At 64.6% G+C, this 113,038-nt stretch carries 103 protein-coding genes and 2 pseudogenes (2 of these 105 cut by a window edge); 70 read left to right on the top strand and 35 right to left on the bottom strand.

What is annotated here, in order from left to right:
• From ACNJYA_RS27570 to ACNJYA_RS27555, 4 genes and pseudogenes are all read left to right on the top strand, one after another.
• Positions 1-465, top strand: the 3' portion of a protein-coding gene (locus ACNJYA_RS27570) for a methyltransferase domain-containing protein (RefSeq protein WP_212254747.1). Its footprint begins 306 nt before the window's first position; the window shows 465 of its 771 coding nt (coding positions 307-771); its start codon lies beyond the left edge, outside the window; the stop codon is at positions 463-465.
• A gap of 196 nt (positions 466-661) precedes the next feature.
• Positions 662-1,687 (top strand): DctP family TRAP transporter solute-binding subunit, encoded by a 1,026-nt coding sequence (locus ACNJYA_RS27565; protein ID WP_439363885.1) that lies wholly within the window; start codon positions 662-664, stop codon positions 1,685-1,687.
• A gap of 149 nt (positions 1,688-1,836) precedes the next feature.
• Positions 1,837-2,265: pseudogene (locus ACNJYA_RS27560) on the top strand (TRAP transporter small permease); the annotation flags it as partial.
• A gap of 306 nt (positions 2,266-2,571) precedes the next feature.
• Positions 2,572-3,813, top strand: a complete 1,242-nt coding sequence (locus tag ACNJYA_RS27555; protein WP_439367520.1) for a TRAP transporter large permease — start codon at positions 2,572-2,574, stop codon at positions 3,811-3,813.
• 192 nt (positions 3,814-4,005) lie between these two features.
• Here the strand turns inward: ACNJYA_RS27555 and ACNJYA_RS27550 are convergent, their stop codons facing one another.
• A complete protein-coding gene (locus ACNJYA_RS27550) occupies positions 4,006-5,076 on the bottom strand; it encodes a glycosyltransferase family 4 protein (RefSeq protein ID WP_172783906.1) in 1,071 nt (356 codons plus the stop codon).
• A gap of 275 nt (positions 5,077-5,351) precedes the next feature.
• Here ACNJYA_RS27550 and ACNJYA_RS27545 point away from each other — a divergent pair, with 275 nt between their 5' ends.
• Genes ACNJYA_RS27545 through ACNJYA_RS27530 form a run of 4 tightly spaced genes read left to right on the top strand, consistent with a single transcriptional unit; the run spans position 5,352 to position 11,266 of the window.
• Positions 5,352-7,115 (top strand): ABC transporter ATP-binding protein, encoded by a 1,764-nt coding sequence (locus tag ACNJYA_RS27545; protein ID WP_172783907.1) that lies wholly within the window; start codon positions 5,352-5,354, stop codon positions 7,113-7,115.
• A gap of 57 nt (positions 7,116-7,172) precedes the next feature.
• Positions 7,173-9,377: an amylo-alpha-1,6-glucosidase gene (locus tag ACNJYA_RS27540; protein WP_260382729.1), complete on the top strand. Its 2,205-nt coding sequence runs from the start codon at positions 7,173-7,175 to the stop codon at positions 9,375-9,377.
• A gap of 18 nt (positions 9,378-9,395) precedes the next feature.
• Positions 9,396-9,929: a PRC-barrel domain-containing protein gene (locus ACNJYA_RS27535; protein WP_439363884.1), complete on the top strand. Its 534-nt coding sequence runs from the start codon at positions 9,396-9,398 to the stop codon at positions 9,927-9,929.
• A gap of 23 nt (positions 9,930-9,952) precedes the next feature.
• Positions 9,953-11,266 carry an MFS transporter gene (locus tag ACNJYA_RS27530; protein ID WP_439363883.1) on the top strand — a complete coding sequence of 438 codons (1,314 nt, stop codon included), beginning with the start codon at positions 9,953-9,955 and terminating at the stop codon, positions 11,264-11,266.
• A gap of 43 nt (positions 11,267-11,309) precedes the next feature.
• Here the strand turns inward: ACNJYA_RS27530 and ACNJYA_RS27525 are convergent, their stop codons facing one another.
• The 4 genes from ACNJYA_RS27525 to fixL all read right to left on the bottom strand — a co-directional run bounded on the left by ACNJYA_RS27525 (position 11,310) and on the right by fixL (position 14,710).
• The gene (locus ACNJYA_RS27525; RefSeq protein ID WP_172783911.1) at positions 11,310-12,008 is read right to left on the bottom strand and encodes a helix-turn-helix domain-containing protein; all 699 of its coding nucleotides are present in this window, start codon (positions 12,006-12,008) and stop codon (positions 11,310-11,312) included.
• 103 nt (positions 12,009-12,111) lie between these two features.
• On the bottom strand, positions 12,112-12,528 hold the full coding sequence (locus ACNJYA_RS27520) for a response regulator transcription factor (protein ID WP_439401038.1): 417 nt from the start codon (positions 12,526-12,528) through the stop codon (positions 12,112-12,114).
• Between the two features lie 43 nt (positions 12,529-12,571).
• Positions 12,572-13,189 carry a response regulator FixJ gene (fixJ, locus tag ACNJYA_RS27515; protein WP_172783913.1) on the bottom strand — a complete coding sequence of 206 codons (618 nt, stop codon included), beginning with the start codon at positions 13,187-13,189 and terminating at the stop codon, positions 12,572-12,574.
• 3 nt (positions 13,190-13,192) lie between these two features.
• Positions 13,193-14,710: a sensor protein FixL gene (gene fixL / locus ACNJYA_RS27510; protein WP_172783914.1), complete on the bottom strand. Its 1,518-nt coding sequence runs from the start codon at positions 14,708-14,710 to the stop codon at positions 13,193-13,195.
• A 218-nt stretch (positions 14,711-14,928) separates the two neighbouring features.
• Here fixL and ACNJYA_RS27505 point away from each other — a divergent pair, with 218 nt between their 5' ends.
• The 10 genes from ACNJYA_RS27505 (at position 14,929) to ccoS (ending at position 24,369) form a co-directional block, all read left to right on the top strand.
• Positions 14,929-15,762: a universal stress protein gene (locus ACNJYA_RS27505; protein WP_439401037.1), complete on the top strand. Its 834-nt coding sequence runs from the start codon at positions 14,929-14,931 to the stop codon at positions 15,760-15,762.
• Between the two features lie 40 nt (positions 15,763-15,802).
• Positions 15,803-16,228 carry a CBS domain-containing protein gene (locus tag ACNJYA_RS27500; protein WP_439401036.1) on the top strand — a complete coding sequence of 142 codons (426 nt, stop codon included), beginning with the start codon at positions 15,803-15,805 and terminating at the stop codon, positions 16,226-16,228.
• Positions 16,229-16,455: 227 nt separating this feature from the next.
• Positions 16,456-18,105 carry a cytochrome-c oxidase, cbb3-type subunit I gene (ccoN, locus tag ACNJYA_RS27495; protein WP_439401035.1) on the top strand — a complete coding sequence of 550 codons (1,650 nt, stop codon included), beginning with the start codon at positions 16,456-16,458 and terminating at the stop codon, positions 18,103-18,105.
• 12 nt (positions 18,106-18,117) lie between these two features.
• Positions 18,118-18,852: a cytochrome-c oxidase, cbb3-type subunit II gene (ccoO, locus tag ACNJYA_RS27490; RefSeq protein ID WP_172783918.1), complete on the top strand. Its 735-nt coding sequence runs from the start codon at positions 18,118-18,120 to the stop codon at positions 18,850-18,852.
• A gap of 13 nt (positions 18,853-18,865) precedes the next feature.
• On the top strand, positions 18,866-19,030 hold the full coding sequence (locus ACNJYA_RS27485) for a cbb3-type cytochrome oxidase subunit 3 (RefSeq protein ID WP_172783919.1): 165 nt from the start codon (positions 18,866-18,868) through the stop codon (positions 19,028-19,030).
• 6 nt (positions 19,031-19,036) lie between these two features.
• Positions 19,037-19,912, top strand: a complete 876-nt coding sequence (gene ccoP, locus ACNJYA_RS27480; RefSeq protein ID WP_172783920.1) for a cytochrome-c oxidase, cbb3-type subunit III — start codon at positions 19,037-19,039, stop codon at positions 19,910-19,912.
• A gap of 120 nt (positions 19,913-20,032) precedes the next feature.
• On the top strand, positions 20,033-21,499 hold the full coding sequence (gene ccoG / locus ACNJYA_RS27475) for a cytochrome c oxidase accessory protein CcoG (RefSeq protein WP_439363881.1): 1,467 nt from the start codon (positions 20,033-20,035) through the stop codon (positions 21,497-21,499).
• A 16-nt stretch (positions 21,500-21,515) separates the two neighbouring features.
• Positions 21,516-22,001 (top strand): FixH family protein, encoded by a 486-nt coding sequence (locus ACNJYA_RS27470; protein ID WP_212254757.1) that lies wholly within the window; start codon positions 21,516-21,518, stop codon positions 21,999-22,001.
• Positions 22,002-22,012: 11 nt separating this feature from the next.
• Positions 22,013-24,202, top strand: coding sequence for a cation-translocating P-type ATPase (locus ACNJYA_RS27465; protein WP_212254758.1), 2,190 nt, complete (start codon positions 22,013-22,015; stop codon positions 24,200-24,202).
• Entirely contained in the window at positions 24,202-24,369 is a 168-nt protein-coding gene (gene ccoS / locus ACNJYA_RS27460) for a cbb3-type cytochrome oxidase assembly protein CcoS (RefSeq protein WP_008550618.1), read from the top strand. The genes ACNJYA_RS27465 and ccoS overlap by 1 nt, the downstream gene beginning before the upstream one ends.
• On the opposite strand, the gene ACNJYA_RS27455 is transcribed toward ccoS, so the two are convergent.
• Both ACNJYA_RS27455 and ACNJYA_RS27450 read right to left on the bottom strand, forming a co-directional pair.
• A complete protein-coding gene (locus ACNJYA_RS27455; RefSeq protein WP_439363879.1) occupies positions 24,366-25,568 on the bottom strand; it encodes an MFS transporter in 1,203 nt (400 codons plus the stop codon). The genes ccoS and ACNJYA_RS27455 overlap by 4 nt on opposite strands.
• A 77-nt stretch (positions 25,569-25,645) precedes the next feature.
• Positions 25,646-26,125 carry a cupin domain-containing protein gene (locus ACNJYA_RS27450; protein WP_439363878.1) on the bottom strand — a complete coding sequence of 160 codons (480 nt, stop codon included), beginning with the start codon at positions 26,123-26,125 and terminating at the stop codon, positions 25,646-25,648.
• 280 nt (positions 26,126-26,405) lie between these two features.
• Here ACNJYA_RS27450 and ACNJYA_RS27445 point away from each other — a divergent pair, with 280 nt between their 5' ends.
• Positions 26,406-27,122 (top strand): peroxiredoxin-like family protein, encoded by a 717-nt coding sequence (locus tag ACNJYA_RS27445; protein WP_439363877.1) that lies wholly within the window; start codon positions 26,406-26,408, stop codon positions 27,120-27,122.
• A gap of 9 nt (positions 27,123-27,131) precedes the next feature.
• Here ACNJYA_RS27445 and ACNJYA_RS27440 read toward each other — a convergent pair whose 3' ends face one another.
• The gene (locus ACNJYA_RS27440; RefSeq protein WP_172783927.1) at positions 27,132-28,019 is read right to left on the bottom strand and encodes a LysR family transcriptional regulator; all 888 of its coding nucleotides are present in this window, start codon (positions 28,017-28,019) and stop codon (positions 27,132-27,134) included.
• Between the two features lie 180 nt (positions 28,020-28,199).
• On the opposite strand from ACNJYA_RS27440, the gene ACNJYA_RS27435 reads away from it, so the two are divergent.
• The 3 genes from ACNJYA_RS27435 (at position 28,200) to ACNJYA_RS27425 (ending at position 31,264) form a co-directional block, all read left to right on the top strand.
• Positions 28,200-29,024 (top strand): 3-hydroxybutyrate dehydrogenase, encoded by an 825-nt coding sequence (locus tag ACNJYA_RS27435; protein ID WP_439363876.1) that lies wholly within the window; start codon positions 28,200-28,202, stop codon positions 29,022-29,024.
• 58 nt (positions 29,025-29,082) lie between these two features.
• On the top strand, positions 29,083-30,228 hold the full coding sequence (locus ACNJYA_RS27430; RefSeq protein WP_439363875.1) for a DUF3734 domain-containing protein: 1,146 nt from the start codon (positions 29,083-29,085) through the stop codon (positions 30,226-30,228).
• A 91-nt stretch (positions 30,229-30,319) separates the two neighbouring features.
• Positions 30,320-31,264 (top strand): oxygenase MpaB family protein, encoded by a 945-nt coding sequence (locus ACNJYA_RS27425; RefSeq protein WP_212254764.1) that lies wholly within the window; start codon positions 30,320-30,322, stop codon positions 31,262-31,264.
• 295 nt (positions 31,265-31,559) lie between these two features.
• On the opposite strand, the gene glgA is transcribed toward ACNJYA_RS27425, so the two are convergent.
• Positions 31,560-32,975 (bottom strand): glycogen synthase GlgA, encoded by a 1,416-nt coding sequence (gene glgA / locus ACNJYA_RS27420; protein ID WP_212254765.1) that lies wholly within the window; start codon positions 32,973-32,975, stop codon positions 31,560-31,562.
• Positions 32,976-33,168: 193 nt separating this feature from the next.
• Here glgA and ACNJYA_RS27415 point away from each other — a divergent pair, with 193 nt between their 5' ends.
• The 8 genes from ACNJYA_RS27415 to ACNJYA_RS27380 all read left to right on the top strand — a co-directional run bounded on the left by ACNJYA_RS27415 (position 33,169) and on the right by ACNJYA_RS27380 (position 42,160).
• Positions 33,169-34,365, top strand: a complete 1,197-nt coding sequence (locus tag ACNJYA_RS27415; RefSeq protein ID WP_439401034.1) for a CaiB/BaiF CoA transferase family protein — start codon at positions 33,169-33,171, stop codon at positions 34,363-34,365.
• A 131-nt stretch (positions 34,366-34,496) separates the two neighbouring features.
• Positions 34,497-36,032 carry an ABC transporter substrate-binding protein gene (locus ACNJYA_RS27410; RefSeq protein ID WP_439363873.1) on the top strand — a complete coding sequence of 512 codons (1,536 nt, stop codon included), beginning with the start codon at positions 34,497-34,499 and terminating at the stop codon, positions 36,030-36,032.
• A gap of 7 nt (positions 36,033-36,039) precedes the next feature.
• Entirely contained in the window at positions 36,040-36,990 is a 951-nt protein-coding gene (locus tag ACNJYA_RS27405; RefSeq protein ID WP_172783934.1) for an ABC transporter permease, read from the top strand.
• On the top strand, positions 36,977-37,849 hold the full coding sequence (locus tag ACNJYA_RS27400; protein WP_439401033.1) for an ABC transporter permease: 873 nt from the start codon (positions 36,977-36,979) through the stop codon (positions 37,847-37,849). Before ACNJYA_RS27405 ends, ACNJYA_RS27400 begins: the two co-directional genes overlap by 14 nt.
• On the top strand, positions 37,846-38,838 hold the full coding sequence (locus ACNJYA_RS27395) for an ABC transporter ATP-binding protein (RefSeq protein WP_439363871.1): 993 nt from the start codon (positions 37,846-37,848) through the stop codon (positions 38,836-38,838). The genes ACNJYA_RS27400 and ACNJYA_RS27395 overlap by 4 nt, the downstream gene beginning before the upstream one ends.
• Positions 38,839-38,849: 11 nt before the next feature.
• On the top strand, positions 38,850-39,806 hold the full coding sequence (locus ACNJYA_RS27390; protein WP_439403477.1) for an ABC transporter ATP-binding protein: 957 nt from the start codon (positions 38,850-38,852) through the stop codon (positions 39,804-39,806).
• A gap of 75 nt (positions 39,807-39,881) precedes the next feature.
• A complete protein-coding gene (locus ACNJYA_RS27385; RefSeq protein WP_212254770.1) occupies positions 39,882-40,949 on the top strand; it encodes an alcohol dehydrogenase in 1,068 nt (355 codons plus the stop codon).
• A 131-nt stretch (positions 40,950-41,080) separates the two neighbouring features.
• On the top strand, positions 41,081-42,160 hold the full coding sequence (locus ACNJYA_RS27380; RefSeq protein WP_212254771.1) for an isocitrate/isopropylmalate dehydrogenase family protein: 1,080 nt from the start codon (positions 41,081-41,083) through the stop codon (positions 42,158-42,160).
• A 41-nt stretch (positions 42,161-42,201) separates the two neighbouring features.
• On the opposite strand, the gene ACNJYA_RS27375 is transcribed toward ACNJYA_RS27380, so the two are convergent.
• The 4 genes from ACNJYA_RS27375 to ACNJYA_RS27360 all read right to left on the bottom strand — a co-directional run bounded on the left by ACNJYA_RS27375 (position 42,202) and on the right by ACNJYA_RS27360 (position 45,177).
• A complete protein-coding gene (locus ACNJYA_RS27375) occupies positions 42,202-42,483 on the bottom strand; it encodes a hypothetical protein (RefSeq protein ID WP_172783940.1) in 282 nt (93 codons plus the stop codon).
• A 105-nt stretch (positions 42,484-42,588) separates the two neighbouring features.
• Positions 42,589-43,410, bottom strand: a complete 822-nt coding sequence (locus tag ACNJYA_RS27370) for an enoyl-CoA hydratase (protein WP_439401032.1) — start codon at positions 43,408-43,410, stop codon at positions 42,589-42,591.
• Between the two features lie 316 nt (positions 43,411-43,726).
• Complete coding sequence (locus ACNJYA_RS27365; RefSeq protein ID WP_020608151.1) at positions 43,727-44,098, bottom strand: helix-turn-helix domain-containing protein; 372 nt, start codon at positions 44,096-44,098, stop codon at positions 43,727-43,729.
• Between the two features lie 29 nt (positions 44,099-44,127).
• Complete coding sequence (locus tag ACNJYA_RS27360) at positions 44,128-45,177, bottom strand: LysR family transcriptional regulator (protein WP_172783942.1); 1,050 nt, start codon at positions 45,175-45,177, stop codon at positions 44,128-44,130.
• A 483-nt stretch (positions 45,178-45,660) separates the two neighbouring features.
• Here ACNJYA_RS27360 and ACNJYA_RS27355 point away from each other — a divergent pair, with 483 nt between their 5' ends.
• From ACNJYA_RS27355 to ACNJYA_RS27340, 4 genes are all read left to right on the top strand, one after another.
• Positions 45,661-45,927 (top strand): hypothetical protein, encoded by a 267-nt coding sequence (locus ACNJYA_RS27355; RefSeq protein ID WP_025034806.1) that lies wholly within the window; start codon positions 45,661-45,663, stop codon positions 45,925-45,927.
• Between the two features lie 204 nt (positions 45,928-46,131).
• Complete coding sequence (locus tag ACNJYA_RS27350) at positions 46,132-46,863, top strand: cytochrome c biogenesis CcdA family protein (protein ID WP_212254774.1); 732 nt, start codon at positions 46,132-46,134, stop codon at positions 46,861-46,863.
• A gap of 144 nt (positions 46,864-47,007) precedes the next feature.
• The gene (locus ACNJYA_RS27345) at positions 47,008-47,280 is read left to right on the top strand and encodes a hypothetical protein (protein WP_036025895.1); all 273 of its coding nucleotides are present in this window, start codon (positions 47,008-47,010) and stop codon (positions 47,278-47,280) included.
• A 251-nt stretch (positions 47,281-47,531) separates the two neighbouring features.
• Positions 47,532-49,076 carry a peroxidase family protein gene (locus tag ACNJYA_RS27340; RefSeq protein WP_212254775.1) on the top strand — a complete coding sequence of 515 codons (1,545 nt, stop codon included), beginning with the start codon at positions 47,532-47,534 and terminating at the stop codon, positions 49,074-49,076.
• Positions 49,077-49,183: 107 nt separating this feature from the next.
• Here the strand turns inward: ACNJYA_RS27340 and ACNJYA_RS27335 are convergent, their stop codons facing one another.
• Positions 49,184-49,528 carry a DUF1236 domain-containing protein gene (locus ACNJYA_RS27335; protein WP_439401031.1) on the bottom strand — a complete coding sequence of 115 codons (345 nt, stop codon included), beginning with the start codon at positions 49,526-49,528 and terminating at the stop codon, positions 49,184-49,186.
• A 137-nt stretch (positions 49,529-49,665) separates the two neighbouring features.
• On the opposite strand from ACNJYA_RS27335, the gene ACNJYA_RS27330 reads away from it, so the two are divergent.
• A complete protein-coding gene (locus tag ACNJYA_RS27330; protein WP_172783947.1) occupies positions 49,666-49,899 on the top strand; it encodes a hypothetical protein in 234 nt (77 codons plus the stop codon).
• Between the two features lie 88 nt (positions 49,900-49,987).
• On the opposite strand, the gene ACNJYA_RS27325 is transcribed toward ACNJYA_RS27330, so the two are convergent.
• Positions 49,988-50,167 carry a hypothetical protein gene (locus ACNJYA_RS27325; RefSeq protein ID WP_439401030.1) on the bottom strand — a complete coding sequence of 60 codons (180 nt, stop codon included), beginning with the start codon at positions 50,165-50,167 and terminating at the stop codon, positions 49,988-49,990.
• 80 nt (positions 50,168-50,247) lie between these two features.
• Between ACNJYA_RS27325 and ACNJYA_RS27320 the strand changes: the two genes are divergently transcribed.
• From ACNJYA_RS27320 to ACNJYA_RS27310, 3 genes are all read left to right on the top strand, one after another.
• A complete protein-coding gene (locus ACNJYA_RS27320) occupies positions 50,248-51,246 on the top strand; it encodes a TRAP transporter substrate-binding protein (RefSeq protein ID WP_212254777.1) in 999 nt (332 codons plus the stop codon).
• An 82-nt stretch (positions 51,247-51,328) separates the two neighbouring features.
• A complete protein-coding gene (locus ACNJYA_RS27315; RefSeq protein WP_212254778.1) occupies positions 51,329-51,844 on the top strand; it encodes a TRAP transporter small permease in 516 nt (171 codons plus the stop codon).
• Entirely contained in the window at positions 51,841-53,160 is a 1,320-nt protein-coding gene (locus tag ACNJYA_RS27310) for a TRAP transporter large permease (protein WP_212254779.1), read from the top strand. Before ACNJYA_RS27315 ends, ACNJYA_RS27310 begins: the two co-directional genes overlap by 4 nt.
• A gap of 53 nt (positions 53,161-53,213) precedes the next feature.
• Here ACNJYA_RS27310 and ACNJYA_RS27305 read toward each other — a convergent pair whose 3' ends face one another.
• Positions 53,214-54,488 (bottom strand): serine hydrolase domain-containing protein, encoded by a 1,275-nt coding sequence (locus ACNJYA_RS27305; RefSeq protein WP_260382743.1) that lies wholly within the window; start codon positions 54,486-54,488, stop codon positions 53,214-53,216.
• Between the two features lie 160 nt (positions 54,489-54,648).
• On the opposite strand from ACNJYA_RS27305, the pseudogene ACNJYA_RS27300 reads away from it, so the two are divergent.
• Positions 54,649-55,542, top strand: a pseudogene (locus ACNJYA_RS27300) (intradiol ring-cleavage dioxygenase); the annotation flags it as partial.
• 52 nt (positions 55,543-55,594) lie between these two features.
• Here the strand turns inward: ACNJYA_RS27300 and ACNJYA_RS27295 are convergent.
• On the bottom strand, positions 55,595-56,488 hold the full coding sequence (locus ACNJYA_RS27295; RefSeq protein WP_439363865.1) for a LysR family transcriptional regulator: 894 nt from the start codon (positions 56,486-56,488) through the stop codon (positions 55,595-55,597).
• A gap of 102 nt (positions 56,489-56,590) precedes the next feature.
• On the opposite strand from ACNJYA_RS27295, the gene ACNJYA_RS27290 reads away from it, so the two are divergent.
• Positions 56,591-57,460 carry an SDR family oxidoreductase gene (locus tag ACNJYA_RS27290; protein ID WP_212254782.1) on the top strand — a complete coding sequence of 290 codons (870 nt, stop codon included), beginning with the start codon at positions 56,591-56,593 and terminating at the stop codon, positions 57,458-57,460.
• A gap of 90 nt (positions 57,461-57,550) precedes the next feature.
• On the opposite strand, the gene ACNJYA_RS27285 is transcribed toward ACNJYA_RS27290, so the two are convergent.
• Together ACNJYA_RS27285 and ACNJYA_RS27280 are read right to left on the bottom strand one after the other, a co-directional pair.
• Complete coding sequence (locus ACNJYA_RS27285) at positions 57,551-59,278, bottom strand: bifunctional protein-serine/threonine kinase/phosphatase (protein ID WP_212254783.1); 1,728 nt, start codon at positions 59,276-59,278, stop codon at positions 57,551-57,553.
• A gap of 67 nt (positions 59,279-59,345) precedes the next feature.
• Entirely contained in the window at positions 59,346-60,185 is an 840-nt protein-coding gene (locus ACNJYA_RS27280) for a formate/nitrite transporter family protein (RefSeq protein WP_172783957.1), read from the bottom strand.
• A gap of 682 nt (positions 60,186-60,867) precedes the next feature.
• On the opposite strand from ACNJYA_RS27280, the gene ACNJYA_RS27275 reads away from it, so the two are divergent.
• The 11 genes from ACNJYA_RS27275 (at position 60,868) to ACNJYA_RS27225 (ending at position 74,596) form a co-directional block, all read left to right on the top strand.
• Positions 60,868-62,190 carry a CmpA/NrtA family ABC transporter substrate-binding protein gene (locus tag ACNJYA_RS27275; protein ID WP_212254784.1) on the top strand — a complete coding sequence of 441 codons (1,323 nt, stop codon included), beginning with the start codon at positions 60,868-60,870 and terminating at the stop codon, positions 62,188-62,190.
• Between the two features lie 64 nt (positions 62,191-62,254).
• On the top strand, positions 62,255-63,151 hold the full coding sequence (gene ntrB / locus ACNJYA_RS27270) for a nitrate ABC transporter permease (RefSeq protein WP_212254785.1): 897 nt from the start codon (positions 62,255-62,257) through the stop codon (positions 63,149-63,151).
• An 11-nt stretch (positions 63,152-63,162) separates the two neighbouring features.
• Positions 63,163-63,957 (top strand): ABC transporter ATP-binding protein, encoded by a 795-nt coding sequence (locus ACNJYA_RS27265; RefSeq protein ID WP_212254786.1) that lies wholly within the window; start codon positions 63,163-63,165, stop codon positions 63,955-63,957.
• 340 nt (positions 63,958-64,297) lie between these two features.
• Positions 64,298-65,689: an MFS transporter gene (locus ACNJYA_RS27260; RefSeq protein WP_439363864.1), complete on the top strand. Its 1,392-nt coding sequence runs from the start codon at positions 64,298-64,300 to the stop codon at positions 65,687-65,689.
• 129 nt (positions 65,690-65,818) lie between these two features.
• Positions 65,819-66,247: a globin family protein gene (locus ACNJYA_RS27255; RefSeq protein ID WP_439363863.1), complete on the top strand. Its 429-nt coding sequence runs from the start codon at positions 65,819-65,821 to the stop codon at positions 66,245-66,247.
• 10 nt (positions 66,248-66,257) lie between these two features.
• The gene (locus ACNJYA_RS27250; protein ID WP_439401029.1) at positions 66,258-67,475 is read left to right on the top strand and encodes an NAD(P)/FAD-dependent oxidoreductase; all 1,218 of its coding nucleotides are present in this window, start codon (positions 66,258-66,260) and stop codon (positions 67,473-67,475) included.
• A gap of 1 nt (position 67,476) precedes the next feature.
• On the top strand, positions 67,477-70,179 hold the full coding sequence (locus ACNJYA_RS27245) for a molybdopterin-dependent oxidoreductase (protein WP_439401028.1): 2,703 nt from the start codon (positions 67,477-67,479) through the stop codon (positions 70,177-70,179).
• Between the two features lie 392 nt (positions 70,180-70,571).
• Positions 70,572-71,477: an SMP-30/gluconolactonase/LRE family protein gene (locus tag ACNJYA_RS27240; RefSeq protein ID WP_439403476.1), complete on the top strand. Its 906-nt coding sequence runs from the start codon at positions 70,572-70,574 to the stop codon at positions 71,475-71,477.
• Positions 71,478-71,487: 10 nt separating this feature from the next.
• The gene (locus ACNJYA_RS27235) at positions 71,488-72,327 is read left to right on the top strand and encodes an aldo/keto reductase (RefSeq protein ID WP_439401027.1); all 840 of its coding nucleotides are present in this window, start codon (positions 71,488-71,490) and stop codon (positions 72,325-72,327) included.
• Positions 72,328-72,514: 187 nt separating this feature from the next.
• Positions 72,515-73,456 carry a DMT family transporter gene (locus tag ACNJYA_RS27230; RefSeq protein ID WP_439403475.1) on the top strand — a complete coding sequence of 314 codons (942 nt, stop codon included), beginning with the start codon at positions 72,515-72,517 and terminating at the stop codon, positions 73,454-73,456.
• 60 nt (positions 73,457-73,516) lie between these two features.
• The gene (locus ACNJYA_RS27225) at positions 73,517-74,596 is read left to right on the top strand and encodes a zinc-binding dehydrogenase (RefSeq protein WP_439401026.1); all 1,080 of its coding nucleotides are present in this window, start codon (positions 73,517-73,519) and stop codon (positions 74,594-74,596) included.
• A 100-nt stretch (positions 74,597-74,696) separates the two neighbouring features.
• Here ACNJYA_RS27225 and ACNJYA_RS27220 read toward each other — a convergent pair whose 3' ends face one another.
• Positions 74,697-75,158, bottom strand: coding sequence for an Lrp/AsnC family transcriptional regulator (locus ACNJYA_RS27220; protein ID WP_027571162.1), 462 nt, complete (start codon positions 75,156-75,158; stop codon positions 74,697-74,699).
• 131 nt (positions 75,159-75,289) lie between these two features.
• Between ACNJYA_RS27220 and ACNJYA_RS27215 the strand changes: the two genes are divergently transcribed.
• Together ACNJYA_RS27215 and ACNJYA_RS27210 are read left to right on the top strand one after the other, a co-directional pair.
• Entirely contained in the window at positions 75,290-77,653 is a 2,364-nt protein-coding gene (locus ACNJYA_RS27215; RefSeq protein WP_439401025.1) for a transketolase, read from the top strand.
• Between the two features lie 290 nt (positions 77,654-77,943).
• Positions 77,944-79,374, top strand: a complete 1,431-nt coding sequence (locus ACNJYA_RS27210; protein WP_439401024.1) for an aldehyde dehydrogenase family protein — start codon at positions 77,944-77,946, stop codon at positions 79,372-79,374.
• Positions 79,375-79,638: 264 nt separating this feature from the next.
• Here the strand turns inward: ACNJYA_RS27210 and ACNJYA_RS27205 are convergent, their stop codons facing one another.
• The gene (locus tag ACNJYA_RS27205; protein ID WP_439401023.1) at positions 79,639-80,616 is read right to left on the bottom strand and encodes an SMP-30/gluconolactonase/LRE family protein; all 978 of its coding nucleotides are present in this window, start codon (positions 80,614-80,616) and stop codon (positions 79,639-79,641) included.
• 90 nt (positions 80,617-80,706) lie between these two features.
• Between ACNJYA_RS27205 and ACNJYA_RS27200 the strand changes: the two genes are divergently transcribed.
• A complete protein-coding gene (locus tag ACNJYA_RS27200) occupies positions 80,707-81,531 on the top strand; it encodes an NAD-dependent epimerase/dehydratase family protein (protein ID WP_260382753.1) in 825 nt (274 codons plus the stop codon).
• Positions 81,532-81,599: 68 nt separating this feature from the next.
• On the opposite strand, the gene mddA is transcribed toward ACNJYA_RS27200, so the two are convergent.
• The 4 genes from mddA to ACNJYA_RS27180 form a co-directional block, all read right to left on the bottom strand.
• Positions 81,600-82,373: a methanethiol S-methyltransferase gene (gene mddA / locus ACNJYA_RS27195; RefSeq protein WP_439401022.1), complete on the bottom strand. Its 774-nt coding sequence runs from the start codon at positions 82,371-82,373 to the stop codon at positions 81,600-81,602.
• Between the two features lie 72 nt (positions 82,374-82,445).
• The gene (locus tag ACNJYA_RS27190; protein WP_212254798.1) at positions 82,446-82,703 is read right to left on the bottom strand and encodes a hypothetical protein; all 258 of its coding nucleotides are present in this window, start codon (positions 82,701-82,703) and stop codon (positions 82,446-82,448) included.
• Between the two features lie 75 nt (positions 82,704-82,778).
• Positions 82,779-82,952 (bottom strand): hypothetical protein, encoded by a 174-nt coding sequence (locus ACNJYA_RS27185; protein WP_439363856.1) that lies wholly within the window; start codon positions 82,950-82,952, stop codon positions 82,779-82,781.
• Between the two features lie 52 nt (positions 82,953-83,004).
• Positions 83,005-83,310, bottom strand: a complete 306-nt coding sequence (locus ACNJYA_RS27180) for a nickel-binding protein (protein WP_172783975.1) — start codon at positions 83,308-83,310, stop codon at positions 83,005-83,007.
• A gap of 157 nt (positions 83,311-83,467) precedes the next feature.
• Between ACNJYA_RS27180 and ACNJYA_RS27175 the strand changes: the two genes are divergently transcribed.
• The gene (locus ACNJYA_RS27175; protein ID WP_439363855.1) at positions 83,468-85,261 is read left to right on the top strand and encodes a winged helix-turn-helix domain-containing protein; all 1,794 of its coding nucleotides are present in this window, start codon (positions 83,468-83,470) and stop codon (positions 85,259-85,261) included.
• A gap of 49 nt (positions 85,262-85,310) precedes the next feature.
• Here the strand turns inward: ACNJYA_RS27175 and ACNJYA_RS27170 are convergent, their stop codons facing one another.
• Positions 85,311-85,874: a hypothetical protein gene (locus ACNJYA_RS27170; protein WP_439363854.1), complete on the bottom strand. Its 564-nt coding sequence runs from the start codon at positions 85,872-85,874 to the stop codon at positions 85,311-85,313.
• 34 nt (positions 85,875-85,908) lie between these two features.
• Complete coding sequence (locus tag ACNJYA_RS27165; RefSeq protein WP_439401021.1) at positions 85,909-87,084, bottom strand: TAXI family TRAP transporter solute-binding subunit; 1,176 nt, start codon at positions 87,082-87,084, stop codon at positions 85,909-85,911.
• A gap of 301 nt (positions 87,085-87,385) precedes the next feature.
• On the opposite strand from ACNJYA_RS27165, the gene ACNJYA_RS27160 reads away from it, so the two are divergent.
• Complete coding sequence (locus ACNJYA_RS27160; protein WP_439401020.1) at positions 87,386-89,098, top strand: IlvD/Edd family dehydratase; 1,713 nt, start codon at positions 87,386-87,388, stop codon at positions 89,096-89,098.
• 12 nt (positions 89,099-89,110) lie between these two features.
• Here ACNJYA_RS27160 and ACNJYA_RS27155 read toward each other — a convergent pair whose 3' ends face one another.
• On the bottom strand, positions 89,111-89,905 hold the full coding sequence (locus tag ACNJYA_RS27155) for an enoyl-CoA hydratase/isomerase family protein (RefSeq protein ID WP_172783980.1): 795 nt from the start codon (positions 89,903-89,905) through the stop codon (positions 89,111-89,113).
• A gap of 226 nt (positions 89,906-90,131) precedes the next feature.
• On the opposite strand from ACNJYA_RS27155, the gene ACNJYA_RS27150 reads away from it, so the two are divergent.
• The gene (locus ACNJYA_RS27150; protein WP_439401019.1) at positions 90,132-91,349 is read left to right on the top strand and encodes an NAD(P)/FAD-dependent oxidoreductase; all 1,218 of its coding nucleotides are present in this window, start codon (positions 90,132-90,134) and stop codon (positions 91,347-91,349) included.
• 163 nt (positions 91,350-91,512) lie between these two features.
• Here ACNJYA_RS27150 and ACNJYA_RS27145 read toward each other — a convergent pair whose 3' ends face one another.
• Complete coding sequence (locus ACNJYA_RS27145; protein WP_439401018.1) at positions 91,513-92,421, bottom strand: ribokinase; 909 nt, start codon at positions 92,419-92,421, stop codon at positions 91,513-91,515.
• Positions 92,422-92,427: 6 nt separating this feature from the next.
• Complete coding sequence (locus ACNJYA_RS27140) at positions 92,428-93,321, bottom strand: sugar kinase (RefSeq protein WP_157281072.1); 894 nt, start codon at positions 93,319-93,321, stop codon at positions 92,428-92,430.
• Between the two features lie 212 nt (positions 93,322-93,533).
• On the opposite strand from ACNJYA_RS27140, the gene ACNJYA_RS27135 reads away from it, so the two are divergent.
• The 9 genes from ACNJYA_RS27135 (at position 93,534) to ACNJYA_RS27095 (ending at position 103,394) form a co-directional block, all read left to right on the top strand.
• A complete protein-coding gene (locus ACNJYA_RS27135) occupies positions 93,534-94,382 on the top strand; it encodes a VOC family protein (RefSeq protein ID WP_439401017.1) in 849 nt (282 codons plus the stop codon).
• A gap of 188 nt (positions 94,383-94,570) precedes the next feature.
• Positions 94,571-95,278: a TetR family transcriptional regulator gene (locus ACNJYA_RS27130; RefSeq protein ID WP_439401016.1), complete on the top strand. Its 708-nt coding sequence runs from the start codon at positions 94,571-94,573 to the stop codon at positions 95,276-95,278.
• A gap of 334 nt (positions 95,279-95,612) precedes the next feature.
• Complete coding sequence (locus ACNJYA_RS27125; protein ID WP_172783985.1) at positions 95,613-96,422, top strand: ABC transporter permease; 810 nt, start codon at positions 95,613-95,615, stop codon at positions 96,420-96,422.
• Between the two features lie 57 nt (positions 96,423-96,479).
• A complete protein-coding gene (locus tag ACNJYA_RS27120) occupies positions 96,480-97,472 on the top strand; it encodes an ABC transporter substrate-binding protein (protein ID WP_439401015.1) in 993 nt (330 codons plus the stop codon).
• Positions 97,473-97,600: 128 nt separating this feature from the next.
• Positions 97,601-98,443 carry an ABC transporter ATP-binding protein gene (locus ACNJYA_RS27115; protein WP_260382766.1) on the top strand — a complete coding sequence of 281 codons (843 nt, stop codon included), beginning with the start codon at positions 97,601-97,603 and terminating at the stop codon, positions 98,441-98,443.
• A gap of 215 nt (positions 98,444-98,658) precedes the next feature.
• A complete protein-coding gene (locus ACNJYA_RS27110) occupies positions 98,659-100,056 on the top strand; it encodes a hypothetical protein (protein ID WP_439401014.1) in 1,398 nt (465 codons plus the stop codon).
• Complete coding sequence (locus ACNJYA_RS27105) at positions 100,053-101,204, top strand: Gfo/Idh/MocA family protein (RefSeq protein WP_439401013.1); 1,152 nt, start codon at positions 100,053-100,055, stop codon at positions 101,202-101,204. Before ACNJYA_RS27110 ends, ACNJYA_RS27105 begins: the two co-directional genes overlap by 4 nt.
• Before the next feature lie 136 nt (positions 101,205-101,340).
• A complete protein-coding gene (locus ACNJYA_RS27100) occupies positions 101,341-102,531 on the top strand; it encodes a dihydrodipicolinate synthase family protein (protein WP_439401012.1) in 1,191 nt (396 codons plus the stop codon).
• The gene (locus tag ACNJYA_RS27095; RefSeq protein WP_439401011.1) at positions 102,531-103,394 is read left to right on the top strand and encodes a sugar phosphate isomerase/epimerase family protein; all 864 of its coding nucleotides are present in this window, start codon (positions 102,531-102,533) and stop codon (positions 103,392-103,394) included. Before ACNJYA_RS27100 ends, ACNJYA_RS27095 begins: the two co-directional genes overlap by 1 nt.
• 97 nt (positions 103,395-103,491) lie before the next feature.
• On the opposite strand, the gene ACNJYA_RS27090 is transcribed toward ACNJYA_RS27095, so the two are convergent.
• Positions 103,492-104,877, bottom strand: coding sequence for an FAD-binding oxidoreductase (locus ACNJYA_RS27090; protein WP_439401010.1), 1,386 nt, complete (start codon positions 104,875-104,877; stop codon positions 103,492-103,494).
• Positions 104,878-105,507: 630 nt separating this feature from the next.
• Here ACNJYA_RS27090 and ACNJYA_RS27085 point away from each other — a divergent pair.
• A complete protein-coding gene (locus ACNJYA_RS27085; protein ID WP_172783993.1) occupies positions 105,508-105,744 on the top strand; it encodes a hypothetical protein in 237 nt (78 codons plus the stop codon).
• A gap of 181 nt (positions 105,745-105,925) precedes the next feature.
• On the opposite strand, the gene ACNJYA_RS27080 is transcribed toward ACNJYA_RS27085, so the two are convergent.
• From ACNJYA_RS27080 to ACNJYA_RS27070, 3 genes are all read right to left on the bottom strand, one after another.
• Positions 105,926-109,297, bottom strand: a complete 3,372-nt coding sequence (locus tag ACNJYA_RS27080) for an AAA family ATPase (RefSeq protein WP_439401009.1) — start codon at positions 109,295-109,297, stop codon at positions 105,926-105,928.
• Between the two features lie 37 nt (positions 109,298-109,334).
• Positions 109,335-109,721: a YybH family protein gene (locus ACNJYA_RS27075; protein WP_172783995.1), complete on the bottom strand. Its 387-nt coding sequence runs from the start codon at positions 109,719-109,721 to the stop codon at positions 109,335-109,337.
• Between the two features lie 101 nt (positions 109,722-109,822).
• Positions 109,823-110,743 (bottom strand): Spy/CpxP family protein refolding chaperone, encoded by a 921-nt coding sequence (locus ACNJYA_RS27070; RefSeq protein ID WP_439401008.1) that lies wholly within the window; start codon positions 110,741-110,743, stop codon positions 109,823-109,825.
• A 12-nt stretch (positions 110,744-110,755) separates the two neighbouring features.
• Here ACNJYA_RS27070 and ACNJYA_RS27065 point away from each other — a divergent pair, with 12 nt between their 5' ends.
• Both ACNJYA_RS27065 and ACNJYA_RS27060 read left to right on the top strand, forming a co-directional pair.
• Positions 110,756-111,520 (top strand): hypothetical protein, encoded by a 765-nt coding sequence (locus tag ACNJYA_RS27065; RefSeq protein ID WP_246570623.1) that lies wholly within the window; start codon positions 110,756-110,758, stop codon positions 111,518-111,520.
• Positions 111,520-111,690: a hypothetical protein gene (locus ACNJYA_RS27060; protein WP_439363839.1), complete on the top strand. Its 171-nt coding sequence runs from the start codon at positions 111,520-111,522 to the stop codon at positions 111,688-111,690. Before ACNJYA_RS27065 ends, ACNJYA_RS27060 begins: the two co-directional genes overlap by 1 nt.
• A 494-nt stretch (positions 111,691-112,184) precedes the next feature.
• Here ACNJYA_RS27060 and ACNJYA_RS27055 read toward each other — a convergent pair whose 3' ends face one another.
• The gene (locus ACNJYA_RS27055; RefSeq protein ID WP_172783998.1) at positions 112,185-112,403 is read right to left on the bottom strand and encodes a hypothetical protein; all 219 of its coding nucleotides are present in this window, start codon (positions 112,401-112,403) and stop codon (positions 112,185-112,187) included.
• Positions 112,404-112,817: 414 nt separating this feature from the next.
• On the opposite strand from ACNJYA_RS27055, the gene ACNJYA_RS27050 reads away from it, so the two are divergent.
• Positions 112,818-113,038 carry the beginning of an ABC transporter substrate-binding protein gene (locus ACNJYA_RS27050; protein ID WP_439401007.1) on the top strand. Its footprint extends 2,026 nt past the window's final position, so the window shows 221 of its 2,247 coding nt (coding positions 1-221); its start codon is at positions 112,818-112,820; its stop codon lies beyond the right edge, outside the window.

Below are 113,038 nucleotides of genomic sequence, written 5' to 3'. Positions count from 1 at the left end.
CACTGGCTGCCCAATCACGCAGCACTGTTTCCGTCGCTGATGGAGAAGGTGACGCCAGGAGGCATGCTCGCGGTGCAGATGCCGCGCAATTTCCTCGCGCCTTCGCATGTGCTGATCGGCGAGACCGCGCTCGACGGCCCATGGCGGTCCAAGGTGGAGCATCTCGTCATACCGCCCCCGGTGGAAGGGCCGGCCTTCTATCACGACCTGCTCGCGCCGATGTCGGCGAACATCGACATCTGGGAGACTGAATATCTGCAGGTGCTCGAAGGCGACAACCCCGTGAAGGAATGGACCAAGGGCACTTGGCTGACGCGCTATCTCGACGTTCTGCAAGGCGAGGAGAAAGCCGCGTTCGAAGCCGCCTACGGGATGCGCGTCGCAAAGGCCTATCCGAAGAATGCGGCGGGGCAGACGCTGTTCCCGTTCCGCCGCCTCTTCATGGTCGCGCAGCGCAAGGGCTGATGGCACTCCCGCAATGCGGCATAAGCGATCGTCCCCTTGGACTCGCGCGGGCAGCGGCTTGCGCATCTGGCGGTCGCCACGTTAGCTTGGCTGCGGCAAATTGGGCTTAGGTCTAGTTGTTCGGCTGGCGGATTGCTGCCACTACTGGCCTGAAAAACAAGAAGAACCCGGTTAGAGGTTGTTGGGAGGTACGTTCATGCGCAAGCTGCTTGCCGCGGTCGGCGCCGCGGCTGTTCTCTTCGCTGCTCTCTCGGCTCCTCTCTTGGCTCCCGCCATCGCCCAAGCCCAGGGCCCGATCGTCATCAAGTTCAGCCACGTCGTCGCCAACGACACGCCGAAAGGGAAGGGCACGCTGAAGTTCAAGGAGCTCGCCGAAAAATACACCGACGGCAAGGTCAAGGTCGAAGTCTATCCGAACTCCACGCTCTACAAGGACAAGGAGGAGATCGAGGCGCTCCAGCTCGGCTCGGTGCATATGCTCGCGCCCTCGACCGCGAAATTCGCGCCGCTCGGCATCAAGGAATTCGAGGCGCTCGACCTGCCCTGGCTGTTCAAGGACGACGTGACCTATTCCAACGCGATGAAGGGCACGGTCGGCAAGTGGCTGTTTCAGAAGCTGGAGGCCAAGGGCATCACCGGCCTCGCTTACTGGGACAACGGCTTTCACATGCTCTCCGCCAACCGCCCCTTGCTGAAGCCGACTGATTTCCAGGGGCTTAAATTCCGCATCTCCGGATCGAAGGTCGCAGACCAATATCTCCGTATCATGGGCTCGATCCCGCAGATCATGGCGTTCTCGGAAGTCTACCAGGCGCTGCAGACCGGGGTGGTCGACGGCTGCGAGAACACGGCGTCGAACTATCTGACGCAGAAGTTCTATGAGGTGCAGAAGGACATCACCGTGTCCTATCACGCGCATCTGCAATATGCCGTCATCGTCAACTCGAAATTCTGGTCCGGCCTGCCGCCCGATATCCGAGCGCAGCTGGACAAGGCGATGGCAGAGGCGACCGACTACACCAACTCGATCGCGCGCCAGGAAAACGAGGACGCGCTGGCCGAGATCAAGAAGACCGGCAAGACCAATCTGCATTATCTCACCGAGGCCGACCGCAAGTCCTGGCAGGAGGCGATGCAACCGACTTATAAATGGGCCAAGGGGCGGGTCGGGCAGGAGGTGCTCGATCTCCTCGCCAAGGAACTCGACGTCAAGATGAACTGACGGGCTGCGCCCCAACAACAACACGATCAACGGTCGGGGGTGATCGCGCTCCCGGCCGTTGCGCTTGAAGGATCCAATCCAGGGGGACCAAGTTGCTGCGTGTGCTGAATCGTTTTCTCGATCATCTCGAGGAATGGCTGATCGCGACCATGATCGCGGCTGCTACGTCGCTCATCTTCGTTGCGGTGCTGCACCGTTACGGCGCCGGGCTGTCGATCGACATCGCCAAATGGGCGGAAGCCCGCAACCTCGCCTTCCTCGCAGTGCCCGCGCGCGCGACGTTCGCCTGGCTCGCCGCGCTCGACCTGTCCTGGGCGCAGGAGCTCTGCATCTACATGTTCATCTGGATGGCGAAGTTCGGCGCCGCCTATGGCGTGCGGACCGGCATCCATGTCGGCGTCGACGTGCTGGTCAACATCCTGCCCGGCGGCTCGCGCCGCCGCGTCATCACCTTCGGCCTGCTCTGCGGCGCGCTCTTCACCGCCATCGTCGGCTATTTCGGCGCCGCCTTCGTCAGCCAGATGTGGCAGACCGGCCAGCAATCCAACGATTTGGAAGCGCCGATGTGGATGGTGTATCTCACCATTCCGCTCGGCTCCGGCCTGATGTGCTTCCGCTTCCTGCAGGTCGCCTGGTCGTTCCACCGCACCGGCGAGCTGCCGCATCACGACATGGCGGGCGTCGAGGGTGTCGAGGCGGATCCGGTGCATCCGGCGCCGGTCACGCCCACCCAGGTCGTCCGGGACGAGCGCAGCCCGCTCGGCTGGATCCTGATGCTGCTGCCGGTGCTGATCGTCGCCGTGTGCTTCGCGCATGCGGGCCACATCATCACACTGCCGCAAGGCTTGCGCGTCCTCATCGTGTTCGCGCTGCTGCTCTCCCTGATGCTCACGGGCATGCCGATTTCGATCGCGCTCGGTCTCACCGTGCTCAGCTTCATGTTCACGCTGACCGATGTGCGAACGGAATCGGTTGCGCTGAAGCTGTTCACCGGCATCGAGAATTTCGAGATCATGGCGATCCCGTTTTTCATCCTCGCCGGCAACTTCCTGACCCATGGCGGCGTGGCGCGGCGGATGATCAGCTTCGCGACCTCGCTGGTCGGCCATTGGTACGGCGGCCTCGCGCTCTCGGGCGTGGTCGCCTGCGCGCTGTTTGCCGCGATCTCCGGCTCCTCGCCGGCGACCGTCGTTGCGATCGGATCGGTGATCCTGCCCGCCATGGTCGCGCAAGGCTTTCCGAAGCGGTTCGGCGCGGGCGTGATCACGACTTCGGGGTCGCTCGGCATTCTGATTCCGCCATCAATCCCGATGGTGCTCTACGCCGTCTCCACCAACAGCTCGGTCGGCAAGCTGTTCATCGCCGGCATCGTGCCGGGGCTTGCGCTCGCCACGCTACTCGGCATGACGACGTTCTATCGCGCCTGGCGCAACGACTATCCGCGGATGCCGAAGGCGACGCTGTACGAGCGCTTCGATGCGTTCCGCAAGTCGATCTGGGGCATCCTCCTGATCGTGATCGTGATCGGCGGCATCTACAGCGGCCTGTTCACGCCGACGGAAGCTGCCGCCGTCAGCGCGGTCTACGCCTTCATCGTGGCGGTGTTCATCTACAAGGATCTGAAGCTGCGCGACGTGCCGCGCGTGCTGCTGTCATCGGCCAACCTCTCGGCGATGCTGCTCTACATCATCACCAACGCCGTGCTGTTCTCGTTCCTGATGACGTATGAGAACGTGCCGCAGGCGCTGGCGCAATGGATGATCGACCAGGGCCTGGGCTGGATCGGCTTCCTATTGCTCGTCAACCTGCTGCTGCTGCTGGCAGGCAACGTGATGGAGCCGTCCTCGATCATCCTGATCATGGCGCCGATCCTGTTTCCGGTCGCGGTCAAGCTCGGCATCGACCCGATTCATTTCGGCATCCTGATGACGGTCAACATGGAGGTCGGCCTCTGCCATCCGCCCGTCGGCCTCAATCTCTACGTCGCCTCGGGCATCGCCAAGATGGGGATCACCGAGCTCACGGTCGCAGTGTGGCCGTGGCTGCTGACGATGCTGGGCTTCCTCGTGGTGGTGACCTATTGGCCCGGCCTGTCGCTGTGGCTGCCGCGGCTATTGGGGATGTAGCGAGGCGAGCGATAGGGCGCTCGTGCCCCGTTCTTTCTCTCATCTCTCTCCGCACACTCGCTGTCATCGCCCGGCGAAGACCGGGCGATCCAGTATCCCAGAGACGGTCGCGATGGAGCCGAGACGCCGCGGCGTACTGGATGCCCCGGTCGAGCCGGGGCATGACACTGTGCCTTGAGGTGAGAGCAGCCCCTACTCCGCGCTGCTCACCAGCTTGATCCGCGGCGCCTTGGCCTCGGTCAGGCTGCGATAGGCGGCGAGATAGTCGAGGGCCATGCGCCGCGCGGTGAAGCGCGTCTCGAACTGCTTGCGGATCGCGGTGCGGTCGAGCTGCGAAAGCCGGTTCACCACGCCTGCGGCGCTGATGACATCCTCGACGATGAAGCCGGTGAGGCCCTCGTCGATGATCTCCGGCACCGAGCCGCGGTTGAAGGCGACGACGGGTGTTCCGCACGCCATGGCTTCGATCATGACGAGGCCGAACGGCTCCGGCCAGTCGATTGGCAGCAAGAGGCCGAGCGCGCCGCTCAGGAAATCCGATTTCTCGTGATCGCTGATCTCGCCGATGAACTCCACCAGCGGATTGTTCTCGATCATCGGCCGGATCAGCTCGTCGTAATAATCCTGGTCGGCACGATCGACCTTGGCCGCGATCTTGAGCGGAATGCCGCAATGGGTCGCGATCTTGATGGCGCGGTCGACGCCCTTCTCGGGTGCGATGCGGCCGAGCACGGCGAGATATTCCTGTTTCGCCGGCTTCGGCGTCAGCAGCTTCTCCGGCAGGCCGTGGTGAATCGTCGTCACCCAGTTCGCCTGCGGCACCGGCCGCCGCTGCGCGTTGGAGATCGATATGACCGGCATCTTGGAGAAGGTGTTGAAGACCGGCTGATGCTCGGGAAGATCGAGCCGGCCGTGCAGCGTGGTCACGAACGGGGTCGGCTGGCGGTGGAACAACGACCAGGGATAATAGTCGAGGTGAAAGTGGAGGAAGTCGAACTCCTCGTCGTCACATTTCTGCCGCACCCGCTCCAGCAGCACCATGTGCAGCGCATTGGGATCGCGCACGGAACCGTCGAGCCGTAGCGCCCGCGGCCATAATGCATCGAGCTTGGCAGATGTTTGCGAGTCGCCACTGGCGAAAAGCGTCACGTCATGTCCCAGGGCCACCAGCTCTTCCGTCAACCAATGCACCACCCGCTCGGTGCCGCCATACAGCTTGGGTGGAACAGCCTCCGTCAACGGAGCTACCTGCGCGATGCGCATCTCACCATCTCCTCTGCGATCATGAATGTTGAAACCCCCACCTTTTACGGCACCGGCAATGCCAGACGAGGGAACGTTCCCGCACCTGCGAAGTTCCTTCTCCCAAACGTTACATATTCGACACGTCGGGGGACCGTCGCGATGCTGCCACCACATCTTCGCAGATCGTCCGCATCCGCATGTCGTGATGGCGTTGCCCGGGAACCGGGGCGAAGCGGTCGATGTTCACTCGACCAGTAACGAAACGAAAATCAGCATAACGGGGCGATAGCCATATGGATCAGCTTTCTGGATACGCGCGCAGGCCATTTGCCTTTGTCTTGCGCTATCTCCGGCGTCGTCTCGCGTCGCATTTGGTGATCCTGGCCGCGGTCGTGGGGGCCGTTGCCTGCTCCGTAGGCACTCAATATGGCGTCAAGGCTTTGGTCGATGCCTTGTCCGCCGGGCCCTCGCATGGCGGCGGCGTATGGCTGGCATTCATTCTGCTCATGTCACTGATCGCCGCCGACAACTTCCTGTGGCGGATCGCGAGCTGGACGGCGAGCTTCACCTTTGTCCGGGTCACGGGCGATTTACGGCGCGACATCTTTCGTCATCTGACCGGGCACGCGCCGAGCTATTTCTCGGATCGCATGCCCGGCATGCTGACGAGCCGCATCACGGCGACGTCGAACGCGGTGTTCACCGTCGAGAACATGTTCGTCTGGAATGTGTTGCCGCCGTGCATTGCCACAATTGCGGCAATCTTGCTGATTGGAACCGTCAGTCCCTATATGGCGCTCGGCTTGATCCTGATCGCCGGCGGCATGGTGGCTGCGATGTTTCGTCTGGCCGCGGCCGGCAAGCCCCTGCATGACGATTTCGCCGACAAGGCCGCGGTGGTCGACGGCGAGATGATCGACGTCATCAGCAACATGCCGCTGGTGCGCGCCTTCTGCGGCATCAGCCACGAGCATGAGCGGTTCGACGCGACGGTGAACCAGGAGCTGACCGCGCGAAGCCGCAGCCTGCGCTATCTGGAGAAGCTGCGGCTGCTGCATGCCGCCATCACCGTGCTATTGACCATTGCGCTGATGGCCTGGGCCATCTCGCTCTGGCAGAAGGGCGAAGCGACGACCGGCGACGTCGTGCTGGTCTGTACGCTTGGCATCTCCATCCTGAGCGCCACGCGCGATCTCGCGGTGGCGCTGGTCGACGTCACCCAGCACGTCGCGCGTCTGACCGAGGCGATCGCCACGCTGCTGGTGCCGCACGGGCTCCGCGACCATCCCGAGGCCGAGCCCCTGGTGAAGAGCGGCGCGGCCATCGCGTACAACAACGTCACCTTCGGCTATCCCGGCGGCGACAAGATCTTCGAGCGCTTCAGCCTGCGCCTGCAGCCCGGCCAGCGCGTCGGACTGGTCGGCCAGTCCGGTGGCGGCAAGTCGACGCTGTTCACACTGCTGCAGCGCTTCTACGACGTCGATGAGGGCAACATCACCATCGACGGCCAGGACATCGCGAAGGTGACGCAGCTGAGCCTGCGCGAGGCGATTTCCGTCGTGCCGCAGGACATTTCCCTGTTTCATCGGTCGATCCGCGAGAACATCCGCTACGGCCGGCCGAACGCGACCGACGACGAGGTGCTGCGCGCGGCGATCGCGGCGCGCTGCGACTTCGTCGAGAGCCTGCCCGAGGGTCTCGACACCATGGTGGGCGACCGCGGCGTCAAGATGTCGGGCGGCCAGCGCCAGCGCATCGCCATCGCGCGCGCCTTCCTGAAGGATGCGCCGATCCTGCTGCTGGACGAGGCGACCGCCGCGCTCGACAGCGAATCCGAGGAGGCGATCCGCGAGGCGCTGTCGCGCCTGATGCGCGGCCGCACCGTGATCGCGATCGCCCATCGACTCGCGACGCTGCGCAATTTCGACCGTGTGGTGGTGCTGAGGAATGGTAAGATCATCGAGGACGGCTCGCCCGAGCGTCTGATGCAGGGTCACGGGCCGTATCGTGAGCTGGTCACGCAGGAAATGAGCCGGCTCGCGCAAGCTGCCGCGTAACCAACAGTCGCGTTCTCGAGTCGGTCGCGTTTCGAAACAAGCGCAGGGGAGCAGCTCATGTCGGCCGAAGCCGTAACCAAGTTCGTCTCCGTGACGCGGACCCCGGAACAGGTCGCGGAACAGCCCTTCTACATTCCGATGACCGGGCCCTCGGCCCGGCCGCGGCGTTCGCTCAAGCACGACGACACGTTCATCGTGCTCGACAGCCACGGCGACATCGGCGCGTCCGCCGGCGGGCCAGACGGGCTGTTCCATCACGACACGCGCTACCTCGCGCGGCTCGAGCTGGTGCTCGACGATCTCCAGCCATTGCTGCTCGGCTCCAATCTGCGCGACGACAATTCGGCGTTGACCGTCGACCTCACCAATCCGGACATCTATCGGCAGGGCAACCTCGTTCTGCAAAAGGACCTCTTGCACGTCGTGCGCACGATCTTCCTGTGGCGCGGCACCGCCTACCAACGCATCGGGGTGCAGAACCACGGCGACCGGCGCACCAGCTTCAACCTGACGCTGCTGTTCGGCAACGACTTCGCCGATCTGTTCGAAGTCCGTGGCGAGCGGCGACCGCGCCGCGGGATCGGAACGAGCCGGCTGCTCGGGCCGACCGACGTGCTGTTCGAATATCGCGGTCTCGACGACACCGAGCGGACCACCGGGCTGCATTTCGATCCGCGTCCGACGCGGCTCTCGGTCGATGCCGCAACCTGGGAGCTCGACCTGGAGCCGCACCAGGCCAAATCGCTGTTCGTCGCCGTATCCTGCAACCGGCCGGTGACGGAAAAGCCGGTGCGGTTCTTCCCGGGTCTGCTGGCGCACCGCCGCGAGATGCGGCTTCAGACGGCCGGGGCCGCCAGCATCGAGACCTCCAACAACATCTTCAACGAGGTGCTGTGCCAGGCCATGGCCGACCTCAACATGCTGATGACCGAGACGCCGCAGGGCCGTTATCCCTATGCCGGCATTCCCTGGTACTCGACCACGTTCGGGCGCGACGGCCTCATCACCGCGCTGCAGATGCTCTGGGTCGATCCGCGCATTGCCAAGGGCGTCCTGCGCCGACTCGCGCATTTCCAGGCCACGGCCGTCGATCCGCTCGCCGACGCCGCGCCCGGCAAGATCCTGCACGAGATGCGCGGCGGCGAGATGGCCGCGCTCGGAGAGGTGCCGTTCGCGCATTATTACGGCAGCGTCGATTCGACCGCGCTGTTCGTGCTGCTCGCAGGCAGCTATTTCGAGCGCACCGGCGACGAGGCCACGTTGATCGAACTGTGGCCCGCGATCGAGGCGGGGCTGGCCTGGATCGACGGTCCGGGCGATCCCGACCAGGACGGCTTCGTCGAATACCAGCGCGCGACCGAGAAGGGGCTGGCGAACCAGGGCTGGAAGGATTCTTACGATGCGATCTTCCATGCCGACGGCCAGCTTGCCGAGGGCAATATCGCGCTTGCGGAGGTGCAGGGCTACGTCTTTGCCGCCAAGCAGCTCGCCGCGCGTTGCGCGCTGCGGCTCGGCAAGCCGGACCGCGTGCGCAAGCTCGAGGCCGAAGCCAAGGCACTCGCCGAGCGCTTCGAGCAGGCGTTCTGGTGCGAGGAGCTCGGCACTTATGCGCTCGCGCTCGACGGCAAGAAGCGGCCCTGCACGGTCAGGACCTCGAATGCCGGGCAGGTCCTGTTCAGCGGCATGGTTCGCGAGGACCGCGCGCGTCTCGTCGCCGCCGATCTGATGCGGCCGCATTTCTTCTCGGGCTGGGGCATCCGCACCGTCGCGCAAGGCGAGGTGCGCTACAATCCGATGTCCTATCATGACGGATCGATCTGGCCGCACGACAATGCGTTGATCGCGCTGGGGCTGGCGCGCTACGGCCTCAAGCATACGGTGGCGCATGTCTTCAAGGGTCTGTTCGACGCCGCGACCTACATGGACCTGCGGCGGTTGCCCGAATTGTTCTGCGGCTTCCGGCGCGAGAAACGGCGCGGGCCGACGCTCTATCCGGTCGCCTGCGCGCCGCAGGCCTGGGCCAGCGCGACGCCGTTCACGCTGCTGGAGGCGGCGCTGGGCCTCGAGTTCGACGTCGCGCGCGGCGAGATTCGTCTGCGCAACCCGCATCTGCCGGCGTTCCTCAACGAGGTGATCCTGCACGATCTGCGCCTCGGCGACTCCAGCGTGGACTTACGCGTTAGTCGTCACGGCGACGACGTGGCGCTGGAAGTGTTGCGCACGCGCGGTCAGATTCAGGTCTCGATCGTGCTGGCGCGCTAGCTGCGCAAGGAGGAGGTCATGCGCGCGACCGGATGGTTGGTTCTAAGCGTGGCGATCGTCGCGGGCTTGACGGTCGCCGTATCGCGCGCGGCGGAAGAGCCGGCCGCAGCGCCATCTTCACCTCCGACCGAAGCAAACGCACCGGCAACGGTACAACCGCCGGCTTCCGTCGTGCCCGTCACGCCCAAGGACGCCGCGCCGCCGCCATCGGTGACCATCATCGGCGCGAGCGAGGCCCACGGTGTGCTCGGCCGCGACGTTCGCAGCGCCGCCGGCGAGGACATGGGCCGCATCGTCGACGTCATCGTCGACCGCACCGGTCATGTCCGCGCTGCGGCGATCGATTTCGGCGGCTTCCTCGGCGTCGGCAGCCGCAAGATCGTCGTGGACTGGAACGCGCTGCGCTTCGGCAAGATCGCCAACAAGAAGGACAGCATCATCCTGGAATTGACCAAGGCGCAGGTCGCGGCCGCACCGGAATACAAGGAGGACACGCCGATCGTCGTGCTCGGCGCGTCCGGCAGCCTTCAGCCGCTGCAAGCGATTCAGTGAGGTGCAGGGAGGGCTGACCGCCCGTGCTGTTGTCGAGGAAGCCGAACCATGCAGATCGCGGCGGCGGCGTCGAGCAGGACAACGTCGCGGTGCACACGGCTGCGGGCATTCCGGCGCCGTCGCGCCAGAGCCTGCGTGGCCTCGACTGGTTCATCTTCTTCCTCGCCGACGTGCAGACCGGATTCGGCCCCTTCATCGCGGTCTACCTGACGACGCAGAAATGGACCCAGGTCGAGATCGGGCTCGTGCTGTCGATCGGTGGCATCGTCGCCCTGATCGGCCAGATGCCGGGCGGTGCGATCATCGATGCCGCGAAGTCGGAGCGCCTCGTCGCCGCCCTCGCGATCGCGGCCATCGGCGCCTGCGCGCTGGCCTATGCGGCGATGCCGATTTTCCCCGTCGTGGTCACCGCCGCCACGTTGCATGCGATGGCGAGCTGCGTGCTCGGGCCCGCGATCGCGGCGATCAGCCTCGGCCTCGTCGGCCCGCTCGCGATCGGCGAGCGGCTCGGCCGCAACGCGCGCTTCGCCTCGCTCGGCAACGGCGTCGCGGCGGCGGTGATGGGCACCGCGGGCTATCTGTTGTCGAGCCGCTCGGTGTTCCTGGTCACCTTCCTGCTCGCGATCCCGACCCTGATCGCACTGTCGCGCATCCGCGAGAACGAGGTCGACATCAGGCGCTGTCACGGCGAGATGCCGCCTGAAGCCGCCGATCGCGGCGACCCCAATATCTGGCACCTGATCCGGCAGCGCCCGCTGATCGTGTTCGCGCTCAGCGTGCTGCTGCTGCAGCTGGCGAATGCCGCGATGATGCCGCTGATGGCGAGCGCGGTGACGGCGCGGTCGAGCCAATGGGCGACCGTGCTCGTCGCCTTTTGCATCGTCGTTCCGCAAGCGATCGTGGCGCTGGTGTCGCCGACGGTCGGGCGCAAGGCGCAAGCATGGGGCCGCCGGCCCCTGCTGCTGATCGGATTCGGCGCACTGGCGATCCGCGGCCTGTTGTTTGCGACCGTGCGCGATCCGTATCTGTTGGTGCTGGTGCAGGTGTTCGACGGCATTACCGCCGCGGTATTCGCGGTGATGATCCCGCTGATCGTCGCCGACGTCGCGTTCGGCAGCGGGCATTTCAATCTGGCGCAGGGGATCGTCGGTACCGCGATGGGCATCGGCGCGTCGCTGAGCACGGTGCTTGGCGGCTACGTCAGCGACAAGTTCGGCAATGCCACCGCGTTCATCGGGCTGTCCGGCGTCGCCGCAGCGGGACTGCTGCTGATCCTCTTTGTGATGCCGGAGACGCGGCGCACGGGTCTGGTCGCCGCGAAAGAAATGGCCGGCTGAACGAGTTCAGCCGGCCAAAGTGGTTGGGGAGGTAGATTAAGGATCAGGCGTCGAGATTGTGCAGGCGCTGGCGGTTGCGCAGCACGATCTGGCGGGCGCCGGAGAAACCGAGGATGCCCTGAGCGTGAAGCTGCGACAGCGCGCGCGACACGGTCTCCAGCGTGAGGCCGAGATAGTCGCCGATGTCGCGGCGGCACATCGGCAGCGCCATCATGCCGGCAACGGCGAGGCGGCGATCCATTTCGAGCAGGAAGGTCGCAACGCGCTCCATGGCGGTCTTGCGGCCCAGCAGCAGCATGTGGTCCTCGGCATGGCGAAGCTCGCCGGCGGTCATGGCCCAGAGCTTGCGGGCGACCTGCACGTCGGTGCCGGCGGCCTTTTCGAGGCTCGCGCGCTTCACGAGGCGAACGGTGGTGTCGATGATGGCTTCTGCGGCGAGGCGGTGCGTGGGACCGGATTCGAGGCCGAACACGTCGCCGGGAAGATGGAAGGCGCCGATCTGGCGGCGGCCGTCGGAGAGAAGCTTGTAGCTGCGCACCGCGCCGGTGACGACCTGGTAGACATATTCGGCCGCCTCGTCCTCGCCATAGATCTCCTCGTCCTTGCCGTAGGAGAACTCGGTGGCGACCAGGCCGACATGGCCGGCGATGGCGCCGAACTGGTCGGTAACGGGGTGGGCAGGAGCAATCTTGCCACCCACTTGGGTGTTGATCGCCTGGGTGTTGAGCGTCTGGGTCAGCATCTGCGCCATCTCCGTTGTGATGACGCTTTCCTACGCGGTATCGGGTGCTTCGAAAATTTCGCGAGATATCTTAAGGGGGGTGCCTTACGTAGAATCCCGTAGGTCAGGCGTGGGGGCGGTCCTTGATCGCGTGGCGGATGCATTTGACGAGGTTTTCATCGAGAAGCGGCTTCAAAACCACGTCCTTGATGCCCGCCGTCGCAGCCCGGGCCGAGATGTTCTCGTCGGGATAGCCGGTGATCAGGATCACGGGCGCGTCGCGGTCGGATTTGCGCAGCCGGCCGGTCAGGTCGATGCCATTGATGTCGGGCATCTTGTAGTCGATGACGTAGCAGTCCGGCCCTGGCGCGGCGCCGAGATTGAGCAGCGCCGTGCCGCTCCTGAAGGTTCGCACGGCGAAGCCGTCGGTCTCCAGCAGAAACCGCAGGGATCCCAGGACTGCGGCATCATCGTCGACCACAAAGACGGTTGGCTGTGGGGAGGACGACGGCCGCGCACAATATGGGCTGACCTCAACCATGCTCTCTGGTTAGCACGGCGCCGTGAAGCCGCCTTGACCTGCCTCAATCCTTGAGCATGCCGGCGCGCATCGCCAGGCGAACCAGTTCCGAAAGGCTGCTCGCCTGCATCTTGGTCATGACGTTGGCCCGGTAGACCTCGATCGTCCGCGGGCTGATGTCGTATTCGCGGGCGATCAGCTTGTTGGAGAGGCCCGCGACCAGCCCCTCCATGACCTGGCGCTCGCGCGGGCTCAAGGACGCGACACGGGCAGCGATGTCCTGCGCGACGGCCTCGTTCTTGGCGGCGGGCTCGGCCTGGCGGATCGCCGATTCGATCATGGCGGTGAGACGGTCGTCATCGAACGGCTTTTCCAGGAAGTCGACGGCCCCGAGCTTCATCGCCTCGACCGCCAGCGGCACGTCGCCATGACCGGTCATGATCACGATCGGGAACGGGCTTTGCTGCGCCTTCATCCGCTTCAAGAGCTCGATGCCGTCGAGGCCGGGCATGCGCACGTCGGAGACGATGCAGCCGAAATCGAGGCCGGGCAGGGCTTCGAGAAAGGCGAGCGCGTCGTCGAACAGGGTGACGGCGAAGCCGGCGGAATCCAGCAGGAAGTTCAGCGAGTCCCGCATCGCCGCGTCGTCGTCGATGACGTAGACATGTCCCTTGGTCGTCATGAATCAGCTCTCGTCGGTTGCCGGCAGGGTGAAGCGGAATGTCGCTCCGCCCGCTGCGTTGCTCTCGGCCCACATGCGGCCGCCATGGGCCTCGATGATCGAGCGGCTGATCGAGAGTCCCACGCCCATGCCGGTGTCTTTGGTGGTGAAGAAGGTCTGGAACAGGTTTGGAATGATGTCTTCCCGGAACCCGATGCCGGTGTCGGAGACTTCCACCTCGATCATGCCGTCGGCGACGCGGGTGTTGGCGACGACGAGCTCGCGCCGCTGCGACTGCGCCATGGCCTCGAGCGCGTTGCGGAACAGGTTGACCAGCACCTGCTGAATCTGCACCCGGTCGGCGAGAACGAGGTCGGCGTCGGGATCGAGGCTGAAGCGGAGCTGCACGTTCTGCTCGCGCGCGCCGGCGAGCCCGAGCGCGCCGGCTTCCTCGATCAGCTTGGACAGGCTCTCGACCCGCTTCTCCGATTCTCCGCGGGAGACGAAGTCGCGCAGGCGGCGGATGATCTGGCCGGCGCGCAAGGCCTGCTCCGCGGCGCGGTCCAGCGCGCTTTCGACCTTCGGCATGTTGGGATCGGTGCTGCCGGCGAGGAGGCGCCGCGATCCCTTCATGTAATTGCTGATCGCCGCCAGCGGCTGATTGAGCTCGTGGGCGAGGGCGGAAGCCATCTCGCCCATCGCGGTGAGCCGCGACACGTGCACGAGCTCGGATTGCAGCTCCTGGAGCCGCGCCTGGGTCTGCTGGTGTTCGGTGAGGTCGCGCACGAAGCCGGTGAAATAGGGCTCGCCCGCGCGTTGCGTCTTCCCGACGGACAGGTGCATCGGGAACGTCGTGCCGTCGCGGCGTTTGCCCGTCACGATCCGGCCGATGCCGATGATGTGCGGATCATTGGTCCTGAGATAGCGCGCGAGATAGCTGTCGTGACGCGACTGATCGGGCTCCGGCATGAGAATGCTCACGTTCCGCCCGATGGCTTCCTGCCTGCTGTAGCCGAACAGCCGCTCCGCGGCGCTGCTGAAGAGCTGCATGATGCCGCGTGAATCGATGACGATCATGGCGTCGGGCACCGTTTCGAGAATCGAGCGAAGATGATTCTCCTGGGAGCGCAGCGCCTCCTCGAGCTGCTTCTCCTCGTTGATGTCGAGGAATATCCCGCTGAGGTGACGCGGCGTGCCCGCATCGTCCCGGATCACGCCGGCCCTGGCCCGGATCCATTGACCGTTGCCGGACGCGCCGCCGATCTTGAAGGACAGGTCGAGACCCCCGCCGCCTTCCGAGGCGCGCCCGATCGCTTTCAGGAGATGGTCCCGATCGGCGGGCTGCAAGAGCGAAAGAAAGAGATCGTAGCTGACGGCCTGGTCCGGCTGCAGGCCAAACAGCCGCCTGGCCATGTCCGACCATTCGAGTTCTCGGGTCTGCAGGTCGAGGTCCCAGGTGCCGACGCCGAATCCCTCGATGCGGACCCGGAAATGCTCGCCCCGACCATCGTCTGCCGGATGGGTCACGCGGGTCGGCGCCAAGCTCTGCTCCTATTCTCGGCGGGCCGGCAGGATGCCTTTACCGCTCCGGCAATGTCGCCCAAGGCTTGCCAGGAGGCAAGCGCGGACGTTGAATCCACTGGCGGATTCCCATCGCACGGAGAGCGGGCCACCAGCAGCGTCGAATTTGATCTATCTCAGCCTGTTGCGCGGCAGCAGGTCTAGGATTCGAAAAAATTCTGTAATGCTGGAGATATCCGATGACATACGCGACCGTCATGGTCAGCCTGGCGCTCGATCAGCCCAACGAAGCGCGTCTTCAGGTCGCAGGCGAGCTCGCCGAACGATTCGAGGCGGCCATCATCGGGGTCGCAGCAGCGCAGTTCGCCCCGCCGCTCTATTTCACCGACGGCGCGGAGGCGCAAGCGCTGATCGACGACGGCGAAGCTTCGATCAGGCGGCGGCTCGCCGGCCTCGAAGCGCAATTCCGCGCGGCCGTGAAAAATCGCGGCGGGCATGCGGAGTGGCGCAGCGCCATGGACTATCCGGCGCGCTTCGTCGCGGCGCAGGCGCGTTGCGCCGACATCGTCGTCAGCGGTGGGCAGAGCCCGGCCTTCTCCGACGCTTTCTCGCTGGCGAGCCCCAAGGACCTTGTGATGCAGGCCGGCCGCCCGCTGCTCGTCGCGCCCGACCGGGCCAACTGGCTCGATCTGCGCAACGTGCTGGTGGCGTGGAAGGACACGCCGGAAGCGCGGCGAGCGGTGGCGGGCGCGCTGCCGATGCTGCACAAGGCTAAGGACGTCACCATCGTCGAAATCCCAGAGCGGGGCGACGACCGTTCGGCCGTGATGGCCGGGGTCAGCGACGTTGCCGCCTGGCTCGGCCGTCACGGCGTCACCGCGACGGCGCGGGTCCTGGAGGCCGCAGGAAACGAAACCGCTGCTGCGCGGTTGGAGAAAGTCGCCGCCGACGTCGGCGCCGGCCTGATCGTCGCGGGCGCCTATGGTCATTCGAGATTTCGCGAACTGATCCTCGGAGGCGTCACCCAATATCTGGTGACGCAAACCGCCCGCAGCGTGCTGCTGTCGCACTGACCATCCGGCCGGCCAATTGAGGAATCGAGGAGGACGCGCCGTGTATCAATTTCTTGAACAGACCGTCGACGGCTACATGACGCGCAACGTCAAGACGGTGCAGCGCGGCCTCGACTTGTTCCAGCTCAGCGAGATGTTCGAGACCGACGATTTCAATTCCTATCCCGTCGAAGACGACGGGCAGGTGGTCGGCATCGTCACCAAGTTCGACATCCTGAAGTGCTTCGCCTTCACGCCGAGCCAGATGTTGCCGCGCTACGACGACCTGACGAGCCGCAAGATCGGCGACGTCATGACGCCCGAGTTCATCTATGTGAGCCCCGACACGCGGCTGACACGCGTGCTCCAGATCATGGTCGAGCACCGCATCAGGAGCATCATCGTGCTCGACGGCATAGAGAAGCTGGTCGGCATCATCGCGCGCGAGGACGTCATCGCGGCGCTCAAGGCGACGGCGCGGGAGTGACGTCTGGATCCCTCGGTTCCAACCTCCGTGATTTCACGGAGGTGTCTTTCAAGCGTGCCTACAGAACCAAGCTCTCGCGTGCGATGGCGCTGCGCGCGGGGCGAAAAGGCACTCAGCTGGCGGCACATCGGCTCACATTAACAGAAATCCATCCATCTTGATTTCAATCAATTCCCCGCGAGGGTGGATGTGGTTTCTGGCAGCGTGTTCTTTCAGAGAGAATCCGCATGAGCCAGCCCTCAATCTCAAAATCCATGACCATCGGTGAAAGCGGCTTGGCTGTCGTATTCGCAGTCACCGCTTTCCTCTGCGTGATCGCCTCGGCCAAGGCGCTCGATGCGCCCTTCGCATTCCACGCCGCGCTCAGCGCGGCGGCGAGCGTGGCGGCGGTGTTCGTCATCATCAACCGCTACTTCGAGCGGCCGGCGGCGCTGCCGCCGGCGGAGATCAACGGCCGACCCAACTACAACATGGGGCCGATCAAGTTCTCCGCCTTCATGGCGATGTTCTGGGGCATTGCCGGATTCCTCGTCGGTCTCATCATCGCCTCGCAGCTGGCCTGGCCCGCGCTGAACTTCGATCTGCCGTGGACCAGCTTCGGCCGCCTGCGGCCGCTGCACACCTCCGCCGTGATCTTTGCCTTCGGCGGCAACGTGCTGATCGCGACCTCCTTCTACGTGGTGCAGAAGTCGTGCCGTGCGCGCCTTGCCGGCGACCTCGCGCCGTGGTTCGTCGTGGTGGGCTACAACTTCTTCATTCTGATCGCTGGCACCGGCTATCTGCTCGGCGTCACCCAGTCGAAGGAATATGCCGAGCCGGAATGGTACGCCGACCTGTGGCTGACCATCGTCTGGGTGGTTTATCTGCTGGTCTTCCTCGTCACCGTCGTCAAGCGCAAGGAACCGCACATCTTCGTCGCGAACTGGTTCTATCTCGCTTTCATCGTGACGATCGCGGTGCTGCATCTCGGCAACAATCCCGCGCTGCCCGTCTCCGTGTTCGGCTCCAAGTCCTACATCGCCTGGGGCGGCATTCAGGACGCCATGTTCCAGTGGTGGTACGGGCACAACGCGGTCGGCTTCTTCCTGACCGCCGGCTTCCTGGCGATCATGTATTACTTCATCCCGAAGCGCGCCGAGCGGCCGATCTATTCCTATCGGCTGTCGATCATCCATTTCTGGGCGCTGATCTTCCTCTATATCTGGGCCGGCCCGCACCATCTGCACTACACGGCGCTGCCTGACTGGACGCAGACGCTCGGCATGACCTTCTCGATCATGCTGTGGATGCCCTCCTGGGGCGGCATGATCAACGGCCTGATGACGCTGTCGGGCGCCTGGGACAAGCTGCGTACCGATCCCGTGCTGCGCATGCTCGTCGTCTCCGTCGCCTTCTACGGCATGTCGACCTTCGAAGGCCCGATGATGTCGATCAAGGTGGTCAACTCGCTCAGCCACTACACCGACTGGACCATCGGCCACGTGCATTCCGGCGCGCTCGGCTGGGTCGGCTTCGTCTCCTTCGGCGCGCTCTACTGCCTGGTGCCGTGGGCCTGGAATCGCAAGGGTCTCTACAGCCTCAAGCTCGTCAACTGGCACTTCTGGATCGCCACCCTCGGCATCGTTCTCTACATCTCGGCGATGTGGGTGTCCGGCATCCTGCAGGGCCTGATGTGGCGCGCCTACACCTCGCTCGGCTTCCTCGAATATTCCTTCATCGAGACCGTCGAGGCGATGCATCCCTTCTACATCATCCGCGCCGCAGGCGGCGGCCTGTTCCTGATCGGCTCGCTGATCATGGCCTACAATCTCTGGATGACGGTTCGCGTCGGCGAACAGGAAGTCCAGATGCCCGTCGCTCTTCAGCCGGCGGAATGAGGAGCTCAAGCAATGTCGTTCTGGACACGCCACCAAATCTTCGAAAAGAACTCGATCATCCTGATCGTCGGCATCCTGCTGGTGATCGCGGTCGGTGGTCTCGTCGAGATCACCCCGCTGTTCTACCTCAAGAGCACGATCGAGAAGGTCGACGGGGTCAGGCCCTACACGCCGCTCGAGCTCGCCGGACGTAACGTCTACGTCCGCGAGGGCTGCTATCTCTGCCACTCGCAGATGGTCCGGCCCCTGCGCGACGAGGTCGAGCGCTACGGCCACTTCTCGCTCGCCGCCGAGAGCATGTACGACCACCCGTTCCAGTGGGGCTCCAAGCGCACCGGTCCGGATCTCGCCCGCGTCGGCGCCAAGTATTCCGACGAATGGCACGTCACCCATCTGACCAACCCGCGCGCGATCGTGCCGCAGTCGGTGATGCCCGGCTATCCGTTCCTGAGCAAGGCCGAGGTCGACCCGGATGCGATCGCCGGCGACATGCGCGCGCTCAAGACCGTCGGGGTCCCCTATAGCGACGAACAGGTCGCCAATGCCGCCGCCGACCTGAAGGCCCAGGCAGATCCGGACAATGCCGGCACCGACGCCTTCACCAAGCGCTACGCCAAGGCCGTCGTACGCAATTTCGACGGCAAGACCGGCACGCCGACCGAGATGGACGCGCTCGTCGCGTACCTGCAGATGCTCGGCACGCTGGTCGACTTCAAGATCTACAACGAGAAAGCCAATCTTCGCTGAGAAGGCATGAACGATGAAAGCCATCCTGACCGTCCATAATCTTGCGTCCGATCTCGTGACGACGATCTGGACCCCGGCGTTCGTCGCGATCTTTCTCGCGATCATCGCCTACGCATTTTGGCCCCGTAACAAGGCTGCGTTCGACAAGGCAGCGCACCTGCCCTTGCGGGAGGAGTGAGACATCATGACCGATCATTCTAGCGACATCGATTCCGTCTCGGGCAAGTCCACGACCGGGCACGAGTGGGACGGCATCAAGGAGCTCAACACGCCGCTGCCGCGGTGGTGGGTGATCTGCTTCTACCTCACCATCGTCTGGGCGATCGGCTATTGGATCGTCTATCCGGCCTGGCCGCTGATCCAAAGCAACACCACCGGCCTGTTCGGCTACTCCTCGCGCGCCGACGTCGCCGTCGAGCTCGCCAACCTCGAGAAGATCCGGGGTGACAAGATGGCGGCGCTGGGCACGGCCTCGCTCGTCGATATCGAGAAGGACCCGGCTCTGCTGGCGCTCGCCCGCGCCAAGGGCAAGACCGTGTTCGGCGACAATTGCGCGCCGTGCCACGGTTCCGGCGGTGCCGGCGCCAAGGGTTACCCGAACCTCAACGACGACGACTGGCTGTGGGGCGGCACGCTCGACCAGATCATGCAGACCATCCAGTTCGGCGCGCGTTCCGGCCACACCAAGACCCATGAGGGCCAGATGCTCGCCTTCGGCAAGGACGGCGTGCTGAAGGGCGACGAGATCGTCACGGTCGCCAATTACGTGCGGTCGCTCTCGGGCCTGTCCACCCGCAACGGCTATGACGCCGCCAAGGGCCAGAAGATCTTCGCGGAGAATTGCGCCGCCTGCCACGGCGACGCCGCCAAGGGCAACCAGGAGATGGGCGCACCTGATCTGACCGACAAGATCTGGCTCTACGGCTCCGACGAGGCGAGCCTGATCGAGACCATCAGCCAGGGGCGCGCCGGCGTGATGCCGGCCTGGGAAGGCCGGCTCGATCCCGCCACCATCAAGGCGATGGCGGTCTACGTCCACTCGTTGGGCGGCGGTAAATAGGCCGTTCCGCGACCGACGACTTCCGGCGGGGGCGAAGAAAAGCGCCCCCGTTTGAGCTGGATCAACTGATGCGGCGGTGTCGGGTCTAGGTTTAATCGCACCTCTTGAAAAGTTTTGGCGATGAACAAGACCGTGAACCCGAAAGACCTCACAACGGACGATGACTACGGGCCACTCTACGCAGCCCGCAAGAAGGTCTATCCCCAGAGCGTGTCCGGTACATTCCGCCGGATCAAATGGGGCCTGATGGCGTTCTGCCTCGGCGTCTACTATTTCCTGCCCTTCGTGCGCTGGAATCGCGGTCTCGGCGCGCCGAGCCAGGCGGTGCTGATCGATCTTCCCAACAGCCGCTTCTATTTCTTCTTCATCGAGCTGTGGCCGCAGGAGGTCTATTACTTCACCGGCCTGTTAATCGTCGCCGCGGTGGCACTGTTCCTGATGAACTCCATCGGCGGCCGGATCTGGTGCGGCTATCTCTGTCCGCAGACGGTGTGGACCGACCTGTTCTATGCGGTCGAACGCCTGATCGAGGGCGACCGGCGCGAGCGCATGAAGAAGGATGCCTCGAGCGATCCGATGAAGCTCGAGCGCATCTCCGAAATCGTGCTCAAGCATTCGATCTGGCTCTTGATCGCCTGGTGGACCGGCGGCGCCTGGGTGCTCTACTTCAACGACGCGCCGACCCTGGTGAAGGAGCTCGTCACCTTCCAGGCGCCGATGATCGCCTATACCTGGATCGGCATCCTCACCGCGACGACCTACATCCTCGCCGGCTACATGCGCGAGCAGGTCTGCACCTATATGTGCCCCTGGCCGCGTATCCAGGCCGCGCTCACCGACGAATGGGCGCTCAACGTCACCTATCGCTATGACCGTGGCGAGAAGCGCACCTCGGTGAAGAAGGCCGCCGAGCTGCGCGCGCTCGGCCAGCAGGTCGGCGATTGCGTCGACTGCTACCAGTGCGTGGCGGTCTGCCCGACTGGCATCGACATCCGCAACGGACCGCAGATGGAATGCATCCAGTGCGGGCTCTGCATCGATGCCTGCGACAACGTGATGACCAAGATCGGCCGGCCGAAGCGGCTGATCGGTTACGACAACGACATCAACATCCACCGGCGCCAGGAGGGCAAGGCGCCGATCTACCGGATCGTCCGCGCCCGCACCGTCGTCTACAGCGCGATCATCGCGGCGGTCGGCGGCATCATGATCTATACGCTGGCGACCCGCAGCCTGCTCGACGTCAACGTGCTGCACGACCGCAACCCGGTCGCGGTCAAGCTCAGCGACGGCTCGATCCGCAACGCCTATACGGTGCGGCTCCTGAACAAGAGCGGCTATGACCGCGTCATCGCGATCGACGCCAATGGGCCGGTCAACTCGACCGTTCACGTCGTCGGAGTCGATTCGGTGACGCCGGACCGGCCGATGATCGTGATCCCGCGCGATGCCACGAGCGAGCTGCGGCTCCTCGTCACCGCGCCGGCCGACAACAATCCGGAGAAGTCGATTCCGGTCCACTTCCACGTCACCGACATCGGGCTCGGCGTTGTCGCTTCCGCCACCGACAATTTCGTCTCGCCTTGAGAATCAGGAGACTGCCATGGCTTCCAAGCCGCTGACCGGAACCAAAGTCTTCCTGATGCTGGTCGCTTTCTTCGGCCTCGTGATCGGCGTCAACGTCACGATGATGAAGCTCGCGATCGCGACGCTGCCCGGCACCGACGTCGACAGCCCCTACGCCGCGGGCCTGACCTATGAGCACGAGATCTCGGCGGCGCAGGACCAGGCCGCGCGCAAATGGAAGGTCAACGCCCATATCGAGCGCCGCAACGACGGCGGCGCTTCGGTCCAGGTCGAAGCCCGCGATGCCGGCGGCCAGCCGATCTCCGGGCTGAAGTTCGGCGGCCGGCTGGAGCGGCCGACCGACAAGCGCGCCGACCTTGCGGTCGAGCTCAGCGAAGCCGGCAGCGGTCTCTATCGCGGCAATGCGGCGTCGGTCGCGCCGGGCCAATGGGACCTGGTGATCGAGGGCGAGGCGCGGGGGACGCGCGTGTTCATGTCGCGCAACCGCGTGATCCTGAACTGAAGGATTCCGTCATGCAGGTCACGCGCGATTTCTCTCACTATGTCCGCGACGCGGGTGAGGGCCTCCGGCACATCGATCTCGCCGTCGAGGGCGTTCACTGCGCCGGCTGCATGGCCAAGATCGAACGCGGGCTCTCGGCCATCCCCGACGTTACGCTGGCGCGCGTCAACCTCACCGACCGCCGGGTCGCGCTGGAATGGAAGGCGGGCACGCTCGAGCCCGACCGCTTCATCGATCGGCTCGAAGAGCTCGGCTACAAGGCCTATCCGTTCGAGACCGAGAGCGCCGAGGTCACCGAGGTCGCCGAATCCCGCTTCCTGCTGCGCTGCCTCGGGGTTGCGGCCTTTGCCACCATGAACGTGATGATGCTGTCGATCCCGGTGTGGTCGGGCAACGTCTCGGACATGCTGCCGGAGCAGCGCGACTTCTTCCACTGGCTGTCGGCGCTGATCGCGCTGCCGGCGGCGGCCTATGCCGGCCAGCCGTTCTTCCGCTCGGCTTGGCGCGCGCTGTCGGCGAAGACCACCAACATGGACGTGCCGATCTCGATCGGCGTGATCCTGGCGCTCGGCATGTCCGTGGTCGAGACGATCCATCACGCCGAGCATGCCTATTTCGATGCGGCGATCATGCTGTTGACCTTCCTGCTGGTCGGCCGCTTCCTCGACCAGAACATGCGACGGCGGACCCGCGCGGTCGCCGGCAATCTCGCGGCGCTGAAGGCGGAGACGGCGGCGAAGTTCGTCGGGCCCAGCGAGATCTCGCAGGTGCCGGTCGCGGCGATCCATCCCGGCGACATCGTGCTGCTCCGGCCCGGAGAGCGCTGCGCGGTCGACGGCACCGTGATCGAAGGGCGTTCGGAGATCGACCAGAGCCTGATCACCGGCGAGACACTCTATGTCACGGCCGAGCAGGGCACGCCGGTCTATGCGGGATCGATGAACATCTCCGGCAGCTTGCGGGTGCGGGTCTCGGCCGCCTCCGAGGCGACGCTGCTCGCCGAGATCACGCGGCTGCTCGACAACGCGCTCCAGGCGCGCTCGCGCTACATGCGCCTCGCCGATCGAGCCTCGCGGCTCTACGCGCCCGTGGTGCATGCGACCGCGCTTTTGACCATCCTCGGCTGGGTCATCGCGGGTGCCTCCTGGCATGATGCGATCGTGACCGGCGTTGCCGTGCTGATCATCACATGTCCCTGCGCGCTCGGGCTCGCGATCCCGACCGTGCAGACGGTGGCCTCGGGGGCGATGTTTAGGGCAGGTGTGCTGCTCAATGCGGGCGATGCGATCGAGCGACTGGCCGAAGCCGATCATGTGATCTTCGACAAGACCGGCACGCTGACGCTGCCCGAGCTCGAAGTCATGAACGCGGCCGATATCCCCGCCGATATTTTCGAGCTCGCCGGCCGGCTCGCGCTCTCGAGCCATCATCCGGTGGCGGCTGCGGTTGCGCAGGCTGCCAGTGCGAAGTCTCCGATCGTCGGCGCTGTGGAGGAGGCCGGGCAGGGCGTCCGTGCGACCGTCGACGGCGTCGCGCTTCGCCTTGGTCGCCCCTCCTTCTGCGGCGCCGAGGCGCTGGTCGGCGTCGCCGCCCTTGATCCCGAGGCCTCCATCGTGGCGTTCAGCAAGGGCAGCAAGAAGTTCATCCTCTCGGTTCGCCAGGGCCTGCGCCCCGATGCGCAGGCCGTGATCGCAGCGCTGAAGGAGCGCAACGTCGGCATCGAGATCTTGTCCGGCGACCGCGAGCCCGCGGTGAAGGCGGCGGCGCATGCCCTCGGCATTCCCGAATGGCGTGCCGGCGTCACCCCGGCCGACAAGATCGCGCGCATCGAAGAATTGAAGCGGCGCGGCGCAAAGGTGCTGATGGTCGGCGACGGCATGAACGACGCGCCCTCGCTGGCGGCGGCCCATGTCTCGATGTCCCCGATCTCGGCCGCGCATCTCAGCCAGGCCACCGCCGATCTCGTCTTCCTCGGCCGGCCGCTGGCCCCCGTCGTCGCCGCCATCGACGCTTCGCGCAAGGCGCTGCACCTGATGCGGCAGAACCTCTGGCTTGCGATCGGTTACAATGTGCTCGCGGTGCCGGTTGCGATCAGCGGCGTCGTGACGCCCCTGATCGCGGCCGCGGCCATGAGCGGATCGTCGATCCTGGTGATGCTGAACTCGCTGCGCGCCCGCAGCGCCTCGCGGGAGTTCGTGTGATGGAGATCCTGGTCATCCTGGTCCCGCTGGCCTTGATGCTCGGAGGTGCCGGCCTCGTCGCTTTCCTGTGGTCGCTCAGGAGCGGCCAGTACGACGATCTCGACGGCGCCGCCTGGCGTGCGATTGCCGACGACGAGCCGCCGCAGGAAGCGCCGGCGAAACGCTAGCGTTTGAGGGCGAAAGTAAGCAAGGCCGCTAGCGCGAGGACGGCCCCGACACCCCAGATGCAGGCTTGCCAGCCGAAGCTGTCGAACAGCCGGCCGAGCACGGCCGTACCGACCAGCCCGCCGCAGAAATAGCACGCGAGATAAGCCCCGCTGGCGATGCCGCGGTTGTCGGCTGCGGCCTGTCCGACGAAACCCGTCGCGGCGGCCTGCGCGAAGAACGTGCCGACGCCGACCAGGACCATGCCGGCGAGCACCTCGCCGAGATGCGGCGCCAGCATCAAGGGCAAGCCGAGCCCAGCGACGGCGAGCGCACTCCAGATCGTGGGCCGCGTTCCCAGCCGCGCGGCAACCTTGCCGGCCAGAAGCGTCGTGACGATCGAGGGCAGGAAGACGAAATAGACGAGGCCGAGATCCATCATGCCGAGCGACAGCGGCGGCCGCACCAGCACGAAATTGACGTAGGTGAAGGTGCCGATGAAGGCGAACAAGATGCAGAAGCCGATGCCGAAAGCGGCGCGCAGCTGCGGATTGCGCCAATGCTCGATGGTGGCGGCAAGCGGCGAAGCCGCCGGCATCATCGCATGCATCGGCCGCACGCGGTTGACGGTGAGATAGACCAGCGCCGCGCCGGCAAGATTGAGCGCCGCGAAGAAATAGAAGTTCCAGGCGAGGCCGAGGCCATCGGCCAATGCGGCCGAGATCAGCCGGCCGACGAAATTGCTGGCGACATTGCCGGTGATGTAGGCGGCAAACGCGCCGCCGGCGTCCATGGCGCTGCATTGCTCGCCAAGATAGGTGAGGGTGAGCGCGAAGGCCGACGCCATGCACAGGCCCTGCGCGACCCGCAAGGTGGTGAAGACGGCAAGATTGGGCGCGACGGCCAGCAGGCTGGTGGGGATCGCAAGCAGGGCCAGGCTCAGCAGGATGCCGGTTCGCCGGTCGATATGCGGGCTGAAGAAGCCCACCACGAGACTTGCTGTGGCCATGCCGAAGGTGCTGGCGTTGACGGCAAAGCCCATTGCCGCGGGCGTGACGTCGTAGTGCCGCGTCAGCGAGGGCAGGATCGCCTGCGTCGCGAAGAGATCGACGACCGTCAGGAAGGCGGTGAGGCCGATCACGAGCGAGCGAAACGCGAGGCCAGGGGAATGCGCATCCGCCGTCATCGCGGTCGGTTTCACGGACGCAGAGAGAATAGTCATGACGGGGCTCTCTTTTGAGTGGCCATTCCGGGTTCGATGCTGCGCATCGCCCCGGAATGACGGGACACCTAAGGCTGTCACATGTGATGGTCGTTGGGATCCTTGCGGACGTCGCCGACGTAGAGAATGACGGTCTCCTTGCCGAGATTCTTCCACCAATGCGAGGTGCCGTAGACTTCGGGGCGGATGTCGCCGGCCTTGTGCACGATCGGGTCGACGCAGTTGGAGGCGTATTCGACGATCTCGCCCTGCTGCACGAAGATCAGGGCGGGGCGGTCGTCATGGCTGTGCCAGGGCACGATGCCGCCGGGCTCGATGGTCAGCTTGCGGAAGCGCAGCTCGCGGCCCTCGATATGGGCGGGCTGCTTGCCGAGATCGATCGCGCCGAGCGTCACGTCGGTGACGCCGACGGGCTTGTAGTCGACCATCTGCTGCGCGTTCGGCTTGGTCTTGCCGGCCGGACATTCGCCGGCGAAAACCGGCGTCGCAAATGTCAGCGCGCCGAGAGCGGCAACGCCGGTCCAAACCACGCGCGACATTGTGAGATGGCTAGACATGGAAAGTCTCCTCTGTTGGCCGCGAGCCCTGATGGCCGCGGGCTATGGCAGGAGCTTCGCCCGAGACCCTCTCCATCTTGAAATGCCGGCTTGCTCTCGATGCGATAGCCCGGCGCTATGCCGATAGGCGGCAGCTATCGAACCGATTGGGCAACGGCATTTCCGCTTTCGCGGCATTCAGCGTCCGATGCCAGCACGCCCGATTGGATTGCGGTCGCCTCTTGCGGGCGGGCGAACCGGGAAACTAATATTCGCCCTCAGAGAAAGCCGGAGCAGGAAGATGACGTCTCTCTCGCCAGCCGACGCCGAACAGCTCAGGCTCGCGTTCCAGCGCTGCCGCGACATGGACGGCACGCTGAACGAACAGCTCCGCGCCTATGCCGATGCCAGCCGCAAGGTCTTTCCGGCCTATGGCGAGGCGGTCGATCGTCTGGTCGCGCGCTTGAACGGCAACGGCGGTGGCGAGACCGCACCGCGGCCGGGCGATCCGATGCCGCCGTTCATGCTGCCGGACGAGGGTGGGCGTCTCGTGTCGCTGCCCGCGCTGCAGGCGCGCGGGCCCGTCGCGGTGATGTTCTTCCGCGGCCATTGGTGCCCCTATTGCCGGCTCAATGTCCGTGCCGTGGTCCAGTCGGTGGACCGCATCAAGGCGATGGGGGCGCAGGTCGTCGCGATCATGCCGGAGACGCAGGAATATACCGGGCAGCTCAAGGCCGAATCCGGCGCGCCGTTTCCGATCCTGACGGATCTCGACAACGGCTATGCGCTGTCGCTCAACCTCGCAATCTGGCTCGGCGCCGAGATCCAGCAATTGCTGTCCTATCAGGACATGGCGAAATTCCACGGCAATGAGGGGTGGATGCTGCCGATCCCGGCCGTGTTCGTGGTCGGGCGCGACGGCATCGTGAGGGCTCGTTTCGTCGATCCGGATTTCCGCAAGCGCATGGAGATCGACGATCTGATCGAAGCGCTGGAGCGCGCGAGCCGGGAGAATTGAGCGTCGGCGCTATCCCGCGATCTCGCGCCAGTCGGCGCCGCGCAGCATGCGCATCACGGCGTTGCCCACGGCGGTGCGTTGCCGGCCGGCGACCCCATAGAGGTTGACGGTGCGGCGGGTGTCCAGCCCCGTGACTGCGGCGCGGGTCAGCCGCTCCGGCACGGGTGAGGTGTGCGGCACCATGGCGATGCCCATGTCGGCCTCGACCAGCTCGATCAAATCGCGTTCGTTCGAGACCTCATGACCCTGTTCGATGTCGATGCCGTGCTCGCGCAGGCTCGCGGAGATGCGGCGCGCGTGCTCGCAGAAGGTTCGGCTCAGCAGCAGCTCCGATCGCAGATCGTCCAGCTCGACCGAGCTGCGGCCGGCCAGGCGGTGCCCGTCGCCGACGACGAGCTCGAAGCTCTCGGTGAACAGCGGCCAGACGTCCAGCCGGTCCCAGGCCTCGTCGATCTCGGCCGCAATGCCGAGCTCGGCTTCGCCCTTCTTCAGGAAGTCGCCGACCTCGCGGCCCGAGCCGCGCAAGAAGCGGAATTCGAGCCGGTTGAACTGCCGCTTGATCTCGTTGAGATGGGGAATCAGCAAAGCGAGGTCGATCGAATGCGTCAGCGCAATGCGGAGCGCGCCGATCTCTCCGCTCCTGAACGAGGAGGCGAGCGAGCGCGCGCCGATGGCCGCGTCATAGCACTGCTTCAGAAGCGGATGCATGCGCTGGCCGAGCTCGGTCAATTGCGCGGCGGGGCGCTCGCGGCGGAACAGGTCGCCGCCAAGCTCGGCCTCGAGCTGCTTGATCGCGCGCGTCAGCGACGGCTGCGTCACGTTGCACTCTTCGGCCGCGCGCGTGAAATTCAAGAGCTGCGCCACCGCGAGGAAATAGCGGACCTGGTGCATTTCCATGGATCGGCTCCCAGCAGAAATCGACCGGAAATCTAGCCGATCAGGGCAGGAAATGACATCCCGCCTGCGATAGCGCGGGCGTATGGACTCGGAAGCCAACCGGCATTTCCGCAAATCCCGGAGATCCCGCACCTTTCGCTCCAGCCATGGCGCAGGTCGCGCTCAGAAGAGGTCCGGATCATGAATATCCCCATCAAGACGCAGACGTCAGCTTCGTCACGCGTGCTGGCCGGCAAGGTGGCGCTGGTCACGGGGTCGACCAGCGGCATCGGTCTCGGCATCGCATGGGCCCTCGCCGCCTCTGGCGCCGACATCGTGCTCAATGGCCTTGGTGTCGCCAGCGAGATCGGCCGGACGCGCGAGCAGATCGCCGCCGAGTTCGGCGTCAAGGCCAGCTATTCGCCGGCGGACATGACGAGGCCGAATTCGATCGCCGAGATGATCGCGGCGACGGTGGCTCAATCCGGCCGGCTCGACATCCTGGTCAACAACGCCGGCATCCAGCATGTCGCGCCGCTCGACCGGTTTCCGGTCGAGAAATGGGACCAGGTCCTCGCCATCAACCTGTCCTCGGCGTTCCACACCACGCGGCTCGCATTGCCGGCGATGCGGCAGAACGGCTTTGGCAGGATCATCAACATTGCTTCCGCGCATGGCCTGGTCGGCTCGCCGTTCAAGGCGGCCTATGTGGCGGCCAAGCACGGTATCGTCGGCCTGACCAAGGTGACAGCGCTTGAAACTGCGGAGGAAGGCATCACGTGCAACGCGGTCTGCCCCGGCTATGTCTATACCCCACTTGTCGAGGCACAGATCGACGGGCAGGCGAAGGCGCACGGCATCTCGCGCGATCAGGTGATCCGCGACGTTCTGCTGGCGCAGCAGCCCAACAAGCGGTTTGCCACGGTCGAGGAACTCGGGGCGCTGGCGGTGTTCCTGTCGACGGACGCGGCGGCCTCGATCACCGGCGTTGCGCTGCCGGTCGACGGCGGTTGGACCGCGCATTGACATGAGCCGGCGCAGCAAGTCGAATATTCGAACGGTGCAAGCTCACCAGGAGCGAGACATGGGCACGCAGGACAATTCGCAGCACAAGAAGTTCGACCTGCCGGGTCAGATCGTGCTCGTGCTTCAGGGCGGCGGCGCGCTCGGCTCGTACCAGGCCGGGGTCTACCAGGCCTTGCACGAAGCCGGCATCGAGCCGGATTGGATCATCGGCACCTCGATCGGTGCGATCAATGCGAGCCTCATCGCCGGCAACGCGCCCGAGCACCGGCTCGCGCGCTTGCGGGAGTTCTGGAAGCGGATGGAGCAGCAGCCGGTCTGGGACTGGCGCGCCGCGTTTCCCGGCTTCAACGAGAAGCTGGCCTATTGGTCGACCGTGACCCACGGCATTGCCGGTTTCTTCCGGCCCAATCCGCTGGCCCATGCCGGCGATTCCTATCCGCTGGGCGCCGATCACGCCGGCTATTATTCGACCGCGCCGCTGGAGAAGACGCTGAGCGAGCTCGTCGATTTCGATCTCGCCAACCGCTGCGCGCCGCGCCTCACGGTCGGTGCGGCTCACGTCGGCACCAGCGAAATGCGCTATTTCGACAGTCGCGACGGCGAGCTGACGGTGAAGCATGTGATGGCTTCGGGCGCGCTGCCGCCGGCCTTCCCCGCCGTGCGCATCGACGGCGAGCTCTATTGGGACGGCGGCATCCTGTCGAACACGCCGACCGAAGCGGTGTTCGACGACAATCCGCGCAGGGACTCGCTGATCTTCTCCGTGCATCTGTGGAATCCGGTCGGGCCGGAGCCGACCACGATGGCGGAGGTGCTGAACCGGCACAAGGACGTGCAATATTCCAGCCGCATCGCGAGCCAGATCGTGCGCCAGCAGCAGGCCCATCGCCTGCGCCACGTCATCAACCAGCTTGCGGCGCGGCTGCCCGAGAGCGAGCGCAACGATCCCGCGGTGAGGGAGCTGACGAGCTACGGCTGCCCGACCCGCATGCATGTGGTGCGGCTGCTGGCGCCGCAGCTCGAGCACGAGACCCATACCAAGGATATCGACTTCAGTCCGTCCGGGATCACGCGGCGCTGGCACGCCGGCTATGCGCACACGAAGTCGGTGCTGGCGCGCAAGCCCTGGATCGGCGAATTCGACCCGCTCGCCGGCGTTGTGCTGCACGAGCATCTGGACGAGATGCCGATGGCGGCGGAGTGAGGGCTCTGTCCGTCATAGCTTCGCACGACGACGATTTCGCAGGCGCGCGGTCCGGAGTATGGTCGCCGTATCTTCGTCGCGAGGCCTGCAATTGGTCGCTGAGAAAGATCTGGAGGAGTCGCTCGATACGCTGCGTGCCAACGCGGCGGGACCGGTCGCGGGCGTGTTCGGTCCGGCCTCGCTGACCTGGCAGATCGACCGGGAGGCCGTGATCTTTCTCGGCGCCGGCCGTGCGCTGCTGCTGCAACTGGCCCATCCATGGGTGGCGGCGGCGATCGCCGAGCATTCGCGCACCCTTGCCGATCCGATCGGCCGCTTCCATCGCACCTTCGACATCGTCTTCACGATGGTGTTCGGCTCGCTGGACCGGGCGCTGCTGTCGTCCCGGCAGCTGCATCGGCGTCACAGCATGATCGTCGGCGAAATGCCCGAGACCGTGGGTCCGTTCGTGGCCGGCTCGCGCTACTGCGCCAACGACATCCCCGCGCTGCGCTGGGTCCATGCGACGCTGGTCGAGACCGCGCTCATGGCACATGATCTGGTGCTGCCGCCACTCTCGGCGGAGGAGCGCGATCGCTATTGGTGCGAGGCCAGGCTGTACGGCGCCCTGTTCGGATTGACGGGGGATGATTTGCCGGCGAATTGGTCCGGCTTCGCCGCCTATACCGCGGCGATGGCGCAGTCGGAGACGCTGACCGTCAGCAGCGCAGCACGCGAGATCGCGACGCAGATCTTCACGGGCGCACGCCCGTGGTTGCGGCCGCCGCGCTGGTATCGCGCGCTCACCGCGAGCATGCTGCCCGAGCGCTTGCGTGTAGGCTTCGGCTTTGAGCTCGACGCGCGCGGAATCCGATCCGCCGACAACGCACTGCGGTGGATCAGGCGCACCTATCCGAAATTGCCTGACCGGCTGCGCTATGTCGGCCCCTACCAGGAAGCGCAGGCGCGGCTGCGGGGCGAGCTGCAGCCCGACTGGATGACACGGTGTCTCAACCGCGCATGGATCGGCCGGTCGCAGATGGACGTGCGTCGCTGAGCGCTCCCGGCGTGTCCCGGACAAGCTGCAACGCGTGGAGCGTTGCAGCGCAGAGCCGGGACCCAGGGGCCACGAGCTCAGTCGAGACATGGGCCCCGGCTCAGCAGCGCACCACGTCGCAAGGGCGACGCGCTGCGCTGCGTCCGGGGCACGAGAGGGCAGTTGGACACGCAACCTTCTCCGCGTCGTCATTGCGAGCGCAGCGAAGCAATCCAGACTGTCACCGCCGAGGGATTCTGGATTGCTTCGTCGCTTCGCTCCTCGCAATGACGGAGTATGCGGAAACGCCTCAGCGTCACACCGACGCCAGCTTGCGGTACAGCGCGCTGTAGCTGCCGGCCGAGATGCTCCAGGAGAACGAGCGTCCCATGGCGCTACGGCGCATCGTATCGAGCTGGTCGTGGGCCATGAAGGCCGAGAAGGCGCGCCGCACGCCGCCGAGGAAGGACTCGCGCGAGGGCCTCGAGAACAGGAATCCGGTCTCGCCGTCGCTGATGGTCTCGGCGAGGCCGCCGGTCTGGTGACCGATCGGCAGCGAGCCGAAGCGCTGGGCGTACATTTGGCTGAGCCCGCACGGCTCGAACCGCGACGGCATCAAGGTGAAGTCGCTGCCGGCGAAGATGCGTCGCGCCTGGGCGTCGTTGAAGCCGATCGCGACCCCGATTGCGTCGGGGCGACGGCGGTGCGCGTCGATCAGGGCCTGCTCGAGCGCCGGCTCGCCGGAGCCGGTGACCACGATCTGCCCGCCGGCGTCGACGATCTCGTCCGCCGCCGACAGAACGAGGTCGATGCCCTTCTGATGCACGAGTCGCGCGACGATGCCGAACATCGGCCCGCGCGAGACCGCCAGCCCGAACTGCTTGCGGACGTAGTCCGCGTTTGCCTTCTTGCCGACCCAGTCGCCGGCGCCGAATTGCTGGGCGAGCTGGGCGCAGGAGCGTGGGTCCCAGCTCTCGTCGATACCGTTGAGGATGCCGGTGAGCTCGGCGGCGTCCGAACGCAGGCGGAGCAGGCCCTCCAGGCCACAGCCGAACTCGGCCGTGGTGATCTCCCGCGCATAGGTCCCGCTGACCGTGGTGAGGTGCGAAGCGTAGACGAGGCCTGCCTTGAGAAAGGAGACCTGATCGTAGAACTCGACGCCGTCGATGTGGAAGGAGCTCTCCGGTGCGCCGATCCGCCGCAGCGAGTCCTTAGGGAAGAGACCCTGATAGGCGAGGTTATGAATGGTCAGGATCGACGGCAGCTTGGCGCCGCGCCAGGCAAGGTAAGCCGGCACGAGCGAGGCCTGCCAGTCATTGGCATGGATCAGGTCTGCTGCCCAATTCTTGTCCAGCTTGCCCATGGCGAGCTCAGCCGCCGCCGAGGCGAAGCGCGCGAAGCGGATGTCGTTGTCGGGCCAGTCGCGCCCGAATTCATCGCCATAGGGGTTGCCGGGCCGGTCGTAGAGCTGCGAGCACAACAGCACATAGACCGGCAGGCCGTCCTTGGTCGCGGCACGGCCGAGCGAGCAGGCCGGCATCTCCGCGAATGCAGGACAACGGCCAACGACCTGAATATGCGTGAGTTGCTCGATGATGTCGCGATAGCCGGGCAGCATGATCCGGATATCGGCGAAGGAGCGAAGTGCGCGGGGGAGGGCGGCGGAAACGGCTCCCAGTCCGCCAACGCGGACGAAGTCGTCCATCTCTGTGGTGACGAACAAGACCCTCAAGAACAGCCGCCCTCTTCAGACCCCGCTTGCTGCTATGCAAGAACGGGTCCAGTTGTGCTGGAATTCCAAAGCCCGCCCACGCGGCACGTCTGTTCGGTAAACACTTTCCTACTCAGCCGCCGCCCTCTAGGGTCGCCGCATCAACAACAAAGAACTTCGACGGTTCCAAAGAGTTCCGAGGACGCAGGCAGGCATGCAGCTAGCAGATAAGCATGAGGGGACGACGACAAAGGCCTTCGCAGGCCTGCGGGTGCTGGATTTTTCGACCACGATCGCGGGGCCCCATTGCACGCGGATGCTCGCCGACATGGGCGCCGAGATCATCAAGATCGAGACCGACGGCGGGGAGACGATGCGGACCCGGCCTCCCTTGCGCAACGGCTGCAGCACCGCGTTCGGCCAGCTCAATGTCGGCAAGAAGAGCGTGGTCCTCGACCTCAAGTCCGAGGATGGCAAGGAGGCGGTGCGCCGGTTGGCCGCGACATCGGACATTCTGGTCGAGAACTTCCGTCCCGGCGTGATGCGTCGCCTTCGGCTCGACTACGACAGCCTGCGTCAGGTCAACCCGAGGCTGATCTACTGCTCGATCTCCGGCTACGGCCAGACCGGCCCTTCGGCCGAACTGCCGGCCTACGCCCCGGTGATCCACGCGGCCTCAGGCTACGACATGGCGCATCTCGCCTACCAGCCGGGTCGCAACCGTCCGGACTATTGCGGCATCTACCACGCCGACGTCGTCACCGGGACCTACGGTTTCGGCGCGATCGCGTCCGCGCTCTATCAGCGCACCGTGACCGGTGTTGGCCAGCACATCGACGTCTCCATGCTGGAAACGATGCTGTCGCTGACGCTGACCGAGTTGCAGAGCTCGCAATTCACGGTGGCGCCGCCGCCACGCCCGATGTTCGGACCGACCGAGACGGCAAGCGGCTACGTCATGATCACGATCGCCAGCGAGAAGACATTCCAGGCCCTGATGGGGGTGATCGGCCGCCCCGACTGGGTCTCCGATCCACGCTTCGCCACCTATGCCGCGCGCCGCGAGAACTGGGCCGAGCTGATGGATGGCGTCGAAGTCTGGTCGCGGCAGCTTTCGACCGATGCATGCCTGCGCGTTCTTGGTGCTGCCGGCGTGCCGGCCTCGGCCTATCGCAGCGTGTCCGAGGCCTTGGCCGATCCGCAGCTTGCACATCGCCGGGCGCTCTCGGAGGTGCGGGACGAGGGCGGCTCGTTCCAGGTGCTCAACCTGCCGTTTCGGATGTCCGCGGCTGACACGACGCCGGCCAAGACCGTGTCCGTGCTCGGCGAGCACACAAGCGCGTTGCGCGAGGAGATCGGCCTTGCGAGCGGCGTATCAATTCCGCCAGGCAAAACAGCCGCGACATCCTGAGTCGCATCGCCGCCACATGCGGCGTTTGAACTCTCGTTGGTTCCTCTTGCCGAGGCGAGCATTTGTCGCCAAGCTCGCGTCCGAGTCATTCAACGATCCGAAACATCGGACGCGGGATCCCGGGAGGAACCATGACGAACGCGGCGGCCGTGGCACGCAAGCGCGTGCCTATTTTCCTCGTTGCGGTATTTGCACTGGCAACGCCGGTGCAGGCGCAGAAATCGGGCGGCAGCATCACCGTCGGTCAGGAGCTGGAGATCGCAGGCTTCGATCCGCTCAAGGTCGGCGTCTATGACACCTCGACCTTCACCGCCGCCGCCGCGATCTTCGACACGCTCACAACGCTGAATGACAAGGGCGAGGCGGCGCCGAAGCTCGCGCTGTCCTGGACCCATTCCGACGATTACAAGAGCTGGACCTTCAAGCTCCGCGAAGGCGTGAAATTCCACGACGGCACGCCATTCAATGCGCAGGCCTTCAAGGAGAATTTCGACCGGCAGAAGGACCCCGCCAACAAGTGCCGCTGCGCCTTCTACATCACCAACGTCAAGGAGGTGCTGGCGCCGGACGAACATACGGTGATCTTCAATCTGACCGATCCTTCGGTGAATTGGCCGGCAGTGATCACCATCCAGAGCTCGAACAACGTCATTCATTCGCCGACGGCCTGGAAGACCAAGGGCGATGATTACAACCGCAATCCCGTCGGCACCGGTCCCTACATCCTGAAATCCTGGACCGCCGGCGACCGCATGGTGCTGGAGAAGAACCCCAACTACTGGGACAAGGGCCGTCCCTATCTCGACCGCATCATCCTGAAGCCGCTGCCGGATGCGCAGTCGCGCTTCGCCTCGCTGCAATCGGGCGAGGCCGACATCATCTGGGACGACGAGAACGACGCCGACAACATCATGAAGGCGCAGAAGGACTCCAAGCTCACGGTGCACACCTACAAGGGCTCGGGCGCGCAGGTCTACGCCTTCAACACCAAGGTGGCGCCGTTCGACGACGTGCGGGTGCGGCAGGCGCTGGTGATGGCGATCGACCGTCCGAAGATGTCGCAGGCGATCAGCAATGGCCTCAGTCGGCCTGCGAGCAATCCCTACGGCGACGGCTCCTGGGTCAAGTGCAAGGACGACGGTGCGCTGCCGTTCGACGTCGAGAAGGCCAAGGCGCTGATCAAGGAGTACGGCAAGCCGGTCGAGTTCAAGATGCTGGTGACCGCAACGCCCCGCGGCCGCATGATCGGCCAGGTGCTGCAGCAGTTCTGGAAACGCGCCGGCGCCAACATGGAGATCGAGCAGGTCGATCAGGCCACGATTCCGACGCGCGCCTTCACCCGCCAGTTTCAGCTGACGCCTTGGCGCATCGTCGATCTCGCCGATCCCGATCCGCAGATGTACGCGAATTTCCGCAGCGGCAGCCCGCTGGCGCTCGCCGGCTTCTCCGATCCCGAGCTCGACAGGCTTCTGGACCACGCACGCGTCACCGCCGACATCACCCAGCGCACCGAAGATTACTGCGCCATCAGCCGCCTGATCAACAAGGAGGCGATCTGGTTCTGGACCTTCCAGAATACTTACTACGCGCTGTCGAGCGCCAGGCTGAAGGGCTTTCCCAAGATCTACAACGGGGTGATCGACGTCTCGACCACCTGGCTGGAATGACCTCGCGATGCTGAACTTCGTCGTTCGGCGGCTCCTTGCGATGCTGCCGGTGCTGCTCGCGGTCTCGCTGCTCACCTTCCTGATCGCCTCGCTCTTGCCGGGCGATCTCGCGCTCGTCATCCTCGGCGACCAGGCAACGCCGGAAAATGTCGCGGCGCTGCGCCGTGACATGGGGCTCGACCAGCCGTTGTGGTGGCGCTACCTGAGCTGGCTTGGCCATGTGTTGCAGGGCGATCTCGGCCGCTCGTTCCGCACCGGGCAGACGGTGCTGCAGGCGGTGGCCGAGCGCATTCCGGTTTCGCTGCAGCTGATGCTGATGGCCGAGTTCATCGGGCTCCTGATCGGCGTTCCCGTTGCGATCGCCTGTGCCGCGCGCGCCGGCGGCGCGTTCGACCGCTTCATGACCGGCAGCGCGTTCGCGATGCTGTCGATGCCGTCGTTCCTGACCGCGATCCTGCTGATCTATCTTTTCGCGGTCGAGCTGCGCTGGCTGCCGGCGACCGGCTATGTGCCGTTCACCGAGGCACCGCTGGCCAATTTGCGCTTCTTCGTGCTGCCGGCGCTGACATTGGCGCTGGCGGAATGGCCGGGCATCATGCGCGTGCTGCGCTCCGACATGATCGCGACCTTGCAGGAGGATTACATTGCGCTGGCCAAAGCAAAGGGCCTCAAGCCATCGCGCATCCTGTTCGTGCATGCGCTCAAGCCTTCGTCGCTGACCCTGGTGACGGTGACCGGCATCAATATCGGCCGCCTGCTCGGCGGCACGCTGATCGTGGAATCGATCTTCGCGCTGCCCGGCATCGGCCGGCTGCTGGTCGGGGCGATCTACACCCGCGACCTCGTCATCCTCCAGGGCGTGGTGCTGCTGGTCGCCTGCGGCTTCGTCATCGTCAATTTCATCGTCGACATGCTCTACGCCGTGCTCGATCCGAGGATCCGCCATGGCCACGCTTGAGCTGTCGATCCAGGACGAGGAGGCGGTTGCGCCGGTCGGCCGCAAGCGCAAGCTCTGCCTGTTGTTCTGGATCGCAAGCGCCTGGCTTGCGATCATCCTTTCGCTCGCGATCCTGGCGCCGGTGCTGCCGCTGCAGAACCCCGTCGACATGGACATGCTGGAACGGCGCGCCGCCTTCTCCTGGGAGCATTGGCTCGGCACCGACGGGCTCGGCCGCGACGAGCTCGCCCGGCTGATCTTTGGCGCGCGTGTCTCTCTGGCAGTCGGGCTGATCGCGCCCATGATCGGCCTCGTCGTCGGCGGCGCGCTCGGCCTGCTGGCCGGTTATTTCCGTGGCCGGTTCGAGACGCTGGTGGTCGGCAGCATGGACGTCCTGCTCGCCTTTCCGCCGCTGATCTTCGCGCTCGCGGTGGTCGCCTATCTCGGGCAGTCGGTCCCTAACCTCACAATGGTCCTTGGCGTGCTCGGCATTCCCGCCTTCATGCGCGTGGCGCGCGCGGCGACGCTGACGCTGGCGCGGCGCGAGTTCGTGATCGCGGCCGAGGCGCTCGGCGCCAGCCATGCGCGCATCCTCCTGCGCGAGCTGCTGCCGAACGTCATCCTGCCGCTGCTCGCCTTCTTCCTGCTCGGCGTCGCCGTCACCATCGTGGTCGAGGGCGCGCTGTCCTTTCTCGGCCTCGGCGTGCCGCCGCCGATGGCGAGCTGGGGCAGCATGATCGGGGAGGGACGCGACAGCCTCGACGTCGCGCCGCGCCTCGCCTTCATGCCGGCGGCCGGACTGTTTCTCACCGTGCTGGCCTTCAACCTCGTCGGCGACACCTTGCGGGCCCTCACCGACCCACGTCAGGGGGCACTGTGAGCGCGCCGCTCTTGACCATCGAGGATGTCGCGGTCGAGCTCCCGACCCCGCGCGGAAACCTGCGCGCCGTCGATCATGTCGACCTTTCGCTGGAGGCCGGCCGCACGCTCGGGATCGTCGGTGAATCCGGCTGCGGCAAGACCATGCTCTCGCGCGCCGTGCTGCAGCTGCTGCCGAAGAAGGCGAAGCTGACGGGCCGGGTGATGTTCGACGGACAGGATCTGGTGCGGCTCGAGCCTGAAAGCCTGCGGCGCTTGCGCGGACGCGATCTCGCGGTCGTGTTCCAGGACCCCATGACCTCGCTCAACCCGGTGCTCACCATCGGCACGCAGCTGATGGAGACGATCCAGGAGCACCTCGAGCTCGACGCCCCCGCCGCGAAGGCGCGCAGCATCGAGCTGCTCGCCGCCGTCGGCATTCCCGCGCCGGAGCAGCGGCTCGCGCAATATCCGCATCAATGCTCCGGCGGCATGCGCCAGCGCATCGCGATTGCGATCGCACTGTCCTGCGAACCGAAGCTCCTGATCGCGGACGAGCCGACCACCGCGCTCGACGTCACCATCCAGGCGCAGATCCTCGATCTGCTCGCGCGCGAGCAGCGCCGCCGCCACATGGCGATGATCATTATCACCCACGATCTCGGCGTCGTCGCCGGCCGCGCCGACGAGGTCGCGGTGATGTATGCCGGCAGGGTGGTGGAGCGCGCGCCGACGCAGGCCTTGTTCAAGCGCATGCACATGCCCTACACCGAGGCGCTGCTGGCTGCGATCCCGAAGCTCGAGACCGCGCCGCATACGCCGCTGCCGGCGATCTCGGGCCGTCCACCCGATCCGACGCGGCCGCTGAAGGGCTGCTCCTTCGCGCCGCGCTGCAATTATGCCACCGCGCGCTGTCATGAGGCCAAACCGGTCCTGACGAGTGCCGAGATGCCGGGGCATGTCTATGCCTGCTTCCACCCGATCCGGATGACGGAGGGGATCGAGGCATGATGCAGCTTGCTGTGCGCCCCGCGCCGCTTCTGAGCGTCGACAATCTCGTCGTCGAATATGGCCTCGGCAACAAGATTGTTCATGCCGTCTCCGGTGTCAGCCTCCAGGTTGCGCGCGGCGAGACGCTCGGACTGGTCGGCGAATCCGGCTGCGGCAAGTCGACGCTCGGCCGCGCCGTGCTGCAACTGCGCCGCGCCAAGTCCGGCCGCGTGATGTTTGACGGCGCGGACCTCACCGCGATGGAGGGCGAGGCGCTGCGCAGGATGCGCCGCCGCGTGCAGCTGATCTTTCAGGACCCGATCGCCTCGCTCAACCCGCGCCGGCGCATCGGCGACATCGTCGCCGAGCCGCTGATCATCGCTGGCGTCAAGGATGCCGCCGAACGCAAACGGCGCGTTCACGAGGTGCTCTCTGCGGTCGGGCTCGACCCCGATCTCGTGGCCAACCGCCTGCCGCACGAATTCTCCGGCGGCCAGTGCCAGCGCATCTGTATCGCGCGGTCGCTGGTGCTCAACCCCGAATTCATCGTCTGCGACGAACCGGTCTCGGCGCTCGACGTCTCCATTCGCGCGCAGATCCTCAACCTGCTGGAGGAGATGAAGGCGCGCTTCGGCCTGACGCTGCTGTTCATCGCCCATGACCTCGCGGTGGTCAAAGCGGTCAGCGATCGCGTCGCGGTGATGTATCTCGGCCGGCTCTGCGAGGTCGGCCCTTCCGAGCAATTGTTCGCGCGGCCTGCGCATCCCTACACCGCGCTGCTGTTGCGGGCGATCCCGGCGCCCGATCCAGACGTGCGTCCCGCCGAAAGTGTGGCGGCCGGCGAGCCGCCATCGCCGATTGCGCCGCCATCCGGCTGCCGCTTCCGCACCCGCTGCCCGCGGGCCGATCAGCGATGCAGCGCGGAGATACCGGAGTTGCGCGAGGTCGCTCCCGGCCAGTTCGCGGCTTGCCACCATCCGCTGGCTTGAACTAAGACCGGTTTGTCTCGCCCCGCCGACCGTGGCATGGTGGCGCGACAACAAGAAGCATGCGGGAGGACGCCGATGAAGAGTTTCAAGGTTGCCGATTTCAAGGCGCCGCTGCAGGAGTTCGACGAGGCTACGCCGCAGCCCGCGGGCACGCAGGTGCTGATCAAGGTGAAGGCCGCCGGTGTCTGCCACAGCGACCTTCACATCTGGGAAGGCGGCTACGATCTCGGCCATGGCCGCAAGCCGCTCTCGTTGAAGGACCGCGGCATCAACCTGCCGCTGACCATGGGCCACGAGACCGTCGGCGAGGTCCTCGCCTTCGGCCCGGACGTGAAGCCGACCGACCAGGGCGACCTGAAGGTCGGCGATGTCGGCCTGGTCTATCCCTGGATCGGCTGCGGCAAATGTGCCACGTGCCTCGCCGGTGACGAGAACATGTGCCTGACGCCGCGCTCGCTCGGGGTCTATTGCGACGGCGGCTATTCCGATCACATGCTGGTGCCGCATCCGCGCTACCTGCTCAATCTGAAGGGCCTCGATCCCGCGACGACCGCGCCCTATGCCTGCTCGGGCGTCACCACCTACAGCGCGCTGAAGAAGGTCGAGCAGCATTTCGACACGCCGATCGTGATGTTCGGCGCCGGCGGTCTCGGCCTGATGGCGCTGTCGCTGCTGAAAGCGATGGGCGGCAAGGGCGCGATCATGGTCGATATCGACGCCAGGAAGCGCGAGGCCGCGGAGAAGGCCGGCGCGCTCTCAACCGTCGATCCCAAGGCGCCGGATGCGCTGGAGCAGCTTGCCAAGAAGGCCGGCGGGCCGATCCGCGCCGTGATCGACCTCGTCGGCAACTCTGCGACGACGCAGCTCGGCTTCGACTGCCTGACCAAAGGCGGCAAGCTCGTCATCGTCGGCCTGTTCGGCGGCGGTGCGACCTGGGCGCTGCCGCTGATTCCGATCAAGGCAGTGACGATCCAGGGCAGCTATGTCGGAAACCTGCGCGAAACGCAGGAGCTGCTCGACCTCGTGCGGTCGAAGAAGGTGCCGCCGATCCCGGTGACGCAGCAACCGCTCGCCAAGGCCAACGACGCGCTGCTGCAATTGCAGCAGGGCGCGGTGGTCGGGCGTACGGTGCTGACGCCGTAACGAACGCTCTCTCCGTCGTCATTGCGAGGAGCGAAGCGACGAAGCAATCCAGGCTGCCTCCGCGGAAAGATTCTGGATTGCTTCGCTCCGCTCGCAATGACGACTTGGCTAACTCCTTCCTCGAGGCTTCCATGTCCGCAAACAACGCCTTCCACATTGCCGTGCTCGCCGGTGACGGCATTGGTCCGGAGGTCATGGCGCCGGCGCTCGAGGTGCTGCGCAAGGTCGGCGAAAAATCCGGCCTCGGTTTCCGCTTCACCGAGGCTCCGGCCGGCGCCAACCATTATCTCGCGACCGGCAAGTCGATGCCGGATAGCACCATCAAGCTCTGCGAGGAGGCTGACGCGATCCTGCTGGGCGCCTGCGGCCTGCCGTCGGTGCGCTACCCCGACAATACCGAGATCGCGCCGCAGATCGAGCTGCGTTTCATCTTCGATCTCTATGCCGGCGTGCGTCCGGCGCGGCTCATTCCGGGCGTGCCGAGCCCGATCGTCGGCGCGGACCAGCGCGGCATCGATCTCGTCGTGATCCGGGAGTCCACCGAAGGACTGTTCGCCTCGATGGGCAAGGGCGTCGTCACCCATGAGGACGCGCGCGAGACCATGGTGATCACTCGCAAAACCTCCGAGCGCCTGTTCGAGTTCTCGTTCCGCCTCGCCGAGCGGCGCAAGGCGCGTGGCAAGCCCGGTGCGCTCACCTGCGTCGACAAGGCGAACGTGTTCAAGGCCTTTGCGTTCTTCCGCGGCATCTTCGACGAGATCGAGAAGAAGCATCCAGGCGTGAAGACCGACCGGCTCTATGTCGATGCCTGCTCGGCGATGCTGGTCAAGCGTCCCTGGGATTTCGACGTGATGGTGATGGAGAACATGTTCGGCGACATCGTCTCCGACATCACCGCGAGCCTGATCGGCGGCCTCGGCATGGCGCCGTCGGCCGACATCGGCGACAAGTACGCGGTGTTCCAGCCCTGCCACGGCACGGCGCCCGATATCATGGGGCAGGGCAAGGCCAATCCCACCGGCATGATCCTGTCCGCCGCGATGATGCTGGATTGGCTCGCCGACAAGCACGGCGTCGAGAGCGCCGCGGAGGCCGGCGAGACGATCGAGCGTGCGGTGGACCAGGTCTATGCCGGCGGCATCAAGCCGATGGAATTCGGCGGCAGCAACGGCACGGCTGACATCACGAAGGCGGTGCTTGCGGCGCTGTAGTCGAAGCGCGCGCGAAAGCGGTCCTCGGGGCCCTACGTCATTTACCAGCGACGCCAGTGGCGGTGGCCGTAATAGCCATATGGCCGTGGCCCGTAGAAACGGCGTGGACCGTAATAGCCATAGGCGCCGTAATAGTTCGGTCGCCACCAGCAGCGGCCCCAAGCGTTGCAGACCATGCGGACCTGATCGATATTCGCAGCCGGACCGCTTGCGATCTTGTCGGCCTGCGGGATGCCGTTCGGCATTGCCGCAAGCGCCGGTCCCGACGCGAGCGACACACCACCCACCGCAGCCAGCGCAAGAACAGCAATTCTGAGTTTCATCGCAATCTCCCTCGTTGGTGGCGGGAGAACTTGCGGGAGATCAACTGGTTGCTATGGCGACTGGGCCGCGCGCGGAATTTAATCTTCCTGAATGTCGGTTCAGCTTCAGCGGCCCTGAAACTGCGGCTTGCGCTTTGCCATGAAGGCCTGCCGGCCTTCCCGGAAATCGTCCGAGTCCATGCAGGCATTGCCGATCGCCTTGATCGCGTCCATGTCGCGTGCGCTCTCGTCTTTCAAGACCTGCGCAATGGTGATCTTGGCGGCCTTGATCGCGAGCGGAGCATTCTGCGCGATCGTCTCGGCAATCGCCATGGTCTCGCCCCAGAGCTCGCCTTGCGGGAACACGCGCTCGACGAGGCCGATGCGCAGCGCCTCGGCGGCATCGATGCGCATGCCCGTGTACATCAGGAGCCGCGCCCAGGACGGGCCGACCAGCGACACCAGATGCTTCAAGCCGTCATAGCCATAGGCGATGCCAAGCCGGGCCGCGGGAATGCCGAACTGGCTGTCCTGCGAGGCGAGGCGGATGTCGGCGAGCATCGCGACCTGCATGCCGCCGCCGAGGCAATAACCGTCGATGCAGGCGATGGTCGGCTTGGGATAGTCGGCGAGGAGGGCGCGCTGGGCGGCGCTGCGCCTGGCGTATTGCTCGGACGCCGCCGCGTTGTGCCTGACCTTCTCGAACTGGCTGATGTCGGCGCCCGAGACGAACGCCTTGCCGCCGGCGCCGCGCAGGATCACGACGCGCACCTTGTCGTCGTCGCGCAAGGCGGTCAGCGCCTCGCCAAATCCCTCCCACATCTCCAGCGACATCGCGTTGCGCTTGTCGGGATTGTTGAAAGTGATCACGCCGACGCCGTCGGCCGTGTGCGTGAGGACCTTGCCGTCGGCGTAAAGTGTTCCGGTCGTGCTGAAAAGGTCTGGCATCGCGCGCTCGCTGCTCGGTGGCGAGGCGCAATGTGCGGCGCAGGCGCCGCCGCGGTCAACCGGCGCTGGAGAGCAGAGCCTGCATCCGGCCGTGCTGCGATTGCATGGCGCACGACGCTCGACGGGGCCGAGACCCGAAGGAAGACAGCCAGGAAAAAGGGGCGGTCAGGCCGCTCCGAAAATCAAGGCCACGCGCGAATCGCGCGCGGGCCAAGTCAAGTTCAGATCGGATCCAGCCGATCTCGTGCAATCCGGCCGCGTCCCCGTGACGCGGCGGATTGAACGTCGGCCGTGAAGGCCGGACCGTCGATCGGCCTCAGCTCTCGTTCGCCGCGATCGATTCCATCAGCGAGACGAGCTGACGCTGCACCGTCTGATCCTTGATCTTGCTGTAGGCGCGCAGCAGGCGGAGGCTGAAGGCCGAGTCGAGGAAGAGCAGGCTCTCGACTTCGCGGGCCTTGTTGTCACCGTCGTAGAAGAAGGTCACGGGCACATCGAGGGCGGAGGCGATCTGCTGAAGCCGGGCCGCACCGACGCGATTGACGCCCTTCTCGTATTTCTGCACCTGCTGGAAGCTGACGCCGAGCTTCTCGCCGAGCTCGGCCTGCGAGATCTTCATCTCGACGCGCCGCAGACGAATCCGCTTGCCAAGCTCGATGTCCGGCTTGCCCGCGCTGCGCTGCTTCATTCTTTTCGCCGCTGCTTTCATCTCTGTTTTCACCTTTGTTCTTCGGTTGAAAATCCCCCGAAGAGCTGGGTCAGGGGTTCGCCCATATACGAGTGCTTGAATTCGTGCGGGTGCACGAACTCTTCCTTAAACCACGGGAAACGAGCCGGATTGAAAGCCTCGATCAGCCAGTCAATCATGTGCCTCACGCGCGGAATACGGCCGCTACCGGGATGGTAGGACAGCCAGATATCCAGCGGCCGGTTCAGCTCGACCTCCAGTGGAATCAACTTCCCGCCAAGCGCGATGGCGTAGCTCGGGAAGACGCCGATGCCGGCGCCATTCGCGACCGCCCAATAATTGGCGCTCGAGACGTTGGTCTTCATGACCAGAAGGTCACGTTCGGACACGCCCGGGAAGAAGCTCTCGAAAGATTCCTTGGCGGCGAGCTGGTCGGCGAATTGCAGCACCAGACGATGCTTGATCAATTCCGCCGCCGAGCGCGGCGCGCCATGCTTCTCGATGTATTTCTCGGAGGCCCAGAACATCAGATGCATGCGGCCGAGCCGCACCAGCTTGATGTCGAGCGCCGAGGGACGGGACAGATGGATGGCGACGTCGGCCTCGTGGCGCGAGACGTCGGCCGAGCGCATCGCGCAATGCAGGTCGACCAGGATCTTCGGATAGGCCTGCTGGAATTCGACCAGGCGCGGGGCCAGCCAGAATGTGCCGAGCCCCTCGGTGACGGCGACGCGGACCTCGCCGGACAGGGCGTTGGCCATCGAATCGCTGGCGCGCAGCACGTCGAAGGTGGCCGCCTCCATGCGCTCGACGGCGGACACCACCAGGGCGCCCTCATCGGTCAGATGGGTGCCGTGGACGTCGCGGGTGAATAACGTGGTGCCGGTCTGGCGTTCGAAATCGTCGATCCGGCGCCGCACGGCGTTGATCGACAGCGACAGGCGCTCGGCCGCCGAGCGAAAGCTTCCGCTTCGCACGACTTCCAAAAATATGCGGGCGGTGTCCCAATCCGAGAGGCCGCTGACATTTGTCTTTGGGCGTTCCGCCAGCGGAACGCCCCTTTCCGCCAAGGAGTGCATACAATTTCCTTTGGAAAGCTAAACTGGCAGAATCTGGAGCAAACCACAACCACGACGGGTTGGGGAACGACGAGTTTTGAACGTCATCCTTACTACCTGAGGGCGGTATTTGGATGCTGCCATGAGCTGGAAATTCGGGCGAGACTATCGGCTCGACTGAGGGGTATGGCGTGAGTTCCGTTGCGAGCCGCAAAATGGCTGCGGGATTGCCGGCGCTGTCCGCAATGAATGATCTTGCGCGCAAGTCCATGCTGTCGCCGCTGATGGATCGACACACCGCATCAGACGTTTGCTCCCAAAGCATTTCGGCGATCGCCGATGGTGCCGCATGGCGATGGCGGCCGGAAATACGGTTCCACAGCAGAAACACACTGAAATCCGGTTCGAAGGCGCAGTCGCCTCGTGCTATCTTTTGTTTTCCATGGGGGGCCGAAGGGGCGTGAGCGATACGTCTCGCAGGCCGAATTAACGGAAAGAACGCCGGTGTCGCATTCAGACGAACAGTTGCAGTCGGTGCTGGAAACGCTCGAGGAGTGCCGCAGGGTTCTCAATGCGTGCAACAGCCGTGAGTCGGCCGAGATGCTGTCCATCGTCATCCTCGACGTCAGGATGAAACTGAAAGGAATTGACAGTGCCGATCTCAAGGCGCTGTGCGACGAAATGCTGCGGAGCGCTGCGAGCGAGCCGCCGCCCCCTTCCAAGCAGACGCAGGACCAGCCCCGGCGTCCGCTGCTCCGCGTGGTGAAGTAGCCGCGCCGCCGAATCCCGCTTTTTGGCGAGGTTTGTGCGCGTCCCGATGCCGCATCTGTGATCACGGAGGGCATCGGGAGGAGCCTTGGTTCTGTGCGCCTCTGTTGCGCATTCTCCGGCATCGGCTACACCAGAGCCGGTTCGGCTCCGGGCCGGGCGCGTTCCCTGCGCCGTACCGGGGCCTGAGATGGCTCCGACTGCATCATGCAAAATGTTTCGATCCCGGCGGCGCTGATTGCCGGCCTCGTCAGCTTCCTCTCGCCTTGCGTCCTGCCTCTGGTTCCGCCCTATCTGATCTACCTCACGGGCGCCACGATCGAGCATGTCGAGAGCGACGAGCCGGCCGCGGCCTCCAAGCGCGCGATCATGATGTCGGCGCTCCTGTTCGTGCTCGGCTTCTCCACCATCTTCGTGGCGCTCGGCGCCAGCGCTTCGCTGATCGGCGGGCTGATCCGGGCCTGGTCGGCGGAGCTGTCGATCCTCGCCGGTATCGTCATCATCATCATGGGCCTGCACTTCCTCGGCCTGACGCGCATTGGCCTTCTGATGCGCGAGGGGCGGCTGCCGATCCCCAAACCGGTCGGCCTGTGGGGCGCCTATATCATGGGTCTCGCCTTCGCATTCGGCTGGACGCCTTGCATAGGCCCGATCCTCGCCGCGATCCTCTCGATCGCCGCGGCGGAAGCCACGGTGACGAGGGGCGCCGGCCTGCTCGCGGTCTATTCCGCAGGCCTCGGCATTCCGTTCCTGATCGCCGCGCTGATGATCGAGCAGTTCTCCGCGCTGTTCGCGCGCATGAAGGGCCACCTCGTCAATGTCGAGCGCGCCATGGGCGCCTTGATGGTGATCACCGGCATCGGCTTTCTCACCGGCGCGGTCTCGAACGTGAGCATCTGGCTGCTGGAGACGTTTCCGGCGCTGCAGACGATCGGTTAGGGCGCGAGGGGACCGGGTTTTCACGGACGAAAAAGTAGAGGAACCGTTGGAACCCGTCAGGCATGCTGTCAGGGAACGACGATTCCAAACCTTTCCGGTCCCGAGACGTTTGCATCGGGGACAAACTCGCATGGTGGAGATCACGTGACCAAGACATTGCGCTTAGAACCCTTGTCGGACAACGCGGCTTTGGTTGCTTGGCAATTTTTGGGGCAGCCGTTGCAGGAGTGGCCGAGTTGGGTTCAGTCGAATTGTTCGCTGCAGAAGGATGCCGACGGAAAATTCGAGCTTCGGCACGAGCGGCGCAGCGGCACTCAGATCGTCTATCTCGGCGAATGGCTGGTGAGAGATCTCGATGGCGGCGTCGACTTCTACACCGACGCTGAGATCTGGTCGCGGTTCGCTGCCAAACGCTGAAGCCCGATTGGGCCGGCGGTCGATCGCGCCTTAGTCTTTCCTGCTCGAGCTGCGGGCGATCAAAAGCCTGTGTCGTCGGTGGGGCAAAAAGCCTCGCGGTAGGACACATCCATAGAATGCAATCTGTGGTAATGTTTCGTCGTACTACACCCTGAGGGGCAATTCTTCTGAGCGTATACTGAAACGAGAATTTTAGATCACGACATCTTCGGCGCCCCTCTCCCCTACAGCATTTTGAGCAGGAGCAAGCGATGGGAACCGACGTGAATGTTCATCCCGGTCATGGCAAGGCCGGACGTCAACCGACGCGACAATTTCTGGATACGCTTTCCGGACACGACGATCCGGGCATGTTTGGCCGGATGTTTCCGACCCTGGAGCCGCTGGCTGTCGACGACGGTCCGCTGCATGAGCTCGCCGACGCGATGAAGGATCCCGCCCCCGGCGACGCCGCCGGAAACAATCCCAATGTCCCAGCGGGTTTCACTTATCTCGGGCAATTCGTCGATCATGATATCACGCTCGATCTGACCTCCTTCGGCGAGAAGGAAGCCGATCCGACCGCGGTCACGAATTTTCGCACGCCCGCGCTCGATCTCGACAGCATCTATGGTCTCGGTCCCGACGGAAGCCGTCATCTGTACGCGCGCAATTCGGCGACCGACAACGGCAAGACGCCGGGGCCCAAGCTGCTGATTGGCAAGACCGTCAACGTCGATGCCATCACGGGCGATCATCGCAACGACCTGCCGCGCAATCCCGAGGGGTTTGCCCTGATCGGCGATCACCGCAACGACGAGAACCTGCTCGTCGCGCAAACCCATCTTGCGATGCTGAAGTTTCACAACAAGGTCTGCGATCAGCTCGCAGCGTCCGGCAAGCCGGCGGGCGAGATCTTCGAGGAAGCGCGCCGGATCGTGACCTGGCACTACCAATGGATGGTCCTGCACGATTTCGTGGAGCGGATCACCGAGAAGGGGATCGTCGCGAAGATTCTCGAGCAGGGGCGGCGTTTCTACCGCTTCAAGAAGACACCCTACATGCCCGTCGAATTTTCAGCCGCCGTCTACCGTCTCGGCCACAGCATGGTGCGCCAGGTCTATAGCCACAACCGGATCTTCACGCCCGGCGGCCTCACTCCGGCAACCCTGGATCTGCTGTTCAGGTTCACCGGGCTGTCGGGCGGCATCATCGGCGATCTGGCGCCAAACCCGATTCAGCCGCCGCTCCCGCTTCCGGTGCTTTCGAGCAACTGGATCATCGACTGGCGGCGCTTCTATCAGGTGCTGCCGAACAATCCTGCCGGCGTGACGCTCAATCCGTCGCGCAAGATCGATCCGTTCGTCGTGCCGCAACTCCACACCTTGCCCGGCGACGGCGGCAGCCTGCCGTTCCGCAATCTCAAGCGCGGCGTGCTGTTGGGCCTGCCCTCCGGGCAGGACGTCGCCAAGGCCATGAAGATCAAGAACCCGCTGACGCCGGCCGAAATCTCCAAGGGGACCGACGGCGCGGTGGCGAAGAAGCACGGCCTGCACGAGCACACCCCGCTCTGGTACTACATCCTCAAGGAGGCGGAGCAGCGGGGCGGCGGTGAAAGGCTCGGGCCGGTCGGCGCGACCTTGCTCGCCGAGGTCTTCGTCGGCCTCGTCCATGGCGACCACCAGTCGTATCTCTGGCTCAAGGGCAAGAACTGGAAGCCGACGCTGCCCTCGCAGGTGCCGGGCGAGTTCACGATGGCCGATCTGCTGCGTTTCGTCGGGGACATCAGCCCGATCGACGGCATCTCGACGGTCTAGACCATGATCCGGAAAACCGCGCGACGCGGTTTTCCGGACAGATCCGACGTCATGCGATCAACTCGGGGAGGGAGGCGGCCGCCGAGACGGCCGCTCTCCCGTCCTGATCAGTCGATTTCCTGCACGACGGTGCGTGAGCCGGGATCGACCAGCATCACGCGCTCTCCCGAATAGACGTAGCGATACTTCGTCAGCGACGGGCCCCAATCGGACGGAACCGCCTCGAGCTCGACGTCGCTCGGCACCGTCGTGCCGACGATGATCTTCTCCTTCGTCGTGACCGGGCGGATGCGATGTTCGGTGACGTAGGATTTGATCTTGGTCCTGTATTGCGGCTCGATCTGAACCGCGGCCGCATGGCCGGTTCCCGTCGTGGTCACCACGGTGGATTGCGCAAAAGCGCCGGTCGAGATCAACGCTGCCGCGGCGGACAGCAGGAACAGCTTCTTCATCCTGGTTCTCCTCTGAGGTGAATAGCGCCGCACCAACATCTCATCGCGGGTGGCGTTCCCGGCGATTAGGAACAAATTGCCAGTTTTTCCCGTTGGGATCAGCAGGCAACGAGCCCTGCAATCTGGAGGAGGAGAACATGAAGTTGAGAATAGCGTCCGCAGCGCTGATGGTTGCTGCGTTGTCCCTGCCGGCGTTCGCGGCCGACGAGTTTTACGTCGTCCAGGACGTCAAGACCAAGAAGTGCACCATCGTCGACAAGAAGCCGACGGACACGTCCATGACCGTCGTCAGTCCCTCGGGCACGATCTACAAGACGCGCACTGAGGCTGAGAGCGGCATGAAGACGGTCAAGGTCTGCACGTCCAACTAAGGAGGAGCGTGATGCCAGTGTTGATTCTGTGGGCCGTGCCGGCGATCATCGTGATCGGCGGCGGCATCTATCTGATCGGTCATTTGCATTAGGGCTTCGAGGAGCCGCGCGGTCCTCTTGCGTGCAGCGCACAGGTCCGCACGGCTGCCTCCTGAGCGCGCCGGCCGGAGCGCCCGTTGCAGTGCAGCAGGTCGTGCCGGAGCAGCGCCGCGACGATGAGGGCCGACAACGCACGCGAAATCACTTCCGTCCCGTCGAGGTTTTTCATACGCTTGCCTCTCACAAGCCGCATAACGGCTGCGCTCACGGCCCGGCGACAGGGCTGGAGCATCAAAGGGAGGGGAGACGATGAAGCGAAGGTCATTTCTCGCTGGGATCGGCGCAACCACTGCGGCAGCTGCCATTGGCATGCCGTCGATCCTGAGGGCGCAAGCTCCGATCACGCTGAACGGTGCCGTGCAGTTCAATGACGATCATGCCTTCAACCGGGCCCTGCTGCGGTTCGAGGAGCTGGTGAAGAAATACTACGGCAAGCCCGTCAACTTCACCTTGCACAGGAACTCCTCGCTCGGCCTCGAGAAGCAGTATTTCGAATACATGTCGCAGGGCAAGGCGGTCGACTACGGCATCGTCTCGCCGGCCCACATGTCGACCTTCGCCAAGGCGGCCCCGTTCATCGATGCGCCCTTCGTGTTCAAGGGCATCGAGCACATGAACAAGGTGGTCGAAGCCAACATCCTGGCGCCGATCGCCGATGAGGTCGCGGCCAAGGCCGAAGTCGTTCTGATCGGCTATGCCGGCGGCGGCATCCGCAACATCTTCGCCAACAAGCCGCTCAAGAACCTCGCCGATCTCAAGGGCCTCAAGGTCCGTGTGCAGGGCGCGCCGATCTGGTCGAAGACCTTCGCGGCCGTCGGCATGAGCCCAACCGTGATCGCCTATAACGAAATCTACAACGCGATCCAGAACGGCGTCATTTCGGCCGGCGAGAACGAGGCGGCCGGCGTCGAGGCGATGAAGTTCTACGAAGTGGCCCCGCATCTCAACCTGACACAGCACGCCGTGTCGATCCGGCCGATCTGCTTCTCGGTGAAGACGCTCAAGACCCTGCCCAAGGATCTGCAGGACGCGATCATGAAGGCGGGCAAGGAGGCCGGCGATTACGGCCGCCAGCTCGAGTCCAGCGAAGAGGTCGTCAAGCTCGACACGCTGGAGAAGGCCGGCAAGCTCAAGCGCGTTCCGTTCGAGGAGCGCGATGCCATGAAGAAGCTCGCCGACCCCGTGATGGCCACCTACGCCAAGGAGATCGGCGCGGAAGGCATTTTCGAGAAGATCAACGTCGTCTGAGGCCGCCCCGTCCGCCGACAGCATTCCGGGCAGGCCCCGCTTCCTGCCCGGACGTGGCGGATGAGCGCCGTACGGAGCTCCAATGTCCGAAATGCACCTCCCGTCCACGCCGTCGCTGTGGCGTCGCGTCACCGCGGCCTATGCGAAATTGCTGGAATTCCTGCTGGCCGCCTGCGTCGGCATCCTGGTCATTCCGGTCACCTTGCAAATCGTCTCGCGCTACACGCCGTTCATTCCTTCCTACATCTGGACGGAGGAGATGGCGCGCTTCCTGTTCGTCTGGACGATCATGATTGGCGCCATGGTGGGCATCCGCGAGGCGCAGCATTTCGAGGTCGACGTATGGCCCGATCTGTCGCGGCGCTCGGAGGCCGCGGTGCGGATCATCGCGCGGCTCGGCGTGCTGGCGCTGGCCCTCGTGTTCGTGTTGGCCGGAATCGAATTCACACGCTTCGCCTGGAACAGAACGTCGGAGCTGGCCGATTTGCCGCTCTGGCTGATCCACGTCGCCTGGCCGGTGGCCGGCGTGACGTGGATCGTGTTTGCGGGCGAACAGATCATTGATGAAATGCGCATTCTGGTCGGGGCACAGAAATGAGCGGCACTGTACTTTCTGCCGGACAGGCCGCGATGGTGCTGTTCGGGGTCTTCATCGGCCTGCTCATCGTGCGCGTGCCGGTCGCCTTCGCGCTCGGCCTGGCCTGCGTGCCGATCCTTCTGATCGAGCCGCGCCTGTCGCTGATGATGCTCGCGCAGGAAACCTTCAACGCCTACAATTCGTTCATCCTGCTCGCGGTGCCGTTCTTCCTCCTGACGGCGAACCTGATGAGCATCGGCGGCATCACCGACCGCCTGGTGGAGCTGTCGCGCTCGATGGTCGGGCATTGGCCGGGATCGCTGGCGCAGATCAACGTCGTGCTGTCGGTGTTCTTTGCGGGCATCTCGGGCTCGTCCACCGCGGATGCGGCGAGCCAGTCCAAGATCTTCATCGATGCGCAGAGCAAGGAGGGCTACGACCTTTCGTTCTCCATCGCCATCACGGCGGTGTCGGCGGTGCTTGCCGTCATCATCCCGCCGTCGATCCTGATGATCGTCTGGGGCGGGCTTATCTCGACCTCGATCGCGGCGATGTATCTGGCCGGCATCGTGCCGGGCCTTTTGATCGCGGGCGCGCAGATGGCAACGGTGCACGTCTATGCGGTGCGCCGCGGCTATCCGACATATCCGAAGTCGACCTGGGTCGAGATGCGATGCGCCATTTGGCGGTCGATACCGGCGCTGATGACGCCGTTCATCATCGTCGGCGGCATTCTGCTCGGCTGGTTCACCGCGACCGAGTCCGCCTGCGTCGCGGTGCTCTATTCCGTAGCGCTCTCCGCATTCTTCTATCGCGAGACAGGCCTGCGCGAATTGTACAAGGCCTTGCTCGACACCGGGCGCCTGGCCGGAGTTGCCTTGTTCTGCGTGGGCACGGCGAGCGCGTTCGGCTGGTTGCTGGCCTACTACAAGATCCCGCAGGAACTGTTGGCCAACGTCTCGACCTGGGGCATGGGCACGGTCACGGCGGGCTTCTTCATCGCCTTCTGCTTTCTGGTGGTGGGCTGCTTCCTCGACGCCATCCCGGCGATCATCATCGTCGGCACCGTGCTGGAGCCGCTCGCCAAGTCCGTCGATCTCCATCCGGTCCAGTTCGCGATCATCTCCATCGTGTCGCTGGCCTTCGGACTGGTGACGCCGCCCTATGGCCTCTGTCTGATGATCGCCTGCTCGATCGCCGGCGTGCGGCTGCGCTATGCCCTGAAGGACACGATGATCATGCTGATCCCGATGCTGCTCGTGCTGGCGGCGCTCATCGTCTGGCCCAGCGTGTCGCTGTTCCTGCCGCGCTTGATCGTGCCGGAGATGCTCAAATGAGCGCTTGATCATGCGATCCCGCGGCCGGCAGCCGCGGGATCGGCCGCGATTGGTTACAGGTTGCTCTCGGTGATTGCGGCGTAGACCATGCTGCGCAGCTCGCGGCGGAGCGGGTAAGCACTCGACGGCAGCACCTGGGTCATGAAGATCGTGATCAGCTCCTCGGCGGGATCGATCCAGAACGAGGTCGTGGCGGCGCCGCCCCAATTGTATTCGCCGGGGCTGCCGGCGATCAGCGTCTCGGCCGGGCGCATGGTGACGGCGAAGCCGAGACCGAAGCCGATGCCGTTATAGGTCGCTTCCGAGAACAGCGAGCGCGAGACCTCCGGCAGCGCACGCCCACCCGGAATGTGGTTGGTCGTCATCAGCGCCAGCGTCTTCGGCCCGATCAGCCTGACGCCGCCGAGCTCGCCGCCATTGAGCAGCGCGCGGCAGAAGGTGAGATAGTCGGCGACCGTCGAGCACAGGCCGCCGCCGCCGGAGATGAACGAGGGCGGCGACAGGAACGAGCTCGTTGTCGGATCGTCCTGAAGTGTCAGCCCCTCGCGGCGCTGGCCGGCATGGAAGGCCGTGCCGCCGCCCGGGTCCGCCGAATAGCAGGCCGCGAAGCGATGCGCCTTCGAGGCGGGCACGTGGAAGTCGGTGTCGGTCATGCCGAGCGGATCGAGGATGCGTGACTTGAGGAACTGCTCGAACGGCATGCCCGAGATCTTGCCGATGAGATAGCCGATCACGTCGGTTGCTACGGAATAGTTCCAGGACTCGCCCGGCGAGAACTCCAGCGGGATCTTTGCCAGGCCCTCGATCATGCTCTGCAGCGTGCCTGATTTCTCGACCTCGCCGATCTTCTCGGTGCGATAGGCGGCATCGACGTTGGAGCGTTGCTGGAAGCCGTAGGTCAGTCCAGACGTATGGCGCAAGAGGTCGACGATCAGCATCGGCCGGGAGGGCGGCCGGGTCAGGAACGCCGGATAGGTGCCGGCGACGAACACGCCGAGATCCTTCCACTCCGGAATGTATTTGGCGACGGGCTCGTCGATCGCGACGAGCCCTTCCTCGACCAGCATCATGAAGGCGACGCTGGTGAGCGGCTTGGTCATGGAATAGATGCGGTAGATCGTATCGTCCTTCACCGCCACCTTGCGCTCGACGTCGGCAAAGCCCTGCACCGAGCTGTGCGCGACCTTGCCGCGGCGGTAGACCAGAAGATGCGTGCCCGGGAAGCGTCCGGCATCGATGTACCGGCGCTTGAGATGCGCATCGACGCGGTCGAGCGCAGCCTTGGACATGCCGACGGATTCGGGCGAGGCAGGGGTGGGGGCGAGCATCAGTTCCTCCGGGGCGTTTTGTCGGAAAGTTGATACCGAAATGGCGGCCGCATTCCAAGTCGGTTGCGCTTAACGAGGCCGGGCCGCGTGGTGTAGACTCGGCCTCGGAACGCAAGGAGCCCGCCCGGGCCAACGATAAAAACGCGAGGGCAAACGCACCATGACGCAATTCAATGAGACCGACCTCACCGAAGCCGTCGTCAAAAGCTTCGATCAGACGCCCGATACGCGTGCGAAATTCCTGCTGCAGGAATTGGTGAAGTCGCTGCACGATTACGTGAGCAAGACCGGTCTCACCTTCGAGGAATGGGAATACGCCATCGATTTCCTGACCCGCACCGGGCAGAAATGCACCGACACCCGCCAGGAATTCATCCTCTTGTCCGACGTGCTCGGCGTCTCCATGTTGGTCGACGCCGTCAATCACAGGGATCGCGACGGTGCCACTCAGACTACGGTGCTTGGTCCGTTCTATGTCGGCGAGCACAAGGTGACTGCGCACGGCACCGACATCTCGCCGAACAACCAGACGGGCGAGCGGATGTTCGTGCAGAGCCGTGTCACCGATCTCAAGGGCAAGCCGCTCGCCGGCGTTCCCGTCGACGTCTGGCACGCCGATGACGACGGCTTCTACGACTCCCAGAAGCCGAACTATGACGAGGTCGGCGCCTCGGCGCGGGCGCGTTTCATCACCGACAGCGACGGCCGCTTCTTCTTCCGCACCATCCTGCCGTGTAGCTATCCGATTCCGACCGATGGTCCCGTCGGCGAGATGATCGTGCAGACGGGCCGCCACCCGATGCGCCCGGCGCATGTGCACTTCCTGGTCAATGCCAAGGGCTATGAGCCGCTGATCACCCACGTCTTCATGGACGGCGACAAATATCTCGATTCCGACGTGGTGTTCGGCGTGAAGGACGATCTCGTCGCCAAGGTCGAGCCACGCAACGATCCCACAATGCCCGACGGCACCAAGGCGAACGGGCGGTGGCACCTGATGACTTACGAATTCCACCTCAAGCCCGGCGGCGGCGTGGCGCCGACACCGCTGGGGGGTGAAGACGGCGGAGCCGGCGTGAGGATCAGGAAATCGGCGCGCGCAGCGACTATCTTTCGAGATAGGCGGCAAGCTCCTCGGGCGTGCCCTTCGGAAAGGCTTCCTTCAGGAAGTCGAGGAAGGCGGAAACACGTGCGCTCAGCAATCGCCGCGACGGGTAGAGCGCCCACAGCTGGATCTCGGGAGCGTCGATGTCACCCCAATGGCTCAACGTGCCAACGGATAGATCGGGACTGACGAGGGACAGGGGAAGGCATCCAGCACCGACGCCGGCTCTGACCGCGTCACGGACCATGATCAGGGATGCCAGGCTGAGCACTGGATCGACTGCAAAACGCAATCGACCAGTCGCCCCCGTCACGTTCCAGGCGGCACTCCGGTCACCCGTCCCGCGGACGACGGCGGGTACTGCGAGCTTGTCCTTTGGTCGTTTCAGGTGGGGGTTCGCCACGACCACCAGCCGGTCGCGCAGGAAGATGCGACCGACGAGGCTCTCATCCGGGTCGGGACCGACCCGAATGACGAGGTCATAGCCTTCCTCGACCATATCGACGGCCCGGTCTTCCGTCGTTATTTCCAGGCGGACCTCCGGATATTTCAGGGCGAAGGCGGCGGCCAGCTTCCCCATGGCGATCTGAGAGAACAGCAAGGGTGCGCTGATGCGCAACTTGCCGCGCGGCCTGTCGCCTCCGGAAGCGATCGCTGCGGCGGTCTCGTCGAGCTCGGTCAGCAACGTCCCGGTCCGCTCGTAAAGCGCGCGTCCTTCCTGGGTGAGTTTCAAGGTGCGCGCGCCGCGTTCGAACAGGCGCAGGTTGAGCGCCGCCTCGAGCTCCGCGACCCGGCGGGACAAGGTAGCCTTCGGACGACCCGCAGCACGCGCGGCGCGTCCGAACCCGCCATGCCGGGCGACCAGATTGAAATCGGCGAGGGCTAGGAGATCCATGTGTTCCACCAGTGAGACGGTCTGTCCAAATATACCGTCTATCAGTCAGATTGTGGATCACTAGTTTCGGGGTGTCTTCAAACCCAACCCGGAGTGACCCCCATGACCATTCTCGTTACCGGCGCCACCGGCACCGTTGGCCGCCACGTCGTCGAACAACTCGTCAAGCGCGGCGCCGACCTGCGCGCGCTCGTCCGCGATCCCGCGAAGGCGAACCTGCCTGCAGAGGTCACGCTCGTGCAGGGCGACCTCCTCGACGTCGACGCGCTGCGCGGCGCCTTCACGGGAGTCTCGACCCTGTTTCTGCTCAACGGAGTCGTCGCGGATGAATTCACCCAGGCGCTGGTCGCGCTCAACGTCGCGCGGGAGGCCGGCGTCGAGCGGGTCGTCTACCTGTCGGTGATCCACAGCGATCGCTACGTCAACGTGCCGCACTTTGCCGGCAAGTTCGGTGTCGAGCGCATGATCGAGCAGATGGGCTTCAACGCCACCATCCTGCGCCCGGCCTACTTCATGAACAACGATCTCACGATCAAGGACGTCGTGCTCGGTTATGGCATCTATCCGATGCCCATCGGCAACAAGGGCCTCGCGATGATCGACGCACGCGACATCGGCGAGATCGCCGCGATCGAGCTCATTCGGCGCGAGCGAGCTGCAACGCCGCTTCCGCTCGCACGCTTCAATCTCGTCGGTCGCGATCAGTTGACCGGCGCGAAGGCTGCCGCCATCTGGTCCGAGGCGCTGGGCCGCACGATCGTCTACCCGGGCGACGACACTGCTGGCTTCGAAAAGAATCTGAGGCAGTTCATGCCGAGCTGGATGGCCTTCGACATGCGCCTGATGAGCGAGCGCTTTCTCACGGAGGGGATGATACCCGATGCCGGCGACGTCGAGCGTCTGACCGAGATGCTGGGTCGCCCACTGCGCTCCTACCAGGACTTTGTCTCCGAGATCACGGCCTCCGCCTGAGGCGGCGGCATTCCCCGATCACGTCAAGGAATTCCATCATGATCTATTCGATTACGACGCAGCTCGCACGTTCGCGGATCTCTCCACGCCTCAGCGCGCGTGCAGCAGCGCCAGCAGCACGACGACAGCGCAGGCGAGCGCGGCCGAGGTCAGCTTCCAGAACATCAGCGGATTGCGCTCGAGGAGGGGCGTGATGCGCGTGTTCAGATAGGCCGGATTGGGATTTCTGAGCTCGAAGACGAACTCGGACATGTCCTCGTGGCGCTTGTAGGGATCGGGATGCAGCGCTTTCCTGAGTGCGCCGTCGATCCAGCCCGGGATGCCGCGCTCGGCATCGATCGCGGGGCGATATCGCAATTTCCACGCGTCCGATCGTCCGCGGATTTTCGCAAGCTGGGCGCCGTAGGGCAGATGCCCGGTCAGCATCTGGTAGCAGATGGCGGCCAGCGAGAACATGTCGGACCGGGGCGAGCCGCCCTGCCCAAGGAAATATTCCGGCGCCGTATATTGAACCGTGCCGAGAATTTCTGCGTCGGCCGCTCTCGGCGCGGCTTCGGCGACGCCCGCGACCCTCACTGATCCGAAGTCGATGATCTTGGCGGTACCGGTCTTGTCGATCAGGACGTTGTCGGGCCGGAGGTCCTGGTGCAGCATCTCCATGCGGTGGAAGGCGCGAAGCCCGGTGGCGATCTGCTCGATGATCCTGCGCACCGTCTCCAGATCGGGCCGCGGATTGTCGAGCATCCATTGTCGCAGCGTCTGCCCCTCGACGAACTCGGTCGCGACGTAGAGATAATTGCGCCGCGTCGATCGCGATCGCGGCTTGAGCACGTACGGACTGTCGATCCGCCGCGCGATCCACTCTTCCATCAGGAAACGTTTCAGATAGGCCTGGTTGTCGCGCAGGTCGATCGACGGAATCTTGAGCGCGACCGTTTCCTCGGTTTCCGCATCGACGGCGAGATAGATGTGGCTGCGGCTGCTGCCATGGATCTCCCGGATGATCCGGTAGCCGTCGAACATCGCGCGCGGCTCCAATAGAGGCGGGAGTGGCAGCGTCGAGGTCCGATCGAAAACGCCGGTTTCCTCCGGCACCGCGTCGATCCGCAGAATCTGGACCGTGATGTTGTCGTCGCTGCCGCGCCGATAGGCTTCCTCCACGATCGCCTTCGCCGCGCCGTCGAGCTCGGCTGCGTGCTCGTTGATGGCACTCGTGACGAAACGCGCATCGACAAACTCATAGGCACCGTCCGTCGCCAGCAGGAAGGTGTCGCCGGCCTGGATCTCGACCGTCTGGTAGTCGATCTCGAGTTGCGGGTTGATACCGAGCGCGCGGCCGAGATAGGTCTGCTCCGACGACACGATGATGCGGTGATCGTCGGTCAGCTGCTCGAGCGCCTTGCCGGCGAGGCGGTAGATGCGGCAGTCGCCGACATGGAAGATGTGCGCGGTCGCCGCCTTGATGACCATGGCGCTGAGCGTGCAGACATAGCCCTTGTCGCGGTCATAGGCATATTGGCTCTTGCGCGTCTGCGCATGCAGCCAGGAATTGGTCGCCTCCAGCACGCGGCGGGCGGAGGTCTTCACCGTCCATGATTCCGACGTGCAGTAATAGTCCATCAGGAAGCTCTTGACCGCCGACTCGCTGGCGATCTGGCTCACCGTGCTCGAGGAGATGCCGTCGGCGAGGACGGCCGCGATGCCCTTCAGGCTGAGCAGCGGCTCCTCCGGAATGAGGACCCCGTGAAAGTCCTGGTTGACGGGCTTGCGGCCCTTGTCGGAGTGCTGGCCGACCGAAATCAGGAGTCCGCGGGTCATCGTCGTCACCAAGGCAAAGAGAGCCTCACCCTATACGGGCGAGGCTCTCGTGTTGAGGTGCGTGTGATCAGGCCGCGACGCGGGGCTTTGCAGCCTTCTCCGCCTGGCGCTTCGGCAGGGTCATGACGTGGGTGGCATAGAGGGTCATGCCGGTGAAGGCGAGGCCGCCGACGAGGTTGCCGAGCACGGTCGGGATCTCGTTCCAGATCAGATAGTCCATGATCGAGAACTTCGCGCCGAGCAGCAGGCCCGATGGGAACAGGAACATGTTCACGACGGAATGCTCGAACACCATGTAGAAGAACACCAGGATCGGCATCCACATCGCGATGACCTTGCCGGGGACAGAGGTCGAGATCATGGCGCCGACGACGCCGGTCGAGACCATCCAGTTGCAGAGCATGCCGCGCAGGAACAGCGTCGCCATGCCGGCCGCGCCGTGCGCGGCATAACCCAGCGTTCGGCCTTCGCCGATATTGCCGATGGCCGCGCCGACCTTGTCGGGGGCTTGCGTGAAGCCGAACGTCGTGACGAAGGCCATCATGAAGGCCACGGTGAAGGCGCCGGCGAAATTGCCGACGAAGACGAGGCCCCAATTGCGTAGCACGCCACTGAGCGTGACGCCCGGGCGCTTGTCGATCAGCGCGAGCGGCGAGAGCACGAACACGCCCGTCAGCAGGTCGAAGCCGAGGAGATAGAGCATGACGAAGCCGACGGGGAACAACAGCGCGCCGACCAGCGGCTGGCCGGTGTTGACGTTGATCGTGACGGCGAACCAAGCCGCGAGGGCCAGGATGGCTCCGGCCATGTAGGCGCGGATGATGGTATCCCGGGTGGACATGAAGATCTTGGACTCGCCCGCATCCACCATCTTGGTGACGAATTCCGAAGGCGCGAGATACGACATCAATGGTTCCTTTTGCTTCGTAAGTGAGATCGACACGCCCCCAGGCGAGAGCGCGGCTGAACATCATCGGTCGTGCGGGCTGCCTGCCGCGCACGAGGGGCTATGGAAAGTCTGGAAGCCTTGGGAATCGCGTCACGAGGACTCTGAAGCCGGGAGACCGCGAAGCAGGTGAGCTTCCGGGACGCAGCCGCCAGAGGCTGCATCAATGCGGCCAAGCCGCAGTCGTCGTTGACGGCAATTGCGAAGCAAGTTGCGTGCCGCTACAGCGCGCCAGAAATAGAGAGCAATTTCAATGCAATCCCGCTCTGGCTGATCTCGTTCTGCCGCCCTCGCGGCCTCTTGATTGAGCTGATGCACAAGCTTTGTGCGTCGCACAAGGAATGTGCAAATCGCAAATTTCGCATGCGGAACCGGTCTGCGACAGTTTGGCGCGATCGTTGTAATGCTTTGAACAATCATCACTTTTTGCGACGGCAAGCTTGGCATGAAGCTTGAATACGACCAGCCCGACGCCATTGAAGCCGTCCCGCGAGACATCTCATCCGATTTTGCTGACGCCACCAGACGGGGGTCCCCCCGTCATGCGTTCGCACGCGCCAAGGACGGCGCAACCGGACGGACGGGCAGCTCGCGCGCACAGCCGCAAATCATTCCGCAACGACGCCAAAGGACGACACTGCCTATGACCAAGCGCATCCGCCGGCCCTCGGAAACGACCGGCCTCAGCCGCCGGCAATTGTTGAAGGCCACCGGCTCGACCGCCGCTCTTCTTGCCGCCGCCAAACTGAATTTTCCCGCCGGCGCCTTCGCGCAGGACGCAGGCCCCGAGGTCAAGGGCGCCAAGCTCGGCTTCATCGCGCTCTCCGATGCCGGCCCGCTGTTCGTCGCCAAGGACAAGGGCCTATTCGCCAAGCACGGCGTGCCCGACACCGACGTGCAGAAGCAGGCGTCCTGGGGCACCACGCGCGACAACCTCGTGCTCGGCTCCGAAGGCAACGGCATCGACGGGGCGCATATCCTCACCCCGATGCCGTATCTGATCTCGGCCGGCAAGGTGACGCAGAACAACCAGCCGACGCCGATGTACATCCTGGCGCGGCTCAATCTCGATGCCCAGTGCATCTCGGTCGCCAAGGAATATGCCGGCCTCAAGGTCGGCGCGGATGCCTCGGTGCTCAAGGCCGCGTTCGAGAAGAAGAAGGCCGAAGGCAAGTCGGCCAAGGTCGCGATGACCTTCCCGGGCGGCACGCATGACCTCTGGATCCGCTACTGGCTTGCAGCCGGCGGCATCGACCCCGACAAGGACGTCGAGACCATCACGGTGCCGCCGCCCCAGATGGTGGCGAACATGAAGGTCGGCACCATGGACGCCTTCTGCGTCGGCGAGCCCTGGCCCGGTCAGCTCGTCCACCAGGGCATCGGCTATACCGCCGTCAACACCGGCGAGATCTGGAGCAAGCATCCCGAAAAGTCGTTCGGCATGCGCGCGGCCTGGGTCGACAAGAACCCGAAGGCCGCAAAGGCGATCCTGATGGCCGTCATGGAGGCCCAGCAATGGGCCGACAAGATGGAGAACAAGGAAGAGCTCGCCACCATCATGGCGAAGCGCCAGTGGATCAACTGCCCGGTCGAGGACATCGCCGACCGCGCCAAGGGCAAGTTCGACTACGGCATCCCCGGCAAGGTGGTCGAGAACTCGCCGCACATCATGAAGTACTGGCGCGACCATGCCTCCTATCCGTTCCAGAGCCACGATCTCTGGTTCATGACCGAGGACATCCGCTGGGGCAAATACGAGGCTGGTTTCGACAGCAAGGCGCTGATCGCCAAGGTCAACCGCGAGGACCTCTGGAAGGACGCGGCCAAGACCCTTGGCGTCGCCGCCGCCGACATTCCGGCCTCCACCTCGCGCGGCAAGGAGACCTTCTTCGACGGCAAGGTGTTCGATCCGGAAAATCCGGCCGCCTATCTGAAGTCGCTCGCGATCAAGCGCGTCGAAGTCTGATGGAGCCCTGCGGCCGCCTTCAGGGGCGGCCGCATCGTCCTTGCCACGCCGGAGAGAGATAGCGATGAACATGACTGCCACGAAGATCGAGGTTGAGACCGCGACGCCTGCCGCAACGATTGCGCCCGTCGTCGCGCTGACGCCGAAGCGTCCCCCGCGCGCCGAAGTTTACGCTCGCATCGCACGTGAGACGGCCGTGCGCGTGATCCCGCCGCTGGTCGTGATCGCGCTGCTGACGCTGGTGTGGGAGCTGGTCTGCCGGAGGGCCGGCTCGGCATTGCCGCCGCCGTCGAGAGTCTTCAAGGACACCAAGGAGCTGATCTTCGATCCGTTCTTCGACCATGGCGGCATCGACAAGGGGCTGTTCTGGCATCTCTCCGCCAGCCTCCAGCGCGTCGCCTTCGGCTACTCGCTCTCGGCGATCGCCGGCATCGGGCTCGGCGTGCTGGTCGGGCAGTCGGTCTGGGCCATGCGCGGGCTCGATCCGCTGTTCCAGGTGCTGCGCACCATTCCGCCGCTGGCTTGGCTGCCGCTCTCGCTCGCGGCCTTCCGCGACGGCCAGCCTAGCGCGATCTTCGTCATCTTCATCACCTCGATCTGGCCGATCATCATCAACACCGCGGTCGGCATCCGCAACATCCCGCAGGACTATCGCAACGTCGCCGCGGTGGTGCAGCTCAATCCGCTCGAGTTCTTCTCCAAGATCATGATCCCGGCGGCGGCGCCCTATATCTTCACGGGCCTGCGCATCGGCATCGGCCTGTCCTGGCTCGCGATCGTCGCCGCCGAAATGCTGATCGGCGGCGTCGGCATCGGCTTCTTCATCTGGGACGCCTGGAACTCCTCGCATATCAGCGAGATCGTCCTGGCGCTGTTCTATGTCGGCATCGTCGGCTTCGTGCTGGACCGCCTGATCGCGGGCCTCGGCAAGGTCGTCACCCGCGGCACTGCGCAGAACTGAGGAGAGGGGACATGACCGCCTATCTGAAGCTCGACCACATCGACAAGGTCTTCACCCGCGGCGCCGCCGCCACGGAGGTGCTGAAGGACATCAACCTGACGATCGAGAAGGGCGAATACGTCTCGATCATCGGCCATTCCGGCTGCGGCAAGTCGACCCTGCTCAACATCATCGCGGGGCTGACCGGCGCCACTACGGGTGGCGTGCTGCTGGAAAACCGCGAGGTGAACTCGCCGGGGCCCGATCGCGCCGTGGTGTTCCAGAACCACAGCCTGCTGCCGTGGCTGACCGTTTACGAGAACGTCAGGCTCGGCGTCGACAAGGTCTTCGCCAAGACCAAGTCCCGTGCCGAGCGCGACGCCTGGGTGATGCACAATCTCAACCTCGTGCAGATGGCCCATGCCAGGGACAAGCGTCCTTCGGAAATCTCGGGCGGCATGAAGCAGCGCGTCGGCATCGCGCGGGCGCTGGCCATGGAGCCGAAGGTGCTGCTGCTGGACGAGCCATTCGGCGCGCTCGACGCGCTGACCCGTGCTCACCTGCAGGACTCGGTGATGGCGCTGCATCAGAAGCTCGGCAACACCATCCTGATGATCACCCACGACGTCGACGAAGCCGTGCTCCTGTCCGACCGCATCGTGATGATGACCAACGGACCGAGCGCGCGCATCGGCGAGGTGCTGGAGGTGCCGCTGGCGCGGCCGCGCAAGCGGCTCGACCTCGCGACCAACGCCACCTATCTGAAGTGCCGCCAGCGCGTGCTCGAATTCCTCTACGAGCGTCATCGCTTCGTCGAGGCCGCGTAAATCACGGGTTCACGCGAGATATGCCCGCGCCCAATTAATCGACATCAAGCTCAATCCCTGTGCGTCGCACAGGGATTGAGCGAATCGCAAATTTAGCGTGCGGAAACGCCCTGCAAACAATTCGGGCAATACGAATAACGTCCTGAAATCCCTGTGTTTCCTGCGTGCGCGCAACTGGCACGGAAATTGAAGCGTCTTTGCGCGACGCCAACGACGACGTCCCTCAACATCATCAATCAGCATCGTGAACTCGCCACCGGGGGTGAAGCCTCGGAGCGCGCCTCCGTGACCGGAGGCAGAGCCTGCAACGACGCAGCGGTGAGCCTGGAAGGGATACTCAATGACGAAGAATCCGACCCTGAACTCCAGCTGGATTTCAGATTGGCGCCCCGAGGACGAGGCGTTCTGGAACGCGACCGGCAAGTCGATCGCGCGGCGCAACCTGATCTGGTCCATCGTGGCCGAACATATCGGCTTCTCGGTCTGGCTGATCTGGAGCATCGTCACCACCAAGCTGCCGCAGGCCGGCTTCCACTACACGACCGACCAGCTGTTCCAGCTTGTTGCCGTGCCGGGCCTGATCGGCGCCTTCATGCGCTTTCCCTACACTTTCGCGGTGACGACGTTCGGCGGCCGCAACTGGACCATCTTCAGCGCGGCGATCCTGTTCATCCCGACCTTGTCGCTTGCCTACTTCGTCAGCCAGCCCGATACGCCGTTCTGGCTCATGCTGCTGGTCGCATCGACCGCGGGTCTCGGCGGCGGCAATTTCGCCTCCAGCATGACCAACATCTCCTTCTTCTTTCCTGACCGGATGAAGGGATGGGCGCTCGGCCTCAACGCGGCCGGCGGCAATATCGGCGTCTCCAGCGTGCAGCTCCTGACCCCGATCCTGATGACGCTCGCCGTCTTCAACCTGTTCCAGGCAACGCCCGTTGACGGCATCTTCCTGCAGAATGCCGGCCTGATGTGGGTGCTGCCGATCGGCATCGCGGTGTTCGGCGCAGTGTTCTTCATGAACAACCTGACCACGGCGAAATCATCGGTGAAGAACCAGCTCGCGATCGTCAAGCGCAAGCACACCTGGATCATGGCGTATCTCTATATGGGCACGTTCGGGTCCTTCATCGGCTATTCGGCGGCGTTTCCGCTGCTGCTCAAGACGCAATTCCCCACCGTGACGATCTCGATCGCCTTCCTCGGCCCGCTGGTCGGCTCGCTGTCGCGTCCGCTCGGCGGCTGGCTCGCGGACCGGGTCGGCGGCTCCATCATCACGTTCTGGAATTTCATCCTGATGGCGGGCGCCACGGTCGGCGCGCTCTACTTCGTCGGGCACAAGGACTTCGCCGGCTTCCTGTCGATGTTCCTGATCCTGTTCGTGACGACGGGCATCGGCAACGGCTCGACCTACCGCATGATCCCCTCGATCTTCCGCGAGGAGAACCTGTTCAAGGTGCGCGGTAAGGGCGATGCGGCACGCAGCGCTGCCCTGAAGACCGCGAGCATCGAGAGCGGCGCGGCCGTCGGCTTCATCGGTGCGGTCGGCGCCGTCGGCGGCTATCTGATCCCGAGTGGCTTCGGCAAGTCGATCGCCATGACCGGCGGGCCGCAGCTCGCGCTCGCGATCTATCTCGGCTTCTACGGCTCCTGCCTCGCTCTGACCTGGTGGTTCTACCTGCGTCGCAGCCCGCAGGGTGAAGGCGCCCCAAGCCTCGCCGAGGCGCGTGTGTGAGCACAACAAACTGGCACGAATGTCGCTTCTCCCCGTACGCGGGGAGAAGTCTCTCTGATGACGTTTGATCCATGAACTTTTTCCGCAATGGCGCGGACGAAGGCAGACCGAAACAGACAGGAGAACATTATGACGCCCGAGCAGATTACCCTCATTCAGCAGAGCTTCGCCAAGGTCGCCTCGATTTCGGAAGCCGCCGCGGTGCTGTTCTACGACCGCCTGTTCGAGGTGGCGCCGTCCGTGCGCGCGATGTTTCCCGAGGACATGACCGAACAGCGCAAGAAGCTGATGGGCATGCTCGCCGCCGTGGTCGGCGGCCTGTCGAACCTGGAGTCGATTCTTCCCGCGGCTTCCGCGCTCGCCAAGCGTCACGTCGATTATGGCGCCAAGGCCGAGCACTACCCCGTGGTCGGCGCGACCTTGCTGTGGACCCTCGAGAAGGGCCTTGGCGAGGCCTGGACGCCCGAGCTCGCCGCAGCCTGGACCGACGCCTACGGCGTGCTGTCCGGCTACATGATTTCCGAGGCCTACGGCGCGCAGGCGCAGGCCGCCGAATAGGAGATGCGTTGTGAGTGAACCGCTGGTCATCGTCGGTAACGGTATGGCGGCCGCGCGTCTGGTCGACGAGCTCGCCAAGACCGCGCTCGGCCGCTATGCGGTCGCCGTGATCGGCGAAGAGCCGCGGCTCGCTTACAATCGCGTGCTGCTGTCCTCCGTGCTGGCCGGCGAGACCGGCTCGCACGAGATCGAGCTGCGGCCGGCCGATTGGTGGCGAAACCGCGGCGTCACGGTGCGCTACGGCTATCGCGTCACCGAGATCGATGTCGGCCGCCGCGAGCTCAAGATCGCGGGCGAAGAGAGCATGGAATATTCCAAGCTCGTGCTCGCCACGGGATCGACGCCGCTGCGGCTCAATGTGCCGGGCGCCGATCTTGCCGGCGTGCACACGTTTCGCGACACCCGCGACGTCGACCTGCTGCTGACGCTGGCCGCGGCGAAGAAGCGCGTCGTCGTTGTCGGCGGCGGCTTGCTCGGGCTCGAAGCGGCGTACGGTCTTGCCAAGGCCGGCGCGCCCGTGACGCTGCTGCACCTGATGGACCGGCTGATGGAGCGTCAGCTCGACGGGCCCGCGGCCGACCTGCTCAAGACGCTGGTCGAGCGCAAGGGCATCCGCGTCATGCTCAATGCCGCGACGACCTGCATCCACGGCGACGGTCATGTCGAGGCCGTCGAGCTCGCCGACGGCAGCCGCATCGAGGCCGATGCGGTGATCTTCGCCGCCGGCATCAAGCCGAACGTCGCGCTGGCGAAAGAGGCGGGGATTGCGGTCAACCGCGGCGTGGCCGTCAACGACGTGATGCAGACCTCCTCGTCCGACATCTTTGCGCTCGGCGAATGCGCCGAGCATCGCGGCATCTGCTATGGCCTGGTCGAGCCGGCCTATGAGCAGGCGCGCGTGCTGGCGCGCCACCTGGCCGGCCGGCCCGCCGCCTATCAGGGCAGCGTGGTCTCGACCAATCTGAAGGTCTCCGGCGTCAGCGTGTTCTCCGCCGGCGACTTCATGGGCGGGGAGGGCAGCGAGAGCCTCGTTCTGTCGGACCGCAGGCGCGGCACCTACAAGAAGCTCGTGATCGCCGACGGCCGGCTGACCGGGGCGGTGCTGATCGGCGATACAATTGATGCGCTGTGGTACCTCGAGCTGATCCGCAACCGCGACAAGGTCGCGGCGATCCGCACCGACATGATGTTCGGCCGCGCACTGGCGCAGCCTTCGAAAGCGGCGTGATATGACGGCGATCGATCCGAACCTCCGCACCACCAAGACGACCTGTCCTTATTGCGGCGTCGGTTGCGGCGTGCTGGCAACGCCCGACGGGAGGGGTGGCGCGGCGATCGCGGGCGATCCTGATCATCCCGCCAATTTCGGCCGGCTGTGCTCGAAGGGCTCCGCGCTCGGCGAGACCGTCGGGCTGGAAGGGCGGCTGCTCTATCCCATGATCCGCTGCAAGGGCGTGCTGGAGCGCGTCGCCTGGAGCGATGCGCTCGATCATGTCGCCCATCGCATGCAGCATATCGTGGCGCGCGACGGCGCGGACGCGGTCGCGTTCTATCTCTCCGGCCAGCTGCTGACCGAGGACTATTACGTCGCCAACAAGCTGATGAAGGGGTTTGTCGGCACCGCCAACGTCGACACCAATTCGCGGCTCTGCATGTCCTCCTCGGTCGCGGGCCATCGCCGCGCCTTCGGCGCCGACACCGTGCCCGGCTGCTACGAGGATCTCGACCAGGCCGATCTGCTCGTCTTCGTCGGCTCGAACGCGGCCTGGTGCCATCCGGTGCTGTTCCAGCGCATGCTGAAGAACAGGCAGGAGCGCGGCGCCCGCATGATCGTGATCGATCCGCGCCGCACCGACACCGCCAGTGACGTCGATCTGTTCCTCGGCCTCAGGCCTGGCACCGACACCGCGCTGTTCTCCGGCCTGTTCGTGCATCTCGCCGACAATGGCGTGCTGGACCAGGATTATATCGCGCAGAACACGTCTGGCTTCGACGATGCGCTGTCGCGCGCGCGCAACATCGCCGGCAGCGTCACCGCGACCGCGCTCGCCACGGGGCTCTCCGAGCCGGACGTCGCCGCCTTCTTCAAGATGTTTCGCGACACCGAGAAGGTCGTCACGCTCTATTCGCAAGGCGTCAACCAGTCGGCGCAGGGCACCGACAAGGTCAACGCCATCCTGAACTGCCATCTCGCCACGGGCCGCATCGGCAAGCCGGGCGCCTCGCCGTTCTCGCTGACCGGCCAGCCCAACGCGATGGGCGGCCGCGAGGTCGGCGGCCTCGCCAACATGCTCGCCGCCCATATGGGCTTCACGCCGCCCGACATCGACCGCGTCAGGCGGTTCTGGAAGGCGCCGCGCATCGCGACCCATGAAGGCCTGAAGGCGGTGCAGCTGTTCGAGGCCATCAACCGCGGCGAGGTCAAGGCGCTCTGGGTGATGGGCACCAACCCCGCGGTATCGTTGCCCGATGCCGACATGGTGCGCGATGCCCTGAAGAAGCTCGAGCTGTTCGTGGTCTCCGAGAACGTGCTCTCCAACGACACGGTCGAGGCCGGCCCGCACGTGCTGCTGCCGGCGCTGGCCTGGGGCGAGAAGTCGGGCACGGTGACCAATTCCGAGCGGCGCATCTCGCGCCAGCGCGCGTTCCTGCCGGCGCCGGGCGAAGCGCGTCCCGATTGGTGGATCCTGAGCGAGACCGCAAAACGCCTCGGCTTCGGCGACAGCTTCAATTACAAATCCGCCGCCGACATCTTCCGCGAGCACGCCGCGCTCTCGGCCTTCGAGAACAATGGCAGCCGCGATTTCGACATCGGCGCGCTGACCTCGTTGTCGGACGAAGCCTTCGATGGTTTGAAGCCGGTGCAGTGGCCGGTGCGCGAAGGCGGGATGCCCGGCGAGCGCTTCTTTGCGCAAGGCGGCTTCTTCACCAATGACGGCAAGGGCCGCTTCATTGCGCCGGAGGTGCCGGTGCTGCGCGGCGAGACCGGCCCGTCGCGTCCCTTAAGGCTCAACACCGGGCGCATCCGCGACCAGTGGCACACCATGACGCGCACCGGCCTGAGCCAGCGGCTGGGCGCGCATCTGCCCGAGCCGTTCGTCGAGATCCATCCCGACGACGCCGGCAAATATGGCATCGCCCATGACGGCTATGCCCGCATCACCACCGATTACGGCCAGTGCATCCTGAAGGTCGTCGTCAGTGAGCGGCAGCAGCGCGGCACCCTGTTCGTGCCGATCCACTGGAGCGCGATGAACGCCTCGCACGGCCGCGTCGGGGCGATGGTAGCACCGTTCACCGATCCGTTCTCGGGACAGCCGGAAGCCAAGGCGACGCCGGCCGCGATCGCGCCTTACGAATTCGTCTTCCGCGGTTTCGCATTGTCGCGCAAGCCGCTCGATCTGCCGCAAAACCTGTTGTGGACGCGCGTCACCGTCAGCGGCGGCTTCGGCTATCTTTTCGCCGACAATGCGGATCTTGCTCGCTGGCCGGCCTGGCTCGAGAGCGTCGCCGGCGAGGACGTTGCCGAATATCGCGATTTCGGCGGCGGGGTTTTTCGCGCGGCTTCGTTCGCAGGCGATCGCATCGAGACCTGCCTGTTCGTCGGCCCGGCGCACGATGCCGGCGACTGGGAGGTGGTGAAGAGCCTGTTCGTGGCCGATCAGGTCACCGACGAGCAGCGCCGCATGCTGCTGTCGGGCAAGTCCGGCGAAGGCGCGGCCTCGACCGGTCCCATCGTCTGCGCCTGTTTCGGCGTCGGCCGCGGCACCATCTGCGACAGCATCGCGAGCGGCGCGCGCACCGCCGCCGAAATCGGTGCCAAGCTCAAGGCCGGCACCAATTGCGGCTCCTGCATCCCCGAGCTGAAACGATTGATCGCGACGACGGAGGTGCCTGCACAGCAGGCGAAGGTCGCAAGCGCGGCGGGATAGGGCTGGCTCTCTCCGTCGTCATTGCGAGCGTAGCGAAGCAATCCAGAATCCCTCCGCGGTGACACTCTGGATTGCTTCGCTGCGCTCGCAATGACGGCTTGGACACAGGTGTGTGCTAACGCTGCGATCTCGTGCCCCGGACGCAGCGCAGCGTCTCCCCAGCGATGCGAAGCATCGTCCGGTGCGACGGTGCGCTGCAGAGCCGGGGTCCATCCAACAGCGGAGTGTTTGGCTTTTCTGGGTCCCGGCTCTGCGCAGCAGCGTTTCACGCTGCAGCTCGTCCGGGACACGAGAGCGACGTGGACGCAGCCATGCCGCCCGCGCCAATCGACGCGCCCTCGATTGTGCCCTATGCTGCCGCGGCTTCTTCCCCAGCACCCACAACAACAATGATGTACTTGGAAACGCCGCCGCGCCTGATCGAGACCAGGCTGTTCTCGGCAATGCCCGACAAATTTCGCCGCAAGGGCGTGCGAACCGATTGGGCCGATGCCAACCGGCCGAATATCCCGACCGACAGTTTCATCGAGGGGCCATCCTTCGACAAGGACGGCCATCTCTACATCGTCGACATTCCGTTCGGCCGCATCTTTCGCATCGCGCCCGACGGTGACTGGTTGCTCGTGATCGAATATGAGGGCTGGCCGAACGGGCTGAAGATTGCATCCGACGGACGCATCCTGATCGCCGACTATAGGCATGGCATCATGGAGCTGGATGCCGAAGCCGGCCGCGTCAAGCCGGTCCTGACCGGGCGCAATTCGGAATCGTTTCGTGGCTGCAACGATCTGCATCTCGCCTCCAACGGCGATATCTATTTCACCGATCAGGGCCAGACCGGCCTGCACGATCCGAGCGGGCGCGTCTACCGACTTGCTCAGAACGGCCGGTTGGATTGCCTGCTCGACACCGGCATCAGCCCCAACGGTCTGGTGCTCGACCCGACCGAAACCGTGCTGTTCGTCGCGATGACGCGCGACAACGCGGTGTGGCGGCTGCCGTTCATGAAGAACGGCAGCGTGTCCAAGGTCGGGCGCTTCTGCTCGCTGTTTGGCACCAGCGGCCCCGATGGGATGACCATGGATGCGAAGGGCCGCCTGTTCGTCGGCCATGCCTCGCTCGGGCACGTGTTCGTGTTCGCGCCGAACGGCGAGTTGATCGCGCGGATCAAGTCGTGTGCGGGACCGAACTGTACCAATGTCGCGATCGGTGGTGCCAACAAGGACCGTCTCTATATCACGGAGTCCTCGACCGGCAGCGTGCTGGTGGCCGATATCGGCGGGCTCGAAAGCATCTGAAGGAATAGACATGAACACGAAGCCCTTCGGCAAGACCGGCGCCAACGTCTCCGTGATCGGACAGGGCACCTGGTATCTGGACCACGGCGACCGCAAGCGCGCGATCGCGGCGCTTCAGCGCGGGCTCGATCTCGGCATGACCCACATCGACACCGCCGAGATGTATGGCGATGCCGAGCTCGTCATTGCGGATGCGATCGCAGGCCGGCGCGATGAGGTGTTCCTCGTCTCGAAAGTGCTGCCGAGCAATGCCTCGCGCCGCGTCACCATCACCGCCTGCGAGCGCTCGCTGAAGCGGCTGAAGACCGATCGGCTCGACTGTTATCTCTTGCACTGGCGCGGCTCCTATCCCCTGGAGGACACCGTCGCTGCGTTCGAAGAGCTGGTGCAATCAGGCAAGATCAAATCCTGGGGCGTCTCCAATTTCGATGCCGACGATCTCGACGAGATTCTCGACGTCTCAGGCGAGGGCCGGATCGCCTGTAACCAGGTGCTCTATCATCTGAAAGAACGTGCGATCGAGCATGCGGTGATCCCGTGGTGCGAACGGCACAATGTCGCCGTCGTCGCCTACTCGCCGTTCGGCCACGACGATTTCCCGTTGAGCAGCAGCAAGGGCGGCGCCGTGCTGGCGCGCATCGCGGAGGCGCATCGTGCGACGCCGCGTCAGGTCGCGCTGAGCTTCCTGACCCGTGCGACTACGGTGTTCGCGATTCCGAAGGCCTCGTCCGCGGAACATGCCGGCGAAAATGCGGCGGCAGGCGATCTCGTGCTGACGAAAGACGAGGTTGCCGCGCTCGATGCAGCGTTTCCGCGCGGACCGAAGCCGCGCGGCTTGCCCATGCTGTAGTGCACAACGGGCAATATTAACGGAGCATTGACGCGCGCGGCGGCCTGCGCATATCGGCATCCTGTTTTCGGAAGTTGTGAACGCGGGGCATTTGTCGTTTTTTACGGCTGTTCTCGATTCGCATTTTGCCCGGGTTCCAGCCGTGACACCGCCGCCCGCCGCAGCCGCAAGGCTCGACGTTATTCCCATGCCTGTGCCGGAGAAGAAGCAGCAGGCTCGCCGCGCGCCTGCGCGCGTCGATCATCCCTTCAAGGGCATCGCGCTGATCCTGCTCTCGACGGTGTTTCTCGGCTGCTCCGACGTCACTGCGAAATATCTCTCGACCAGCCTGCCCTCGATCGAGATCACCTGGATCCGGTTCCTCACCTTCACGCTGCTGTTCACGCCGGTGATGCTGCCCGCCTCGCCGTACTATGCGATGCGCACCAAGCGTCCCGGCCTGCACGTGATGCGCGGGGCGGCACTGCTCGGCTCCTCGCTGTTCTTCATCACGGGCCTCGGCTTCCTGCCGATCGCGGAGGCCTCCGCCACCGGCTTCGTCGCGCCGCTGTTCGTCACGGCGCTCTCGATCGTGTTCCTCGGCGAGAAGGTCGGCATGCGCCGCTGGCTCGCCACCGCGCTCGGCCTCATCGGCGTGCTGATCATCCTGCGCCCGGGCACCAGCGCGTTTCACCCCGCCGCAGTCTTTCCGTTGGTCTCGGCGGCGTGCTGGGCCGGCACGCTGATCCTGACGCGCATGATGAGCGGACGGGAAGCCGTCGTCACCACCATGGCGTATTCCTCGCTCACCGGCCTTGCCATCCTCACCGCAATCGTGCCGTTCGTCTGGGTGACGCCGTCCTGGACCGCGATCGCGCTCGGCATCTTCATCGGCGTCGCTTCGACCGCGGGCCAGTGGATCGTCGTGCTGGCCTATCGCTATGGCGACGCCTCGGTGCTGGCGCCGTTCTCCTACTCGCAATTGCTGTGGGTCAGCATTCTCGGCTTCTTCATCTTTGGCGAGGTCCCGAGCATCTGGACCATCGTCGGTGCGGCCTTCATCGTCGCCAGCGGCCTCTACATCGCCCATCGCGAGCGCGTCCGCCGCGCTCAGCTCTTGGTGCTGGAAGAGCGCTCCCCGAACGCCTGACGCAAGTTCGCGGGTTCCGCGTCGTGCTATCAATGGCTCCAACGATTAGGGAGGAGCCGGATGCGCGCCGCGATTTTCAGGAACGGTGAGATTGTCGTTGGCCGGATGGCCGAGCCGACGCCGGGCCCCGGCCAGGTTCTGGTCAAGACGCTCGCCTGCGGCATCTGCGGCTCCGACCTGCATGCGCGCCAGCACGCCCACCGCATGGTGGAGATGGCGACGAAGACCGGGCGAAAGCCCATGGACCTCGGCCGCGACGTCGTGTTCGGCCACGAGTTCTGCTGCGAGATCGTCGATTATGGCCCGGGCACATCGCGCAAGCTCAAGCCGGGCACGCACGTTTGTTCGCTGCCCGCGCTGGTGACGCCGCAGGGCATCGAAGGCATCGGCTATTCCAACGACAATGTCGGCGGCTATGCCGAGGCGATGCTGCTGAGCGAAGCGCTGCTGCTCGAAGTCCCCAATGGTCTCGCGCCGGAGCATGCCGCGCTCACCGAGCCGCTGGCGGTCGGCGTTCACGCCGTCGCCAAAGCCAATATCCGTGGCGGCGAGGTGCCGCTGGTGATCGGCTGCGGTCCGGTCGGGCTCGCGGTGATCGCCGCGCTGAAGCTCAAGCGGCTGCATCCGATCGTCGCGGCCGACTATTCGCCGGCGCGGCGCGCGCTCGCCGCCAAGCTCGGCGCCGACATCGTCGTCGACCCCCGGGTGTCGCAGCCTTACGCGACCTGGGCCGAGCACGCGCAGATGTCGGAGGCCGAGAAGGCGGCGCGGCCGCCGTTCCAGGCCATGCTGCCCGCGCTGAAGCCCGCGGTCATCTTCGAATGCGTCGGCGTGCCCGGCCTGTTGCAGCAGGTGTTCGAGGGTGCTCCGCGCGATGCGCGCATCGTCGTGGTCGGCGTCTGCATGGAGAGCGACAGAAGCGAGCCCATGCTCGGCATCATGAAGGAGCTCAACGTCCAATACGTGCTCGGCTACACGCCGGAGGAGTTTGCAGGCTCGCTGCGCCTGATCGCGGAAGGGCAGGTGGATGCGGCTGCGATGGTCACCGCCGAAGTCGGCCTCGACGGCGTCGCAAAGGCCTTCGCCGATCTCGCCAATCCCGAAGCCCACACCAAGATCATCGTGCAGCCGTGGCGGTGACGCTCGTCATTGCGAGGAGCGAAGCGACGAAGCAATCCAGACCTTCTGCCGCAGATGAAGTCTGGATTGCTTCGCTACGCTCGCAATGACGACGGCAGGATCACACCGGCAGCGCGATCGAGTACTTCACCTGGCTGAGCGCAAAGCTCGATTCGATCGAGGCGATGCCGTCGAGGCGGGTCAGCTTGGTCTTCAGGAACGTCTCGTAGGAGGCGAGGTCGGCGGCGACGACGCGGAGCAGATAATCGCGGTTGCCGGTCATCAGATAGCATTCCAGCACCTCGTCCCATTTCGAGATCGCGCGCGCGAAGCGGTTGAGGTCCTCCTCCTTCTGCCGCGCCAGCTTGATCGAGATGAACACGCTGACATGCAGTCCCAACGCCTTCTGGTCGACGGTTGCGACATAACGCGAGATGACGCCGCGCTCCTCCAGGAGCTTGACCCGGCGGTGGCAGGGCGACACCGAGAGTCCGACCTTGTCGGCGAGCTCCTGCATGGTCAGGCGGCTGTCGTTCTGAAGGTGGCTGAGGATCTTGCGGTCGATGGCGTCGAGCTCGGGCATTGGGATGGAACCTGCTCCTGGTCGGATATGTTGGTAAAATATCCCAATATCGGCGGGTATGGCGCGAAAAATTGAGAACTTTGACGCGGCCCGCAGGCGTATGATCGGTGCATATTTCCCGGAGCATCGCCATGCCCGTTGACCCCGCCCGTCTCGACACCCTGACCGCTCTCAGCCGCAAGGCGCTGTGGCTGTCGTCCTGGACCATCCACCACGCCAACCACATCCGCCCCAACGCGGACGGCCTCAAGGTCGGCGGCCACCAGGCCTCGTCCGCCTCGCTCGCCACCATCATGTCGGCGCTGTACTTCCACGTGCTGCGCCCCGAGGACCGCGTCGCGGTGAAGCCGCATGCGAGCCCGGTGTTCCACGCCATCCAGTACTTGTTCGGCCGGCAGAGCCGCGAGAAGCTGGAGAACTTTCGCGGCTTCAAGGGCGCGCAGTCCTATCCCTCGCGCACCAAGGATGTCGACGACGTCGATTTCTCCACCGGCTCGGTCGGCCTCGGCGTCGCACAGACGCTGTTCTCTTCGCTGGTGCAGGATTACGTCAAGGCGCATGGCTGGATGAAGGATCGCCGCGAGGGGCGGATGATCGCGCTCGTCGGCGATGCCGAGATGGACGAGGGCAACATCTTCGAGGCGCTCGCGGAGGGCTGGAAGCACGGCCTGCGCAACACCTGGTGGGTGGTCGACTACAACAGGCAGTCGCTAGATGCCGTCGTGCGCGAAGGTCTCTGGGAAAAGTTCGAGACCATGTTCCGCAATTTCGGCTGGGACGTCGTCATCGTGAAATACGGCCGGCTGATGCGCGAGGCCTTCGCCGAGCCCGGCGGCGAGGCCTTGAAGCGTTGGATCGACAATTGCCCGAACGCGCTCTATGCGGCGCTGTGCTTCCAGGGCGGCGCGGCCTTCCGCAAACATCTGCATGACGAGATCGGCGACCAGGGCCCGATCACGAAACTGATCGACAAGCGCAGCGACGAGGAGCTGCTGGCGCTGATGTCGAACCTCGGCGGCCACGACATGGCGAGCATGCTGGAGGCGTTCGATGCCATCGATCACGACCGCCCCGTCTGCTTCATCGCCTACACCATCAAGGGCGTCGGCCTGCCCTTCCAGGGTCACAAGGACAACCACGCCGGCCTGATGACGGTCGCGCAGATGGAGAAATACCGCGACAGCCAGAACATCCGTCCCGGCCATGAATGGGACAAGTTCGAAGGCCTGTCGCAGGATGCCGCCGAGCTCGAGGCCTTCCTCGCGCGGGTGCCGTTCAACCAGGATGGTCGCCGGCTCACGGCGCCCGTCGTCGAGGTGCCGCAACAGCTCGCGTTCAAGCCGTCGCCGCAGATGTCGACCCAGCAGGGCTTTGGCCTCGTGCTGAACGAGATCGCGCGCAGCGACAGCGAGCTCGCGAGGCGCATCGTCACGACCTCGCCCGACGTCACCGTCTCGACCAATCTCGGCCCCTGGGTCAACCGCCGCGGCTTGTTTGCGCGCGCCGAGAAGGCGGATTTATTCCGCAGCGAGAAAATTCCCTCGACTTACAATTGGGATGCTTCGCCCAAGGGTCAGCACCTCGAGCTCGGCATTGCCGAGATGAACCTGTTCATCATGCTCTCGGCGCTCGGCCTGTCGCACCAGATCAACGGCGAGCGGCTCCTGCCGGTCGGCACGCTCTACGATCCCTTCATCGAGCGCGGGCTCGATGCGCTGAACTATGCCTGCTACCAGGACGCGCGCTTCATGGTGGCGGCGACGCCGTCCGGCCTCACGCTCGCGCCCGAGGGCGGGGCGCATCAGTCGATCGCAACGCCCTTGATCGGCATGGCGCAGGATGGGCTCGCCTCGTTCGAGCCGGCCTTCGTCGACGAGCTCGCCGTGATCATGGCTTACGGTTTCGAGCACATGCAGCGCCATCCGGGCGAGGGCGGCTCGGTCTATTTGCGGCTCTCGACGCGCGCCATCGAGCAGGCGCAGCGGATCATGACTCCGGAGCTGCGGCAGGGCATCACCGATGGCGCCTATTGGCTGCGCAAGCCGGGGCCGAATGCCGAGGTCGTGATCGCCTATACCGGTGCGGTCGCGCCCGAAGCGATCGAGGCGACCGGCTTCATCGGCGAGAGCCGCCGCGACGTCGGCCTGCTCGCGATCACCTCGGCGGATCGCCTGCACGCGGGGTGGACCGCAGCGCGAAAATTGCGGCGCGACCGCCGCGGCGTGCAGCATCTCAGCCACATCGAAAAGCTGCTGGCGCCGCTGCCGCGCGACTGCGGCCTCGTGACCGTGATCGACGGCCATCCTGCCGCGCTCGGCTGGCTCGGCAGCGTTCGCGGCCACCGTGTCGAGGCGCTCGGTGTCGAGCAGTTCGGCCAGACCGGCAGCATCGCGGACCTTTATCGGCACTACGGCATCGACGCCAACGCCATCATCGATGCGGCCGAAAGCCTCACCACCGGCGCGCCGGTGCTGCATCGGAAGATGGCGGTGTAGCGGAGGTAACTGCCTCGTCATTCCGGGGCGACGCGCAGCGTCGAGCCCGGAATCCATAACCACGATCGGGAGTATGGATTCTCAGGTGCGCAATTGCGCACCGTAGCCTGCGCCAAAAGGCGCGTCCCGGAATGACATCCGAGGGAGCCTTGCCACGTTCCCGCCATCGGCTCATATAACCTCCATCCGCCGCAACGCTGGTCCCGCATATGGCGGGTTCAATTGCCGGCGCTTTCGTGCAAGGATGCCTGCCGAAACGCCCCCTCCAAGCCCCCAAGAAGAGGTTAACGATGGTCAATCGCATGCAATTCTACATCGACGGCGCCTGGGTCGATCCCGCCGTCAAGAAGTCCACCGCCGTGGTCAATCCGGCGACGGAAGAGGCGATGTACGAGGTTGCGCTGGGCTCCAAGGCCGACGTGGACAAGGCGGTTGCCGCCGCCAAGCGCGCCTTCGCGACCTTCTCCCAGACCAGCCGCGAGGAGCGCGTCGCGCTGCTCACCAAGGTCATCGAGGTCTACAAGGGCCGCCTCAAGGAGATCGGCGCCGCCGTCTCCGACGAGATGGGCGCGCCGCTGCCGATGGCGGAGAAGCTGCAGGCCGGCGCCGGCCTCGGCCATCTCATGACCACGCTCGACGTGCTCAAGAACTATCATTTCGAGGAGCCGGTCGGCACCGCCATGGTGCTGCGCGAGCCGATCGGCGTGGTCGGCATGATCACGCCCTGGAACTGGCCGCTGAACCAGATCGCCTGCAAGGTCGCGCCCGCGCTCGCCGCCGGCTGCACCATGATCCTGAAGCCCAGCGAGTTCACGCCGACCTCGGCGCTGATCTTCGCGGAAATCCTCCATGACGCCGGCGTGCCGAAAGGCGTGTTCAACCTCGTCAACGGCCTCGGCCCCGAGGTCGGCGCCGCCATGAGCGAGCATCCCGATATCGACATGATCTCGTTCACCGGCTCGACCCGTGCCGGCATCGACGTCGCGAAGCGCGCGGCGCCCACCGTGAAGCGCGTCAGCCAGGAGCTCGGCGGCAAGTCGCCGAACGTCATCCTCGAAGGCGCCGACCTCACCAAGGCGGTGACCGGCGGCGTGATGCACATGTTCAACAATTCCGGCCAGTCCTGCAACGCGCCCTCGCGCATGATCGTGCCGCTCTCCAAGATGAAGGAAGTCGCCGCGATCGCGAAGGCCGTCGCTGACAAGACCAAGGCTGGCGATCCGCGCGGCGAAGGCACCACCATCGGCCCGGTGGTCAATCGCGGCCAGTGGGACAAGATCCAGGGCCTGATCAAGAAGGGTATCGACGAGGGCGCAACGCTCGTCGCCGGCGGCCCGGGCCTGCCCGAAGGCGTCAACAAGGGCTTCTATGTCCGTCCGACCATCTTCGCCGACGTCACCCCCGACATGACGATCGCGCGCGAGGAGATCTTCGGGCCGGTGCTGACCATCATCGGCGCCAAGGACGAAGCCGACGCGGTCAAGATCGCCAACGATACGCCGTATGGCCTCGCCGGCTACGTCACCGGGGCGACGGTCGAGGACGCCAAGCGCGTCGGCCGCCAGATCCGTGCCGGCAACGTCAACCTGCAGGGCGTGCCCAACGACCGCACCGCGCCGTTCGGCGGCTACAAGCAGTCCGGCAACGGCCGCGAATGGGGCAAGTTCGGCCTTGAGGACTTCCTCGAAGTAAAGGCCGTCGCCGGCTTCAACGCGGCGTAAGCGCGTCACGAAAGCAGACACAACGCCGGAGTGGGAAACCGCCCCGGCGTTTTTTCGTTTCGTCATTGCGAGCGAAGCGAAGCAATCCAGAATCCTTCCGCGGAGACAGTCTGGATTGCTTCGCTTCGCTCGCAATGACGCAGGAGAGATCTCGTAGGGTGGGCAAAGGAGCGTAAGCGACGTGCCCACGATCGCGCGACGAACAAGAAATGGTGGGCACGCTTGCGCTTTGCCCACCCTACGAGACCGTTGCTTGCGGCGAGCCTATCCCCCCAGCGCCCCCTGCGTATTCACATACAGCGCATAGATCGACTGGCTCGCGGCCATGAACAGGCGGTTGCGCTTGACGCCGCCGAAGCAGACGTTGGCGCAGCGCTCGGGCAGGGCGATGCGGCCGATCATGACGCCGTCGGGGGCGAACACCACCACGCCGTCGAGCTCGGGATCGCCCATACCCCAGCCGCACCAGAGATTGCCGTCGATGTCGCAGCGCATGCCGTCGGGCGTGCCCGGCCCGGCATCGATGTGGACGCGCTTGTTCGAGATCGTGGTGCCCTCGGGCGAGACGTCATAGGCGAGGATCTTGCGGTTCGGCACACCGCGCGATTCCACGACATAGAGGATCTTCTCGTCCGGGGAAAAGCACAGCCCGTTCGGCCCGAGCACGCCCTCGGCCACGATCGTCGCCTTGCCGGTCTCGGGATCGAGCCTGTAGACGTTGGGCTCGATCTCGGGCTCGGCCTTGTAGCCCTCGTAATTGCCGAGCAGGCCGAAGGTCGGATCGGTGAACCAGATCGAGCCGTCCGATTTAACAACGACATCGTTCGGCGAGTTCAACCGCTTGCCGTTGAATTGATCCATCAGCACGGTGATGCTGCCGTCATATTCGGTGCGCACCACGCGCCGGCCGCCGTGCTCGCAGGTGACGAGCCGGCCCTGCCGGTCGCGCGTGTTGCCGTTGGCAAAATTCGAGGGCTTGCGGAACACGCTGACCGCGCCGGTCTCTTCCTCCCATTTGAGGATGCGCTGGTTCGGGATGTCGCTGCACAGGAGATAGCGCCCGTCACCGAACCAGACCGGCCCCTCGGCCCAACGCAGGCCGGTCGCCAGCCGCTCCACCGCCGACAGCTTCAGCCAGTATTTTTCGAAGCGGGGATCGAGTGCACGGATCGCCGGATCGGGATAATAGCTCGCCGGCCGCCAACCTGGCCGCTCCTCGGTGTGGGACGATGCCTCATTCATGCCGGTTCTCTCGTTTCGTTCCCTCTGGACAATCCTGCTATCATTAGAGACACGTGACCGCAAATTCGGTCACTAACGGTGAGGGACAACATGCCGCGTATTTTGATGACGGGAGCTTCGGGCGGAATCGGCACGAGCCTGCGGAAACTGCTGCCGCCGATTTATCCGGATCTCCTGCTCTCCGACATCAAGCCACCGGCCGATCTCGGCGCGAACGAGCAGTTCAAGGCCGCGGACCTCGCCGACCTCGCGCAATGCGAGGCGATCTGCGAGGGCGTCGACGGCATCCTGCATTTCGGCGGCTATTCGGTCGAAGGCACCTGGGATCAGATCCTCCAGGCCAACATCATCGGCGGCTACAATCTGTTCGAGGCGGCGTACCGCAAGGGCGTCAAGCGCGTGGTGTTCGCCTCGTCGAACCACGCCGTCGGCTTCTATCCGCGCCACCACAAGATCGGCACCGACGTCACCCCGCGTCCCGACGGCCGCTACGGCGTCAGCAAGGTGTTCGGCGAGGCCGTCGGTGCGCTCTATGCCGACAAGCACGGATTGAAGGTAACTTGCCTGCGCATCGGCAATTTCGGCGACATGCCGCTCGACCAGCGCCGGCTCTCGATCTGGCTCAAGCCCGACGACCTCGTGCAGCTCTGCCGCATCGGGCTCGAGCATCCCGACATCCATTTCGAGATCTTCTACGGCGCCTCCTTCAACGAGCGCGCCTGGTGGGACAACCACCGCGCCTACGAATTCGGCTATCGCCCCACGGGCCGCGCCGAAGATTTCCGCGAGCACGCCATGGCCGAGCAGGCCAAGCTGAAGCCGGATCCGGTCGGCGATTATTTCCAGGGCGGCACGTTCTGCAGCATGGAGTTCGACGCCGATCCGAGCCGGGTCATCGATTGGAATAAGCGCTAGGGAGCGTGCGACATGGCGAGAGCGGCCGAAGCTCTGCTTGGCCGCTCAAACCGTAGGTTCGCGCCGGATCAGAACAGGCCCGGGATCAACATCGCCACCTTCTCCCTGTAGTGCCGGTACTGATCTCCGAACAGAGTGACCAGGTCGCGCTCCTCCAACCAGATGCCGACGAAGATGTAGGCCGTCGTCACCATCGCGAACAGCAGGTGCCCGAGCGTCATGGTCGGCGTCGACCAGAACGCGATGATGAAGCCGAGATAGATCGGATGCCGGACCAGGCGGTAGAGTCCCGGCGTCCTGAACTTCATCGGCTCGGCGAGCCTACCTGCAAAGTGGCCGACGACTTGCGTCAGTCCGAACAACTCGAAATGGCTGATCAGGAACGTGCTGTACAGCACGATGAGCCAGCCGGCGAAGCTGCCGGCGACCGCGGCGTAGGCTGCCATAGGTGTCTCCATCTCCCAAACGATGGCGGTGATGGGACGCCATTGCCAGAACAGCAGGATCAGGCTCAGGCTTGCCAGCAGCACATAGGTGCTGCGCTCGAGCGCGGGCGAGGCGAAGGCGGCGAACAGCTTCTTGAAGCCCTGGCGAGCCATGCCGCTGTGCTGGACGGCAAAAAGTGACATCAGCGCGAGGTCGATCATCAGTGCCTGTCCGATCGAGCCCGCCGCGCCGCCGTCGATCGTCTTGGGCACAACGAACTGCGTCATGAAGCCGACGGCGTAGAGAAAGGTCCCGAAGGAGATCAGATACGCGAGGACGCCATAGCCGAGCACGAAGCTTCGTGCCGCGAACGAGCTTGCCGTCTGAGTAGGTCCGTTTTGCATGGTGATGGACATGATAGATCTTCCAGTTCAGGGGTGAGGGATTGAAGCGGCTGTTTCAACGGGCGGTGTTCACCGCCGCCTTCGTCACGTTGCAAAGGCTGTTGGAACCGTTGCGGCCTTGCATTTGCCTGGGCTTTTCTGGACCGTTGCGCCGCCGCTCACGCCATCGGTGCGATGGTCGCCGAGCGTCGTTGCAGCCGAAGCCAGAACGAGCGACATCATGACGGCACCGACCGTCCCGATCGCCAGCGCGGCGGTTCTGGACTTGAAATTTCCGAGCCTGAAAGTCTTGGAATCGGAGGTCTTGGCTTCGGAAGCGTCGGATGGGAAGAAGAAGTTCATGACTATTTCCTCGAGTTGAAATTGTCGCGGGGAATGCAAATCTTCCGACGTTGACTCGGGTCTCGAGCCGTGTCGTCACCGTTGGTCATGGTCGCCGCTACCCTTCGCGAACTGCATTGCGGCCTTCTCGCGGTTCGCCAGCATGCTGGCGACAGACCGATTGATGAGCCGGCGAAGCCGCAGCAGGATGCCGGCGAGATATCGCTGCGAGGGGCTCAGTGCGGGCGGCGCCTGAGACTGAATGGACATTTCTCATCCTTTCAGGGAAGCACGAGTTGAGGACGCCGCCCGCGCTGATCTGCTATTCGGCGGCGGCCGTCTGCGGGGTGGGATCGCCGCGAACGACGACGGTCGTGGCGACCTTGTAGAATTCCTCGCCCGGCATGCCGACGCGCCGTGCATGCTCGCGGATCGACTCCCCGTCGCGGGCTTCATAGATGCAGAAGGTGCCGATGCGGCCGTCGGCCTCATGGACCACATAGCTGCGGATCCAGCGAACGCGATCGGACATCTGCTCGTTGCCGATCCGCGCGGACTTCGCGCCTGCGGCTTCCAGTTCGCTCAGGTTTGCCCAGGCGCTTGGACGGCGGATGACATAGAGTTCCATAAGGTATCTCCTCGGGGTTGATGCTGCTGCCAGTCGGTCGTCGTGACCGAAGGCCATGAGGAGCTATAGGCGTCGCCGGCGCTGATCGTCCTGACCAGGGCCTGATCATTGCCTGATCCTTGTCTGAACCTTTTCCGTCTCTCCCGGACATAACGATATGACCCTCAGGTTTGGACCCTTCGAACTCGACGAAGCGGGCCGCGCGCTTATTCATGCGCAGCGGGAAGTCGCGTTGCAGCCGCGCGTGTTCGATCTGCTGGTCTACCTGACGCGTAACCGGGACCGGGTCGTCACCAAGGAAGAGCTGCTCGATACCCTCTGGCCTGACGTAACCGTCACCGACAACTCCTTGCAGCGGGCGGTGAGCATGCTGCGTGGCGTGCTGCGCAAGGGTGGCATGGATGGCGCCATCCGGAACATGCCGGGCAGGGGATATCGTTTCTGCATCGACGGCGGATCGGAGCCGCGGGTTGCCGTTCCCGAGACGACGGACGGGCAAGCCCCGGACGTGTGGGTGCAAGCGCAGCGCGCCGCTGCTGCGCAAGCCTGGGACGAAGCCGCAGCGCTGTTCGAGGCGGCCGATACGATCCGACCGCTCGATGGCGCTGATTTGCACCAATGGGCGCTGGCCTTGCAGTGCACCGGCAAGGCCGATGCGGCGCTGCCTATCCTGGCTCGCGCGGTCTCCGCCCACACCAAGGCCGGCAACGTGTCGCTGGCCGTCATCGATGCAGTCACACTCTCCTGCTTGCACTTCGAGCGCGGCCAGGCGGCGATTGCCAAGGGGTGGCTGGCGCGGGCGGAGGATTGGGCCTCCGAGATCGAGGATCCCGCCACGACTGCGCTGACTCTCTGGATGAAATCGAAGGTCGCCGCGTTCGACGGCGAGCCTGAACAGGCGCTTTCGCTTGCCGATGCCGCGTACAGCACGGTCCGGCACAGGGACGCTGTTGGCATCGAGGCGCTGAGTCTGGCTTATCGCGGGTTCTACCGGCTGTGTCTCGGCGATACGCGCGCAGGACTGGCGGATCAGGACCTCGCCGCTACGATGGCGCTCTCCAGCGGCGATATCGATCCGATCGTCGGAGGCATCCTCTACTGCAACATCCTGTGGGCGGCGCGGATGTTCGGAGATTGGGCGAGGGCCGACCAGTGGACGCTCGGCTATCAGAAATATTGCACCGAGAGCGGGATGGAATTGACCGGCTCCTGTCAGCTTCATCGGTCAGAAGTCCTTGGCGTCAGGGGCTCGCTTGGCGAGGCCTTGTCGCGCATTCAGGATTCGCTGGCACGGCTGACCAGCGACGCGCCATGGGCGATCGGCGATGCGAATCGCGTGCTGGCAGACGTCCAGGCTGCGATCGGCAATGACGACGCCGCGCTCGAAGCTTACGAAAAGGCCTATGCTCTCGGCTGGTGCCCGGAGCCCGGCCACGCCATGCTTTTGCTGGAACGTGGCGAGGCTGAAGCCGCCTACACCAGTCTCGAACGCAGCTTGATCGGAAAGACCTGGTGGACCCTGCAGCGCCGAGGAATATTGTTCGCGCATCTGGCGCTCGCCGCCGCGCATACAGGCCGCCATCAGCAGGCCCTGGAGCTGATCGAAGAGCTTTCCGGAAGCCCGGACCGATGGCCGATGCCCTCGATCCGGGCATTGACGAACGAAGCGCAGTCGGTTCTCGCCGATGCGCGTGACGAGTACGACTCTGCGCTGCGGCATCTGCACCTGGCCCGGCAGCTATGGTCGAGCATCGACGGGCGAGTGCAGGCGGTCAGGCTGAGACTCCGGATCGCGAAGCTGCAATTGGCGCATGATGACGTTCGAGGCGCTTCAGCGGAAATTCACGCAGCCCAGCTGGCGGCCGGCGAACTGGGCTCGCGGAAGTTCGAGGCTGCATGTGCCGCTTTGCGACGCGAGGTCGATACGCGAACGCGAGGACGTGCTGCCTAAGGACGGTCCGTGCTCCGTACCTCGCCTGTCATCGCAGAGGTGTTGCACGTCAATTTGCAACGCGCGCTTCCTGTTTCCTGGTCACATGCCAGAGCACCACGTGATAGTGCGGCACGTCGACTCCGGGGTGACCCGCGTTGAAGTAGAGACTGACGTGGTCAACTGGTGCTGCGGATCCCGCTCCCTCCCATGATTTGTGATCGTCGATGTCCTTGTTCGGGACCATGTACACGGTCGCCACCAGACGATCCCTGCGATCGAAGCACAGGAACGGCCCCAGCGGCAACGTGTCGGGCTTCACGAAAATGATGCCGAGGCCCGGAAAGAACTTTGGGAAATTCACGAGGTCGCTGACCCGCTTGTATCCGTTTTTCTCGGCGACCTTCCGCTGATTGGGCGGCGAACGAACGATGTCGCGCTTCCTGTGCGCCTTGGTGCTTCGGTGAGGGGCTGTCCTGATGCGCTCGGTCGTGCCGGCCGGCGGCGCGTTGGGCGGGGCGAGTGTCTGCGGCGTCGGTGGAAAGAAGGGCGCGAATTGGGCTGCAGAGTGCCGCACGTCGGCGATCAAGGCGAGCAACGCAGCCAAGGCTGCGCTCACAAGCGCGTTGCGCATCGACACCTCCCGACATTTGACTGCCAAATCTTGCTCACTTATCCGGATTGCGTTCTCGCCAGCGCAGGAACTCCCGGAATAAATCTTCCCGGTCGGGCGGATTGGCGGTCGGCTTTCCTTCGAGGAATCTGCCGAACGCCTTGCGAAGAGCGGCCTCGCCGCCGGATTGCTGCTGGAGCCAGCGCTCTGCCGGCCGAAATCGTCGCCATCCGGGGAGCTGCGCGGCCAGGTTCACCTCGCGCCATTTGGGGTGATGTGCGCCAGCTAGGAATTCAGGAAAGCGCGTGAACAATGTCTGGACGAAGAATTCCAGCAACCGAAACCGCTCGCTGCCACTCGGCCAGTTGTAGGCGAAGAGAGCGGATTTGATCGCGATCGTGTCGACGCTTGCTTCGGCGGCGATCACATTTGGGTAGTCCTTATGGCGGAGCGTCGATGGCAGATAATCTTGTTGCAGCAACTCCTTGAGGTAGGGGATTGGCAGGAGGTGAATATTGTCGAGTTGCGAGACCTGCGTCAGGAAGCTGACCGGTTTTCCTGAGACCAGCAGAGCGGCGGAGAGATCTCCCTTCCTCAGACCATCCAGCGCGGCCTCCGGTCCCAAGTTCGACTCGCTGATCTTGATGCCCAGACGGTTCAACACTTCGCGGCCTAGGATGGCGCCGGCACTGCCGTCCTCTCCGAGATTGACCCTCTTTCCCGAAAGTTCCGCCAGGCTTCCGATCTCCGGCCGCGCAAGGAGGTGGAACTCTTCGATATGGAGCGGTGCAATGTAGGTCAGTCTGTCTGAAATGTCCCCGAAGGTCCTTGTCTCCCGGAGCCGGTCGACCAGAACGACGGGCGCGATCGCCACGTCGGCACCTGCGAGGGTGAGCACATCGAGAACGTTACGGATACCGCCGTTTCCCACTATCGGCAGGACCCGTAATGCGACTTGGCCCCGAGGGCCGGTCTCTTGGCCGCCGGCGAGCGTGGTCGCAATGTCCTGAGCGAGCGCGAATTCAGTGCATTGCGGCGTACCGGTCACGAAGCCCACCGTATAGGGGTCCGCAGATCGCCCGGTCTCCTTCCTGGGGGTGCCTTCCTTTCTTGGAGACACTTTCGTGGCTTCGCTCGGAGAAGCCGACAGTCGCTGTTGCGCGAAACAAACCTGGACCTGCCCGCCAAAGTAGGCCGCTGCAATCAATGCGATGAACAAACCGGCCCGCATCGCTCCGCAGACCCTCATTGTTCAACCTGCTCGGTCAGCTCTCGCGTGGGACGTGACATGCCCCGAGAGGCCGCCACCGCGCGAAGCAAGGCCGAAGCAAATGCTTGGCGTTCCAACGCGGCCGGGACAGTGCCGTTCCGTGATGCCTGAAGCTGAAGTTTGTCGAGGCGCCCGGCCTCGCCTGCAATCCATTGGTGTGCCAAGCGGTGATCTAAGCCGGAAAGTGCGACGCTATCGCCCGGGCTTATTGACAATCGAGGAGCGCGCTGTACCACGATGGTAAGCCAAAAGGAGCGGCATGATGACGAGTGGCTTGCGCAAGGGTCTGACGAGCTATGGCGATGCCGGCTTCTCGCTGTTCCTGCGCAAGGCATTCATCAAGGCCATGGGCTATTCCGATGACGCGCTGGAGCGCCCGATCGTCGGCATCACCAATACCTATAGCGACTACAATCCCTGCCACGGCAACGTCCCGCAGATCATCGAAGCCGCCAAGCGCGGCGTGATGCTGTCGGGCGCGATGCCGTTCGTGTTCCCGACCATCTCGATCGCGGAGAGCTTCGCGCACCCGACCTCGATGTACCTGCGCAATCTGATGGCGATGGACACCGAGGAGATGATCCGCGCTCAGCCGATGGATGCGGTGATCGTGATCGGCGGCTGCGACAAGACGCTGCCGGCGCAGGTGATGGCGGCAATCAGCGCCGACCTGCCGACCGTGGTCATCCCCGTCGGCCCCATGGTGGTCGGTCATCACAAGGGCGAGGTGCTGGGGGCCTGCACCGACTGCCGCCGGCTCTGGGCCAAATATCGCGCCGGCGACATGGACGATGCCGAGATCGAGGCGGTGAATGGCCGCCTCGCGCCGTCGGTCGGCACCTGCATGGTGATGGGGACGGCCTCGACCATGGCGTGCATGATCGAAGCCATGGGCCTGGCGCTGCCGATGAGCGCGACGATTCCCGCGCCGCATGCCGAGCGCTTCCGTCTCGCCGAGGCCAGCGGCAAGGTCGCCGCCGAGATGGCCAAGGCCAAGGGACCAAAGCCGAGCGAAGTGTTGACGCCGGCCTCGTTCAAGAACGCGCAGGTCGTGCTGCAGGCGATCGGCGGCTCGACCAATGGCCTGATCCATCTGACCGCGATGGCGCATCGCTCGCCGCACCGGCTCGATCTCGCGGCGTTCGACCAGATCGGCCGTGAGGTGCCGGTGCTGGTCGACCTCAAGCCGTCCGGCGAGCACTATATGGAGCACTTCCACCACGCCGGCGGCGTGCCGAAGCTGCTGGCACAGCTTGGCGATCTCGTCGACCTCGACGCCAGGACCATCAGCGGCCAGACGCTGCGCGAGATCGCGGCCAATGCCGAGGACGTGCCCGGCCAGGATGCCATCCGCCCGCGCGATAATCCGATCAAGAAGGAGGGCGGCCTCGCCGTCCTGCACGGCAATCTCGCCCCGCGCGGTGCGGTCATCAAGCAGTCGGCCGCGAGCCCGAAGCTGCTGCAGCACACCGGGCGCGCCGTCGTGTTCGAGTCCGTCGAGGACATGACCTTGCGGGTCGACGATCCCGATCTCGACGTCACTGCCGACGACGTGCTGGTGCTGCGCAATGCCGGCCCGAAGGGCGCACCCGGCATGCCGGAAGCCGGCTATCTGCCGATCCCGAAGAAGCTCGCGCGCGGCGGCACCAAGGACATGGTGCGCATCTCCGATGCACGCATGAGCGGGACCGCGTTCGGCACTATCGTGCTGCACATCACCCCGGAATCCGCCGTCGGCGGGCCGCTGGCGCTGGTTGAGAATGGCGACATGATCTGCCTCGACGTGGCCAAGCGCAGCATCGAGCTGCTGGTCGATCCGGCCGAGCTCGAGCGGCGCCGTGCTGCGTTGAAGCCGGCCGCAGCGCCGGAGCAAGCACGGCGCGGCTACGCCTGGCTGTTCAACGAGACCATCCTGCAGGCCGACGAGGGCTGCGATTTCGATTTCATGCAGAGGACGGGCCCCGCGAAGGGCTGAGCCGCCGCCGCGCTACTTGCCCTTGCTCGTGAACTTCTTCACGGCGGTGCGGAAGTCTTCCGTGTTCATCGCCATGATGATCTTGTGCTCCTCGGCATCGAGCTGCTGCTTCACCGGCGTGGTCGCAGCCTGATAGACCAGCTGCTTGGTGCCGGCGATCGAAGCCGGCGGGTTCTGGGCGAGACGCTCGGCAAGCTGTCGCGTTGCCGCCTTCAGCTCGGTTGCGGGAACGGTCTTGGCGACCAGGCCCCATTCATAGGCCTGCTGCGCGGTAAAATTGTCTTCGGCGAGAAAGATCTGCAGCGCGCGGCGCGATCCGACCGTGCCGACGATGCCGACCGTCGAGCCGCCGTCGGGCGACACGCCGATCTTGGCATAGGCCGGCGTGAATTTGGCATCGTCCGCGGCGATGCAGAGATCGGTGACGAAGGCGAGGCCCATGCCGGCGCCGGCGGCCGAGCCGTGCACGCTCGACAGCGAGATCTTCGGCATCCGCCTGACGACCTCGATGAAGGCGTGATAGTGCTTCAGGAGCTCGCCGACGACGGGCGTCACCGTGCCGGCTTCGGCGGCGGCGCCGATCGTCTGCAGATCGCCGCCGGCGCAGAACGCGCGGCCTTCGCCTTCGAGCACGACGACGCGGATGTCGTCGGCGCCCTCGAGATAGGCCGCGAGCTGCTCGAGCTTCTGCGCTATCGCAAGGTTGATCGCGTTGAACGCGGCAGGGCGGTTCAGCGTGATGGTCGCGATCGGGCCGTCGATCCGCAGGAGAGCGGGATCGTCGGGCTTTGAGACGGGAGCGGTCATCTGGAATTCTCCGGCAGGAGGTCGAGGCCCGAACTAAATCGCAGAAGGGCAGGGGTGACAATCCCCGGCTGCCGCTCTTGCGCCGGGCGGAACGATAGGCTCAAATGGGGCCGCTTTCGCCAAGGGACGGACACGAGCGCCGGCTCCTCGCAAGGCCAGCAACCAAAATCAGCGAGAGAGGAGGCGGCATGGGTCACGCTCGTGTCTTCCGGAAATGGGCTGTCCGATGACTGGCCCGGTGATCATCGTCGGTGCCGGCCATGGCGGCTACCAGGTCGCAGCATCGCTGCGCCAGGCCGGCTTTTCCGAGCGCATCTGCCTGATCAACGACGAGGCGCATCTGCCCTATCAGCGGCCGCCGCTGTCCAAGGCCTACATCAAGGGCTCCGCGGGTCCGGAGAGCCTGATGTTCCGGCCTGAGAAGTTTTACCAGGACCAGACCATCGAGCTGATCGCCGGCCGCGCCACCTCGATCGACCGTGCCGCGCGCAAGGTGCATCTTGCCTCGGGCGAGATGCTGGATTACGGCCACCTCGTGCTGGCGACCGGCGCGCGCAACCGCCTGCTCGATCTGCCCAACGCCAACCTGCCCGACGTGAAATATTTGCGCATCCTCGACGACAGCGAGGCGCTGCGACAGATCATGCCGTCGAAAAAGCGCGCCGTGATCATCGGCGCCGGCTTCATCGGCCTCGAGTTTGCCGCGACCGCCCGCATCAAGGGCCTCGAGGTCGACGTGCTCGAGCTCGCCCCGCGCGTGATGGCGCGGGCGGTGACGGCGGAGGTCTCGGAATATTTTCAGGACCGCCACCGCGAGGCCGGCATCCGCATCCATCTCGGCGTGCAGGCGACCTCCATCGAAGCGGAGGGCGGCAAGGTCACCGGCGTCTCCTTGAGCGACGGGCGGCATCTGCCGGCCGACCTCATCGTGGTCGGCGTCGGCGTGCTGCCGAACATCGAGCTCGCGGCCGAGGCGGGGCTGCCGGTCGCGGCCGGCATCATCGTCGACGAATATCTCTCGACGGCTGATCCCAACATCTCCGCGATCGGCGATTGCGCGCTGTTCGCAAGCCCGCGCTTCGGCGGCTCGCTGCGGCTGGAATCGGTGCAGAACGCCACCGATCACGCCCGCTGCCTCGCAGCAAAGCTGACCGGTGACAAGAAACCGTACGACAGCCATCCCTGGTTCTGGAGCGACCAGGGCGATGACAAGCTCCAAATCGCGGGGCTGACCACCGGCTACGACCGCGTCGTGCTGCGTGGCGATCCTGCCAAGAAGGCCTTTTCGGCCTTCTGCTATCATGGCGACAAGCTGCTCGGCATCGAATCGATCAACCGCGCCGGCGATCACATGTTTGGCCGGAGATTGCAGGCCATGAACCGCTCCATCACGCCGGAGCAGGCCGCCGACGAAAGCTTCGACCTGAAGAGCGCGCTGGCGTGATCTTTCTTCTTCCTCTCCCCGTTCTTACGGGGAGAGGGCCGGGGTGAGGGGCTCTATCCGCAGATGAGATGATCGCGAGACCTGTACCCCCTCACCCGGATTGCATCTGCGATGCAATCCGACCTCTTCCCGCAAGCGGGGCGAGGTGAAGAAAGCGCAGCGCCTATAAAACCGCCGCCACTTCCCCGGCCGTCGGCATCGACGGCCCGGCGCCCATCCGCTGCACGCTGATCGAGGCGGCGGCGTTGGCGAACGTCAGCGCCTCACGCAAGGCTGCGCCGTCAGCCAGTTGCGCGGCGAGCGCGCCGACAAAGCAGTCGCCGGCGCCTGTGGTATCAAGCGCCTTCACCACACGGCCGGCCACCGCAATCTCGTCGCGCCCGGCGAGCGCCAGCACGCCGCGCTTGCCGAGCGTGACGCAGATGGTCTGGTCCTCGCGCGCTTGAAGCTGTCGCGCGACTTCGGTGATGCGGGCGGCCGCGTCGCTCTCGGAGAGCTCGCTGCCGGCAAGGAAGCCGAGCTCGGTCTCGTTCAGCACGAGGATGTCGACCAGCGCCAGCAGCTCGCCCGGCATCTTCTGCGCCGGCGCCGGGTTCAGCACGGTCACCGCCCCCGCCGCGCGGGCGCGGTGGAAGAACGCGGCGATGGTCGGCAGCGGAATCTCGAACTGGCTGACGGCGACGTCGCCCTTCAGCAGCGGCACGACGCTGACGTCATCAGCGCCGACCAGCCCGTTCGCCCCGGGAACGACGACGATGGTGTTGTCGGCCTCGGCCACCGTGATGATGGCCGTCCCGGTGTGCGTCTCCGTCGTCTCCACGACGTAGCCGAGATCGATGCCCTGCTCGCCGAGAAAGGCCTTCAGCTCGGCGCCGAACGAATCCCTACCCAGCCGGCCGATCAGCGTGGTCCGCGCCCCTAACCGTGACGCCGCCACCGCCTGGTTCGCGCCCTTGCCGCCCGGAAAATACAGCACCTGGCGGCCGGCGACGGTCTCACCGATTCGTGGATGGCGATCGGCGGTCGCCACCACATCCATGTTGATGCTGCCGGCGACGAAGACGCGCCCCATCTTGTTCTAGACCCTGACCTCGAACTCGTGCCGAACCTTCGCGATGTCCACCAGAGTCGGCAAGCCGGCCTCGTTGCCGAGGCGCTGGATCTTGAAGGTCGAGGCGGCGCGGGCAAAATCGAAATGCTCGCGCCAGCTTTTGCCGGGATGGGCGAGGTAGGAATAGACATAGGCGCCGTGGAAGACGTCGCCGGCGCCGTTGGTGTCGATCACGCGCTCGCGGGGGATCGGCATCGCCGGCATCACCTGCACCGTCCCGGTTTCGTCGTACCAGAACAGGCCCTTCTCGCCCATGGTGACGCCGCCGATCTTGCAGCCGCGGCTCTTGAGATAGTCGAGCATCTTCTCCGGCGTCAGGTCCATCTGCTCGCACAGGCGCTCGGCGACGATGGCGACGTCGATGAATTCCAGCAGCTCATGGGTGTTGGTGCGCAGGCCGCCGCCGTCGAGCGAGGTCAGGATGCCGGCCTCGCGGCACACCTTGGCATAGTGGATCGCCGCGTCCGGCTGGTGGCCGTCGACATGCAGCGCGCGGCAGCCGCCGAGATTGAGCATCGGAAAGGGATGGATGTGCTCGTCATCACGGCAGCGGACGATGGCGCGCTTGCCGTCCTTGGGCATGATGAAGGAGAGCGAGGACTGGTTGACCTTGCGCCCATGCAGCGAGATGCCGTACTTCGCGCACATGTCCTGGAACATGCGCCCGAGCCAGTCATTGGCTGCGGTCGCGATCAGGTCCGGCACGATGCCGAGCTTGGCACAGCAGAACGCCGCGGTCACCGCGTTGCCGCCGAAGGAGACCGCGTAGTCACGCGCCACGTGCTTCTCGTCGCCGGTCGGCATGTGGTCGGTGATGAAGACGACGTCGATATAGGTCTGTCCGATGAAGAGAGCCTGCATTGCTTGTCCGTGATGCGCTTGTGGTCCCGGCGGGCAGGATGACTGTAGCACCGGTTCCGCTCCGGAGGGACGCTGAAATTATTCGCAAAACTGCCGCCCGAAGCGCTTGAGGTCAGCATGGTCCGGGAATACGACCATCACTGGCCAATGCCAAGCCCGGACAAACGCCGTCTTTCGCTGCCGGGGTTCCAGGTCCATCAAAAGGGTGCAGAATGATCACCGGGCTCGATCACATCGTCGTTCTGGTGGGCGATATCGGTGCGGCCAGCGCGGCCTATCAGACGCTGCTCGCCCGCGCGCCGGCCTGGCAGAACTCGGGCGAGGGCGCCGACCGGGTGCTGTTCACCCTCGAAAACATGACCATTGAACCGATGGCCCCTCACGGCTTCAGCGTCACCGCCGACCGCATGCGCGCACTGCTCGGCGACCAGGAGGGCGTGCTCGCCAGCCTGTGCTTTCGTGTCGCAGACATCGGCAAGATGCACCGCCGGCTGGAGCGGGTGGCCCTGAGGCCGGACCCGGTCGCCGAGGTCGAAAGCAGCGACGCCGTTACGGACGCCGTGCTGCACTGGAAGCGCACGCGGGCCGCGACGGAGCTGACGCGCGGCGTCCGAATGTTCTTCCTGGAGCTGGCCGACGAGCGGCCGAAGTCGGTCGCCACCGACATCGCGCCGATCGAGGGGCTCGACCACGTCGTCGTCACCACGGAGGATTCCGAGCGCGCCGCCGCGCTCTACGGCGCCCGGCTTGGCCTTGATCTCGCGCTCGACCGCTCGCACCAGGATTGGGGCCAGCTGATGTTCTTCCGCTGCGGCGACCTCATCGTCGAGGTGGTGCGCCGCCCGGTCGCGGGTGGCGATGCCACGCATGACCGGCTCTGGGGCCTGAGCTGGCGCGTCGCCGACATCGACGCCACCCGCGCCCGCCTGATCGCTGCCGGCCTCGACGTCTCCGAGGTGCGCACCGGCCGCAAGCCGGGCACGCGCATCATGACGGTGCGCAATGGCACCTGCGGAATTCAGACCGTGCTTCTGGAGCGCTCGCCGAAGCCGGTGGATTGAGCCCCTCTCTCCCCGTCATTGCGAGGAGCCCTCGCGACGAAGCAATCCAGACCGTTTCCGCAGTGGCATCCTGGATTGCTTCGCTGCGCTCGCAATGACGGTGTTGAAGCAGGTGCCTGCCTCTCTCCTATGCGGCGGGCTGCGCGCATGTTAAATGCCAGCCAGGCGATCACCAGCGAGCACCCGGTTTGGCGAAGGCAAAGCGACCTCTGAAATGGCAGCGCGACCCCGAAGGGATGCGGCTGCGCATTCTCGAAGCCGCCAAGCAGGAGTTTTCCGCCCATGGCCTTGCCGGCGCGCGCGTCGACCGCATCGCGGCCAAGGCCGGCGCCAACAAGCGCATGCTCTATTACCACGTCGGCAACAAGGACGAGCTCTATCTCGCGGTGCTCGAAGGCGCCTACGACAAGATCCGCAGCGAGGAGCGGGGGCTCGATCTCGAACATCTCGATCCGCCCGAGGCGATCCGCCGCCTGATCGAGTTCACCTGGAACTACTTCCTGCGCAATCCCGAATTCCTGTCGCTGCTGCAGACCGAGAATCTGGCGCGCGCCAAGCACCTGAAGAAATCGACCAAGGTCAAGTCGATGCACTCGCCCTTCGTCGAGATGATCCGCACCGTGGTGCGCCGCGGCGTCGAGAGCGGGGATTTCCAGGTCGCGGTCGATCCGGTTCAGCTCTACATCTCCATTGCGGCGCTCAGCTTCTTCTATCTCTCGAACTCGGCGACGCTCAGCGTGATCTTCGGCCGTGATCTCCTGGACAAGAAGGCCAAGGACGAGCGGCTGGCGCACATGTCCGGCCTCGTGCTGGCGGCATTGACGGGCAAGTCCGCCGAGCTGTTCGAGATCGCGAAGGCCCCGAAGTCGCGGACTGCGGTGGTGCAGGCGGTGTAGCCTGTAGCCCAGATGAGCGACTTGCTTCGTCATTGCGAGCGCAGCGAAGCAATCCAGAATCTTTCCGCGGAGACAGTCTGGATTGCTTCGCTGCGCTCGCAATGACGACGTGGAGGCGGGCGCACCTCGCTCCGCTCTCGTGCCCCGGACGCAGCGCAGCACGTGCCGCTTCCTGGGTTCCGGCTCAGCGCAGCAACGCTTCGCGTTGCAGCGCGTCCGGGACACGAGAGGAGGCCGGAACCCCGGCGCAAAACGTCACAGGGAAAGCTCTGGACAGTATTTATCCAACGGGTTAATTTCTCGCCATAACGAAGAAGACTGCCGGGAGTGAAAATTGGCCGAGCCGAAGCCGCAAAACGCTGTTTCCAAGCTGCTGAATGCGGCCTGGGTTCGGCCGTTCTTGTTCCTGGTCTTCATCGTCGTCGCCTGGGATCTTGCGATCCGGATCTTCAAGATTCCCGCCTACCAGATCCCGTCGCCGCTCGACGTCGTCGCCGTGCTGCGCACCGAATGGCCGGAGCTGCTGCGCCAGTCCTGGCCGACCACCTATGCAACCGTCTGCGGCTTCCTGCTGTCGGCGCTGTTCGGCATTCCCGTCGCGATGCTGATCGCGGGGTCGAAGACGGTGGAGAGCTACGTCTATCCGCTGCTGGTGTTCTCGCAATCCGTGCCGAAGATCGCGATTGCGCCGCTGTTCGTGGTCTGGTTCGGCTTCGGTATCATTCCAAAGGTGATCTCGGCCTTCCTGCTCGGCTTCTTCCCGGTGGTGGTCTCCGCGGTGCAGGGTTTCAAGTCGGTCGACCCCGACATGGTCGATCTCGCCCGCGCCATGCAGGGCAGCCGCCTGCAGGTGTTCCGCGCGGTGAACCTGCCGCATGCGCTGCCCGCGATCTTCTCCGGCCTCAAAGTCTCGGTGACGCTCGCCGTCGTCGGCGCGGTGGTCGGCGAGTTCGTCGGCTCCAATTCCGGCATCGGCTATGTGATGCAGCGCTCGATCGGCACCTTCGACCTGCCGACGATGTTTGCGGCGCTGGTGATCCTCGCGCTGCTCGGCGTGGTCCTGTTCTGGATCGTCGACCGGATCGAGAAACTGGTCATTCCCTGGCATGTCAGCCAGCGCGAAGACGTGATCTTTGCATCCTGACTAAAGCAACGAGCGGCCACCAACGGCCGACGCAACAAACGGCAAGGGAGAGAAACGATGAGGAAGTGGATTGGGGCTGCATCCGTGGCACTGCTGGCGTTCGCAGCCATGCCGGCGCAGGCCGCCGACAAGGTCGTGCTGATGCTGAACTGGTACGTCTATGGCGAGCACGCGCCGTTCTATTACGGTAAGGCCAAGGGCATCTACGCGGCCGAAGGCATCGAGCTCGAGATCCAGGAAGGCCGCGGCTCGGCTGCGACCACCCAGGCGGTTGCCGCCAAGACCGCCGATTTCGGCTATGTCGACGTCCCCACCATGATGCGCGCCGCGATCAAGGGCGCGCCGGTGGTCGCGACCGGCGTGCTGCTGCAGACCTCGCCGATGTCCGCCATGGGCTTCGCCGACAAGAACATCAGGAAGCCCGAAGACATCAAGGGGAAGACGGTGGCGATCACGCCAGCGGATTCCATGACGCAGATCTGGCCGTTGTTCCTGAAGAAGACGGGCCTGAAGGAGAGCGACTTCCAGACGGTCGCCGGCGACGGACAGACCAAGCTCAACGCCGTCATCAACGGACAGGCCGATCTGTTGCTCGGCTACGTCATGGACCAGTCGATGAAGATCAAGGACGCGACGGGCAAGGACGTCTACCCGATCAAGTTCGCCGACTACGGCATCAACATGGTCTCCTCGGGCATCATCGCCAACGCCGACTATGTGAAGGCCAATGCCGATCTCATCCGCCGCTTCATGTCGGCAACGACGAAAGCGGTCGAGGCCGCCGAGAAGGAGCCGAAGGCCGCGGCGCAGTCGATCCTCGATGCCAACCCGAAGGGCGGCAAGATCGACACGCTGACGCAGGGTTTTGAGCTGACCATTCCGCTGTACCGGACCGCGGAGACCAAGGGCAAGCGGCCGTTCCAGGTCACCGACCAGAACATGGCCGAGACCGTCAATCTGCTGGTCGAATATGGCGGGCTCGATGCCAAGGCCAAGGAGAATCCGAAGGCCTTCTATACCAACGATTACCTGCCGAAGAGCGGCTCGTGACTGCCTTCGTCATTGCGAGCGAAGCGAAGCAATCCAGACCGTCTCCGGGGAAAGACTCTGGATTGCTTCGTCGCTTCGCTCCTCGCAGTGACGAGGCTGATCAGCGGCGTTCGATGGGATATGATTGAATGATACCGAAAAAGGCCGATCAAGCGGACCAGCCGGCCGCTCACCTCCGATTGGTGTCAGACCGGGCCGGGGACGGGTCGGGCATCAAGCTGTCGGGCGTGTCGAAGACCTATCGGACGCGCGACGGCGACGTGCCGTCGCTGCGGCCGCTCGACTTCCACATCAATGACGGCGAGTTCTTCGTCGTGGTCGGCCCATCCGGCTGCGGCAAGTCCACGCTGCTCAAGCTGATCTCGGGTCTGCTGGCGCCGACCACGGGCGAGATCCTGGTCGAGGGCGAGAAGGTGACGACGCCGCACGGCAATGTCGGCATCGTGTTCCAGAACGCGCTGCTTTTGCCCTGGCGCAACATCCTGGGCAACGTGATGCTGCCGATCGACATGAAGCGCCTGCCGCGGCAGGAATATCTCGATCGTGCCAAGCAGCTGTTGAAGCTGGTCGGCCTCGAAGGCTTCGAGAAGAAGCTGCCCTGGCAGCTTTCCGGCGGCATGCAGCAGCGCGCCTCGATCTGCCGCGCGCTGGTGCATGATCCCAGGATCATGCTGATGGACGAGCCGTTCGGCGCGCTCGATGCGCTGACGCGCGAGCGCATGAATGTCGAATTGATGCGGATCCAGCGCGAGACGAAGAAGACGGTTCTGCTGATCACGCATTCGATCCCGGAAGCCGTGTTCCTCGCCGACCGCGTGCTGGTCATGACCGAGCGCCCCGGTGCGATCGCGGCAATCTACGACGTGCCGCTGCCGCGCCCGCGCTCGCTCGACGTGATGGCCGATCCGGTGTTTACGGAGCTCGTGCAGCGCATCCGCAAGCACTTCTTCTCGCAAGGTGCATTGGATTAAGTGCCCGCGATGTTCGCTGAAGCCACCACATGCACGGCGCGCTCCCTCCCCCGCTTGCGGGGGAGGGCTGGGGAGAGGGTGTCTCCGCATCGGGACACTCCCCTAGAGGAGAAAACCCTCACCCGGCACTTCGTGCCGACCTCTCCCGCAGGCGGGAGAGGTGCACCACGCCAGTGGTCAGATCGTGTTCTCGACCATCGCCAGGCTGTCGCACCATGTCCCCGCGCCTGAAGCTGCGAGACATCGCCTTCTTCGAACGTCCCGTGCAATTCGCGCGACCGTTCCGCTTCGGCGCGATCACGATCAACGCGACGCCGCAGCTGTTCGTGCGGGCCGAGATCGAGGTCGAGGGCAGGGGAAGCGCGGTCGGCGCCAGTGCGGAGTTGCTGGTGCCGAAATGGTTCGACAAGCGTCCGGAGTTGTCGCCGGCGCAGACGGTGGACGGTCTGCGACGCTCGCTTCAGATCGCACGTGGGCTCTATCTGGCGGAAACGGGCTTTCGACCGGCGTTCGGTCTGCATGCATCGTGCATCGGCGCCCAGGTTAAAACCTGTGCGGAAGAGAACATTCCGCCGCTTGCGGCGGGCTATGGCCCGGCTGAGATCGACAAGGCGATCCTCGATGCGCTCCTGCGCGCGGTCGGCGTGAGCTTTTTCGATGGAATGACCGACAACATCGCGGGCATCGATGGGCGGATGTCGCTCGATCTGACCGGTGCCGAGATCACAGGGTTTCTGAAGACGCGAACGCCCCTGCCACGGGTTGCCATCCGGCACACGGTCGGTCTTGACGACAAGATCGAGGGCGAGGGCGGTGTCGCGGATGCATGCGAGAACGGCGGCGCTTACTATTTCAAGCTCAAGCTATCGGGCGATCCCGAGGCAGACGCGGCCCGGCTGGTGTGCATCGGCAAGGAACTCGGCAAGCTGGATCGCGACTACAAGGTCTCGCTCGACGCCAACGAGCAATACGCCGACCTGGTCGCGCTGCGCGCATTGGTAGGTCGCCTCGATCGCGATCAAGCGCTGCAGCCGATCGCCGGCAGGCTGCTCTACATCGAGCAGCCGATGCCGCGCGACGTGACCCGGGAGACCGCTCTCGGCCCGCTCGCCGCGCGTGACTTCATCATTGACGAGGCTGATGACGCCTATGATGCGTTCCTGGCGATGAGGCCGCTCGGCTATCGCGGCATCTCCTCGAAATCCTGCAAGGGTCTCTACAAGTCGATCCTCAACGCGACCCGCGCAGCACAATGGACGTCCGGCGCCGAAACGTTCTTCATCACGGGCGAGGACCTGACCTGCCAAGCCGGTCTTGCCGTGCAGCAGGACCTCGCGCTCGGCGCCTTCATCGGCGTCACCCATGCCGAGCGCAACGGCCACCACTACGTCGACGGCTTCGGCGAGACGCCCGCCGCCGAGGCGCGCGCCTTCGCGGCCGCGCATCCCGATCTCTATGCCGATGCCGGGCAGGGCATCCGCCTCAAGATTCACAGCGGCGATCTCCTGACGGGATCGCTTCACACAGCAGGCTTTGCGACGTCGGTCCATCCGGACTGGTCGGCGCTGCGCCCGCTCGAACAGCCAGGATCACTTCAGGAGCAATTGGCATGACCACCGAACGCCTCGGCCTCATCATGAACGGCGTCACCGGCCGCATGGGGCTCAATCAGCATCTGATCCGCTCGATCGTCGCGATCCGCGACCAGGGCGGCGTCCGCCTGAAGAACGGCGACCGCGTCATGCCGGATCCGATCCTGGTCGGCCGCAACGCCGAGAAAGTCGAGGCGCTGGCCAAGCGCTACAACATCACGCGCTGGACCACCGATCTCGACGCCGCGCTCGCCGACAAGAACGACACCATGTTCTTCGATGCCGCGACCACGCAGGCGCGCCCCGGTCTGCTGACCCAGGCCATCAACGCCGGCAAGCATGTCTATTGCGAGAAGCCGATCGCGACCAATTTCGAGGAGGCCCTCGAGGTCGTGAAGCTCGCCAATGCCAAGGGCGTCAAGCACGGCACCGTGCAGGACAAGCTGTTCTTGCCGGGGTTGAAGAAGATCGCCTTCCTGCGCGATTCCGGGTTCTTCGGCCGCATCCTCTCCGTGCGCGGCGAGTTCGGCTATTGGGTGTTCGAGGGCGGCTGGCAGGAGGCGCAGCGGCCGTCCTGGAACTATCGCGACGAGGACGGCGGCGGCATCATCCTCGACATGGTCTGCCACTGGCGCTACGTGCTCGACAACCTGTTCGGCAACGTCCGGAGCGTGAGCTGCATCGGCAACACCGATATCCCCGAGCGCTATGACGAGCAGGGCAAGAAGTACAAGGCGACGGCCGATGATTCCGCCTACGCCACGTTCCAGCTCGACGGCGGCATCATCGCCCACATCAACATGTCCTGGGTGACGCGCGTCTATCGCGACGACCTCGTCACCTTCCAGGTCGACGGCACGCTCGGCTCGGCGGTCGCGGGCCTCACCGACTGCATGATCCAGGCGCGGCAGGCAACGCCACGGCCGGTATGGAATCCCGACGAGAAGCGGCTGCACGACTTCTACGGCGACTGGCAGAAGCTGCCGGATAATGTCACCTACGACAATGGCTTCAAGGAGCAGTGGGAAATGTTCATCCGCCACGTCTACGAGGACGCGCCCTACAAGTTCACGCTGCTCGAAGGTGCTAAGGGCGTGCAGCTCGCCGAATGCGCGCTGAAGAGCTGGAAGGAGCGGCGCTGGATCGACGTCGCCCCGATCAAGGTCTGAGGTTGATTGGATAAGCCGCGATGTCTACCAAGCCGTCATTGCGAGGAGCGAAGCGACGAAGCAATCCAGGCTGCCGCCGCGGAGGCATTCTGGATTGCTTCGCTTCGCTCGCAATGACGGGGAGAGGTTCGAAATCATGAACAAGCCAGTCCAACCAATGTCGTCATTGTCGCTCAAGCTGCCGAAGACCGATCGCTCGATCGAGACCTATCGTCTTGCGGCCTCGCGCCCGTTTCCCGCAAAGCTCGAAGGGCCGCTGAACCGCATCGCCTTCTCGGCCGTGCACACCGTGGCCGATCCCTTCGCGGACAACGATCCCTGGCTGTCGGTTGCCGTCGACTGGGACAAGACCATCGCCTTTCGCGAGCACGTCTGGGACCTCGGTCTCGGCGTTGCCGAAGCCATGGACACCGCGCAGCGTGGCATGGGGCTGGACTGGCCGACCTCGCTGGAGCTGATCACGCGCTCGGTCGCCGCCGCCAAGCGCCGCAACGCGCTGGTGTTCTCCGGTGCAGGTACGGACCATCTCGCAGTGGAGGACGCCAGGAGCCTCGACGACGTCATCCGTGCCTATGAGGAACAGATCTCGGCGGTCGAGAAGGTCGGCGGCCGCATCATCCTGATGGCCTCGCGCGCGCTGGCCAAGCTGGGCCGCAACGCCGACGATTACGCGAAAGTCTACGATCGGGTGCTCTCGCAGGTCCGTGAGCCCGTCATCATCCACTGGCTCGGCAACATGTTCGATCCGGCCCTGACCGGATATTGGGGCACCGGGGATCTCGACAAGGCCATGGACATTGCCGTCGCCATCATCAACGGCAACGCCGCCAAGGTCGACGGCGTGAAAGTCTCGCTGCTCGACAAGCAGCGCGAGATCGACATGCGCCGGCGTCTCGACAAGCGCATCAAGATGTACACCGGCGACGATTTCAACTACGCGGAGCTGATCGCCGGCGACAGCCAAGGCTTTTCCCACGCGCTGCTCGGCATCTTCGATGCCATTGCGCCGGCGGCGTCCTATGCGCTGTCGCGGCTGGCGGCAGGAGACGAGGCCGGCTTCCACGACGTGCTGGGGCCGACGGTGCCGCTGTCGCGTCACATCTTCAAGGCCCCGACGCGGTTCTACAAGACCGGCGTCGTGTTCATGGCCTATCTCAACGGACACCAGGATCACTTCACCATGGTCGGTGGACAGGAGAGTACGCGCTCGACGCTTCATCTCGCCGAGCTGTTCCGTCTCGCCGACAAGGCCGGCCTGCTCGCCAACCCCGAACTCGCGACGCAACGGATGAAGACCGTGCTCGCCACCCACGGTATCGAATCCTGATGCGCGATTTTTCGTCCGACCACCGCTGGCTTTCGCTGAATACGGCGACCGTCCGCAAGCAGGGTGACCTCGTCGAAATCATCGATGCCTGTGCAAGACAAGGTATCCGTGCCATCGATCCCTGGCGCGACCAGGTCGCCGCCGTCGGTCTCGACCGCGCCGCACGCGCGGTGCGCGAGGCCGGCCTCGATCTCTCGGGCTATTGCCGCGGCGGCATGTTCACCTCGGATGCCTCGCGCCGGGGCGAGGTGCACGACGACAATCGCCGCTGTGTCGACGAGGCCAAGGCGCTGGGCGCGCCCTGCATCGTCCTCGTCGTCGGCGGCCTGCCGCAATATTCTCGGCCGGGCAGCGAGGCTTCGAAGGATCTCGTGGCGGCGCGCGGGCAGGTCGAGGACGCGCTGGCCGACATGCTCGACTACGCGAGGCAAGCCAAACTGCCGCTGGCGATCGAGCCGTTGCATCCGGCCTATGCCGCTGACCGTGCCTGCGTGAACACGACCAAGCAGGCGCTCGACATCTGCGACCGGCTCGATCCCAAGCGTACCGGCATGCTCGGCGTCGCGCTCGACGTCTATCACATCTGGTGGGATCCCGAGCTGATGGACCAGATCGCCCGCGCCGGCAAGGATCGCCTGCTCGCCTTCCACGTCTGCGACTGGCTGGTGCCGACCAAGGACATCCTCAACGACCGCGGCATGATGGGCGACGGCGTCATCGACATCAAATCGGTACGTGCGGCCGTCGAAGCGCAGGGCTTCGCCGGCTATTCCGAGATCGAGATCTTCTCCAACGACTGGTGGGGCAAGCCGATGGACGAGGTGCTGCGCACCTGCATCGCGCGGCACAGGACGGTGGTATAGTTAACACAAGCGCCACAACGTTCCCTCGTTCCTCGAAGCGAGAGAACGCTCCGACAAGCACTTTGGAGGCGCCCGAACCGTGCAGCAGGTAGATCGTCTACGAGTGCAGCGGTCTGATGTTCTGGTTCATGTGGAAGAAGTTCGTCGGATCGTACTTGGCCTTCAAGGCGGCGAGGCGGTCGTAGTTGTCGCCGTAAGTGGCCTTAAGTCTGCTGTCGTCTCCATCCTCCATCATGAAATTCACATAGCCGCCGTCAGCCGAGTAGGGGTGCACGGCCTCCCAATAGTCCTTGGTCCAGCGCGTGATTTCGCCTGCTTTTTGCGGATTGGGATCGATACCGGCGATGACCATCGACCAGGTCGCGTCGCGCGTGTTCCAGGCGGTGTCGCTCTTGCCGACGCGATGGACGGCGCCATCGATCGGATAGAGATGCATGAGCGACAGCGCGCTCGGTGCTTTGCGGGCCTGCGAGATATGGGCGTCAATTGCTTCGTCGGTCAGTTCCTTCACGAAATCGCCGCGCCAGTACCACTGCAGACCTTTCGGGAAGAACGGATCGAACATGGACTGGAGGGCCGGATAGGGCATTTCGCCCATCCAATTGAAGAGCGGCGGGGGCAGCTCACTGAGCAACCCCGCTATGACCGCCTTGCCGTCTTCTGTCGGACCATTGTAGCAGGCAATGATGGCGCAGGCGCGCTTGCCCTGATGATCCGGCGGAAACGGGTCCATCGGCGGAACGGTCTTCAAGCCGACAAAGGCCCCGAGCTCCTCGGGAGCGCTGCGGAGGAAATCCCTGTACTTCTGCATCACGGTCCGGGCATTTTCGAGATCCCAGAAGATCGGACCGGCATATACCATCGTCACAGGATGAGCCTGGAACAGGAAGCTCGTGACGATGCCGAAATTGCCGCCGCCCCCGCGCAGTCCCCAGTAAAGGTCGGCGTTCTCCGACTTGTTGGCGGTGACGATGCGTCCATCCGCGAGCACGACATCCGCCTCGAGGAGATTGTCGATGGTGAGGCCATGCTTGCGGGTCAGGTATCCCGTGCCGCCGCCGAGCGTAAGGCCGGCGATCCCAGTGGTCGATACAATGCCGGCCGGCACGGCAAGCCCGTAGATGTGCGTGGCGTGGTCGACATCGCCTTGCGAGCAGCCGGGTCCGACGCGGACGGTACGAGCGCCGGGATCGACCCGCACGCCTTTCATCATCGACATGTCGATCATCAGTCCGTCTTCGACACTGCTGAGGCCCGGCCCATTGTGGCCGCCTCCGCGGATCGCGACCTGGAGATCATTGTCCCTTGCAAAATTGACCGCTGCGACGACGTCAGCGACGTCGGCGCATCGCGCGATCATCATTGGACTCTTGTCGATCATACCGTTGTAGAGGCTCCGCACGGCGTCATAGTCGGCATCCATTCGCCTGATAACCGGGCCGCGCATATTGCCGATGAAGGTTTCGGTGGCCATGCTCTGCATGATGTCCTCCTATTCCACCCATGATCGGTCATTGGGTCGGAGGTTGCTCGCAGGGCTCCTCGAGCGTTCTCCGCCCGTTATGAAAAGGTAGATCAAGCGCAGCGCGATAGCCATCGCAAATCGACTACGCGTTTGGGCAAGCCGATGAACGAGGTGCTGCGCACCTGCATCGAACGGTACGGGAAGGTGGTGTGCCTCCGCTTTCGGCGATCGAACGACATTGGTTGGACTTGCTGTCCGATCGCCCCAGTTGCGAATGCGAAGCCGCGAGCTGCTGGGAGTACCACCAATGATGTAGTGACTGCCATCAGCTTTCAGGCAGAATATCATCCCGATGCCGCTGCCCCGCCACAGTCTGTGCCAGATCGGAGGTGGTAATCAGCGGCCTCAACGGTCAGCAGGCGCGGCGGATGCACCCATGCCTGGTGATCTTGCATGGCCCCGACGTGCAACCGTCGGGGCCATTGTTGTGATCGCGTGCCGGGGCGCGCTTTGTTCGGTGAAAAGTCAGACGATTGCGCTGTCATCGATTCACCGCCAAACACCGGGCTATCACTCGTCAATTCGATCTGCGAAGCTGTGACAACACAAATGCGCTTGTAAGCAAGCAAGCGCGAGGGGAGGTTCGCAGTGGATCAAGTGCGACGCATGCGTGCGATGGGCTCATTGTGCCGCCAACAGGCAGCCTACAACAGCATGAACAAGTGGAAGCTGCTCGCAGAAGCAGAGTACTGGGATCATCTGGCCGATCTTGCGGTGTCGTCTCACTTCCAGCAATGCAACGCCATTGCCTCGAATGAGGCCGAGCAGTCTCAATCGATCACAAACGCGAGTGATGCTGGGTCAACGACGATTTCCGTCGCGTGAGGTCAGAAAGGCCGTGCACCCATGAAAGGAAGGTCGGCTCTGAGTGCTGATCGTCCAGAGCATGACTACTTGTGACCCCACAGCGGAGTTGACTCGTGTTCAGTTCCAATAACGCAAGTAGAGGGTTGCCGTGTCACCCGTGTGCTTGCTGTGGCAACGTCTGAAGTTTGGAAAAGCGCGATCATGGTCGGGTAAGCTCCTCCATGAGCGCCTTGGCGGAACGAAGGTCCGGCGTTTCGAAGCCTTCCGTAAACCAGGCGTAAACCGGGCCAAGAAGGCACCGCGCGTCGGCCGTCCTGCCCTGGTCGCGCCAAAGCCGAGCCAAACTCATTGCAGCACGTAATTCAAAGGACTTTGCGCTCTGTCTTTGCGCGACCTTGAGTGCAGTTTGCAAATACCCCTCGACCTCGTCAGCTGGAGCACCACGAAAGCGGTGCAGTTCACCGTCGATGCATGCAAGTTCTGCCTCCCACATATGCTCGCCGCTGCGCGCGGCAAGGGCCTTTGCTTCGGCAAGGGCAGCGACGCCGTTGTCGTAGTCGCTCAAGTGGAGGTAGGTGGCCGCGAGCATCCACAAGTACCGAACCTGGTACCAACTGGCTCCGAGCCTGTTCCGCTCGTTCAGACTGAGGCGCATGAGCGCCAGGCCGGCCTCCACGTTGCCCTCTTGCGCCATTGCCCAGCCCCGCAGGATGAGGCCGCTCACGCGCCAATAGTTCAAGCTGTTCTGATCGGCGAGATGGATGATGGCGTCGGCGTGCGCATGTACGGCCGCCACGTTTCCCATTAGCTCCGCAAGAGCCGCCTCGCCATAGACCTGCACATGCGCGGTAAGGTTCGTCTGATTCAACTCCATGGCGTATTGAGATGCGGCACGGCTAGTCCGCTGAGCCTGTTCGGGGTAACCAAGAACCCAAAGCACAATCGCCAAGTAGGGTAGCGCCGAGGCCTTCGGGTCATGTACGTAGTGCACAGGCGGCGGCCGATGCTCCTCTGGCTGATAGCGACTCAAGATCGTTTCGAGCTCCGAGCGTGCGGTCAGAAAATCACCGGAATGCATTGCGGTGAGCGCGGCCAGACGATGCGCAGCCAATTCCAGTGCTGTGTGCCCGGTGCGCTCGGCGGCGCGCTGCGCTTCGGCAACGAGGCTCTGCATGGCAGCAAGGTCGCCGCGCACGAAGTGGAAGATGAATTTGCCGCTAAGGGTGGAAAACAAGGCACCCGTGTCGTCGAGCTCATAGCAGAGCGCATGAGCCCTGCTGAAGGCTGTGCCAAGCTGCGGAGCCGTGTATCCGTGAATGGCAATCAGTGGACCTCCGATTGCTGTTTGCAGAGCGAGTTCCTGGCGATCACGCTCCGGCCCTTGTGGATTGGACTTGAGTGCCTCCAGTCCCCTTGTGAGATGAGTGATCGCTTCGAGATTGGCGGAACGCGCAGCCGCAATACGGCCGGCCCGCAGCCAGTAGTCCACCGCCTTTCCTGCCAGTCCACCCTCGGTGAGATGCAGAGCGATCGTCTCCGGCTCCGCCTCCGCACGGGCAGGATAATGTTGTTCGAGAGCTGCAGCTATGCGGGCATGGATCTGCTGCCGCTTGCTCTTGAGGAGGCTCTCGTGCGCGATGTCCTGCACCAGCGCATGTTTGAAGCTGTAGCCAACATTCGGAGGTGCGCCACGACGGAATATCAGTTCCGCGGCCAATAGATCATTGAGAGCATGCTGGAGCGCGTGCTCGTCGAGCGCCGTTACAAGGCGCAGAAGATCGTGACCGAATTCGCGTCCGATGCAAGCTGCAATCTGGGCAACTTCCTTTACCGGCGCCAATCGATCAAGGCGGGCCATCAAGGAGTCCTGCAGCGTCGTCGGGATCGCCAGCGGCGGTAATGGGCCGATCAACTCATAGCGGCTGCCCTGATCTTTGAGCAGCCCGGATTCGACGACGGCCTTGGTGAGCTCCTCGACGAACAACGGCACGCCGTCGGTCTTGGCCAAAATCTGCTCGAGCACCTCCTGAGGGAGCATTTTGCCGCCCGTGATCCGGTCAACGACTGCCGCCCCTTGCCTACGTCCCAGTCGGCTTAGAAAGAGCGCTGTCACGTGTCCATGACCCGTCCAGCGCGGAATGAACTCGGGCCGGAAGGTAACGATCATCAAGATCGGAAGTCGCTGCGCCTCGTCGACAAGCCGATCGAGAAGTTCGAGCATAGAAGGGTCTGCCCAATGGACGTCCTCGTAAACGGCAAGCACTGGCTGTCTTGCCGCTAAGCCTTGTATCTGTTCCAGAAGGGCCTGGAAGGTTCGCTCCTTCTTCTGGTGCGGACTAAGTGCAAGGGGTGGGTATCTCTCTCCGGTCGGGATTGCCAGGAGATCCGCGAGAACCGGCGCGCTCTCATGCACATCGTCCGCACCAAGAGCAAGCATGGCCTCGAGTTTATCGAGCTGTTCGTCGGAAGCGTCCTCCCGCCGTATTGCCGCTGCCCGTTCAAGGAGGCCAACGACGGGATACAAGGCGGTGTTGGTATGAAATGGTGAACAGAAATGGCTCAGCGGCGTGTGCGGCACACGTGCGACCTGGTCGCGTAAGGCTCGCACGAGCCGCGACTTGCCAATGCCGGCCTCGCCGCCGAGCAGGACGATCTGTCCTTCCCGCTCTTTCGCCCGCTCCCAGCGATCCAGGAGCAATGCAAGTTCTTCATTCCGTCCGACCAGTGCGGTCGTTGCCATGCCATGCTGGGCCTCGAACCTGCTCTCTGCTGCGCCTTCACCAATGACAAGCCACGCCTGCACCAGTTCTGGGAAACCCTTGAGAGGCACCGTGCCGAGGTCGTGGTACGTGAAAGCTTCGCCGAGTAGGCGGCGGGTCGACTCGGCAATCACCACATCACTCGGCTTGGCCAGACCTTGCAGTCGGGCGGCTAGGTTTGGTGTTTCGCCGATGACTGCGCGCTCGCGAGCCTCTCCCTCGCCAATCAGCTCGCCGACCACGACCAGACCGGTTGCGATGCCGACGCGAGCGGCGAGCGCTGCACCACCCGGTTCGGTAAGGGATGCGACCGCCTTGGTCACTCGAAGCCCAGCGCGAACGGCGCGCTCCGCCTCATCTTCGTGCGCCCGCGGCCAGCCGAAATAAGCGAGAACGCCATCGCCCAGGAATTTGGCTATGTGGCCTTCGAATCGGTCGATCTCGCCCACCACGGTGTTATGGTAGGCCTGCAAGAGGTCACGCAGCTCCTCGGGATCGCGCCCTGAAGCAAGTGCCGTCGAGCCGACCAGGTCGACGAACATGACTGTGAGCTGCCGACGCTCCGCGTCCGAAGGGATCGATGGCTTCGCGTAGTCGGCAGGTCCATTGGCCTCGACAGCCACCCGAGCAATCGGCGGAGCGAGTGCATGGATTGCCCTTAGCAAAGCCTTGCGCGGGCCGAGTGGCAAGCCAAGCTCCCGCAGGTCGGCTTCGGTCAGTTCTGGCAAAATCTCGGACGTGATTTCAGCGTCGCGAAACGTCTTTATGTAGCGCTCCAGCCCGAGACCGCGAAGCCATTGCGCGATATCCACGATAAGCCTCCTCGTGCCGCATCAGGCAACGGTCAGCTCAATTGAACGTATGCAACTTCAGCTTCAGCGAACCATCTGCCTGACGCTCAAACACGTGGGTTGCTATCCCGCCTGCAGGTTGGCTGGCGCCATCCGCTGTCTTACCGTTGGCACTCCAATGGGCCGTGCCGTAGACGATATTCTCATCTCCACCGGCGTCGATGACGACTAACCTGTGATCGGTGAATCCGCTTGAAAACAGCCCAGCAAAGAAGCTCTCGATCGCTGTCGGACCGGATATCACTTGATGCGTCGGCGGCAACAATTTGGCGTCTGACACGTAAGTCGCCGCGATAGCCCTGGCATCTGCTTTGTTGAATGCTGAATCCCACGCGGCGTACGCCGCAGCAATGTCGTGTTTTATGGAGGAAGCTAATGCTGTCATGATCCCTCCCTCAATCGCGGGGTTGCCTTCGCAGGAGACCGATTACGTCACCTGACGTCGTTCGACCGCTGCGCAAAATGCAACGAGAGAACGCGACGTCCTCACGGGCCTGCGACCTGTTGCAGCCTGTTGAAGCGCGCCTTCTGCTCGCTGCTCAGCGTGGCATAGAATTCGTCCAGGGCCGGCTCGACCAGCTTCGCGGCCGTCAACATGGCCTCAAGCCGGTGCTGCATCGTCTCGAGCCGTCCAATAGGCGTCAGCGGCGCATCGTTCGGACAGGCCGCCTGGAGGCCCTCAACGCCCTTCGCCGTCGCTTCGCTGAGCCGATCGAGCGCCTCCTTCTGCTTACCAGCGGGGTGGAGCACGGCTTCGATCCTCTGGATCGGCAGCTGCGTCAGGCTGGACTTCGGATCGCCGCAGCCCTCGCTACTCGCCTCCTGCTGCCGCGGAGAGCGCTCGCCGACATTGGGACCGAGCGCGTTGAAGCGGGCTTGCTGCTCGTCACTGAGCGAGTTGTAGAAATTCTCCAGCGCCGGCCTCACGATCTTGACGGCTTCAAGCGTCGCGCTGATGCGGTTCATCATCGCGCGCAAGCGGCCAGGGGGAGTCAGTGCATAAGTCTCCGCGCACGAGTCCTTGAACACACCGGCAGCGTTGGCCGCCGCCGTCTTGAGCTCGTCCAACAATGCGCGTTGCTCCGGCGTCGGCCGCACCGCCTGTGCGATATCGGCAAGCGGCCAGGCGGTCACGCCCTTGTCCGGTGTGGCGCACAATTGCTGAAGCATCTGCGGGCTCACGCTGGCGCGCTGGCGCGCGCGGTAGCTGCTGCCGGCTTGCGGAGTGTCATACGGGTAGGTGCTGGCATAAGCGGAGTAAGGGCCGTCACCGCCCCAGAACACGGTGTCGACGAAGTCGTCATAGGCGTACGCCCAATATCCGGGCTCGTAGGCATAGGACCAGAACGTGTAGTTGAAAATGTCGGAATAGGCGTAAGGCCAGAACACGGGCCCAAGCCAAGCCACGAACACCGCGGGATGACGGTGACGCCAGGCCTGTCGGGGAGCCCAGCCGCTTTGGCGGGCGGCGAGCGCCGCCTGGGCTTGCGCAGGGGCCTGGTCGCGGAAGCGCTCGGCAAACCGGCCGCGCTGGGTGGCCTGCGCAGCCGCAAGTGTCGCAGCGCGCTCCGCCGGGGCCTGCAATCCAAGCCGCTGCTGGCGCGCCAGGTCAATTTGCTGCGCGCGCTGCTCTCGGCCAAGCAAACGGTTCTGCGCCTGGAGCGTCCGTTGCTGCTCGCGCAACGCTCGCACGCCTTCGGGCTTTTGCGACTGCAATTGCTGCACCCGCTGCTGCAGGCGTTCGATGCGGGCCTGGCGCTCCGTCGTCTGGCGCGTCAGCATGTCGCGCTGGCGCTGCTCGACCTGCTGCGAGCGCTGTTGGACACGTTGCTCGCGCTCAAGAAGGCGGCTCTGCGACTGCAGCAACCGTTGCTGCTGCTGTCGCGCCCTTGGGTCTTCCGTCTTCTGCGATTGCAATTGCTGCACGCGCTGCTGCAAGCGGTCGATGCGGTCTTGGCGTTCCGCGGATTGGCGCGAAAGCATCTGGCGCGGCGGTCCCGATCGCTCGCTCACGGCCGGGGGTGCACTTGGGCGCGAAGGGGTGGCGATATGCGGCGTCGGCCGCGGCGCCATGGCCGGACGTTGTGGCGCTGCCGGCGGGGGGTGGAATTCGCGCCGCGGCGCCGCCACCTGCGGGGCGGCTCGCGGGGCACTGAATTGTGGGCTCGGGCGCGGTGGCGGTGATGCGATGTGCGGCGCCGGACGTGGCGCCATTGCCGGCCGCTGCGGCGCGGAAGGGGGATGGAATGCCGGCGCGGCGGGACGCGCCATGGCTGGCGGTGCCGCCGGACGCGCCATGGCTGGCGGTGCCGCCGGACGAGCCATTGCTGGCGGTGCTGCTGGACGAGCCATAGCCGGTGGTGCTGCCGGACGGGCCATGGCCGGTGGTGCTGATGGCGGCGCTGCGGCTGCCCCTGGTGGTCCACCTCGTCCGTGTCCGAGGGGTCCCTGGGCCGACGCGCTCGTCGTCAGCATCGAGGCACCAACTAAAACAGCCGTCAGGCAAACGCCACGCGGAAGCATGATCTTCGCTCCCAGCTCGTAATCGCCCACGACTTTCAACGCACGGCCGGCGGAATCGTTCGTTGCTGGCCACTGCCGGCATTGCGATCTTCCGACGCAGGCAGCCTCAAGAGAGATCCTGCGTCAGGGTGGTGGCGAGCCGCTCCAGCGCCCAGTCGATCTCGGCCGGCCGTCCAGGTTTGACCAGCTTGGCGGCCGTCAGTATGGCCGCTCTGAATTTGCGTCCGCGTTCGGCGGCAGAACGGGCATTGGTCGGACTCGCGGCTCGCTGGCCGCGGTTGACCCAACCGAAACATTGGCCCGGGCTTCTGTCCCACGTTTTGCGTTAGGACCACGGCGGCTCTTCGCTCGCCCCGGCTGCCTCGTGGTGGATCGTGAAACCCGCCGAACGCAAGCCGGTCAGCAACACAGTTCTTACAGAGGCAGGATCGAATCCAATATCCTTGGCGTTTGGCGGATGTGCCTCGCTGCCCTTCAATCGGAGCGCCAAGTGCAATTGCTCGCAAAGGTGCTGAACCACGAGATTGACCTGATCGTCAGTCATGATCTGCATTTCCCGCTACCGTTTTGCCTCCCAATTAGTAGCACACATGAAAATAGGCCGGTACGCGATAGTCGAATGATCGGCGCGAACGGGCGCCCGATGATCCGGCGCCGGCCTGTGAGTCGGCCCTGGTTGCAGCGCAGTCAACGCTGGCTGCGCTCCAGGCTTCACCGCCCGACGACCAGCAACATATTTCCATCGATACTGCTCTGCACTATGGCGATGCCGCATACCGCAATATTGGCTCTGGCAATCGCCTCGACTTCACCGCCGTCGGGCGCGACATCAACATCCTCAGCCGGCTGGGAGGCGATGGGGCGGCTTGAAAAACGCTCTCAGCGGCGGCAATCTTGACATGACTGAGGCCTCGATCTTGAGAATCTCGGCTTATGCCGATCGATGCAAGGATCGACGATGAAGCAGCGGCTTATAATGTGGCTTGCCGTTGTTGCGAGCGTCGCCTTGGTGCTCGCCGTCGCCTGGGCCGCCATCCTCTGGACCCGTCCGGAGCCTATTCGTATCGCATTCGCCAATTCGCTCTCTGGCCCGTCCGCTCCGGCCGGGACGGAAAGCCTGGTCGCGACGCAGCTTGCAATCGACGAGGTGAACGGCAAGGGTGGCGTCAACGGGCGGCC

The organism is Bradyrhizobium sp. BLXBL-01 (assembly GCF_051853025.1).
Lineage (GTDB): Bacteria > Pseudomonadota > Alphaproteobacteria > Rhizobiales > Xanthobacteraceae > Bradyrhizobium.
The sequence above is the reverse complement of the archived record's forward strand: the minus strand, read 5'-3'. Positions and strand labels throughout refer to the sequence as shown.

Excerpts from the sequence above, each read along its gene's own strand:
- ACNJYA_RS27205 (WP_439401023.1), bottom strand. The coding sequence starts at position 80,616 with ATGAATGAGGCATCGTCCCACACCGAGGAGCGGCCAGGTTGGCGGCCG.
- ACNJYA_RS27065 (WP_246570623.1), top strand. The coding sequence starts at position 110,756 with ATGACGGTGACGCCAGGCCTGTCGGGGAGCCCAGCCGCTTTGGCGGGC.
- ACNJYA_RS27280 (WP_172783957.1), bottom strand. The coding sequence starts at position 60,185 with ATGTCGTATCTCGCGCCTTCGGAATTCGTCACCAAGATGGTGGATGCG.
- ACNJYA_RS27265 (WP_212254786.1), top strand. The coding sequence starts at position 63,163 with ATGACCGCCTATCTGAAGCTCGACCACATCGACAAGGTCTTCACCCGC.
- ACNJYA_RS27210 (WP_439401024.1), top strand. The coding sequence starts at position 77,944 with ATGGTCAATCGCATGCAATTCTACATCGACGGCGCCTGGGTCGATCCC.
- ACNJYA_RS27115 (WP_260382766.1), top strand. The coding sequence starts at position 97,601 with ATGATACCGAAAAAGGCCGATCAAGCGGACCAGCCGGCCGCTCACCTC.
- ACNJYA_RS27405 (WP_172783934.1), top strand. The coding sequence starts at position 36,040 with ATGCTGAACTTCGTCGTTCGGCGGCTCCTTGCGATGCTGCCGGTGCTG.
- ACNJYA_RS27290 (WP_212254782.1), top strand. The coding sequence starts at position 56,591 with ATGACCATTCTCGTTACCGGCGCCACCGGCACCGTTGGCCGCCACGTC.
- ACNJYA_RS27350 (WP_212254774.1), top strand. The coding sequence starts at position 46,132 with ATGCAAAATGTTTCGATCCCGGCGGCGCTGATTGCCGGCCTCGTCAGC.
- ACNJYA_RS27365 (WP_020608151.1), bottom strand. The coding sequence starts at position 44,098 with ATGAAGCAGCGCAGCGCGGGCAAGCCGGACATCGAGCTTGGCAAGCGG.
- ACNJYA_RS27235 (WP_439401027.1), top strand. The coding sequence starts at position 71,488 with ATGAACACGAAGCCCTTCGGCAAGACCGGCGCCAACGTCTCCGTGATC.
- ACNJYA_RS27155 (WP_172783980.1), bottom strand. The coding sequence starts at position 89,905 with ATGACCGCTCCCGTCTCAAAGCCCGACGATCCCGCTCTCCTGCGGATC.
- ACNJYA_RS27140 (WP_157281072.1), bottom strand. The coding sequence starts at position 93,321 with ATGCAGGCTCTCTTCATCGGACAGACCTATATCGACGTCGTCTTCATC.
- ACNJYA_RS27165 (WP_439401021.1), bottom strand. The coding sequence starts at position 87,084 with ATGCGGGCCGGTTTGTTCATCGCATTGATTGCAGCGGCCTACTTTGGC.
- ACNJYA_RS27100 (WP_439401012.1), top strand. The coding sequence starts at position 101,341 with ATGAACAAGCCAGTCCAACCAATGTCGTCATTGTCGCTCAAGCTGCCG.
- ccoS (WP_008550618.1), top strand. The coding sequence starts at position 24,202 with ATGGAGATCCTGGTCATCCTGGTCCCGCTGGCCTTGATGCTCGGAGGT.
- ACNJYA_RS27260 (WP_439363864.1), top strand. The coding sequence starts at position 64,298 with ATGACGAAGAATCCGACCCTGAACTCCAGCTGGATTTCAGATTGGCGC.
- mddA (WP_439401022.1), bottom strand. The coding sequence starts at position 82,373 with ATGTCCATCACCATGCAAAACGGACCTACTCAGACGGCAAGCTCGTTC.
- ACNJYA_RS27505 (WP_439401037.1), top strand. The coding sequence starts at position 14,929 with ATGACATACGCGACCGTCATGGTCAGCCTGGCGCTCGATCAGCCCAAC.
- ACNJYA_RS27370 (WP_439401032.1), bottom strand. The coding sequence starts at position 43,410 with ATGCCAGACCTTTTCAGCACGACCGGAACACTTTACGCCGACGGCAAG.
- ACNJYA_RS27105 (WP_439401013.1), top strand. The coding sequence starts at position 100,053 with ATGACCACCGAACGCCTCGGCCTCATCATGAACGGCGTCACCGGCCGC.
- ACNJYA_RS27335 (WP_439401031.1), bottom strand. The coding sequence starts at position 49,528 with ATGAAGAAGCTGTTCCTGCTGTCCGCCGCGGCAGCGTTGATCTCGACC.
- ACNJYA_RS27170 (WP_439363854.1), bottom strand. The coding sequence starts at position 85,874 with ATGCGCAACGCGCTTGTGAGCGCAGCCTTGGCTGCGTTGCTCGCCTTG.
- ACNJYA_RS27295 (WP_439363865.1), bottom strand. The coding sequence starts at position 56,488 with ATGGATCTCCTAGCCCTCGCCGATTTCAATCTGGTCGCCCGGCATGGC.
- ccoN (WP_439401035.1), top strand. The coding sequence starts at position 16,456 with ATGAGCCAGCCCTCAATCTCAAAATCCATGACCATCGGTGAAAGCGGC.
- ACNJYA_RS27470 (WP_212254757.1), top strand. The coding sequence starts at position 21,516 with ATGGCTTCCAAGCCGCTGACCGGAACCAAAGTCTTCCTGATGCTGGTC.
- ACNJYA_RS27320 (WP_212254777.1), top strand. The coding sequence starts at position 50,248 with ATGAAGCGAAGGTCATTTCTCGCTGGGATCGGCGCAACCACTGCGGCA.
- ACNJYA_RS27135 (WP_439401017.1), top strand. The coding sequence starts at position 93,534 with ATGATCACCGGGCTCGATCACATCGTCGTTCTGGTGGGCGATATCGGT.
- ACNJYA_RS27180 (WP_172783975.1), bottom strand. The coding sequence starts at position 83,310 with ATGGAACTCTATGTCATCCGCCGTCCAAGCGCCTGGGCAAACCTGAGC.
- ACNJYA_RS27325 (WP_439401030.1), bottom strand. The coding sequence starts at position 50,167 with ATGAAAAACCTCGACGGGACGGAAGTGATTTCGCGTGCGTTGTCGGCC.
- ACNJYA_RS27185 (WP_439363856.1), bottom strand. The coding sequence starts at position 82,952 with ATGTCCATTCAGTCTCAGGCGCCGCCCGCACTGAGCCCCTCGCAGCGA.
- ACNJYA_RS27410 (WP_439363873.1), top strand. The coding sequence starts at position 34,497 with ATGACGAACGCGGCGGCCGTGGCACGCAAGCGCGTGCCTATTTTCCTC.
- ACNJYA_RS27175 (WP_439363855.1), top strand. The coding sequence starts at position 83,468 with ATGACCCTCAGGTTTGGACCCTTCGAACTCGACGAAGCGGGCCGCGCG.
- ACNJYA_RS27450 (WP_439363878.1), bottom strand. The coding sequence starts at position 26,125 with ATGTCTAGCCATCTCACAATGTCGCGCGTGGTTTGGACCGGCGTTGCC.
- ACNJYA_RS27400 (WP_439401033.1), top strand. The coding sequence starts at position 36,977 with ATGGCCACGCTTGAGCTGTCGATCCAGGACGAGGAGGCGGTTGCGCCG.
- ACNJYA_RS27145 (WP_439401018.1), bottom strand. The coding sequence starts at position 92,421 with ATGGGGCGCGTCTTCGTCGCCGGCAGCATCAACATGGATGTGGTGGCG.
- ACNJYA_RS27440 (WP_172783927.1), bottom strand. The coding sequence starts at position 28,019 with ATGGAAATGCACCAGGTCCGCTATTTCCTCGCGGTGGCGCAGCTCTTG.
- ACNJYA_RS27555 (WP_439367520.1), top strand. The coding sequence starts at position 2,572 with ATGCTCACGGGCATGCCGATTTCGATCGCGCTCGGTCTCACCGTGCTC.
- ccoG (WP_439363881.1), top strand. The coding sequence starts at position 20,033 with ATGAACAAGACCGTGAACCCGAAAGACCTCACAACGGACGATGACTAC.
- ACNJYA_RS27310 (WP_212254779.1), top strand. The coding sequence starts at position 51,841 with ATGAGCGGCACTGTACTTTCTGCCGGACAGGCCGCGATGGTGCTGTTC.
- ACNJYA_RS27550 (WP_172783906.1), bottom strand. The coding sequence starts at position 5,076 with ATGCGCATCGCGCAGGTAGCTCCGTTGACGGAGGCTGTTCCACCCAAG.
- ACNJYA_RS27315 (WP_212254778.1), top strand. The coding sequence starts at position 51,329 with ATGTCCGAAATGCACCTCCCGTCCACGCCGTCGCTGTGGCGTCGCGTC.
- ACNJYA_RS27120 (WP_439401015.1), top strand. The coding sequence starts at position 96,480 with ATGAGGAAGTGGATTGGGGCTGCATCCGTGGCACTGCTGGCGTTCGCA.
- ACNJYA_RS27485 (WP_172783919.1), top strand. The coding sequence starts at position 18,866 with ATGAAAGCCATCCTGACCGTCCATAATCTTGCGTCCGATCTCGTGACG.
- ACNJYA_RS27225 (WP_439401026.1), top strand. The coding sequence starts at position 73,517 with ATGCGCGCCGCGATTTTCAGGAACGGTGAGATTGTCGTTGGCCGGATG.
- ACNJYA_RS27275 (WP_212254784.1), top strand. The coding sequence starts at position 60,868 with ATGACCAAGCGCATCCGCCGGCCCTCGGAAACGACCGGCCTCAGCCGC.
- ACNJYA_RS27445 (WP_439363877.1), top strand. The coding sequence starts at position 26,406 with ATGACGTCTCTCTCGCCAGCCGACGCCGAACAGCTCAGGCTCGCGTTC.
- ACNJYA_RS27160 (WP_439401020.1), top strand. The coding sequence starts at position 87,386 with ATGACGAGTGGCTTGCGCAAGGGTCTGACGAGCTATGGCGATGCCGGC.
- fixJ (WP_172783913.1), bottom strand. The coding sequence starts at position 13,189 with ATGACGACCAAGGGACATGTCTACGTCATCGACGACGACGCGGCGATG.
- ACNJYA_RS27380 (WP_212254771.1), top strand. The coding sequence starts at position 41,081 with ATGTCCGCAAACAACGCCTTCCACATTGCCGTGCTCGCCGGTGACGGC.
- ACNJYA_RS27540 (WP_260382729.1), top strand. The coding sequence starts at position 7,173 with ATGTCGGCCGAAGCCGTAACCAAGTTCGTCTCCGTGACGCGGACCCCG.
- ACNJYA_RS27060 (WP_439363839.1), top strand. The coding sequence starts at position 111,520 with ATGCGATGTGCGGCGCCGGACGTGGCGCCATTGCCGGCCGCTGCGGCG.
- ACNJYA_RS27090 (WP_439401010.1), bottom strand. The coding sequence starts at position 104,877 with ATGCAGAGCATGGCCACCGAAACCTTCATCGGCAATATGCGCGGCCCG.
- ACNJYA_RS27305 (WP_260382743.1), bottom strand. The coding sequence starts at position 54,488 with ATGCTCGCCCCCACCCCTGCCTCGCCCGAATCCGTCGGCATGTCCAAG.
- ACNJYA_RS27340 (WP_212254775.1), top strand. The coding sequence starts at position 47,532 with ATGGGAACCGACGTGAATGTTCATCCCGGTCATGGCAAGGCCGGACGT.
- ACNJYA_RS27465 (WP_212254758.1), top strand. The coding sequence starts at position 22,013 with ATGCAGGTCACGCGCGATTTCTCTCACTATGTCCGCGACGCGGGTGAG.
- ACNJYA_RS27375 (WP_172783940.1), bottom strand. The coding sequence starts at position 42,483 with ATGAAACTCAGAATTGCTGTTCTTGCGCTGGCTGCGGTGGGTGGTGTG.
- ACNJYA_RS27240 (WP_439403476.1), top strand. The coding sequence starts at position 70,572 with ATGTACTTGGAAACGCCGCCGCGCCTGATCGAGACCAGGCTGTTCTCG.
- ACNJYA_RS27110 (WP_439401014.1), top strand. The coding sequence starts at position 98,659 with ATGTCCCCGCGCCTGAAGCTGCGAGACATCGCCTTCTTCGAACGTCCC.
- ACNJYA_RS27190 (WP_212254798.1), bottom strand. The coding sequence starts at position 82,703 with ATGAACTTCTTCTTCCCATCCGACGCTTCCGAAGCCAAGACCTCCGAT.
- ccoP (WP_172783920.1), top strand. The coding sequence starts at position 19,037 with ATGACCGATCATTCTAGCGACATCGATTCCGTCTCGGGCAAGTCCACG.
- ACNJYA_RS27075 (WP_172783995.1), bottom strand. The coding sequence starts at position 109,721 with ATGACAGCATTAGCTTCCTCCATAAAACACGACATTGCTGCGGCGTAC.
- ACNJYA_RS27095 (WP_439401011.1), top strand. The coding sequence starts at position 102,531 with ATGCGCGATTTTTCGTCCGACCACCGCTGGCTTTCGCTGAATACGGCG.
- ACNJYA_RS27435 (WP_439363876.1), top strand. The coding sequence starts at position 28,200 with ATGAATATCCCCATCAAGACGCAGACGTCAGCTTCGTCACGCGTGCTG.
- ACNJYA_RS27245 (WP_439401028.1), top strand. The coding sequence starts at position 67,477 with ATGACGGCGATCGATCCGAACCTCCGCACCACCAAGACGACCTGTCCT.
- ACNJYA_RS27455 (WP_439363879.1), bottom strand. The coding sequence starts at position 25,568 with ATGACTATTCTCTCTGCGTCCGTGAAACCGACCGCGATGACGGCGGAT.
- ACNJYA_RS27330 (WP_172783947.1), top strand. The coding sequence starts at position 49,666 with ATGAAGTTGAGAATAGCGTCCGCAGCGCTGATGGTTGCTGCGTTGTCC.
- ACNJYA_RS27055 (WP_172783998.1), bottom strand. The coding sequence starts at position 112,403 with ATGACTGACGATCAGGTCAATCTCGTGGTTCAGCACCTTTGCGAGCAA.
- ACNJYA_RS27535 (WP_439363884.1), top strand. The coding sequence starts at position 9,396 with ATGCGCGCGACCGGATGGTTGGTTCTAAGCGTGGCGATCGTCGCGGGC.
- ACNJYA_RS27150 (WP_439401019.1), top strand. The coding sequence starts at position 90,132 with ATGACTGGCCCGGTGATCATCGTCGGTGCCGGCCATGGCGGCTACCAG.
- ACNJYA_RS27360 (WP_172783942.1), bottom strand. The coding sequence starts at position 45,177 with ATGCACTCCTTGGCGGAAAGGGGCGTTCCGCTGGCGGAACGCCCAAAG.
- ACNJYA_RS27200 (WP_260382753.1), top strand. The coding sequence starts at position 80,707 with ATGCCGCGTATTTTGATGACGGGAGCTTCGGGCGGAATCGGCACGAGC.
- ACNJYA_RS27385 (WP_212254770.1), top strand. The coding sequence starts at position 39,882 with ATGAAGAGTTTCAAGGTTGCCGATTTCAAGGCGCCGCTGCAGGAGTTC.
- ACNJYA_RS27220 (WP_027571162.1), bottom strand. The coding sequence starts at position 75,158 with ATGCCCGAGCTCGACGCCATCGACCGCAAGATCCTCAGCCACCTTCAG.
- ACNJYA_RS27545 (WP_172783907.1), top strand. The coding sequence starts at position 5,352 with ATGGATCAGCTTTCTGGATACGCGCGCAGGCCATTTGCCTTTGTCTTG.
- ACNJYA_RS27255 (WP_439363863.1), top strand. The coding sequence starts at position 65,819 with ATGACGCCCGAGCAGATTACCCTCATTCAGCAGAGCTTCGCCAAGGTC.
- ACNJYA_RS27230 (WP_439403475.1), top strand. The coding sequence starts at position 72,515 with ATGCCTGTGCCGGAGAAGAAGCAGCAGGCTCGCCGCGCGCCTGCGCGC.
- ACNJYA_RS27430 (WP_439363875.1), top strand. The coding sequence starts at position 29,083 with ATGGGCACGCAGGACAATTCGCAGCACAAGAAGTTCGACCTGCCGGGT.
- ntrB (WP_212254785.1), top strand. The coding sequence starts at position 62,255 with ATGAACATGACTGCCACGAAGATCGAGGTTGAGACCGCGACGCCTGCC.
- ACNJYA_RS27525 (WP_172783911.1), bottom strand. The coding sequence starts at position 12,008 with ATGCTGACCCAGACGCTCAACACCCAGGCGATCAACACCCAAGTGGGT.
- ACNJYA_RS27415 (WP_439401034.1), top strand. The coding sequence starts at position 33,169 with ATGCAGCTAGCAGATAAGCATGAGGGGACGACGACAAAGGCCTTCGCA.
- ACNJYA_RS27215 (WP_439401025.1), top strand. The coding sequence starts at position 75,290 with ATGCCCGTTGACCCCGCCCGTCTCGACACCCTGACCGCTCTCAGCCGC.
- ACNJYA_RS27520 (WP_439401038.1), bottom strand. The coding sequence starts at position 12,528 with ATGGTTGAGGTCAGCCCATATTGTGCGCGGCCGTCGTCCTCCCCACAG.
- ACNJYA_RS27565 (WP_439363885.1), top strand. The coding sequence starts at position 662 with ATGCGCAAGCTGCTTGCCGCGGTCGGCGCCGCGGCTGTTCTCTTCGCT.
- ccoO (WP_172783918.1), top strand. The coding sequence starts at position 18,118 with ATGTCGTTCTGGACACGCCACCAAATCTTCGAAAAGAACTCGATCATC.
- ACNJYA_RS27285 (WP_212254783.1), bottom strand. The coding sequence starts at position 59,278 with ATGACCCGCGGACTCCTGATTTCGGTCGGCCAGCACTCCGACAAGGGC.